Genomic DNA, 100664 nt, shown 5'->3' with positions numbered 1-100664 from the left:
CGCGCGCCCGCCCGCGCCCCCCCCCCCGCCCCCCCCCCCCCAACCCCCCCCCCCCCCCCCCCCCCCCGGGGGCGCCGCCCCCCCCCCCCCCCCCCCCCCCCCCCCCCCCCCGCGGCGGGGCTTCTCCCTATGCCTCGTAGAACATGAACCAGCTGTTCTGCGCGGAGTTGAAGACGCATGTGGTGGCATCGACCCACCAGTATTCGTTCTTGTACGACGCCGCCTTGGCCCAGCAGGCACCCGCGGTGGCGAATGCGGCGTAGAACGTCCACTCCGTGCCGGGGGCGTTCACCACTTTGGTGACGGGCACGGTACGGACAGCCTCGGGCGTGCTCGCTGCCGCGGCGGTCTGCACGCCGACCGCGGGAACCAGCAGAGCCACCATTACTGCGGCGGTCGAGAGTCGCTTGGCGACTGAATTCATGGGGCAACCTCACTTACGTACTGGGGGCGTTGGGAAGGAAGGGGAAACGGCGGAGCGGCACGGAACAGGTGCCGGTCAGTCCTTCGTCCAGATGAAGATGTAGGCGTTTCCGCCGGACATCTTTTCCGTGGCGTCGACAACGTTGTACATCTCCGTGTGCACGCCGAAGGTCTTGGCCTTCCACAGCTGCAACCCATGCGCGTTGAAGTCCGAGACGGAGACCTGGGCGCTGGACGACTGCTGGTTGTCCTGGGCCTGGCAGAGCACGATGGGACCCGTCTGGATTCCCTTCCACCAGGTGACCCCGGACAGCTTCAGCTGAATCGAGATCTGGCCAGGCGCCGCGCCTCCGGGGAGGACGGTGGCCTGGACGACGTCGCCGTCCGGAAGGCGCTCCCCGTTGAGGAGCTGCTGGAAGTTGATTCCCTCGGCCGCCATCGCGGTCGACGTGTGGCCGACCACCTGTACGGAGCCGATCATGGCCGTCATCAGCGCAACGACCGGTAGCCGCTTGACAATGGAACGCATGGTGCGGTGCCACCTTTCCTGGTGAACCTCGGTCATCGGGAGTCGATCACCGGAACCCAGAGTGGCGGATTTGGATCTTCACTCTCATGGGGCGCGAGGGGGCGCTCGAATTGCGCTGCTTCATTTCAATGCTTCAACACATCCTTTCCGTACGGACAATGGGGAAATAGGAAGAGTCGACCAAATGATCTGCACGGCCATGGTCATGTTCATGGGGCGGCGCGGCGTCATGGGTGGTGCGGCGTCATGGGTGGTACGGCCGCCTGCGCCGCGGTCGCCCGCCCGCTCGGCGGGGTGTCGCGTTCCACCTCGCCGGCGCCGGTCACCGGCGCCGACGATGACATGGGTTCCCGTTGAGTCGCAGCCGCCGTACTCCCGGCAATGGTCTGGACCTTGACAGGTCCAGACCATTGCGGTTGGCTCGGGCCAATCTCCCCTCACCGAGGATGTGATGTCGTGTTACGCACGCCGACCTCCACCGTGAAACTTCCCCGCCTCATCGCCTCCGCCCTCGTCGCGGCCCTGCTCGCGGTGCTCTTCCCCCTCTTCGCCGCGACCGCGACCGCCGCCGCGAGCTGCGCCGCCGCCTGGAGTTCCGGCGCGGTCTACACCCAAGGCGTGACCGTTTCCCACGGCGGTCACAACTACCAGGCCAAGTGGTGGACCCAGGGCGAGACGCCCGGTACCACCGGCCAATGGGGCGTCTGGGCCGACCAGGGCACCTGCGGCGGCGGAGGCGGACAAGACCCCGATCCGTCCGGATTCGTCGTCTCCGAGAGTCAGTTCAACCAGATGTTCCCGAGCCGGAACAGCTTCTACACCTACGCCGGCCTGGTCGACGCCCTGAAGGCCTTCCCCGCGTTCACCAAGACCGGCAGCGACACCGTCCGTCGTCAGGAGGCCGCGGCCTTCCTCGCCAACGTCAACCACGAGACCGGCGGCCTGCGTTACGTCGTGGAACAGAACACCGCGAACTATCCGCACTACTGCGACGCGACCCAGCCCTACGGCTGCCCCGCGGGCCAGGCCGCCTACTACGGGCGCGGCCCGATCCAGCTGAGCTGGAACTTCAACTACAAGGCGGCGGGCGACGCTCTGGGAATCGACCTGCTGCGCAACCCGTACCTCGTTGAGCAGAACCCGTCCATCGCCTGGCGGACCGGACTCTGGTACTGGAACACGCAGAACGGGCCGGGCACCATGACGCCGCACGACGCGATCGTGAACGGGCGCGGCTTCGGTGAGACCATCCGCTCCATCAATGGCTACCTGGAGTGCGACGGACGCAACCCGGCGCAGGTGCAGAGCCGCATCAACAGCTACCAGAGCTTCACCCGGATCCTGGATGTCACCCCGGGTTCCAACCTGAGCTGCTGATCGCACGGGTGCTGCCAACACCGCCCCCACGACGGCGAATTCCTTGAGCAGTCCCAGCCGCCGGGGCGAGCAGTCGCAACCGCCGGGGCACGAAGCCCGCACGCTTCGTGCCCCGGCGGTACGGCCTGAGAGCCTGTGTCCGAACCCCTGGGCGCGGGGTACGAACTCCCCGGGCCTCCACCGACGATGAGCCCGAAGCCCGCGCTGTCACCTGCAACGCGCCGTGCGGACCGAGCTGCTGGGGTGCCCGGAAACGGCGGGCAGGAGAGCCGTAGGGTGAGCAGGAGAGCCGTAGGGTGAGCAGGCGCCGCTCACCACCACCTGTCGCAGCGGCCCCTGTGTGCCCGGGCCGGGCGCCGCCTTGCTCCGGGTACCGGGAGCAGATCAGGAGTTGACCGGTGATCAGTACGGCCGCAATAGCAGGAGTGGCCCTGGTCGAACTGGGCATGGCCCTGATTCCGGGACCCAACATGATCCATCTCGCCTCGCGCGCCATCACTCAGGGCCGCAGGGCGGGCCTGGTCAGCCTGAGCGGGACCGCGGTGGGATTCTTGTGCTACCTGGTGGCCGCGGCGGCGGGTATGTCCGCGCTGTTCGCCGCCGTGCCGCTGGCTTTCACGGTGGTCAAACTCGCGGGGGCCGCCTACCTGGCCTACCTGGCCTGGGACATACTCAAGCCCGGCGGCCGCTCGCCCTTCACCCCCCACCACGACCTGCCCCCGGTCTCCGACGCCCGCCTGTTCTCCATGGGCCTCCTCACCAACCTGCTCAACCCCAAGATCGCCCTCCTGTACGCCGCTCTCCTGCCCCAGTTCATGGACCCGCAGGCAGGCCCGGACTGGGCGCAGATGCTCCAACTCGGCGGCGTACAGATCATCGTCGGGGTCTCCGTGAACGCCCTGATCATGCTGGCCGCGGCGCGGGTAGCGGGATTCCTGGCCGCCCGCCCCCGTGTGATGGCCGCTCAGCGCTTCACGACGGGCGGCCTGCTCGGCGTCTTCGCACTGCGCACCGCGCTCTCCGACACACCCGCCTCCGCCTGAGCCGGTCCCGCGCACGTGCGGGACGGAGGTTTTGAAGCCGAGCCGCCCAATCGTGATGCCGTTGTCGAGGATGACGTCGAGGGCTCAGCCCGCGATGCCGCGCAGCTCCGCGTCCGGCGGGAGGACCCGTACCAGCTTGCGGTTGACGAACTCCCGCATGCCGAGCTGAGAGAGCTCTCGCCCGTAGCCGGACCGCTTGATACCGCCGAACGGCAGGTCGGGCTGGGTGGAGGTGGGGTGATTCACCCACACCATGCCGGTCTCGATCCGCTCGGCGACTCGGCGGCCCCGCTCCAGGTCGGCGCAGAAGACGGAACCACCGAGCCCGTACTGGCTGTCGTTGGCGAGGGCCACGGCCTCGTCCTCGTCGGCGACCCGGTAGACCACCGCGGCGGGCCCGAACAGTTCCTCGGCATACGCCCGCATTCCGGGCTTCACACCGGTGAGGATCGTCGCCTCCACGAAGGCGCCCTGCCGGTCGATCCGGTTGCCGCCCAGAACGAGCTCGGCTCCCTGCGCCACGGTCTCGCGGATCTGGTCGACAAGGTCCGACGCCGCCTGCTCGGAGGAGAGCGGCCCCAGGGTGGTCGCCTCGTCCGCCGGGTCGCCGGGCTCAAGTGCTTCGAAACCGCGCCGCAGCCCCGCCAGGAAGTCGTCGTACACCTCGTCCAGCACGATGAACCGCTTCGAGGCCACGCAGCTCTGACCGGTGTTCGCCATCCGGCCCGCCACGGCGGCGCTCACCGTACGCTCCAGGTTCTCCCCGTCGAGGACGACGAAGACGTCGCTGCCGCCCAGCTCCAGCAGGCTGGGCTTCATGTTCCGCCCGGCCCGCTCGGCGACCTTGGCGCCGGCGCCCTCGCTGCCGGTCAGCGAGGCTCCGCGTACGACGTCGCTGTCGATGATGCGCGAGATCTCGTCGTGGCTCACGAACAGGTTCGTGTACACGCCCTGGGGCGCCCCGGCGTCCTGGAACAGCTTCTCCAGGGCGAGCGCGTTCTGCGGGCAGATCCCCGCGTGCTTGACCAGCACGGTGTTGCCCAGCACGAGGTTGGGGCCCACGAAGCGCACCACCTGGTAGAGCGGGAAGTTCCACGGCATGACGCCGAGCAGCACACCGAGGGGCTCGTTGACCAGGTAGGCCTCCCCCTCGTCGACCTCCAGGGGCTCCGCGGCGGCGAACGCGGGCCCGTTCTTCGCGTAGTACGCCAGGATCGACGCGGCGAGGTCCACCTCCCCACGCGCCTCCTCGATGAGCTTGCCCATCTCCAGCGTGATGGTCCGGGCGAGCTCCTCCTTGCGTTCCTTCATCAGCCCGGCCGCGCGCTCCAGCACCGCGGCCCGCTCCTCGATGGGCCGTTTCCGCCAGGACCCGAAGGCCCGGTCTGCGGTTTCCAGGACGGAATCCACTTCCTTGCCCGAGGCTGCCGGGAACTCCGCGAGGGTTTCCCCGGTGTACGGGCTGACGGTGGCGAACGCACTCTTGCGCTGGTCCGACATGACATCTCCAGATCAGGTGAGACGATAACGTCGTTAACAAGAACTAAACGGGGCAATTCAGTATCACCCTCGCTGTGCGAAGTACCCGGTACGTACATATGCAAACTGCCCTTCGGCTTCCCTTCCGCCATCCCGGCGGGCTTCCGGGTGCGGCGGTGAGGGCGGGCGAGGGCCGTCGTCACGGTGACGCGAGGGCCGGAGGCCGGAGGGGGGCCCAGGGCGCCGCCCACCTCCGACGACACGCAAGCGGGTTGTCTCAGCTGTGGTTTCCCCAGCGGCGCCCCAGGGGGTCGTATGCGTACTGAGGCAGGCCCTCGATGGCGCTGGTGCGGAACGGACGCCCGTTGTCGTCGATGCGTACGGTGCCGGTGCGGCCCTGGGAGGACCAGTCCAGTTCCAGGTACCAGCGGCAGTCGCAGGAGCGGGTCCGGGCGGTGATCAGCAGGACTTCGGGGTCTTTCGCTGAGACGCGGTAGGGCATGCGCACGGCTGGGACCGGGGTGCCGGTGTCGTTTCCGGCGACCGCGCGGGCGATGGGGCGGTCCTTGTCCAGGTCGACGGCGAGGTAGCGGGGGGTGACGGCCCCGCCGCAGCCCAGGCCCATGGAGTAGGCGTTGCCCTGGGCCGGTGCGGTACGGCCGACCACGCGCACGCGCAGCGCCTCCAGCACGACGGCTGTGTCGTCGCGCCCCTGGACCGACAGTTGCACGAGCGTTTCGCCGCCGTGCACCGCGCTCTGCGTCGCCGCCCAGGGCGCGGCGTCCTGCGGGGCGGGGGGCGGGGGGACGAGATGGGGTGGTTTGGCGATGACGTACGAGTGACCGCAGCCGAGCTTCCAGGCATGGGAGTTGACGGACCAGGCGAGCGGCGGGCCGACCGGCTGTTCGCCGCGGGGCGGAGGCGCGGATCGCGCGCCGGGCGGCCGGACGGCGCCCGGTTGCTGCTGGGGAGAGGCGGAGCCGGACGGCCTTACGGAGCCCGGAGCCGGGGTGCCGGACGGCTGCCCGGTGGTGAGGATGTCGCTCGGGCCGGATGAGGCGCTCTGCCGCGCGGGCGCCCCGGCCTCCTTGGTCGCGGTCACCCCCTCGGAGCTGCTGACGGTCGCACGACGCCCGTCCGGCAGGACGGAGAAGCCGCCGAGTGTGGCGAGAACGGCACAGAGGGAGGTCAGCCCGGCCACGAGTCGCCGCCGCCGGTACCAGGGGCGGCCCGGGAGTGGGGAGGCGGCGGAAGGTGCGGGCGTCGCGGGTGGTGCGGGCGCAGGACCCCTTCCGGCTGCCGGGCTGTCGGCGGTCCTCGATGCCGTGTCCGCTGCGGGCGTCGCCCGCACCGCCGTGTTCGGGCCGCCCACCGCGTCGGGTACGGCTTCCGACCCCGTGTCGGACGCGCTCGGCGCGGCCTTCACCGGGCGAGCCGGCCGACGGACCGCTACTGCCAGGAGCCACTTGCGGTGGAGTTCCAGACGTTGCTCCGGGGTCGCGCCGCACAGCGCCGCGAAGCGCTCCACGGGGGCGAAGTCGAGCGGGACAGTGTCGCCCGCGCAGTAGCGGTGCAAGGTCGAGGTGTTCATGCCCAGACGGCGCGCCAACGAGCCGTAACTCCGGTCCGTGTGCTCCTTCAGCATGCGCAGCAACGCAGCGAACTGTGCCACTTCGTCGACGCGTTCACCGTCGATGCCCTCGTCGTCGATGTGTGCCGACACAGGTCCCCCGCCCTCGTAGCGATCTCCACCGGGCCGGGACGGTATCCCAGGCACCCGTATACCTGCACGTCACAAGGGCTGGGATGGTTCCACCGGGTGCAATCGGCCGTTGTTTGTTGCGCACGGCCGCTGCCACGTCTGATGCTTCTGGTGCCGCACCGGCCAGGCCCGGGCCGACCAGGGGCTCGCCGCGGTATCCACGTTCATTGATCTCATCCACTCTCATCCACGGGGGAACACCCATGTCCGTACGTATCCGAACGAGCGCCGCACTGACCGTCGCCGCCCTCGCGGTGGCCACGGTCCTCACGGCACCGGCCGCCGGCGCCGCGCAGAGGGCCGCCGCTCCGAAGTTCCTGTCGGCGTCCCAACTGCCGCCGCACCCGACGTCGTCCTGGACCGCCGGGCCGGTCACCGAGGGGTTCCCGGAGGCACTTGGCCTCTGCGTGAGCACGGAGGGCATCCCCTCCTACGACTACCGGCACCGGGAGTTCCGCACCGACCTGGACACCAGCGCCGTTCAGCTGACCGTCGTCGCGGGCACGGCCGCCCAGGCCAAGGCCTTGGCGAAGCACTACGACGACCTGATCCGCACCTGCGCCGAGCGCGTCGAGAAGTCCTCGCCCGACATCGAGGCAGAGGGCCGGGACTACGGCAAGCTGCCGGTCGAGGAGGGTGCGCGTGTCCGTGGTCTGCACACCGAGACGTCAGGGGGTGCCTCCGACGTCGCTCTGCTGTCGGTCGGGCAGGACGACAGGACCGTCACCGTCGTGAAGTGGGGGCAGTTGGGCGACTTCGGGAACGCGCCCGTGGCCGCCTTCAAGAAGACCACGAGCACGGCCGTCGCCAAGTTGTACTGACCGGGCGGCTCACCGCGGAGCGTGGGGCCGTCCTCCCGTCACGGGGGTGGGGAGGACGGCCCCTGCCGGATACGCCTCGCATCCACCGGGATGCGCATCGGACCTGCCACGGGGCGGACACCTTCGTACGGGCAGGCTCTCCCGTACGGGCAGGCTCTCCGGGTACCCCACGCCGGCCCGTCCCTCCTCGGTGGTTCGACCGGATCGCCGTTCAGCCACCGCGGAGGCCGGGGCACGCGCGAGGACGCGCTTATGATCAAGGGATGACTGAAGCCCACCGGTCCCTCGCCGACATCCTCGAAGGCGACGATCCCGACCACGAAGAACTCCTCGCCGCCGTCGTCGCCGACGGAGTGATCATCGCGGTGGACGAGACCGAATCCGTGGTCTTCATCCAAGGCCAGGACGCCAAGCCCTGGCTGCCGGCCTTCGCGGACGAGGCCACCTGCGCCCGCGACATCGTGCACGGCAGGCCGCTGCGGTGCGACGCGCCCCGGCTGCTCGACATCGCCGCGCGGACCGGGGTCAGGACCATGACGGTCGCCTCCGCGACTCAGTGCGCGACAGTCCCGATCGCCCTGGTGGGCAGGGCGGCCAACCACAAGCGGTCCTGAACCCCACCCGTTCGGCCCTCACCGGTCGTCCCCTCGGGGGCGCCCTGTCGAGAGCATCCCCTGACCCCTCCGGCTGCCGACGCGTCGGCGTCACTGACGGCAACTCTTGAGCGTCGTCGGCAGACAGGCGCGCGTCCGAGGGTGGAGAAGGGGTCGGGGAGGCCGCCGGGGTCGCCTCCTCCTGCCACGTGACTGCCACTCCTCCTGCCACGTGACTGCCCTCCTCCTGCCACGTGACCCGTACGGCGTCTTCCCCGCCTGCGGCACCCCGCGTGTTCCTCCCGCCCCGCCGACGGCCGGCATCAGGACGCGCACCGGCATGCGACCGGCCACGAAGCCGGAGGCCGCGCCGCCGTGGCTGACGTCCTATTGGTCCTGTGGGGGTGCCCGGTTTTGGCTCTGTTCGCGAGACCAAGGCCGCTCCAGAGTGGAAGGACCTTGAAATCCGCGGAGGACCCCTTGAGTATCGCGTTCCTGCTCACCACCCTTGCCGTGGTGATGACCCCCGGCTCCGGCGTGGTCTACACCCTCGCCGCCGGACTGTCCCACGGCCGACGGGCGAGCGTGGTGGCCGCGTTCGGCTGCACGCTCGGAGTCGTGCCGCACCTCGTGGCCTCGATCACCGGGCTCGCCGCACTGCTGCACACCAGCGCTGTCGCCTTCGAGGTGGTCAAGTACCTCGGTGTCGGCTATCTCCTGTACATGGCGTGGGCGACGCTGCGCGACAAGGACGCCCTGACGGTACGGGAGTCCGAGGCGAGGCCGGCGGGCCGGGTGATCGTCTCCGGCGTGCTGCTCAATCTGCTCAATCCCAAGCTCACCATGTTCTTCGTGGCGTTCCTCCCGCAGTTCGTACCCGCCGGCGGCCCCGGCTCGCTGGGCGTGATGCTTCAGCTCAGCGCCGTCTTCATGGCGCTCACCTTCCTCGTCTTCATGGGATACGGCATGGGCGCCGCGGCCGTGCGCGACCGGGTGCTGGCCCGCCCACGGGTCATGACGGGCATCCGGCGGGTCTTCGCCGTCACCTTCGTCGCTCTGGGCGCACGTCTGGCGGTGGCCTGAGATGCGCTTCCGGCACGCGGACGCGATCTGGTCCGCCTACCCCGAGCTGAGCGCGGGCGCACTCTACGCCGACGCCATCGGCACGGCCGTCGACGTCGGTCCGCGGGTGGCGGAGTACACCGCCGGGGCCCGGGAGCGGCTCGCCGCACACGCGGAGGGCCGGTTTCCCGAAGTCGTCGCGTGGCGAGGGGCGTTCGCGCGGATGCGGCTGAAGCCCACGCAGTACCGGTGCGCCTCGGAGTCGCTGCTGCGCAGGCTGCGGAAGGAAGGGGCCCTGCCGCGCATTCACCCGGTGGTCGACCTCTGCAACGCGCTCTCCGTCGCGTACGCGGTCCCGGTGGCCGTCCTCGACCTCGACCGCGTCGCGGGCCCGCTGCTCGAAGTGCGCCCCGCCCGGGGCGACGAGTACTGCACGACCTTCGGCGGCGACATCGAGCATCCCGCGCCGGACGAGGTGACGTTCGTGGACTCCGCGGGCCGCGCCCACGCCAGGCGATGGACCCACCGGCAAAGCGGTCACTCCGCGGTCGGGCCGCGCACCCGCCGCGTCCTGGTGGTGGTGGAAGCCATGCACGACGCCGGTCCGCGGACCGTGCCGGAGCTACTGAAGACGCTCGGCGACGAGTTGTCCGCGCTCTGGCACACCGCTCCGCTGTCAGCGGTACTCACCTCCTCCGCACCCGAGTTCACCTTCGGCGACCGGCAGGAGGACCGGGACCCGCCCGAAGGACCCCGCCCCGGCCCGCACCGGAACGACGCGGGCGGCTGAATGCGGGTCGCTCCACCGGACCGAGCCCGGGCATCGGCGCGACCGGGCTCCGGCCGGCCCCGCCTCGCCGGGCACACGCATGGCAGCATGAGCCGGTGAGCAACGGGGAGCGGGCGACGACCGGCACAGGCGCGGTAGCCACGGGCACGGCATCGGCCGTGGGAAGCCGGGTGGCAGCCGCCGCGTCCGCCGGGCCGGCAGCCGTCGGCGAAGCCGCACTGGTGGCGCACGGCTCCGACTTCCTGCAACTGGACGTCAGCCGCGCGCCGCTGGGCGGCAAGGCGGACTGGCTGGCCCGTCATCTGCGGAAGGCCATAGCGGACGGGCGGCTCGCGGTGGGCGCCAAGCTGCCGCCCACGCGCGTCCTCGCCGCCGAACTGGGCGTCTCCCGCGGTGTGGTCACGGAGGCCTACCGCAGGCTCACCGAGGACGGCCACGTCGAGGGCCGTCGGCGCGGCGGTACGACGGTGGTCGCCGCTCCGCTCACGTCCTCACCGACGCCGTCCGCTCCCAAACTGCCCCGGGGCCCGGGCCGGCACTTCGGCACCGCCGCACCGTGCGCCGTGTTCACGGGGGAACCGGGGCCCGAGGCCTTCGACGCACTGCGCGCCGCCACTGCCCGCTTCGACCTCACCCCCGGGCAGCCCGACCTCTCGGCCTTCCCCCGCACGGCCTGGTTGCACGCCGAACGGGACGTGCTGGCCCAGCTCTCCTCCCAGGACCTCGGATACGGAGACCCACGGGGAGCGCCACGCCTGCGCCGTGCCGTCGCCGACTGGCTGGCGCGCAGCCGCGGCGTCCGGGTCGTGCCGGACGACATACTGATCGTTGCCGGCACGGCACAGGCGCTCACCCTCCTTCACCCGGTCCTGCGGGCGCACGGCGTCGACAGCGTCGCGGTCGAGGATCCCGGATCGCTCGGCACCCGCCAGCACCTTCGCAACGGAGGTCTCATCACCCCGCCGGTCCCGGTCGACGAGCACGGCCTGCGCGTCGACGCGCTGCGCGCCACGGGCGCTTCCGCCGTCCTGGTCACCCCGGCCCACCAGTTCCCGACCGGCGTGGTGACCAGCGGGGAACGGCGGCGTGAGCTGCTGGGCTGGGCGGCGGACGGCGGGCTGGTCGTGGAGGACGACTACGACGCCGAACACCGTTACGACCGGCCGCCGGTGCCCGCGCTCCGCTCGGTCCTCGACGACCGGGTGTGCTACCTGGGCAGCGTTTCCAAGCTGCTCGCCCCGGCGCTGCGCATCGGCTGGATGGTGCCGCCGCCCCGCTACCGCAAGGAGCTGACCGACGCCAAACGGTTCAGCGACCTGGGCAACGCCGTGCTGCCTCAGCTGGTGCTCGCCCATCTGATGGAGTCCGGCCTGCTGGAACGGCATCTGCGGTTGCTGCGGGGCCGTCACGTGCGGCGGCGCGACGCGATGATCGACGCGCTGGCCGCCCATCTGCCGGGCACGGTCGTGCACGGAGCCGCGGCGGGCCTGCACCTGACGGTGACCTACCCGCACGAGGTCCCCGACACCGAGCTGGCCGCCGCGGCGCTCACCCGCGGGGTGAAGTGCCAGCCCCTCTCCTGGCATCGCCAGCTCCCCGGCCGTCCCGGCCTGGTCCTCGGTTACGCGGCAGGTCCGGCCGGCGCCGTCGCCGAAGGCGTGGAAATACTCGGCCGCACCCTGCGCGAGCTGACGCACAGCCGACCTTCCCGTCTCCCGGCCCCGCCCAGACCGCTGTCGCCCCCGTCGGTTCGGCGGGGCATGGAACGAACATAGCCGCGACCACTGACAACGGCCGGTGCGCTGCACCTGGTCAGGGGGACAGGGGACGGACCCGCCACGGGGGCAGGGGGAACGAACCGGGGCCCGGGGGCAGAGCCCCCGGCAGGCGCCCCAACCACCCGCGCGTCCCGCCCCCGGCAGGAAGGTCCCCTCAGATCAGGCCCTGTGCCAGCATCGCGTCCGCGACCAGTTCGAAGCCGGCGATGTTCGCGCCGACCACGTAGTTGCCCGGCACCCCGTACCGCTCAGCTGTGCTGTAGCAGGCCTCGTGGATGTGCCGCATGATCTCCTCCAGCCGCTCCTCGGTGTGGGCGAAGGTCCATGAGTCGCGCGAGGCGTTCTGCTGCATCTCCAGGGCGCTGGTGGCCACCCCGCCCGCGTTCGCCGCCTTTCCGGGTGCGAACGCGACACCCGCCTCCTGGAAGACCTTCACTGCCTCCGGAGTCGTCGGCATGTTCGCGCCCTCGGCGACCGCGCGGACACCGTTCGCCACCAGGGTGCGCGCGTCGTCCTCGTCCAGCTCGTTCTGCGTGGCGCACGGCAGCGCCACGTCGCACGGCACGTTCCACACGCCGCGGCCCGCGACGAACTGGGCGTGTGCGCCCCGGCGTTGCGCATACTCCGAGACGCGGCCGCGACCCGCCTCCTTGATCTCCTTCAGGAGCGCGAGGTCTATGCCCTTGTCGTCGACGACGTAACCGCCGGAGTCCGAGCAGGTCACGACGGTCGCGCCGAGCTGCTGGGCCTTCTCGATCGCGTAGATCGCCACATTGCCGGAACCGGACACGGCGACCCGCCGGCCGTCCAGGCTCTCACCCCTGGCACGCAGCATCTCCGCCGTGAACATCACACAGCCGTAACCCGTGGCCTCGGTGCGCGCCTGCGCGCCGCCCCAGCCAAGGCCCTTGCCGGTGAGGACTCCGGACTCGTAACGGTTCGTGATGCGCTTGTACTGGCCGAAGAGATAGCCGATCTCGCGTCCGCCGACGCCGATGTCACCGGCCGGAACATCCGTGTATTCGCCAATGTGACGGTGCAATTCGGTCATGAAGGATTGACAGAAGCGCATCACCTCGGCGTCCGAGCGACCCTTGGGGTCGAAGTCGGAGCCGCCCTTGCCGCCGCCGATCGGCATGCCGGTCAGGGCGTTCTTGAAGATCTGCTCGAACCCGAGGAACTTCACGATGCCGAGATTGACCGACGGGTGGAAGCGCAGTCCGCCCTTGTACGGGCCGAGCGAGCTGGAGAACTCTACCCGAAAGCCCCGGTTGACGTGGATGTCGCCCTTGTCGTCGGACCACGGGACACGGAAGATCAGCTGCCGCTCGGGCTCGCAGACGCGCTCCACTATGCGGGCGTCCATGAATTCGGGGCGCGCGCTCAGCAGCGGGCCGAGCGTCTCCAGGACCTCGCGGACCGCCTGGTGGAACTCGCTCTCACCCTGATTGCGGCGCAGCACCTCGGCGTACAGCTTCTCGATGACGCGGTCGTCGAAGACGCCGTTCCTGACGGCACCGTTCTGAAGGGTCGCAGACATCGGTCACATCCTTTCCATGCTGGTCGGCACCCGGCACGGCCCTCACCGGGAGGGCGGCCGGGGGCCCCGTCGGCCGCACACCGACTCGGGAATTCCTCGTCCGTGTGCACGGGGCACACGGACGCGTCTGACCGATGATTGTTCCAGCGCACGTCAAGGGCGTTCCCAGCAGTCCACATACTGGCGCTCCCGCCCGGCCGTCTCCATTCCCTCTGCCCGTCCATCTGCCCGTACGGCCGGCCTGTACGGGCGGACCGGTCAGTAGCCGACAGTGATCCGTTCCTGGAGGAAGGTGCCTTGTTCCAGTGTGTCCACGACCGCGGCTGCGAAGTCGCCCACCGAGATGCGGCTCTCGCCGTCGGCGTCGGCAATCGGGGTGTCCCGGGCCTCGACCCGGAAGGAGCCGGTCTTCGGCCCGGGAACCAGGTGCATCGGCGGCGGGCTGACATATGTCCACTCGACCGGCGTCCGTGTGGCGCGCAGCAGGTCGAGAGCCTCGGTCTGGTCGCGCGCTGTCTCCAGGTACGCGGCGGGGAAGCCGGGCGCGTCGACGAACCGCTCGCCCGGTGCGTACTCCAGGCTGCCGCCGCCGCCCAGGAACACCAGCCGGGAGACTCCGGCATCGGGCAGTGCCTTCAGCAGGGCCTGCGCGCTTCTCGGCACCAGGCGGTCCGGACCTTTGACGCCGACCACCACAGCGTCGTGCCCGGCGACGGCCGCGGCCAGAGCGGTGGGGTCGCTGACATCGGTGGTGGCACGACCGAGCGGTGTGACCTGGTGACCGCGTGAGGTGGCCTCCGCGGCGACGGCGCCGCCGAGGTTTCCGCTCGCTCCGACAATCGCGATCCTCATGGGTGTCTTCTCCTTGATGTCGGTGGGGTGGTTGGTCTCTGTGGTGCTCATGGCGTTGGTGGCGCTCCTGGTTTCCGTGGGGCGCGCGGAGACGTCGAGGAAATCGGCGATCAGGGGAGCCATCTCGGGCAGCTTCTCCTCCAGCGCGAAGTGGCCGGTGTCGAAGACGTGCACCTGCGCCTCGGGCAGATCGCGCAGATAGGCGTGCGCCCCGGCTTCCGGGAAGAACGCGTCACCGCGGCCCCACAGCACCAGGGTCGGCGGACGGTGCTCGCGCAGCCACTGCTGCCAGACCGGGTAGCGGTCGATGTTGGAGTGGTAGTCGAGGGCCAGTGCGACCTGGGCCTCCTTGCGGCCCGGCAGGTCGAGGAAGTGCTGGTCCAGGGTCCAGCCGTCGGGGGCGATCAGAGCGGGGTCGCCGGTGCCGCCCTCGTACTGGCTCCGGGTGACCGGGAGAGTCAGGATCTCGCGGACCCGTTCCTCGGCTCCCGGTACGCCCGGCCGGTTCGCGGTCAGACCCCGGGCCAGGTCGGACAGGCCCTCGGCGTAGCTGTTGGCGTTCTGAACGATCAGCCCGTTGATCCACTCGGGGTGCCGGGCGGCCAGTCGCATGCCGACCGGGCCGCCGAAGTCGAAGGCGTAGAGCGCGAACCCGCCCGCGCCCAGCCCCAGGGCTTCGACGAAGCCCTCCATGACGTCGGTGAGGCTTTCGAAGGAGTACGTGAAGTCCTCCGGAGTCTCGGTGTGGCCGAAGCCGGGGTAGTCGGGAGCGACCAGGTGGTAGCGGGTGCCGAGGGTGTCGATCAGCCGTCGGAACTGGTGGGAGGCGGACGGGAATCCGTGCAGCAGCACCAGCGTGGGCGCGTCGGTGGGACCGGCTTCCCGGTAGAAGACCCGGACCCCGTCCACCTCCACGAAGCGGTGGACCGTCCGTGTGACCTCTGTGCCTGCTGTGCTGTGCTTCGTCATGTCACATGCTCCCTCGTGGCGTTGATGCATTAGTTATAGCGGGGAGGCTGCTAATGGGTCAATGGCCTGAAGTAGCATTAGATACATGAGTAACAGGCTGCCCCTGGTCGGCGAACCCCTTCCACTGGACCTGGTCAACACCCGCGTCGGCGGACCTGCCGGCGAGGTCGACCTGCTCGACTCCGAAGAGCAGCTCCACCACTGGCTGAACGCCCAGGCCGGACGGCTCACCGGGCCGCCCCCCGGGTCCGACGGCCCCGGCCTCGACGCGCTGCGGGCGCTGCGCGGTCGGATCTCGACGGTGATCGACTGCGTCCGCCACAACGCGGAGCCGCCCGCCCAGGCGCTGCGCGCGCTCACCCGGGCCCAACTCGCCGCACCCCTCCACCGCAGACTCGCCTGGGACGGGGAAGCCGTCACCGGGACCCGAGTGCGCAGCGGGAGCGTCACCGATGTCCTGCTCGCGGAACTGGCCGACGCCACCGTCGACCTGCTGACCGATCCGGTCGCCCTCGGCAGGTTGCGCCACTGTGAGGGGCCCGGCTGCAGACTGCTCTTCCTCGCGGTGAACCCGAGACGGCGCTGGTGCTCACCCGCACTGTGCGGGAACCGGGTGCGGGTCGGCCGCTACTACCAGCGGCACAAGGGGGAGCCGGCCTGAGCGACGCGAAGCGCTTCGAGGATGCGCACCTGCACGCGGGCACCGGAGTGCGCCAAGCCACCGTCCGCAGTAAGAGCCTGTGTCTAAACCCCGGCCAGGCGGCGGGCGCCCGGCCGGGGTTTAGACACAGGCTCTAAGGCTTGAGCGGCGCCCGGTCTCGTGCGAAACCCTTCAGGACTGCCGTTCCCAGAGTTAGGACTGGCGTCCCAAGAGTGAACCCACCGGGCTCTCTGCCCTCCAAGTGACGCAGCGGCGACATGCTGTTCGCGTTGATCGGATCAGCGCATTGTGCGTCCAGGGGAGAAGGCATGAGCACGCAGCAGGCAGTCGACGGGCACTTCCCCACCGCCACGGTCCCTCCACGTCAGGAGAGCGGCGGGCAGGGCGGCAGGGTGCCGCGCCATGTCGCATGCGTCATGGACGGCAACGGCCGCTGGGCGCAGTCCCGTTCGCAGCCGCGCACCTACGGGCACAGCGCGGCGGAGGCGGCCGTGATCGACGTCATTGAGGCGGCCCGCTCGTCCGGAGTGAGGTGGCTGAGCCTGTACGCGTTCTCCACCGAGAACTGGGACCGGCCGGGCAACGAGGTGGAATTCCTGATGCGGTTGGTACGGCGCGTGGTGCGCAAGCACGCGCTCTTCCTGCACGCACGCGGCATCCGCTGCCGCTTCCTGGGGGTCAGCGATCCGCGCATCCCCCCGGCACTGGCCCGGGATTTCGACGACCTGATGACGCTGACCGGCGACAACCGGGGCATGACGCTCACCGTGGCCTTCGACCACGGAGGCCGCCGGGACATCGTCGAGGCCGCACGCTCGCTCCTGCGCAGCAAGATCCCGGCCGACACCGTCACCGAGCAGACCTTCGCGGACCACCTCCCCTACCCGGACACTCCCGACGTGGACCTGGTGATCCGCACCTCCGGGGAGCAGCGCATCTCCAACTTCATGCTCTGGCAGGTCGCGTACGCCGAGTGGGTCTTCCCGCCCGTCCTGTGGCCCGACTTCCGCGCCTCCCACTTCCTTGAGTGCTTGCACGCCTACCAGCAGCGCGACCGTCGCTTCGGCGGTGTGCTGCCCAGCGAGATCGGAGCATCCCGACCGTGACCCTCCACGACGCCCCCCACTCCGACGGCCCCGTCGTCGACGCCGGACCGCAGGACACCCTCCCCGGACAGGACACCCTCCCCGGGCAGGAGCCCGCGCCGGGCACCCGTGCGCGGAGCACCCCGCTGCCGGGCCCGGACCCACGGTTCGGCACGTTCTTCAACGACCCCCGGTGGGCACTGGCCATGATCCGGGCGACGGTCCTGGAAGCCGCCCATCCCGCGATCGGGGCGGCCCTCGTCGAGAACTCCACCTTCGTCGCCCACCCGTGGCGGCGCCTGCGCAACACCTTCCTGAGCATGCAGCGCATGGTGGGGGCGGACGACGCGACGCGTGAGCGGGAGGCGGCACGACTCAACCGCATGCACGCACGCCTCACGGGGACCGACGCCAGGAACCGGCCCTACGACGCGATGGACCCCGGTGCACGTGCCTGGGTGGTGGCGACCCTGTTCGAAAGCTCCGTCACCATGTTCCGGCTCAGCGGCCAGCCCCTGGAGCAGGAGTTCACGGAGGAGCTGTACGCCGAGTTCCGGGCGATGCTCGTCACGATGGGGGACGAGCCCGGGCAACTGCCCGACACCCTCGCCGAGTTCTGGCCGTACTTCGACAGGGTGGTGGCCGAGGAGCTGGAGAACACGGAGGCGATGCGCGTCATCCTGTACAAGCTCTTCGACCGCCTTCCGGCTCCTCCCCTGCTGAGCGGCCTGCCCACCCTGTGGGCCACCGGCCGGGCCCTCGCCGCTCCTGTCGTCGGGGTGATCGCCGTGGCCTCGCTGCCCGAGCCGTTCCGCCGTCGCGCGGGCCTGCCCGAGCTGCCCGGCGCGCAGACCCTGATGCAGGGCGCCTACCTGGCCGTCGGGCTGACCCGTTTCCTGCCCGCGCGCTGGACCGAGCCGGAAAACGTCATCGACCTGCTGTCCCTGACGCCCGACCCCGACAGCGACGACCCGCGCGCCCGGAGCGTCGCGGCCCTGTACTCCCGGATGAGGCGGGCCGGAGCCCTGCTCAGACTCCTCTCGCCGCTGCCCGGCCAGCCGGAGCCCCCCGCACACGCACCGCCGTTCACCGGCGCCGCGTCCGCGCACCGGCAGGAGTCGGAGGACTTCTTCCACCAGGTGCTGGACCAGACCGGCAACGGCTCGCTGGACTGGCCGGACCTCGCCGCCATGGCCCGTGAACTCGCCAGTCGCCTCGACCTGGACGAGCCCGAGGAGACCCGGCTCTACCAGGCCTACGCGGACTGGTGGCGGGAGCTCCAGCCGGCCCTCGACACCGACGGCGACGGCAGCATCAGCGCCGAGGAGTACGCCGCCGCCGCACCCTCACTCGCCGGGCCCGCCCTCATCAGGGTCGCCGAGGTGCTCTTCGACGTGACCGACAAGGACGGCAGCCAGCACATCGACGCCGACGAGTACCGTGCGCTGTTCCGCACCGCGTTCCGCCGCGACACCTCGACGGCGGGCGAGGCGACGTACACCCGCAGCGCGTTCGTGAAGGAGTTCCTCGCGTTCATGGCCGGGCGGCAGCGCACCACGCCGTTCGACCCGCTGCTCGCCGAGGCGTAGACCCCCGGGCAAGAGAGGTCAGAAGTAGTGTTTCCGGCCGCCGACCGCGCGCCCGGTCGCGCCGAGGATCCAGAGGACGGCTCCGACCACGACCAGGATGCCGCCGATGGTGGTCAGGAGCGATACATGGGCCAGTAGGCCGATGAGGAGGAGGATGACGCCGAGGACGATCATTGCTGCTCCGATCAAGCCGTCGGTGCGCCCGCCCCGTGAGGCCGGGCGACGGGACCTTCGCGCTTGCCCGCTCGACAGGCGGGAGATCCCTGAGGGCACCTCCATTGTCCTTTCATCCGGAGTCTCACGCACGTGGAGCAAGTGACCGGGGGGACAGGTGAAGGGGCGGGATGTCCTCGGCGAGAGGGGCCAGGCCCCGCCCCCACCTCGGCCCCCCACCTCACTTCTGTTTTCTTCGGAGAAGCAGGGCATTGCGTAACCGTGGGAAATGACGAGCGTTGGGAGGGCGTGATGAAGACCCTGATGCGCACCTCGGTGATGGCCTTCGGCCTCACCGCCACCGCCCTCCTCGCCGCCGTTCCGGCACATGCCGACTCGACAGACACCCCCCACAGTGCGCCTCTCACCGCCCCCACCGAAATGGGCGGAGCCGACGAAATGGTGGACAAGGCCGCCGACCTCACCCTCAGCACCCTGGTCGGTGAAGCCAACAACGAGGAAGACGGACTGGTCGGCTCCGTCCTTCCCGGCAAGGGCAATGGTCACGGTCTCGGCCTGGACGTGTCCGGCATGAACCGGTAAACGGAGGGCGGCTGTGTGACGGGCCCGGGGCCGAGTGGCCCCGGGGGAGCGCCTGTTGGTGCTCGTGTGCCGATGCGGCCCGACTACGCGGCCAGAGCGGCAGGCTCGCCGAGCCGGAGCGCCGCTGTGCGCCAGGCGGCCGTCACCGCCGCGTGGGCCTGCCCCGTCCTGGCGACCTCGTCGGACGTCCACTCGACCGGCCGGCCCACGTGCACATGCAGCTCCGGGCGGCGCAACGGCGCCGTCACCAGACCCCCGATCTGCTTGGCCCTGCTTCCCGAGGTGACACGGCGGGCACCGGCCTGACCCACCGGTACCACCGGAGCCCCGGTGCGCAGAACGAGCCGGGACAACCCCGTCCGGAACCCCTCGGGAGCCGCCTCGGCGGCGTCGGTACGGCGCGGGAGACCGCCCTCGGCGTAGATCAGGACCAGGCGTCCGCGCTCCAACGCCTCGACGGCCCCGTCCAGCGCGCTCGCCGCGCGCCGATCGCCGCGGTGGACGGGGATGTGCCCTCCACTCGCGAGCATGCGGCTCAGTAGCGGCACCTGCCACAGCCCTGCGGTCGCCATGACGACCGGCCGCGTTCCGAGCCGGTGCAATGCGGCCAGGACGACGGCCGGGTCGGCGAGGGAGGTGTGATTCGCCGTGATGATGCTGCCGGGCGCGAGCACGGCAGCCGGGTCGGTGGTGACCGTGAGACGCCCCATTGCAGGCACCAGGAAGCTGGCAAGACGGCTGAGCATGAGACGACCCCTGTTCCGTGATGTTGATCTTCATCATCGGGTGCGGGAGCGCCAAGAGCCTGAGTATCCGCACTCATCTTGCCTCCCCGCACCGAACCTCCGCGTCTGTGCATCACCCGACCGCGAGAGGCTGCGGGCACCCGCCTCGGGTCCGACGTCCGAGCACTCCGATGTCCGAACACCCGAACGGCTCCGGGGGCGGGACGCCACGTCAACCGCCCCAGCGGCCCACCGCGGGCCGGAACCGTCCCGGCCGACGGCGGCAGGGCTTGCCCCAGGGGGCTCCCGTCCGCCTCCCGGGGGCCACTTCCCGCGGCCCCGGCCTGCCGTCTAGGGTCGATCGCATGATCCCACGCGCCGCCTCCGCGAAATTCGACGTCGTGCCGCCCGGCCACGTCCGACACCGGACCGCTGGGCAGACCCCCGGCGACGTGCGTCACCCGGCCGTTCCGTGCCGCGCCGTCATGGTCGAAGTACGGTGACCGGCCCCTCCGTGTTCCCCGGCGGCTCCGGGCTGTTCCGGCTCGGCACCACGGTGGCGCACCTCAATCACGGGTCCTTCGGGGTCGTCCCGATCCCCGTGGCACAGGCCTGGCGGCGCCTTCAGGACGAGGCGTCCGCCGACCCGGACGCCTTCTTCCTCGGGGTGCCGGACCGGGTCGCCGAGGCCAGGACCCGGATCGCGCACCACCTCGGAACGGCCCCCGACGGTGCGGCGTTCGTCGCCAACGCCACCGAGGCGGCGCACCTCGCGCTGGACGCCGTGCGCCTCGCACCCGACGACGAGGTACTGGTCACCGACCACGGCTACGGCACGGTCGTCGCTGCCGCCGCCCGCAGGGCCCGCGTCGTCACCGTCGCCCTCGATCCGACGCTGCCGGACGAGGAGGCGCTGCGCGCAGCGGTCCTGGCCGGGGTGACCCCGCGCACCAGGGTCGCGGTGCTCGACCAGGTCAGCTCCCCGACCGCGCGTTTCATCGCGACCCCGAGGCTCCTCGCCGACCTGCGGGACCGTGGCGTGACCACGATCGTGGACGGGGCGCACGCCCCTGGCGCGCTCGCCGAACCACTGGCCGGGGAACCCGACTTCTGGTTCGGGAACCTGCACAAGTGGGGGTACGCGCCACCCGGCAGCGCACTGCTCGTCGTGGCCCCGCAGTTCCGCGAACGAGTGCCGGCGCCGGTCCCGTCCTGGGAGCACGACCGGGGCTTCCCCCGCGCGGTGGAGTACCGGGCAACCGTGGACTACACGGGGTGGCTGGCCGCCCCGGAGGGGCTCGCCCTGCTGGCGGAACTCGGTGCCTCGCGCGTACGCCGCCACAACAGCGCACTGGCGGCCCACGGGGCGCACCTCCTCGCCCGCATCCCGGGGATGACCCCGCTGCCGTACGACGAACGCCTGCCGATGCGGTCAATGCGGCTGCCGCCGGGGATGGCCAGGACCGCACCGGAGGCGGTCGCACTGCGGGAGGAGATCGCCCGCCGGGGGTTCCGCGTGCTGACCTGGCCGTGGGCGGGTGGCGGCGGGATGCGGGTCAGCGGGCAGATCTACAACGAGCCCCAGGAGTACGAGCGCCTGGCAGGCGTGGTGGCACGCGTGCTGGACGGACGCTGACGCACACCCCGGGCCTCAGCATGTCGGCCTTGGACGACATCGACGTCGTGGTGCACGGCTTCGGCGCTCGCGGATTCCGCCCCGAGTTGACGACCGATTGGCTCGGGTCGCGGCGGGGCACCGCTGTCATGTGAGCACCAAGAAACCTGAACCGCCGCCGCGTACCCCTGACGGGCACTACGTGCTGATCAAGGGACGCCGGTGGCGCGCCACCGACCCCGATCTGCCCGTGGACGTCGCCGACCGGCTGCGCCACCACCTCATGGCGGCACGCCGCGAGGTCGGCGCCGCGCTGCGTGCCGGCGACACGACCGCCGAGCGAGCCGCCCGTCACCGCGTCCGGAGTGCCAAAGTCGCGCTGGGGGAACGGGGGGCACCCTGGTGGGAGCAGAACGGCGAGGAACGCCGCGAGAGGTGGCAGACGGGTCTCGCGGAACTGGAGCCCCCGGCCGACGGCGACTGAGGCGTCCCACGCGAGCGGCACCGACCGGCGGGCGAGGGGGCGGGGGGCCTCCCGACACAGCGGCGGCCCGTGCGAGGACCTTCCCGCACCTTGCGACCGCCCGCACCACGCGACCGTTCGCTGATCCGACCGGGGTCCAGACGCAGGCTCTGAGGAGCCCCGGCCCGACCCGGGGGGACACCGCCGACAGCACACTCAGGAGCAAAACCATGCGAGAGACCTCCCACGGCGCCAAAAGCACCCCCGCACGCCGCCCCAGACTTCGCTTCGACGGATGGATCGCGGGGATGGGCGCCTCCTGCGGCACACGCATCGTGGTGGGGCACTGGCCGCGCTCGCCCTTCGGCGCATTCAGCGACGTGATGCTCGAACGACCCGACGGAGAACGCGTATTGCTCGCACCCACGCAGGAGACGGCGGAGTTCATCCGCGACACGTACACCTTCGACACCGTGCACGTCGTCCCGGTACACGTGACGGCCGATGGCGACAACTGGGCCGTCTCGGCGGGCCCGTTGGACCTCCGGTTCACCGTCGGACGGCGGGGCCCGCTGGGCCTCCTGCTGCGCGCCGTACCCGGACCACTCGCCCGACGCCCCGCGTGGAGCACGGTGATCGACTGGCCCGCCCGGCTGTTCCTGAAGGGAGTACGGACCCGCGGCAGCGCCGGCGGTGGACGCCGCGAATGGTACGGCGCGCGCGACCTGCACCCCGTCGTCACACTGACCGCGACCTACGGAAACGACACCCTGGGCCGCTGCGCTCCGGTCGAGCCACCGGTGCGCTTCGGCTTCGGCTCCGTACCGCGCAAGCCGGCCCTCACGCGGGTCACCACGACAGTGGAACTCGGGGACGGCGACTAGGGCGGCTCAGGCGGACTGGCTCAAGCCGTGGGGCGTGCCCGGCCCACCGGTGACCGAGTGACAGGGCTTCCCGTACGGGCTCCTCTCCCCGAGAATGGCCCTCAACTGTCTGGCCTTGGGGGGCTCGTGTCGGATCGTGGTTCCACTCCTGTTCCGCCCGCCATGCGCAGAGTCGCGCGGGACTTCGAACTCGGGTCACGCCAGGGGCTGGTGTGGACCGAGCCCAAGCGTTTCCCGTGGATCGTGGTGCTGCTGCCGGCGCTGGTCGGGCTGCCGGTGGTCTGGCTGGGGATTTCGGCTGCGGTGGAGGGGCGGCGGAGCCATGGCGCCTGGTACTACGGGCTGCCGTTGCTCATTCTGGGGGCCGTGCTGGTCGCTGCGGCCGGGTACTTCCTCGTCCTCGCGCTCACGAGACGGCAGGCGCAGATCTGGGTGGGCCTCTACCAGCAGGGCATCGTCCGAGAGGTCGCCGGGCAGGTGCCGGAGGCGTACTCCTGGGACGAGATCGACGGCATCCGGCGGCGCAGCACCAACGTGACCAACGGGATCACCAGCGCCACCACGCACGAACTCTGGGTGTGTCCCCGTGAGGGCGCCGAGATAGTGGTGACCGACGCGTACAAGGGAGCCGCCCTGTTCACCGACGAACTGGACAGGACATTCACGCGCATACGGCTGCCGCAGGACAGCGACCGGCTGAAGGCGGGCGAACGGGTCGACTTCTTCGGGGCCCACCTCGATCCCGCCGGTGTCGGGTACCTGGACCACCGGCTCGGCTGGCGCGAGGTCGACCGGGTCACGGTGAAGCAGGGCTGGCTGGAGATCCATCGGCACGGCGACGGAAAGCCGTGGGCCAGGCTCCCCGTGGAGATGGTCCAGAACCTGTCGGTCTTCCTGGCCCTCGCCACAAGGACGCGCCGGGAGAAGGCCGGCAGACGCCCGCGATCAGATGATCCGGGGGACACGGGACGGGGCGCATGACTTTTGCGACGGCAGTGGAGGGGGGACGGCGTCGTTGACGCGGTGGCGAAGAGAGCGACACGCATCACGAGGTCCTCGGGGTGGACGTCAGGAGGTCCTCGGGGTGGAGTCGAGCCGGGCTGCGGCCGCGTCCCAGGCGGCGCTGTCACCTTGCGGGGCGTAGTGCCGCAGGTGCTGGGTGGAGGCGATCAGCCGGCGCATGTCGGCGAGGTCGCCGACCAGACCGGCGGCCCGTGCCTGGACGAGAATGTTGCCGAGCGCGGTGGCTTCGGCGGGGCCGGCCACGACGGGCAGGCCGGTGGCGTCGGCGGTGAGCTGGCAGAGCAGGTCGTTGCGTGATCCGCCGCCGACCAGGTGGACCCGGGCGATGTCGCGGCCGGCCAGCTCGGCGGCCTGGCGCAGCGTGCGGCGGTGGGCGAGCGCCAGGCTCTCCAGGATGCAGCGGACCACGGCGCCCGGGCTGTCGGGTACCTGCTGTCCGGTGCGGGTGCAGAAGTCCCGGATGCGGGCCGGCATGTCGCCGGGGGCCAGGAACTCCGGGGCGTCCGTGTCGACGAGCGAGGCGAACTGATGGGCCTGGGCGGCGTCGGCGAGCAGCGCGGGGAGGTGGGTGGAGAGGTTGTCCTTCTCCCAGGTGCGCCGGCACTCCTCCAGCAGCCACATGCCCATGATGTTGCGCAGGTAGCGCACGGTGCCGTCGATACCGCGCTCGTTGGTGAAATTCGCCGCCCGGGAGGCCTCGCTGAGGACCGGGGCGGCGAGTTCGAGGCCGGCCAGGGACCACGTCCCGCACGAGACGTAGGCGAAGTCCACCTCGGTGGCGGGCAAGGCGGCGATCGCTGACGCGGTGTCGTGCGAGGCGACGGTCGTCACCGGGGTCCGGGCATCGAGCCCTGTGTACGCGCAGACGTGCGGGAGCAGGGTGCCCGCAGGATCGCCGGGGGAGCGCAACGGGGGGAACAGGTTGGCGTCGAGGGAGAGCCGGTGCAGGAGTTCCTTCGACCAGGTCCCGGTGCGGGAGTCGAGAAGGCCGGTGGTGGAGGCGTTGGTCTCCTCCGCTCCGAGGGAGCCGGTCAGCCAATGGATCAGGAGGTCGGGGACGAGCAGCAGTGTGCGGGCGGCGTTGCGTTGGGCGGTTCCCTCGCAGGAGGCCAACTGGAAGACCGTGTTGAACGGCAGGTGTTGCAGGCCCGTGATCCCGTACAGCTCCTTGGGTCCGACCTTGGCCCAGACGCGGGCGGCGGCGTCCGTGGTGCGGTCGTCGCGGTAGTGGAACGGGTGGCCGAGCAGGGCGCCGTCGGCGTCCAGGAGCCCGTAGTCCACGGCCCAGGTGTCGACGCCGACGGAGGCGACACCGCCGGAGCGGGCGGCCTCGCGCAGTCCGTCCAAGGTGCCCTGGAACAGGGCGAGTACGTCCCAGCGCAGACCGTCCGGGAGGCGCACGGGCGTGTTGGGGAAACGGTGCACCTCGGTGAGGTCGAGGCTGTCCGGGCCGACGCGGCCGACGATCACCCGTCCGCTGGTGGCGCCGAGATCCACCGCGGCGAACGCGGACACGAAGGCGGAGGACGGAGGAGTGGTGGTCACGTGGAACCTCTGCGATGCGGACGGCTCATCCGGGGACGAGGAGCGAGGAAGGCGGACCGGCGGCGCCCGGCGGGAGCGTTCAGCGAAGGAAGGCTGTGGCGACACCGGCATCCACGGGAATGTGCAGACCGGTGGTGTGGGTGAGGTCGCCACCGGTGAGGGCGAAGACCGCGTTCGCCACGTGCTCGGGCAGGACTTCCCTCTTGAGGAGAGTGCGTTGGGCGTAGAACTCGCCGAGCTTCTCCTCCTCGATGCCGTACGTCGCCGCCCGCTGCGCGCCCCAGCCCGCGGCGAAGATGCCCGAGCCGCGCACCACACCGTCCGGATTGACCCCGTTGACGCGGACACCGTGCTCGCCGAGCTCGGCGGCGAGGAGACGCACCTGGTGGGCCTGATCGGCCTTGGTGGCCGAGTAGGCGATGTTGTTCGGCCCCGCGAAGACGGCGTTCTTCGAGGCGATGTAGACGATGTCCCCGCCCAAGCCCTGCTCGATCATGACCCGGGCTGCTTCGCGGGAGACGAGGAAGGAACCGCGGGCCATGATGTCGTGCTGAAGGTCCCAGTCCCGGGCGGTCGTCTCCAGCAGCGGCTTCGAAATGGAGATGCCGGCGTTGTTGACGACGAGGTCGACGCCGCCGAAGGCGAGGACGGACGCACGGAACGCGGTGCTGATCTGCTCCTCGGAGGTGACGTCCACCGTGACCGCCACCGCTGTGTCCGGACCGCCCAGTTCCTTGGCCACCGCAGCGGCGTTGTCGCTGTTCAGGTCGGCGACCACGACGCACGCCCCCTCGGCGGCCAGCCGGTGCGCGATGGCCTTTCCGATGCCCGAGCCCGCGCCCGTCACCAGGGCCACCCGGGTCGCGAGGGGCTTCGGCTTCGGCATGCGCCGCAGCTTGGCCTCCTCCAGCTCCCAGTACTCGATGCGGAATTTCTCCCCCTCCTCGATGGGGGCGTAGGTGGAGACGGCTTCGGCGCCGCGCATCACCTGGATCGCGTTGACGTAGAACTCGCCCGCCACCCGGGCGGTCTGCTTGTCCTTGCCGAAGGAGAACATGCCGACGCCGGGAATCAGGACGATCGCGGGGTCCGCACCGCGCATGGCGGGCGAGTCCTCGGTGGCGTGCCGTGCGTAGTAGGCGGCGTACTCCTGCCGGTACCGCGCGTGCAGTTCCTTCAGCCGGGCCACCGCCTCGGCCAGCGGTGCGTCGGCCGGCATGTCCAGAACCAGCGGCCGCACCTTGGTACGCAGGAAATGGTCCGGGCACGAGGTGCCCAGCGCCGCCAGGCGCGGATGCTGGTCGTGGGCGAGGAAGTCCAGGACGGCTTCGGCGTCGGTGAAGTGGCCGACCTGCGGCCGGTCCTGTGAGGCCAGGGAGCGGATGACGGGCGCGAGCGCGGCCGCCCGCTCCCGGCGCGCTCCGGGGTCCAGCGCCGCGCAGCCGGCGAGCGGTGCGCCGAACGGCTGCTCCTTGCCGCGGTCCGCGAGGAAACTCTCCGCGGTGCGGATCATCCACAGCGCGTTCCGCTCGCACTCCTCGGCGCTCGTCCCCCAGGCGGTGATGCCGTGCCCGCCGAGGACCACGCCGACGGCCTGAGGCTGAGCCTCCTTGACGGCGGCGATGTCCAGGCCCAGTTGGAAACCGGGCCGGCGCCACGGCACCCAGGCCACCTTGTCGCCGTAGCACTCCTTGGTGAGGGCCTCACCGTCGGCCGCGCAGGCAAGCGCGATCCCGGAGTCCGGGTGGAGGTGGTCGACGTGTGCGGCGTCCACCAGGCCGTGCATGGCGGTGTCGATGGACGGCGCGGCACCGCCCTTGCCGTGGAGGCAGTAGTCGAACGCCGCGACCATCTCGTCCTCGCGCTCCGCTCCCGGGTACACGTCCCTGAGCGCCCGCAGCCGGTCGAGCCGCAGTACGGCGAGCCCGTCCTCGGTGAGGGTGGCGAGGTCGCCACCGGACCCCTTCACCCACATCAGCTCGGTGTCCGAGCCGGTGACCGGGTCGGTGACGGTGCCCTTGGCGGATGCGTTGCCGCCCGCGTAGTTGGTGTTGCGGGGGTCGGAACCGAGCCGGCGCGCGCGGTCGAGAAGCGCGGCGACTTCGAGGTGGGTGGCCATGGGGAGTTGATCCTTCGGTGTGGAGGCTGCGGGAGAAGGAGAAGGGGGAGTGCTCTTCGGGGCGGGGGCCGTGCGGTCCTGCGGGCCTTCTGCTCAGGCTCCCCAGCCGGCCTGTTCGCCGCCGACGCGCTCGGCTGCGATACGGGCCTGCCACCCGGAGGCGGTGTATGCGGCGACGGGGTCGGGGGCCAGCCCCTGTTCCTCGCGTACTTCCCGCAGCAGGGGGCGGACGTCGGTGTTGTACGCGTCCATCAGTACGGAGTTGGCGGCGAGGACGTCACCCGTGTGCTGGGCGGCGGTCAGCGCGTCGCGGTCGACGAGGAGTGCCTTGGCGGTGGCCTCCTGGACGTTCATCACGGAGCGGATGACGGCGGGGATCTTGGCCTCGATGTTGTGGCACTGGTCGAGCATGAAGGCCACGTTCGTCGCAGCTTCCAGGCCGCCGTTCTTGGCGACCTCGTGCATGATCCGGAACAGCTGGAAGGGATCGGCTGACCCGACCATCAGGTCGTCGTCGGCGTAGAAGCGGGAGTTGAAGTCGAAGCCCCCGAGCTTTCCCTCCCTCAGCAGGAAGGCAACGATGAATTCGATGTTCGTGCCCGGCGCGTGGTGGCCGGTGTCCACCACGACCTGGGCCTTGGGCCCGAGCCTGAGGCAGTGGGCGTACGAGGTCCCCCAGTCCGGCACGTCCGTGGTGTAGAAGGACGGCTCGAAGAACTTGTACTCCAGCAAGATCCGCTGTTCGTCCCCGAGCCGCCCGTACACCGCGGCGAGGGCCTCGGCGAGTCGGTCCTGGCGGGCGGCGATGTCGTCCTGCCCGGGGTAGTTGGTGCCGTCGGCGAACCACAGTTTCAGGTCCGTCGAACCGGTGGCGTCCATGATGTCGACGCACTCCAGGAGGTGCCGGACGGCTTTGCGGCGCGTCTTCGGGTCCGGGTGGCAGACGCTGCCGAGCGTGTAGTCGTCGTCCTGGAAGGTGTTGGAGTTGATCGCACCCAGTTCCAGGTCGCGTTCCTTCGCATAGCCGGCGAGGGCGGCGTAGTCCTCGACGCGGTCCCACGGGATGTGCAGGGACACCTTCGGTGCAACACCGGTGAATTCGTGGACCTTCGACGCGTCGTCGAGCTTCTCCCACGGTGTCCTCGGGACACCGGTCTGCGTGAATACCTTGAAGCGGGTGCCGGAGTTCCCGTAACCCCAGGAGGGCGTCTCGATGCGCTGGGACTTGAGCGCGGCCTTCACGGCTTCCCGTACGACAGTCATGGGGCAACCTCAGCGCCTGGGCCGCGCTGTTTGCGACGGCGTATGAATCGTTTCATCGCTAAAGAAGCATGAGTCGGGTGTAGTGGTCAAGAGATGAGACGTCACTTGATTGAATGCATTCATTCAGAGTGAGGGCTGCGGAGCGCGTCACCGAGGAGGTACGGACCCGGGTCCACGTCGCGATCGACCTCCTGGGTGACGTCCGGAGTGAGCCGGCACGGCAACTGCGGGCCGGCCGGAGCCGCATGCTCGGCCTCCTGGTGAAGGAGCAGGGGGAATCCCTTTTCCGCCGCTCTCGCGCGAGGCGCCGAGCAACGTCGAGCCTGCGGACGTCCTCGCCGCCGTTCACGTCCGTGGCGAGACCGTGGCCCCTTCGCGTGCGAGGGCGCGGCCGTCTCGGCCCGCGCCCGTGACGACGACGACCTTCCCCGCGAGACGCCCGCTTTTCACGGCCGCTCCCGGCTGTGGCGCCGCCCCCTGGGCAGCTCGACAGGCTTGCTGCCGGGCACCACTCGGTTGGTGAGGGATCCGATCCCCTCCACCGTCAGGGTGACCGTGTCGCCGGGCTTCAGCGGCGGTGGGACCTGTGCGCCGGAGCGGCCCCACAGTTCGGCGAGACAGCCACCGTTGCCGCAGGTACCGGATCCCAGGACGTCGCCGGAGACGATCCGGGTGCCCCTTGAGGCGTAGGCGGCCATCTCCTCGAAGGTCCAGCTCATGTGGGACAGCAGGTCGCTGCCGGTCTTTTCGCCGTTGACCTCGGCCGTCAGGGCCAGACGCAGAAGCCCTTCGCTGTCGCGGTAGGGCTCCAGCTCGTCGGCGGTCACCAGGTACGGGCCCAGAGTGGTGGCGCCGTCCTTGCCCTTGCACGGCCCGAGCCCGACCCGCATCTCGGCGGCTTGCAGGTCCCGCGCGGACCAGTCGTTGAACACCGTGTAACCGACGATGTGCTCGCGAGCCTGCTCCGGGGTGAGGTCTTGGCCGTCCCGGCCGATGACGGCCGCCACCTCCAGCTCGAAGTCGAGCACCGAGGAGCCGGGGGGCATGGGGATGTCGTCGTCGGGGCCGAAGACCGCGTGGGGATTGGTGAAGTAGAAGGTGGGTGCCTCGTACCACTGCTCGGGCACTCCGGATTCACCGCTGACGGAACGGCGTACGCCCTCGACGTGCTCCTCGAAGGTGACGAAGTCTCTGACGGAGGACGGCTGGAGGGGGGAGAGCAGCCGGACTTCCGAGACGTGCGGCCCGGGCGGGACGTCCAGTGCTGCCGCGCCGGCGTCGAGAAGGCCGGGGAGACCGTCGCTGTCACGGATCAGGTCGGTGAGTGAGGTGACACCTGGCAGGGGGAACAGTGTGCCGTCGTCCTCGACGACGGCGGCACGGGTCCGGTGCCGGTATTCGAAAGTGGCGAAGCGCATGATGCGGCTCCCAGGTGAAGAGGGGTGACACGGGACAGGACCGGCCGGGGCGGAATGCCCGCCCGCGGAGCCCTTCTTCGGGCAGCTCCGGCCCCGTGGACCGGGAACGCGACGGCGCGAGCCAGGGCAGGACACCGCCTGCCGCGTCCCCGGAGATCGGACGGGTTCGGTGGGCCGGTTTGTCAACCGACGGGGCCCAGACCGGCGGGCCTGGACCGACGTGGCCCAGACCGGCGGGGCCTAGACCGGCGGGGCGAGGAAGCAGCCGCGGTCGGGGTCGTTGAAGGACTCCTTGGCGATCAGCTCGTTCATCGCGTTGGCGGTGCCCCACTGGTCGGTGACCTCGGGCTGGGAGAAGTCGTAGACGTGGGGGTGCCAGGTGTCCTCGTCGAGCTCCTCCAACTCGGTCGTGTACTCGACGGTGTTGCCGTGCGGGTCGAGGAAGTAGGTGAAGGTGTTGTCACCGGCCATGTGCCGGCCCGGACCCCAGAGCTTCGTATGACCGGCCCGCAGGACCCGGCCCGTGCCGCGCATGTACTCGTCGATGCCGCGCATCTCGAAGGAAACGTGGTGCAGGGAGGTGTGCGGGCCCTTGGCGAGGGCCATGGAGTGGTGCTGGTTGCTGATCCGCATGAAGTGCATGACCTCGCCCATGTGCGGCGAGCTGAGAGTGTCGGAGAGCCGGAAGCCGAGGTGCTGCTCGTACCAGGCGCGGGTGCGGTCGAGATCGGGCGAGTTCAGTACGACGTGGGACAGCTTGACCGGGATCGCCTCCTTCTCCTCGATCTTGCGGTGCCGGCGGGCCTCGACGTCCGCGGAGACCTCGATGGTGCGTCCGTCGACGTCGAAGAACCGGAAGCCGTATCCGCCGCCGGGGGTGTCGACGGTGCCGGGCTGCGAAATCAACTGCACCTGCCCAGCGAGGAGTTGTTCGGCGAGTGTGTCCACGTCGGCCGGGGTCGCGGCCCCGTAGGAGACCAGGTCGAGGCGCTTCTCGGCGGCCTTGCGAAGCCGGACGACGTACTGTTCCGGGCTTCCCTCGGCGGCGAGGAAGGAGATGCCGGAGTCCTCGGCGACCTTGGTCAGGCCCCAGACGCCCGAGTAGAAGTCGAGCTGCTTGTCGTAGTCGGGCACGGCGAGGTCGACGTGCCGCAGATGGGTGAGCAGACGGTTGTTCGTCATCGGGTGCCTCCTCGGGCGGGGGAGAGGTTGAGCAGGGCGGCGGCGTTGGCGCCGCGGACGGCGTGGAAGTCGGCCTCGGGCAGGTCGGCTGCTCGGAGTGCGCCGAGGGGGTCGTCGGATCCCATGTCGAAGGGGAAGTCGGAGCCCAGCAGCACCCGGTCCGCACCGGCCGCGTCCACCAGCGCGCGCAGCACCTGCGGGTCGTGGACGAGCGAGTCGAAGTAGAGGCGCCGCAGATAGCTGCTGGGAGGATGCGCACACCGTACGGACGCGTCGGGCCGCGCCCGCCAGGCGTGGTCGCTGCGACCGATGTGGGTGGGGAGGTAGCCACCGCCGTGGGCTGCGACGAGTGTGAGCCGGGGGTGCCGGTCGAGGACGCCGGAGAAGATCAGGTGGGAGAGGGCGACGGCGTTCTCGGTGGGCTGGCCCACGGTGTTGGACAGGTACCACTGGCTGAGGCGCTCATCCAGCGTGCAGCCGAAAGGATGCAGGAACACGACCGCTCCGGTCTCCTCGGCCCGCGCCCACAACGGCTCGTAGACCGGATCGGACAGTTCCCGGCCGGGCGCGTTGCTGGAGATCTCCACGCCGGCCAGGCCCTCTTCGAGCGCGTGGTCCAGGGCCGGCACGAGCAGGCCGGGGTGCTGGAGGGGTACGAGCCCGAGCCCGCGGAGCCGCGAGGGTGCCACCGCGCAGTGCGCGGCGGTCGCCTCGTTGGCCAGCCGGTAGACCTTCTCGGCCGTGTGCGCGTCGGCCCAGTAGTGATAGTGCGAGGGCGAAGGGCTCACCAGCTGGACGTCGATGCCTTGGGCATCCATCCGGGCGAGCCGGACGGCGGGGTCGGTGAGGGCCGGGATCCGGTCGCGGACCATGGGGGCGTTGACCGCGAGTGCGTCGGGGCCGTTGCGGCGGGCGTCGAGCTCCTTCGACTCGGCGTGCCCGGGAAGCCCCGCGACGAGTGCCTCGATCTGAGGCAGCAGGACATGGGCGTGGACGTCCACGGTGGGCGCGGTCACGGCAGCTCCCTGAGCATGGTCATGGTGCGGGCCATGAGACCGGGCACGTCGGCGTCGCGGACGCCGTCGAGTTGCCACTGGCCGATCTGGACGGACGCTTCCACCACCGGGCGTACCCGAGTGATCCGCCGCTCGTAGTACCTCTGGAACAGCTGGTCGTCCCAGTCGTCACCTGCGGTGAGCATCTGGACGAGTACCCAGGCGTCTTCCAGGGACAGGGCCGCGCCCTGCGCGAGGGTGGGCGGGCAGCAGTGGGCGGCGTCGCCGACCAGGACGACCCGGCCGCGGTGCCAGGAACCCTCGATCAGGAGCCGGTCGAACCAGGTGTAGTTGACCTTCGAAGGGTCGGTGATGGTGGCGGCGATGGCCGGCCAGGCGCCTCCGTAGGCCCCGGCCAAACGCCGCATCTCCTGCGCGTACGACTGGGTGGGTATGGAGGAGCGGTCGCGGTTCTTCTCGACGACGTAGGCGTAGAGGGTGGTGTCGCTGGTGGGGCAGTAGCCGGCGATGAACGCGGGCCCGCCGTAGGCGAGGTCGGTGTGCTCGACGCCTGCGGGCCGGGGGGCGGCGACGCGCCAGATGGCCATGCCGGTCGGTTCTGGTTTGTCCGTTATCCCGATCTGCGCGCGGGTTGCCGAGCCCAGTCCGTCTGCGGCGACGACCAGGTCGTACCGGTGCTCGCTTCCGTCGCTGAACCTGACCGCGACACCGGAGGCGTCCTGGTCCCGGATCTCGGCGGTGGTGCCCAGCCGGACGGTCGCGCCGCTGGCGCGCACGGCGTCGATCAGGATCTGCTGGAGTCGCGGGCGCTGCATGCCCACGGTGGCGGGCAGGTCGGCGCCACCGGTGCGCAGGTCCCGCTGGACGTGCAGGACAGTGCCGTCGGGGGCGGTGATGCCGACCGATCCGAAGGGGAAGCCGGATGCCTTCACCTCTTCCCAGACGCCGAGTTCGCGCAGGACGCGCAGGGCGTTGCCCTGGAGGGTGATGCCGGAGCCTGCGGTGGCGTTCCAGTCGTCCTTCGCCTCGACGAGGTCGACGTCGATTCCGGCGCGGCGCAGCAGGACGGTCGTGGCGTTGCCGGCTGCGCCGCCTCCGACGACCAGGACCTTGCGGGGTGTGTTCATGGGGAACTCCCTTGTTCCTCGGGCTTGGGGCCGGGGACTACTTGACGGCGACGGGGTTGACGGGAGAGCCGACGGCGCCGGTGATGGGCAGGGGGGCCGCGGTGAGCCAGAACGCGTACACGCCGTCGGCCGCGCAGTCCTCGGCGAGGGCCTCCAGATCCCACATCTCGCCGATCAGCAGGCCGATGTGCGGGATGACGACCTGGTGCAGGGGCTGGAAGGCGTGGTCGAACTCGTTGGGCCGCACTTCGAAGCCCCATGTGTCGGTCGCGATCGCGGCGATCTCGCTGCTGTGCAGCCAGGACGCGGTGGTGAACGACAGGCCGGGGGCCGCGCCGCCGGCGTAGTCGCCCCACCCGTCCCGGCGGACCCGGGCGAGCTGTCCGGTGCGGACGAGGACGATGTCGCCGCGGCCGATGGTGACCCCGTGCGCTTCGGCGGCGGCCGTCAGGTGTTCCTGGGTGATGGCGAAGCCGTCGGGGAGTTCGCCGCTCTCGCCTGCGGTGCGGCCGATGTCGAGGAGGACGGCGCGTCCGGCGATGTGCGGGGCCATGTGCTCGATGCCGGTGACCAGATCGCCGTCGGAGGTGACGACCTGCTCGGCCGGACGCCCGTTCCAGGCTTTGCCGTGGTCGAAGATGTGGCCCAGGCCGTCCCACTGGGTCGAGCACTGCAGTGGCATGGCGATCACGTCGTCGGCGCCGCCGATGCCGTGAGGGAGCCCCTGGTTGCCCAGGGCGGCGTCCGTGCCGGTGTCGAGCATGGTGTGGACCGGGTTGGTCCGGCGCCGCCAGCCCTTCTGCGGGCCGTCGATGTCAAAACTCTGGGAGAGGGAGAAGCTGACGCCGCGCCGGATGAGTGCGGCGCCTTCCCGGCGCTTGGACTCGTCGAGGAAGTTCACGGTGCCGATGCGGTCGTCCTCGCCCCAACGGCCCCAGTTGGAGCACTCCTTGGCGGCCTGGGCGATCGAGCCCTCGGGGTCGGTGCGGTTCACGCTTCCTCCGCGACACACCGGGTGCGCTGGGAGCCCAGGCCCGTGATGGCTGATTCCATGACGTCGCCGTCGCGCAGCAGTCGTCCCCAGTGCATGCCGTTTCCCGCGGGGGACCCGGTGAGAACCAGGTCGCCGGGCAGCAGTTGTGCGCTCTGGGAGGCGTAGGACACCATGCGCGCCACGTCGAAGATCATGTCCTTGGTCGACTCGTCCTGCATGACCTCGCCGTTCAGCTTCAGCGTCAACCGCAGGTCATCGGTGGCGCCGACGGATTCGGCGGGCACGATCCACGGGCCGAGCGGCGTGAAACCGGGTGCGTTCTTGCTGCGGAGCCAGTCCGTGCCGATCTGCGGCATGTCCCTGCGGAACACCGTTGCCCGGTCGGTCAGATCGTTGGCGATCGTGTAACCGGCCACGTAGTGCAGAGCCTCCTCGGGAGACACGTGGTGGGCCGGGCGGCCGATCACCGCGACGAGCTCCAGCTCCCAGTCCGGCTTCGCCGCCCAGGAGGGAAGAATGACGTCGTCGTAGGGGCCGGTGACAGCGCTGGGCAGACCGATGAAGACGTACGGCAGGTCCTCGGCGGCGCGCCGGTCCATGATTTCGGCCGCCTCGGCGCGCCGGACCTCCTCGGAACGCTCGTCGCCCGGCGCCCGGTGAGCGACGTGCAGGTCGATGACGTGCTGCCGGAAGTTGGCGCCCGACTGGAAGACCTGCCGCGGTTCCACCGGGGCGTGGACCCGGAAGTCCGCCAGCGGATGGCGGTCGAGTTCCTCGGAGTCGGCGAGTTCCCGCAGCCGGGGGAGAACGGCGGGCCACCGCTCAAGCAGGTTCCGCACGGTCAACGCAGGCTCGGCCAGAGCCACTTGCAGGTCAAGGGCCTGCCCGTCGGGGGTGACCAGGGCGGGGAAGGCCGGGCCGTCGGCGGCCGAGAGGGTGGCCAGTGCGAAAGGCCCGGCGAAGAGAGCGGAAGCGGATGCAGGTTTCACAGACATGTCCTCCTGATTGCGGTGGGACTAATCTGAACCCCCATCCAGTAATCAGGGAAATCGATTCTGTGGATAGCTTCCATCGCTGACACAAATAACATGTGGTGACGTCGTTCTCGGAAGGGTGCCGCATCGTGAACTTGGCCCGTCTTGACCTCAACCTCGTCGTGGCTCTCCGAGTCCTGCTCGAAGAACGCAACGTCACCATGGCGGGGCGCCGCGTCGGTCTCAGCCAGCCCGCCATGAGCGCCGCCCTGGCCCGCCTGCGCCGTCACTTCGGCGACGAACTCCTCTCCAGGGTGGGCAGCCAGTACGAACTCACCGCACTGGGCCAGGTGCTCCTGGACCGCACCGCCAACGCCTACGACGTCCTTGAGCGCCTCTTCGCCAGCCAGGCGGCCTTCGATCCGGCCACCGAGACCCGCGAGTTCCGCATCCACGCCTCCGACTACGCTGTCGACGTCTTCGGCGTCGAACTCGCCCGCCTCATCCATGAGGAGGCCCCGGGCATCCGCCTGCGCTTCACCCGGACACCCGTCACCGTCGTCGACGACACCGAGAGTCTCCTGAGCGCCACCGACGGACTCCTCATGCCGCACGGCGTCATCAGCGACTTCCCCGCCACCGACCTCTACGACGACCGCTGGGTCTTCGTCATCGCCGACGACCATCCCAGCGTCGAGGACCGGCTGACCCGTCAGGACCTGGCCAGGCTGCCCTGGGTCACCTATCAGCGCACCTACGACGCTCCAGCCGTCCGGCAGTTGAGCATGCTCGGCATCGAACCGCGCGTCGAGGTGTCCGTCGACAGCTTCCACGCCCTGCCGGCCCTCGTCGCCGGTACCCGCCGTATCGCACTCGTCCAGGCCCGTCTCGCCCGCCTCCTCGCGCCGATCGCCGCCGTACGTGTCCTCGACCCGCCCTACGAGGCCGTCCCGCTGCGTGAGGCCCTGTGGTGGCATCCGGTCCACACCCACGACGCCGCCCACATCTGGCTCAGGGAAACCGCGGCCAGGGCGGGCCGCCGCGTCGCCGACATGCAGACCTGACGCCCGCGGCTCCGCCCGGCGGCGGTCGGCACGGTCGGGGGAGGGCCCGGGGAGCGGATCCACCCGGTGGATCGAGGTCATAGACAAGCCGGATGACGCAGGGGGTGGGCATCACTGCGACCGGCACGCATAGTCGAGGGCATCTCCGCCCCGGCCCCGGCGCTGCCCAGGTCCGCCGTTCCGCCGGGCGCGGTCTCCGCCCCTCTCCCGCCCTGGAGCGCCGTGATGCCCAGACCCCTTGCCCTGCCGCGCCGTGACCATGACGCCGCCCCGGGCGGACGCCTCCCCGCCATGGTGCTCATGGCCGGCAGCTGTCTGCCCGTTCTCGGGGCGGTACTCCTGGCACCTGTACTGCCCCGCATGCAAAGCCACTTCGCCGGCGTGCCGGGAAGTGCGGCACTTGTCCCCGTGGTCCTCACCGTCCCCGCCCTCGCTCTCGCCCTGCTCGCCCCCTTCGCGGGCGTGATCGTCGACCGGCTCGGCCGCAAACGCCTGCTCGTGGCTGCCACCGCCCTCTACGCCCTCTTCGGAATGGCACCGCTGTGGCTCGATTCCCTCCACGCCATCCTGGTGAGCCGCATCCTCGTGGGCGTGACGGAAGCGGCCATCATGACCGCGTGCACCACCCTCATCGGCGACTACTACAGTGGCGAACTGCGCGACCGCTACCTCGCCCTGCAGACCATGTGCGCCTCGGCATCCGCCACTGTCTTCTTCGTTCTCGGAGGCGTGCTCGGAGCCGCTGACTGGCGGGCCCCGTTCTGGCTCTACGCCACGGGTCTGCTGCTCGCACCGGTCATGGCCCGCGTCCTGCCCGCGTCCCTTCCGCCGAAGCGCGACGTCGCGTCCGAAGCGGCGGCAGTCCGGCGTCCGTTCCCCGTGCGCCGCATGGCGGGGATCTGCCTCCTCACCGTTTTCGGCGCCGTCGTCTTCTACGCCGTCCCCGTCGAGATGGCCTACCTGCTCGACGACCTGGGCACCGACTCCACGAGCACCATCGGTGCCGTCACCGCGGTGGCCAGCGCCGCCACCGTCCTCGGCTCCGTCCTCTTCACCCGGCTCTCCCCGGACCGCCGCCACCGTCTCCCGGTCCTGCTGGGGCTCTGTGCCGTCGGTTTCCTGATGATGGGCCTCGCCGACAGTCTCCCCTCCTGATCGCCGGAGCTGTCGTCAACTGTGTAGGAACCGGCCTGTTGTTGCCGTCGCTGGTGACAAAGGCCATGTCCCTCCTGCAGTTCGCCGACCGGGGGCGCGGCATGGGCCTGTGGACCGCGGCCTTCTTCCTCGGCGAGTTCCTCTGCCCTCTGGTGCTGCTCGCGGGCAAGGGGCCGGCGGGCAGCCTCGCCTCCGCCGTGGCGCTGCTGGGCGTGACGACCGCCCTTCTCGCCGCCGGGCTTCTCCTGGCAGCTCGCCGTCCCACTCGGGCCGGCCGGTCCGAGAAGGTGCGGCAGTGACAGGACCGAGCCGCTATACGGGCTTGCTGAGAGTGGACCGGCGGACGACAAGCTCGGGCGTCAGCACGAACGCCACCGTCTCCTACGACGAAGGCGCTGCCATCGGATACCGCTACTACGACGCGAAGGGACTGAGCCCCCAGTTCCCCTTCGGGTACGGCCTCTCCTACACCACCTTCGCCCACGGCTCCCTCGAAGCCACCTACAACGCCTCCACCAGAACGGTGAGCCTCACCGTCACCGTCACCAACAACGGCAGCCGCAGGGGCACCGACGTGGTCCAGATCTACGCCACCCTCCCGGCAGCCGCCGCCACTGTCGAACCACGCCGCCTCGCCGCTTTCCGGAAGCTCACCCTCGCGTCGGGAGCCAAGCAGCGGACCACCTGCACCATCCCTGCCGACGACCTGAGCATCTGGCACGCCGGCAACTGGACCCTCGTACCCGGCCTGTACACCTTCGCCACGGCACGCAACTCCCGCGCCATGACGGTGCAGAGGACGCTCACCATCCGCTGACCGTGGGAGAGGAAGTGCCCGCGCCATGGTCAGACGGCACCCCTGAGTCGACCGGCCGCAGGAGTTCGCAGGAGTAACGCCGACTTCGGGGCCCTGCGGGGCCTCGCACCAGCATGGTCAGGGGCATCGGTGTGGGCGACCGTGCCCGGTGCCCTTTTCACGTCCCCCGTCTCGTTGACCACCAGCACCGGTTCGTCAGGCCCTCGAACGCCGCCTGCCAGCGGGCAGGGTCTACGCTGTGGCCCGCGGCCACGACGTGGTCTTCAGGCTCTACCCACCGATGATCAACGGTGGCCGCACCCGTCTCCACAGCCCGTCAGGGTCGCGCGGTGTCCGCCTGCCGTCCCGTGTCAGGAGGACATGTGCAACGTGGCGAAGTCTGGTGGGTGGAGTTCGACGAGCGGCGGCCGGTCGTACTGCTGTCGGGAGACGAGGTGTCCGGGATCCGGGTGATGCAGGTGGTCGCTCCGGCGGGCGTCGACCTCAGCGGTCTGGCCGTCGAAGTGGCAGTGGGCGCCATGGAAGGACTGCCCTGTGATGGTGTGCTGCGGTTCGCGTTGCCGCGTCCAGGCTTTACTCCTTGCACGTGGCTGACCACCGTGTCCAGGGACGATCTGATCGAGCGGGCAGGCGCCCTGTCCTCGGCGAAGCTCAGCGAGATCGAGGAGGCTCTGCGTCTCGCAGAACAGGCGGAGGAGCAGACCTGGACGACGACCGCGAAGCTCAGCGGGATGCGGGACGCTCTCCGTCGCGGTGGACTCGGGTAGTCCGAGAAGGAACGGCCCCCGAAGGCGTGGTCGATCCCGCGGGCCGCCGCGCCCCGCACCCGGGCGGCAGTGCCCGCTTTCCCGGCCCCGCGTACTGTCCCGGCACGGCACGGCCCGCGCGTCGGCGACGGCGTGCTCGCCCACCCTCTCGGCCCCGCCGTCCTCGGCGGTGGCGCCGCGCATGCGCTGCCCGTGTGCGTTGGTCGCCCTGTGGTGAACGACTGCGGGACCGCCCGGATCTGCGGGCCCTGCCGGGTGGCGCCCGCAGGCGTGAATCCTGGCTCTTGCGCCTGTTTCCGGAGACGTCCAGGTCCCGCCCCACGGCGCGACCGTGCGCACCGCACTGCGGAGCACGCTCGTACCGCCGCGGCTATCCGGCAGAGGCGCGGGGCTCCTTCTCTCCGCCGGTCGAGGCCCGTACGCGGAGTGTCCACCGGTGCCGGCGAACCGTGTCGGGAGCGCTGGTCCCGGTCAGAACCTCGCTGAGGAGTCCGGTGCAGGCGCGTCCGTAGTCGTGGGGGTGCAGGTCCACCGCGGTGATCGCGGGACGGCTGGTACGTGCGGCGGTGCCGTCGACGCAGGCCGCCACGAGTAGATCGCGTCCGGCCGTGCGGCCGAGGGATTGCGCCGTCTGCAGGATTCCGGGGGCGGAGCCGTCCGGTCCGCTGATGACGGCGTCCACCGATGGATCCGCGGTGAGGAGAGACCGCGTCGCCGCCGCGACCTCGTAGGGGGTCGCGGCGAAGGGAACCGGGAGAACGATGACGGGAATTCCGCGGTCGGCACTCCACGCGGTGGCACCCGCCCGCAGGGCCTGGGCCCATGCGGATTCCCCACCGGGCGCGAGCAGTGCGGGCCGGCGCGCGCCCCGGTCGGCCACGTGGTCGAGGAGGGCGGTGATGAGCGCCGCGTTGTCGCAGACCACCGAGGCGTACGGCATGGGGCTGGCGCCGGGGTAGAGCTCCCCGGTGACGACGGGAATGCCGGCCTCCAGCAGAGTCGGCACGAGGGTGTCGCCGGGTTCGGGGTCGATGACCAGCAGGCCGTCCATGCGCGAGGCCAGCGGCCCGTGCGCGCTTGCCCGGCTGCCGAGCAGCACCACGTCGAGCCCGTCCTCCTGGGCGCGTGCGACGGCCCCGAAGGCGAGGGTCATGTAGTAGTCCAGACGCGTCGCCGTGGGCGGGAGGTACAGGCCGATGGTGGACGTCTTCGCCCGGCGCAGTCTCCGGGCGGCGCTGTTGGGGCGGTAGTCGAGGGCGTCGGCGACCTCGCGGACGCGCGCCCGGGTGGCCTCGGCCACCCGCCCGGAGCCCTGGAGGGCGTCCGACGCGGTGCTGCGGGACACGCCGGCGGCATGGGCCACGTCCAGCAGGGTCACATTGCGTCCGGTCACGGGCAAGGATTCTAGAGGGCGCTGGGGAAGCTACTTGCCGGATCGATCCGGCACTCACTAGATTCGGGGTGCCGGATCGATCCGGCACAGGCATGGGCGCGGTCCTCCCGCCGTCACCCCCGACAGGGACGCAAGCGGACACCGAGCCTCGAACCTCGCTGGAGGCACCCCGCATGACACGCGCTTTCGATGTAGTGGAGACGAGCGTCGCCGACCTGCGCGCGGCACTGGAGAAGGGCGAGACCACCGCGGCTGCGCTGCTCGACGCCTACCTCGCCCGGATCGAGGCCTACGACCTCCCCGGCACCGCCACCGCGCTCAACGCGATGGTCGTCATGAACCCGGACGCCCGGGCGGACGCGGAGGCGTCGGACGCCCGCCGCGCGCGCGGCGCGACGTTCGGTCCCCTGGACGGCATCCCGTACACCGCCAAGGACAGCTATCTCGCCAAGGGCCTCACCGCCGCGGCCGGTTCACCCGCCTTCGCGCACCTCATCGCCCAGCGCGACGCCTTCGCCATCGAGCGTTTGAGAGCTGCGGGCGCCGTCCTCATCGGCCTGACGAACATGCCGCCGATGGCCAACGGGGGAATGCAGCGAGGCGTCTACGGACGCGCCGAGAGTCCGTACCACTCCAACTGGCTGACCAGCGCCTACGGTTCCGGTTCCTCCAACGGGTCCGGCACAGCCACCGCCGCGTCCTTCGGCGCGTTCGGCCTGGGCGAGGAAACCTGGTCCTCGGGGCGCGCGCCCGCCTCCAACAACGCTCTGTGCGCCTACACCCCCAGCCGCGGCGTGATCTCCGTGCGCGGCAACTGGCCGCTGGTGCCGACGATGGATGTCGTCGTCCCGCACACCCGCACCATGGCCGACCTGCTCGAACTCCTCGACGTTCTCGTCGCCGACGACGAGCACGTACGCGGCGACCTGTGGCGGTCCCAGCCCTGGATCGCCCTGCCCGCCGCGTCGCGGGTGCGTCCGGGCTCCTACCCCGCTCTCGCCCCGGAGGGGGCGGACCAGGCGCGGAACGTGCTCGCCGGACGCAGGATCGGCGTGCCCCGCATGTACATCAACGCCGACCCCGCAGCGGGGACCAACCCCGACGGAGGCATCGGCGGTCAGACCGGGCAGCGGATCGACACACGGCCCTCGGTGATCGACCTGTGGCAGGCCGCCCGCCGCGATCTGGAGGAGTCGGGCGCCCAGGTGGTCGAGGTCGACTTCCCCGCCGTCACGAACTACGAGTCGGACCGCCCCGGAGCCCCCTCGCTGCTGACGCGCGGACTGGTTCCCCGGGAGTACCTCGTGGTCGAGATCGAGGACTTGTCGGCCTGGGCCTGGGACGACTTCCTGCGAGCCAACGACGATCCCGCCCTGGCGTCGCTGGCCGACGTCGACGGAGACCGCATCTGGCCCAAGCATCAGGGGGAACTCCCCGACCGCTACGCCGGTTTCGACGACACGATCGCCGACTACCCCCGGTTCGTACGCGAACGCCCCTACGCGTCGCTCGCCGAGATTCCGCACCTGGAGGCGGGGCTGCGCGGGCTTGAGGAGACCCGCAGGACGGACCTGGAAGAGTGGATGGACGACCTGGGGCTGGACGCACTGGTCTTCCCGACGTCCGCGGACGTGGGCCCCGCGGACATGGACGTCGACGAAGCTCACGCCGACCTCGGCTGGCGCAACGGAGTCTGGGTGGCGAACGGCAACCTCGTTCCCCGGCACCTCGGCATTCCGACGGTGACCGTGCCCATGGGCACCATGGCGGACATCGGGATGCCGGTGGGGCTCACTTTCGCCGGGCGAGCGTACGACGACACCGCGCTGCTGGTTCTGGCAGCGGCCTTCGAGGCGATGGGAAACCGCAGGACCGAGCCCCCGCGCACCCCCAGGCTCCAACTGTCCGACGGCTGAACGCGGCCGTCCGCGACGAGGACGGCCCGGCGGGCGGGGCGACTCCGCGACCCCACCCGCCGGGCCGCAGACCCCCAGAACCGCCGGGCCGCAGACCCGCAGACCCGCTCCTTAGGATTCCACCAGTTCCGTCAGGTACTCATCCACGTGCTCCAGCACGGTCGCCCGGTCCGGGGTGGGAAGCCCCACGGCCAGCTGCACGCTGAAGCCGTCCAGCAGGGCCCGGGTGCGGGTTGCCACCCGGTCGGCGTCCAGCGGGCGGAACTCGCCGCGCGAGACCCCCTCGGCGAACAGGGCGACCAGGTCGCGGTGCCAGGCCCGCTCGATGGCGGACTGACGTTCGCGCTCAGGGGGCCCGGCGTTCTGGGACCTGTTCCAGACCTCCAGCCACAGGGTCCAGTGCGGGTCACGGGGAGCCACCGGCACGTACAGGTCCACGTACGCCCGCAGACGCTCGCGCACCGGACCGTCGCGGCCCAGCAGGGCCCTGCGCCGGTCGCCGAGAGATGCCTCGCTCCACTCCAGGGTCTGCAGGAGCAGTTCGTCCTTGCTGCGGAAGTAGTACAGAAGGTGGCCGCTGCTCATGCCGACGGTGCGGCCCAGACCTGCCATCGTCAACCCGGCGAGGCCCCGCTCCGCGATGGTCGACATCGCGGCCGCGAGCACGGCCTCGCGCGGGGGCGCGTTCCTGCGGGGAGCGCGTGCCGGCTGCGCGCTGTCCGGCTTCATCCTCGCTCCTCGGTTCCTGGGGTTCCTGCCGATGGATCAGGCCTTCGGCTGCTGCTGGGTGATGCAGTGGATACCGCCACCGCCCGCGAAGATCGTACGCGCGTCGACGAGGGTCACCGTCCGCTCGGGGAACAGGTTTTGGAAGATCTCCGCCGCCTGCTCGTCGCGCGGGTCGTCGAAAGCGCACAGGACGACGCCGTCGTTGCAGAGATAGTGGTTGATGTAGGAGTAGTCCACCCACTCGCCGTCCGCCCGGAGCACCGTCGGAGCGGGCACCTCCACGACTTCCAGCCGGCGCCCCTGGGCGTCGGTGGAGGCCCTCAGGAGGGCCGCGACGGTCTTGCAGCGCTCATGGTCGGGATGGGCCGGGTCCGGCTGGCTGTGGACCATCACCACGCCGGGGCGGGCGAAGGCGGCGACGATGTCCACGTGCCCCTGGGTTCCGAAGGTCCCGTAGTCCCCGGCGAGACCGTACGGCAGCCAGATCGCCTTGGTGGTCCCGAGATGGGAGTGGATCTCGGCCTCCACCTGCTGACGGGTCCAGTCGGGGTTGCGGCCCTCGCCGAGCTGGACGGTGTCGGTCAGCAGAACCGTGCCTTCGCCGTCCACGTGGATGGCTCCGCCCTCGTTGACGAGAGGGGTGCTGAAGACGCGGGTGCCCGCCAGCCGGGAGACCTCCCGGGCGATGCGCGCATCGTTCTCCCAGCGGGCCCACTCCTGTGCGCCCCAGCCGTTGAAGGTCCAGTCCACGGCGGCCAGTTCACCGGCGTCGTTCACCACGAACGTGGGCCCGATGTCCCGCATCCAGGCGTCGTCGAGCTCCCGCTCGACCACGGTGACCTGTTCGCCCACGACGGCCCGTGCGCTCTCGGTGTCGCCCGGTGCGACGAGGAGGGTCACCGGCTCGTGGGCGCTGACCGCGCGGACCACCGCGCCCCAGGCGGCCCGGGCGTCCGCCAGCTCCTGGGCGTTGGTGAAGGTGGGGTTGGGGCTGGGCCAGGCCATCCAGGTCCGCTCGTGGGGAGTCCACTCGGCGGGCATACGGAAACCCTCGGCGGCGGGCGTCTGCGTCATGGTGATGTCCTTCGATGCTGTGGCCGGAGCCCACTGGGGCGGCTGGGGCGGTGCCGGCGGAGCGTTCCCAGGTGCCTGCCGGTCCGCTGCCGTGTCGTCGGCTGTCGGTTCCGTTCGGCACTCCAATTCATTTGAGCGTGACTCTAACTTACGAGGCATTCCCAGTGGACCATTGACCGACGGCCAGGGCGTAGTTCACATTGAGTGTCGCTCAAACAATGCATGCCCTCTTCGTTCCGCACGCCAAGGGAGCACCACATGCCCATCGAACAGCGTGGAGTCGACACCATCCCCGAGGAGGAGAGAACCAGCGGACCGCGCGATCTGATGTCGATCCTGCTGGGTTCCAACCTCTGCCTCGGTGTGATCGTCTTCGGCTGGCTGCCGCCGTCCTTCGGGCTCGGGCTGTGGCCCTCGGTCACCGCCATCGTGACCGGAACCGTCGTCGGTATCGCCTTCACCGCGCCACTGGCGCTGGTGTCCCTGCGCACCGCCACCAACCTCTCGACGTCCAGCGGCGCCCAGTTCGGCGTGCGGGGACGGCTCATCGGCTCGATCGTCGGCCTGCTCCTCGCCCTTGGCTACACGGCACTCACCCTGTGGATCGGCGGCGACGTGATGGCGGGTGCGCTGGCCCGTCTGACGGGTCTGCCGGACGGCACCGCCACCCGTACCGCGATGTACGGTCTGCTGGCCGCCGGCACCGTGGTCGCGGCCGTGTTCGGCTACCGCGTCCTGCTCAGGATGAGCAAGGTGCTCTCCATGGTGATGGTGCTGCTGCTGGCCGTGGGCGTCGCCGCGTACGCCCCCGACATCACGACGGCCGCCCCGCCCGACGTCCCGTACCTGCTGGGATCGTTCTGGCCGACCTGGCTGCTGGCCGCCGTCGCCGCCGGGCTCAGCGGCCCCGTCGCCTTCATCACCCTGCTCGGCGACTACACCCGGTACGTGTCCCCGCGCCGCCACCGCCCCCGGACAGTGCTGTGGGCCACGGCCGCCGGGCTGCTCGTCGGACTGCTGGTGCCCCAGCTCTTCGGCACCTGGACCGCGCTGGCCGCGCGCGCCGGGACCGACTACGCCGGCCCGCTGGTGGCCGCCGCTCCCTTCTGGTACCTGCTGCCCCTGCTCGTCGTGGCGGCGGCGGGGTCGGTGGGCAACGCCGGGCTCATGCTGTACTCCATGGGCCTGGACCTCGACGCCATCGTGCCCCGGGCCACCCGGACCCGGGCCACCGTGATCGCCGCCGCGGTGGCAACGGCCTTCGTCCTCGTCGGCTCGTTCGCCTGGGACGTGCAGTCGGCGATGACCTCGTTCGTCCTGCTGCTGACCGCCATCGGCACGCCGTGGGCCGTGATCACGCTCATCGGTTACGTGCGCTGCCGGGGCAGTTACGACGCCGACGCGCTCCAGGTCTTCAATCGCCGCTCCCACGGCGGCGCCTACTGGTACAGCGGCGGCTGGAACCTGAGCGCCGTTGTCTCCTGGGCCGTAGGAACGGCGGTGGGCCTCGCCGCTGTGACAACGCCTGTGTACGAGGGCCCGTTGCTCACGCTCACCGGTGGCGTGGACTGCAGCTTCGTCCTGTCGGGTCTGGCCGGCGGCTTGACGTACGCCATACTTCCGGGCCGGCGGCGGCCGGATTCCGAAGTCGGTCAGGGACGGGAGCCGGCACTGATGTCCAACTGAGCAGCACGAGCACGCACTGCCGTGCAGCCGGTGCGGGTCGGTGACCGCGCCCTGGGCGTGCGGCCCGACCCATGTGGCGCACTTCCGGTCGGCTGTGTCGGGGCCCTCCCAGGCCCCCTTCGTGATGCGAGGTCGGGTGTAGCCGCACCAACTCGGCGGGTAGGGAAAGATCTTGGAAGTCGGACGATCCATCGGGAAGGCGCATCTCTCATGAGCGAGACCCAGATACAGCTCCGCATCCGCGACACCGAAGGAAACGAGGACCTGATCCGCGTCACTACCAGCGACCCGTTCCAGGGAATGATGACTCGCTATGCCGAGCAAACTGGACAACCCCACGAGAACATCACGTTCACCTACGGCGGCACTCGGCTGATGTCCACGTCCACAGCCCACGAGCTGAACATGACGGACAACGACCTCATCGTGGCCGAGACAGCCCCCTCGGAGCCACAGCATCCGTAGACCGTAGACGCACGAACCGCACCACGGAACGCGCTCCGCACGCGGGCCGTCGTGCTGCGACACACGGGCCGTCGTGCCGCGATGCCCCCAGGCGGTCCGAGGCCGTCGGCTCTCGGCGTGCAGATCTCCGGCGGTAATTCGCCCTCGCACTGAGACGAGCTGCACCCGCGTGGAGAGCGGAAGGCGGCATCCAGGCTGTCCTCCGACGCGGGTGGTGGGCAACGAGGCCGTGAGGGAAGGTCAACCGGGGAGCGGGTGACCGTGGTGGTTCCGCCTTCTCACCCGCCCCCGCTGAGGGGGCAAGCGGGCGAATGTCCGCGATGGTTGGCAGGCTGTCCGCTGCGGTGGGACGCGTGCGCCGTCCACACCCGTTACGTCCTTCCCCCGCACCGACGCCGCTGACCCGGGCCTGCACCGGGCACCCTTCAGGGACGGCTCCAGGGCCGGACCGGCTCGGTGGGGCGGATCACGCCTCGTGGAGGAAGCCGCTCACCACCTTGGTGAACTCGTCCGCCCTTTCGAAGAACATGACGTGCCCGGTGTCGATCTCGGTGTAGGTGCTGCCCGGGATCGCCGCGCTGAGGGTGCGGCTGTGCTCGATGGGGACGGTGGCGTCCTGCGTGGCGCCCAGCACCAGGGTGGGGGCCTGGACGCGGGGGAGCAGGTGGCGGATGTCGATGCGGCTGTCGAGGTCGACGTGACGCAGGGTGCCTGGCGTGGGCGGCATGTTGGGGATCAGGGCTTCCACCTGGTCGCGGCCGATGGAGTTGAGGAAGGCGCGGCTGAAGCCGGTCATGGTGACGCTGCGGCCGAAGGCCGCCGGGTCGCTGTGGCCGAGCTGCTTCCACAGGGTGAACAGGTTGCGCACGTATTCGTCGCCCTCGGTGTGTGCCCAGCCGGCGGCCAGGATGAGACGCCGTACGAGGTCGGGGCGCAGCGCGGCCACGGCTGCGGAGACCGGGGCGCCCATGGAGAAGCCGAGCAGGTCCACGGGGCCCGCGACGGCATCCTCGATGACGGCGATCACTTGAGCGGCCAGGTACTCGACGGTCAGCGGTGCCCCGGCGTCGGTGGTGAGGTCGGTGCCGGACAGGTCAGGGGTGATCACGGTGCGGGTCGAGGCGAACCGGGGGACGATGTCGCCCCAGGTCAGGTCGGCACCTGCGGAACCGGTGCCGTGCACGAGGACGAGAGCGGGCCCCGAGCCGGTGGCCTCGTAGTGGACCTGGGCATCGGCGACAGTGACGGTGGTCATGGAGCATTCTCCTCAGCCAGGAAACGACGGTGGGTGGTTCACCGCGAGGCCGGATGTTCCTGCCCTGCGGTGACCACCACCCTGCCGCCGTACGACCAGCGTTGGCAGAGACCTGCTGACCCTGGGATCGCCGGTCCCTGGTTCGGCCGCGGCCGGATCGTGCAGGATGACTGTCATGTTGATCAACCGCCCTGACCTCGCCGACTTCCTGCGTCGCCAAAGAGACCGGGTCCGCCCGCACGACGTGGGGCTGGTGTCCGGCCCCCGGCGCCGGACACCAGGGTTGCGGCGTGAGGAAGTTGCCCAACTGGCCGGGATGTCGGCCGACTACTACATCCGCCTGGAGCAGGCACGTGGGCCACAGCCCTCCACGTCCATGCTGGCCGCGCTCGCCCGCGCGCTGCGTCTGACCACGGACGAGCGGGACCACCTCCATCTGCTGGCGGGCCACGCGCCGCCCGCCGCGCACACCGACACCGGCCACGTAGCCCCCGGGCTGCTGCACCTGCTCGACCAGTTGCCCACCACACCGGCACAGGTGGTGAGCGATCTCGGTGACGTCCTTGCCCAGAACGCCATCGCCGAGGCCCTGTTCAGCGGAGTGTGCACCGTCTCCGAACACGGCCGCAACGTCGTCTGGCGCTGGTTCACCCAACCCTCCGTCCGGGCCGCCTACCCACCCGAGGAGCACGATCACTACAGCCGCCTGCACGTCGCCGATCTGCGGGCCGCGGTGGCCCGGCGCGGCACCGACATCGCGGCGGCCCGGCTCCTGGAGCGCCTGCGCGCGGCCAGCGAGGAGTTCCGCACGCTGTGGGAACTCCACGAGGTCGCGGTGCGCAGGCACACCCGGATGCGCGTCCTCCACGACGTACTGGGCTTCATCGATCTCGACTGCCAGGTGCTGCTGGCTCCCGAGGGCGACCACCGCCTCGTCCTCTACACCCCGCCCCCCGGCAGCGACAGCAGTGACCACCTCGCCCTTCTCCGGGTCATCGGCACCCAGCAGTTCGCCACTGCGGCCGACTTCGACGAGAGCTGAGGAAATGCCACCAGAGCTTCTTGGCAGGGTGCCCGGCCCCTGCGGAGCCACGAAGAGCGCCACCCACGCCCGCGCCGTCGCCTCCGGGCGCCTCATCGGCCGCCCCGTCGCCCACCCGGAAGACAAAATCGAGAACGCGCAGCGCCATCCGGCAGCCACCACTGGGGAAACCGAAAGCGACATGCCGGCATGAGGGCCCGGGAGCAGGATGACCCGAGCCGCGTTCCCGAACTTGCCTGGTGGCTGGACGACCCTGATCTCTGGGAGCTCCTGGAGTTCGAAGGGCGGCATGACGCCGATGGCTTGCCCATCGATCTGAGGTGGAAGGACCGTCAGCAGCTCCTCGACGACCTGATCCGCCTTCCTGGACTCGTCGATGTCGGCTTCGCACGGTTCTTGCTCTCTCAAGAGACGCGATGGCACGGGCATGCCTGGGGTTTCAGCCACAGCATCGAGATCGCTGCCCTACTGGTCGCAGGGCACCGCCGAGTTCAGGACATCTGGTTCCTCTGGGAGGCAGTCGCCAGAAGCTTCGACACCTGGTGCGGTTTCCAGCCGCACACCCTGCTGTTCGCCGCCGGGACCTCCCGCACGATCGAGTACGTCAACGCCTGCGACCACCCGCAGCGGAGCAATCTCCTGGAGCGCCTCCAGGAGATCTCCCAGCCCTCTGAGGGAGCAGTCACCGCATACCTGGCCGAGCGGCGCCACTACTACGTCGAGATCCTCAACGAACTCGATGCCCCGTAGCCGTAGGAGAAACATCGCCCGAGCTGGTGCTCGGCCAAACGCGTTGCCGAAGGAATGGCCTGCCTTCAAGATTGTTTTGTGACCATGCAGCAGAGCCAGAACGTCCCTTCCGTACGTCCCCTCACCGACGCCGACGTCCCCACCGCGTCCGACACCCTTGCCCGGGCCTTCGCCGACTACCCCTTCACCCGGCACGTGATCGCCGCGGATGGTCACGAGGACCGGATCCGGCGTTACCAGGAGTTGTGCCTGACTCGCATCGGCATGGTGTACGGCCGGGTCTGGGTCGCCGACGGAGGTCGCGCTGTGGCTGTCTGGGCCGTTCCCGGCCAAGATCCCTCGGCCGCCCTCGCCGAGCTCGGACCGATCCTCGGCGAACTCAGCGGCGACCGGGCCAACGCTTTCGCGGCTGCGGAGGCAGCCGTCACTCCGTACCGGCCCAAGGAGCCCGGATGGTTCCTCGAAACTGTGGGAACCGCTCCCGAGGCCCAAGGGAAGGGTCTCGGCAGTGCGGTGCTGATCCCCGGTGTCCAGGAGGCCGAGCGCGCGGGGTATCCGGCGTTCCTGGAGACCTCCAGTGAGCTGAATGTGCGGTTCTACGAGCGTCTCGGCTTCGAGGTCACTGCCGACGTCCAGCTCCCCGGCGAAGGTCCCCGCACATGGTGCATGCGTAGGAACGTGCGCTGAGAGCCTGGAGAGCCTGACGGGTTCACCCTCGGTGAGGGCCGCTTTCGGGCCACCTCGTCGCCCTCGTCCTTTCCGGCGCACTCCGCCGCCACCATCCTTCCTGCGGTGGGCCGGGAACCTCAGCGCGCCCGACCGCGTTCATGCCACTGACGGCCCGCACGAGCGGAGCCGTCGCTTCGCGGTGTCAACTGCTGATTCCGTACGACGACTTGGCCGGGGGGACGTAGGAGTGCAGCAGCATCGCGCACACCTGACGCGCCCGGCCGCCGTCGTGCTCTCCGCGCTACTCGCCGTACTGGCCCTTTTCCTGCCGGTGCAGGCCAAGTCGGCGTCGGCACACCGCTCCAATTCGACGGGCATGGCCGCGGCGGCGACCGTGCAGGCGGCCGTGTCAGCGGACGCGCAGCGGCCTGTCACCGTGGCGCGCTCCGTACTCGTCCACGCCGACGCCGTGCCGTACCCGTTCCACCCTTTTCTGGGCCCTGGTGCTGAGGACGCGGTCACGCATCGCGCTGTCGGCGGTCCCGCCGTGGCGGTCGCGGCTGCAGTGGCGAGCCGGGGCGTCCACGCGTATCGCCCACGCGGCCCGCCGTCCCGACGGAGTACCGAAGTCCCCATCGACGCCTGACCGTTCGCCTCCGCGCCCGGGGCAGACGTCGACTCCGTCTGCCTGCCCTTCGTGGAGAACTCATGTCCCGCGCGCCCATGTGGCGGGCGATCATCGCCCTAGGTGTGATCGCCGCCTCGCTCTTCTTCGCTCTCACTCAGTCCGCCCGCCTCGGCCTAGACCTGCGCGGCGGCACCCAGATCGTCCTGGAGTCCAAGGACTCACCCATGGTCAGGGCCAATGCCGAATCGACCCAGCGGGCCCTGGAGGTGCTCCGCCAGCGGGTCGACGCGCTCGGCGTGTCCGAGCCGAGCCTGTACCGGTCCGGAGAGCGGCGGATCTTCGTCGAGCTGCCCGGCGTACAGGACCCGCGCGAGGCCGCCGAAGTCATCGGCCGCACCGCGCAGTTGACCGTCCACCCGGTGCAGGGCGCGACGGACAAGCAGGACGAGAACAAGGGGAAGCCGGCCAGGGACGGCTCGCGCACCCTGGCCGACCCCGACCAGAAGGGGGCGTTTCTCGAACTCGGGCCCACCGCCCTCACCGGTGACGGCATCAAGGACGCCGACGCAGTGCTCGACCAGCAGAACATGTCGGGCTGGATGGTCAACCTCGCCTTCCGCGAGCCGGCGGGCAAGGACTGGGCACGGGTCACCGGGGCGGCGGCCTGCGCCCCGCAGGGCGCCCCGGAGCGTCGCGTCGCCATCGTCCTGGACGGCAAGGTCCTCTCGGCGCCCGGCGTCAACGCGGATGTGGCGTGCAAGGTCGGCATTTCCGGCGGCTCCACGCAGATCACCGGCGGCTTCGGCCGGGAGGAGGCCCGCGATCTGGCCGCGCTCGTCAAGGGCGGTGCGCTGCCGGTGCCCGTGGAGGTCCTGGAGCAGCGTACCGTCGGCCCCACGCTCGGCGCCGACGCCATCGCCGCCAGTGCCCAGGCCGCGATCATCGGGCTCGCCCTGACGGGGCTGTTCATCATCGTCGTCTACCGGCTGCTCGGTGCCCTGGCCACCCTCGCGCTCGCGTTGTACGGGCTGATCTCCTACGCCGCTCTGGTCGCCCTGGGCGCGACCCTGACACTGCCCGGACTCGCCGGTTTTGTCCTGGCGATCGGCATGGCGGTGGACGCGAACGTGCTGGTCTTCGAGCGTGCCCGCGAGGAACATCTGGGGCTCCGCGCCCTGAAGTCGGCCCCAGCACACCTCGACAAGCCGCTGAGCGTCGGCTTCGGCAAGGCCTGGAGCGCGGTCGTCGACTCGAACGTGACCACGCTGCTCGCGTCCGGGCTGCTCTTCTTCTTCGCCACCGGACCCGTCAAGGGCTTCGGCGTCACGCTCTCCATCGGTGTCCTCGTCTCCATGATCTCGGCCCTGGTGATCACCCGGGTCCTCGCCGACTTCGCGATCCGGCGCCGCTACGTGCGGGCCCGGCCCGGCCTGACCGGGATCACCTCCGACGGCCGGGTACGTGTCTGGCTCGCGCGCCGCAAACCCCGCCTGGTGCACCACCGGCGCCGCTGGCTCGGCGTCAGCGCGCTGTTGATCGTGGTCGCCGCCACCGGAATCGGCCTGCGCGGGCTGGAGTTCGGGGTGGAGTTCACCGGCGGACGCCTGGTGGAGTACAGCACCAGCAGGCCCGTGGACGTGGACGCGGCACGCACGGCGGTCACGGACGCCGGGTTCCCGCGCGCGGTGGTGCAGGAGTCGGGGGACGGGGACATCTCCGTACGCACCGGTGAGCTGAGCAACGACCAGCAGGACACGATCAGAGAGGCGCTGGCGAGGGAGGGCGGCGAGGTCACCGTCGAGCGGGACGAGCTGATCGGCCCGAGCCTCGGCGCCGAGCTGCGCCGGCACGCGCTGATCGCGCTCGGTATCGCCGTCGCGACCCAGCTGATCTACCTCAGCGTGCGGTTCCGGTGGACGTTCGCCGTCGCGGCGGTGTCGGCCATGGTGCACGACGTGTTGCTTGTGGTGGGCCTGTTCGCCTGGCTCGGCAGGCCCGTCGACAGCGTCTTCCTGGCCGCCCTGCTCACGGTCATTGGGTACTCCGTCAATGACACCGTCGTCGTCTTCGACCGGGTGCGCGAGGAGCGCCGCCGCAATCCGGCGGCGGACCTGGAAACCACCGCGAACAAGGCCGTCATCCAGACGCTGCCGCGCACCGTCAACACCGGTATGGGCGCGCTGTTCATCCTGGCAGCCCTGGCCGTGCTCGGCGGTGACTCGCTCGCGGACTTCTCCGTGGCGCTGATCGGCGGCGTGGTGATCGGTATGGCATCCACGGTGTTCACCGCCGTGCCGATCGCCGTACAGCTGGAGGGCAGCCGTCCGGCGCCACCGACACGTCCCAAGCGCAGCGAGAACAGCGCGGCGGGCAGTCCGCTGGAGCGGCGCGAGCGGGCGCGCGGTTCGGGCGCCGTGGTGTGAGGGCACGCGGATGGCGGATGTCCGCAGGGAGGACGCGCGCATCCCCAGTGCGACTCACGGCGTCAGCAACTCCGGATGTGAGGCCAACCAACGACAATCCGCGGTCGTACGGACGATCAGGAGGCGCATGTCGATCCCGGCGATGCTGATCCGAGCCGGGCGGTGGGACACACGGGCTGCCTACCCCTACCCTGCCTGCGGGCCGGCCCGCCCCCGGTCGCGCTGACCGGGCGCCCGCGCCGCCGAACTCCTGGAGCCTGCCGGGAGTTCGGCGGCGCGAACAGAACGCGCCTCATCGAAGTCCGCCCCTCGTTCGCGCTACAGCCGGTTGTGGGGCTGCCGATGCGCGGCAGGTCGGGTTCCCGCGCAGGCTGCGTTCCTCGCGGCCGTGGTCGAGGATCTCCAGGGCGCGCCGGCACCGTCCGAGTGCCGGCGCGGGACTCGTCGACGCGCAGCACGACGGACCTGTCGGCGAGCGCGATGAGGTGCTCGACGATCTCCGACGCGGCCAACTCGCCGCCCGCGCGAACTCGTTCGGCGGCCTTCAGGCCGAAGGTCCTGGCGAACACCGACCGCCGGGCCCACAGCAGCCGCTCCTCGGCGTCCCAGCTCCTGGCAGTGGCGTGCTGATCAATCGGAGAGTGAGAGCGGCTCGCTGTACGCCGCAGTGGTCAGCTCCGGCGATGCGATGCGTACGCGGTACATTCCGCGGGGGACCTCCGGGACGGCGACGGCGACCTGCCGGGCGCGAGGGTCGACCGCGTTGGCCAGCACTGCCACTGCTGCCCATCCGTGGTCGGTCGGCCTCTCCAGCACCACCCGGCACGGGTAGGCCAACGGCCCTGAGACCTGCCACTGCACCAGGCACCTGTCGGCGCACTGCCAGTGCGCGCCCGGAGCCGGGTACTCGATGCGGATGGCTTCGTCCACCGGTTCCCGGTCCCAGCGGCTCACACACTCGACGAAAGCCCGCAGCCGGTCCTTGACCGTTGCGACCCAGTTCATGACTCTCCGTAGATCTGTCGTAGGGGCACGGACACCACCTTCCTTGCGGTTCCCGGGAGTTGCGGGGGAATTCGGGACCAAGGTCCTCACACCTGTGGGACCAACGCCCGCGCCGCGGCGGCGGTCCTGCTTGTCGTCTCGCGGAGTACCGCTGACCATGGCCTCACAGAGGGTTCACATGTGTCATGTGGTCTCCGAACAAAGGGACGTTTAGCGGGGATTATGAAATCAATTGTGGGGCAATCAGTCAGCACCGACGGACTCCGATCCTCACTCACACGACAAGGAATCGATCGTGCTGATGCCCGACCCCAAGACCCTCCGCACCCTTCTCGCCCGGTTCGCCGACGCTCGCATCGCGCACACCCAGCAGTCCCGCCCCGGTACTGAGGAGGAGCTGCGCGACCTTGCCTACACCCTGTGTGTGATGACGGGAACCAGGGAGGTCCGGGAGGCCCTCGCGACGGCGGACCACATGCTCGCCCGCGCAGAGCTCCCGGCCGCCCCGGCCGCGGCGGAGCCGTCCCGCGAGGACCTCCCGATGGCGGCGTGAACCGTACGGTCGGGCGTTGTGTGCGGAGAGGGCAGCCGTGACACCTGTCAGGGACCTGTGTCGACGCCTTGCGGTCTTGGCGTGGCCCTGGCCGGCGCTTCGGAGGCGAGGTACCACGCGGTGGTGGCCCACAGGATGGTGGCGGAGCCCAGGCCGGCCAGGGTTTGGACGGTGGACTGTGGGGCTCCTGAGAGTGCCATGACGCAGCCGGCCGCGCCGACGGTGATGAGCAGGGCACCGGTCCAGCGGTACTCGGGGCGGCGGAAGGGCCGGGCCAGGGGGAAGAAGTGTGCGCCGACCACGATCGCGATGAGCGCCGGTATCCAGCTGTGCCGTCCGGTGGTGTTCGCGACCACGACGACGAGGGCGATCCCCGTTCCCTGGCCGACGTTGCTCCACATGTAGGTGCGCGCGCTGCGTTCGTACGCCTCGCGCCCGCCTGTTCCGTCGAGGCGGGCGGCTGCGAGGACGAGCAGGGTCACGGCGAGGACGGCTCCGGCGGTCAGGGCGACGGTCCGGGCGGAGCCGTCCAGGACGGCGGAACCGACAAGCCACCACAGGCCGCCGAAGAGCGACAGGATTATCCCCGAACTGCGGGTGCCGTACTCGGTGTTGGGACGAGGAAAAGGACGCATGGCGGCCATCCAAGCCGACCGGATGCTGGCGCACAACGCCAGTGGAGAAGCCAGGGAGGCGGCGAAGAAGCAGTGGGATGTCAGCTACGGGACTTGGACCGCGGGAGTACAGGCGGGGCGATACTGACCGTGTCCGTTGTCCCGCCGCAGGGCCGTGCATGGGCCGGTCCGGCCGGGACGCACACTGGTCGACGTCTTCGAGGGGAGCCGTTCATGACCACGGCGAAAGACCTGTTCATCACCGTCATGGACCCGGGGGCGGTGTATTCCGTCGGGCAGGGCGACCTGTCGCTCGCCCTCGCGGGGGCCGAGCTGATCGATCTCATCGGTGCGGGGGCGGTGGCCGTGGACGGTGACCGCATCGTGCCGGACGGAGCGTCGGCGCCGGACGATCGCGTCCTGGCCGAAGCTGCGGCAGCACTGGCACGACAGGCGCCCTTCGAGCGGATCGAGGACTGGTTGTGGCGTCGTGGGCAAGACCTCGCTGCCACCTATCAGGCGGTCCTGGAGGAAAACGGCGACCTGACGCAGGAGCGAAAAGGCCGGTTGTTCTTCGGCTCGCCGCGCGTGGCACCGGTCGACACACCCGCGAGCCGCCGTGCTGCCGAGCGCTGGAGCGAGCAGGAACCCGTCCTGGTGGCTCTCGCCTCGTCCGTGGGCGTGGACGTGGACGTTGAGGGGGCCGACGGTGAAGCGGACCTCGGGGACGAGGCCTTGACGACTGTGGTGGCCGTTGTCCGCGACGCGGTGATGGAGTTGGAGGCGGTGCGACAGAGGAGGTCCATCGAGAGCGCGGCCTTCGCCAACATCTGGCGCGGACCGTGATCGCAGACCGGCCCCCGGCCCGCCCGCGTACCTCTGCCAGGAGCACGGGCCGTGGCGGGGCCGGCGGTCCTGCCGGTCGGGTGGGTCCTGAGCCGGGGGCGAACGAGGTTTCTCATCCACGGCCACCACGTCAGCCAGGACGGTAGCTTCGGCGCGGCCGGCTGCGGCGTCACTGGGTGGGCCGGGTCACGCGGATCAGGGTCTGCTGCCCGTTGGCGACCAGCTTGTGTTCCCCGTCGGCAGGTCCAGGCCGTGGCCGACCTGTCCGGCAGCCATTGGCGTACCTCGGACAGGAACGGCGGTTCCAGCCCGGCGCGTTCGGCGTGGTCCGTCCTGCTGAAACCGACCGTGATCCAGGAGACCGTGTTGCCGCAGGTGTGCGTGTTCGCGCCGGTGGAGTTCAACTCGGCTGCACCGTCCCGTGCTTGTGCCGTGCAGCGGTTCGGGAATGCGGCCGATCATCCGGAGCGTGCTGGGCGGTATCCCTCGGGCATGCTGGACGGGGAGTGGCCCGTGATTCTGCCGCTGCCGCCGGGCCGGATGCGGGGCCGGGGTGCGCAACCGGGGGCGTACTACCACCTGGCGCGCGCGCCCCGTGACCGCCCTTTCCGACAGGCGAGCAGGCCCAGAAGGCGCCGGTCGTCCTCCCCGCGACGGAGGGCATCCTGTAGTCCGCGCAGAAGCAGCAGGAAGCGTTACTGCCGACCAGGGCGGCCGCGGGGACAGCGTCGTTGTCAGTGGCGGATGGAACCCTGGACGCATGGATGGAGACGAACAACTGCTGCGCGGCCGCGTCTACGGCCAGGACCACGACCACCCGCGACCGGGGCCCGTGCACGGGCATACCTATGCCCACCTGGTGGGCGGGCCGCTTGACGGCCTACTGCTCGACATCACCGGCTGGAGACCCGAGGAGATCAAGGACGGTGCGGCACTGAGGACCGAGCTCGGCCAGTTCGGTCCCGGGGGCCACGCCCTCTACGATCCACGTCCTGGTGGGTCGGCGTGCTGGGACTGGTCCGGCGACACCCCCTGAGCGACTGGTCCGGCGACACCCCCTGAGCACCCTGCCGGTTCCGCGCCCGGAATGCATGACTTCCGGGACCGCCCAGCCAGCGGGTCTGAGAGCTCGATGCCGTGACTGCCGAACCTGGCGAAGAGCCGTGTCCTGCCGGCTTGGGGCGCGGCCGACCATCCCCGCTACGTCCTACTTCTCCTCCGGCTCCCAGGCGCGGAGCAGGTCGAGCAGCCCTGCGTCTCCGTCAATGTGCAAGGAGTCTGTCTGGATGCGGTCGTACAAGTAGAGGACCAACTCACTGGCCGTGCCGTGTACGGAGGCGCCGGCTGCGTCCGAGTCCTCGCCGGTCGCGGCAGCGGGTGCGGGGATGCGGGTGACGCGTGCGCCGTCGCCATCGACCGTGAGGCGCCAGGAGCGGCCCTCGGCGGCGTGGAAGTCGAAGGCCGTGGGCTTGTGCGGCCAGGCACTCGGCGTCGCGCAGACGGTGAACAGGAACTCCTCCGCACCGTCGAGTGCCAGCTCGACCGGCAGCGGCTGCGGGGCGCGCCCGGCGAGCTGGGCGTCGTACGCGTGCACCGCCGTCTCCTGGACCCGGTGCCGGGCGACACCGCCGGAGGTCTGTGGTGACTGCGACGCAGGCCACCACGTCCAGCAACCGCTCTCCGGCCCTGCCTCGCGCAGGGCGCTCAGCAGAAGCTGCGTCGACGCGTCCAGCCAGGCCGTCAGCGCCTCACGTTCCCGCGGCACTTCCAGCGCGGCGCGCGCGGCAACGGCCTCGGCCGGGGGAGCGTCGGCCGGCCCCGCGCCGACGATGGCGGCCCAGAAACGGTCTCCCCCACCCAGGTGCTGCACCAGGTCGAACAGCGTCCACCCGGGGCAGGTCGGCACCTGCACATCAAGGCTGGGGGCGGCGGCGACCGCGGCACGGAAAGCGACCGACCGTTCGTCGATGAGTCGCAGCAGGTCAGGGAAGTCCAGAGTGTTTTGCACGCCGGATGTCTATCACTGCGCCCCGGGCGACCGCATGCGGATTTTCACAGCCGACGCGGCGGGCGCGCGGTGCGGTGGTCACGAGCAGGACCGAGGTTCGCGGTTGTCGCCCTCAGGGTGGGAGACTCGCAGGAATCGCTGTCCTGGATGGCCCCGCTGAGGGGCCAGGGTGCGCGCCGGTGTTGTTTCTTGGGGCGTGAGCCCTGTGGTTCCCGGTGGCGCACGGGCGTGTCGAATGTCGCAGGCCTGCTGGGCCTGCGCTGGTGGGGATGGATCATGACGGAAGAGGGACATGTCTGCGACGGGCGGGGGCCCGGGTTGCGGAGTCGGGTGTGACGGCGCCCGGTCTGGCACGGGCGCTGACCGGCCTGCTGGAGGCCAGCCACAGGGCACCGTTCGAGCAGTTGCCCCGCCTGCTCGACACCGCCGCGAAGGAGGCCGGTGCGGGCGGGGCGCGGCTGTTCGTGGCGGATCTCCAGGAGGAGGTGCTGCGCGAGGTCACCGGCCTCGGACTGAGCGCCGGCAAGGGCGGCGAGGAGTATCCGATCGAGGGCACGCTGGCGGGCCGTACCTACCAGACAGCCGAGGTCACGGCGCCGGCCCGCGGCGGGGCGTGCTGGGTGCCGGTGCGCGACGGCTCCGAACGCCTGGGGGTGCTGCACGTCGAGCCCGGCGAGGAGGACGGGGGCAGTCCTGATGAGGAAATGGTGCGGGCGCTGGCGTCGATGGCCGGGCTCCTGCTGGCCTCCAAGCGGGCCAACAGCGACTCCCACGCCCGGCTGACCCGCATCCGGCCGATGGGGATACCGGCGGAACTGCAGTGGAGCATGATGCCACCGCGGACGTTCTCCGACCGGCGGGTCACGGTCAGCGCCTTCATGGAACCGGCCTACGAGGTGGCAGGGGACGCCTTCGAGTACGCGGTGGCCGAGGACGTCCTGCATTTGGCCGTCTTCGACGCCATGGGCCACGACACCTCCGCCGGTCTGACCGCGGCCCTGGCGATGGCGACCTGCCGCAGCCACCGCCGCGTCGGCGCCACCATCCCCGGCGCCAGTGCGGCCATCGAGGACACCCTGATAGGGCAGTTCGGGCACAGCCGATACGCCACCGGCATTCTCGCCGACCTGGAGCTCGACACCGGCAAGTTCAGCTGGGTCAACCGTGGCCACCTGCTGCCGGTACTGATCCGTGGTGGCCGCTGGGCCAGTACGCTGCACTGCCCGCCGGCCGGGCCGATGGGCAGCGGTCTCAACCTGCCGATCACGCAGAGCACCGAGCAGCTGGAGCCCGGCGACCGGCTGCTGCTGTTCACCGACGGGATCACCGAAGCCCGTGACACCGACGGCCGTGAGTTCGGCGTGGAACGCTTCACCGACTTCATCATTCGCCACCACGCCGACAACCTGCCCGTCGACGAGACGCTGCGCCGTCTCATGCACGCGGTCATGGACTACCACCAGGGGCGCCTGGAAGACGACGCCACCGTTCTGTTCTGCGAATGGCACGGCCCGCGCGCCTCGGCAGGGTGACAAGGCGACAGGGCTCTCTCCCCGCCGGGCCGCCGCCAGTACCAGCCCCGCCCAGCAGTGCCACAACGCGTGGGTGTGGGGTCGTCGTGCTGTCGGCTCCGTTGGCCATGGCGGTGGAGCGAACTCTTTGAGGGGCGAGGTCTTCGACGTTTCACCGGCCTACGTCGAGACCGGTGACGCCGTGGCCCGCCAAGTCTCCAAGTAGGTGAAGGGCTGCGGCTGTTGAGCGTGGCACGCGAAGCTGGAGCGGAGTCCCCCCGACTCCGAGGGTGTTCAGCGGTCGGAGTAGCTGAAGTCGCCGACCGTCCAGGCGCTGATGTCCTCGATGGCGACCCGGTACATCCCGCCGGTTTCCGGGATCCCCACTGTGCCCTGAAGGATCCGGGCGACATGGAAGTGCAGATGCGTCGGAAGGCCGTCGACCTTTACGGGGTCGTTGAAGACGGTGGAGAACTCGCCCAGCTGGTCAGAGTCGGTGAGTACGTCCGACACCCGCCGCCTCCACACTGCTTCGGGGGCCAGCCGCCCGGTAATGACCGCACCACCGGTGACCACGGTCAGGGACATCTGGTTGCTCTGCCCGGATTCCACCAGGGCGGCGACGTTCACGAGCAGCTCGTCAGGCTTCGACATGGGGCTGATTATATTCGCCGGTCAGTCGACTGCTTCTGCTGTCGACTGCTTCTGCTTCGGCAGTGGTGCGCGAGTGACTCCGTTCGGTCCACCTCTGAGGGCTCGCCGCCCCCCCGTGACGGGGTCGGTCGTACGCCGGTGGCGCTTCGTCAGGTTCGATGCGGCTTCCAGGGGTGGTCGCCGGGCAGGCCTCAAAGGACGACCGCCCCCCGTGCGCAGCTCTCCGATCTGGGCGGCAGGTTGCCTCCGCCCCGGGCAGTCGAAAATCTATCGTGGCTGGAGTAGACATTGGGTTGTGGCGTGGTTATGGTTTCTCTCGTAACCCAGAGAGACAGTAGGGCCTGGCAGAGACGAACTGCCGGGCAGCAGTACCGCAGTTGCAGTACGCATGACGGTGCGGCGGTGGAGTTTCGAAGCCAGGTTTTTGCAGGTCGGCGACGGGACTGACGGCCGGACCGGGTGGCCCGCAGTGATCAGGGGCCGCCGTGAGCCGTACCGCGGTTCAAGTGCAGTGCGCAGTACCCAGCAGCGAAGTCAGTGCATCACCTCGGTGAAGGCGTCGGCTGCGGACGCACGCACCGGGAAGTTCGGCAGTGGGGTTCCAAGCCGGCGCAGGTGCAGGACGGGTGACGGGGCTGGCTGCCGAAGAGCGACGCTCGTACAGGTCGCCGGTAGTACGTATCACCAGCAGTACGCATTCCCCCGCAGGTAGGCAGTTGATCACGAGGAAAGAACGGAGGAGTTGAGCGCCATCAGGATCGCCCGGACAGCAGTCCGAGTCCGGGTACCGCAGGACATCGACAGCGAGGTGGTCTCCGGTCAAGCAACCGCGATCCCCGCACCCACTCCGGTTCACCCCGAGTGAGTGTGGAACAAGAAGGCCGGCGCAGTATCAGGGTCGGCAGATGGTGTAGCAGTTCCTTCGGGGCCCGGGTGCCACATGGCACCCGGGCCCCTCCAGCGCGTTTCGGAGCGTTTCCACGGAGAGGTGCAAGCGACAGCAGATGACTCGTGCAACAGGCTTGAGGGCGAGGACTACCCCGCCTGCACCGTGGGCCGGGCCGCCGACCTGAGCGGCGCCACTCAGAACTTCCTGCGCACCCTCGGTGAAGGGCTTGCGGGCTCAGCCTGGTGGCGGGGCCGTCCAGGACGGCTCGGGCGTCGTGAGCACACCAGCCACAGCAAGTTCGTTTCACCCGTTACCAGGGTGAGGGGCGCGAACAACTCAAGCCCTTGGCAGGTTGCTTGCGCAATGAAAGCATCGCCGTCGTGAAGATCCTTTTTATCGGTGGGAGCGTCTTCCTGGGCCGGGCGCTCGTCGACGAGGCGCTGCGGCGCAAGCACGAGGTGACGTTGTTCAACCGCGGGCGGTCGGGGCCGAGGCCCGCCGGGGTGGAGGCGGTCGTCGGTGACTGTGAGGACGAGGACGCGCTGCGGGCACTCGTGGAAGGGCGCAGCTGGGACTGGGTGATCGACACCTGCGGATTCGAGCCGCGGACCGTACGGCGCTCGGTCCAGGCGCTCATCGGACATGCCGACGCCTATGCGTTCGTTTCGTCGTTCCACGCCTATGCCGACTGGCCCGCCAAGGGAGTCGACGAGTCCTTCCCCCTGCACGCGTGTGCCGTGGACGCCTCGCCCGATGACGTGCCGTACAACGCGCTCAAGGCGGGCTGCGAGCGGGCCGTTGAGGAGGGCTTCCCCGGGCAGGCGCTGATCGTCAACCCCGGGATCATCGTCGGGCCCGGTGAGAACGTCGGCCGACTGCCGTGGTGGCTGGAGACCGTCGCGCGCGGAGGGCGGGTGCTGGCACCTGGATCCCCCGACCGGGCGATGCAGCTGGTCGACGCCCGTGACATCGCCGCCTTCCTGCTCGACCGGCTCGCCCTGGGCGGCGGCGGACGCTATCTGACCACCGGGGCGCCCGGGAACACCACCATGGGCGAGCTGCTGCACGCTTGCGTCCGGGCCACCGGGGCTCGGACCGAACTGGTGTGGGCGGACGAGCAGTTCTTGCAGGAGCAGGGGGTGCAGCCCTGGACCGAGGTGCCGCTGTGGGCCCCGGACATTCCGGAGGTTGCCGGTACCTGGACGGCTTCCTCGGCAAAGGCCCTGGCCGCCGGGATGCGCTGCCGCCCGGTCGCCGAGACCGTCGCCGATACATGGCGGGCGCTCAATGACGAGGGCTACCCGCAGCCGAAGTACCTCCAGGGCCAAGTGCCCGTCGGCCTGGAGAAGGACAAGCACGACGCGGTGCTGGCCGCATGGGACGCCCGGATCTGACCTGGGGTGAGGGGCCCCGCCGGCTTACGAGTGGCGGGGCCGTCAGCAGCCGCTTGCGCTCCGTCTTCGGGCTCGCCGCAGGGGTGTGGCGTGGGCAGTGCCGCGCTCATGCCGCCCGGCGGGTGCCGCGGCGCCAGATGGCGCGGGTGTTGAGGGTGTCGCTGATGTCGCTGAGCGGGTCGCCGTCGACGAGCAGGAGGTCGGCGCGGAGGCCCTCGGCGATGCGGCCCCGGTCGCTGAGGCGGAAGCGGCGGGCTGTGGTCGCGGTGGCGGCGCGCAGGGCCCGTGCGGGCGTGAGGCCGGCCGCCACGAGGTACTGCAGTTCGTGGTGCAGGCTCGCTCCGTGTGCCAGGCCGCCGAAGAACGTCTCGGGCATGGACACGTCGGTGCCGGCCAGTACGTCGACGCCGGCGGCGTCCAGAGCCCGTACGGTCTCGTACACGTCGTCGAGCTTGCCCTGCGGGTAGCGGTTGTAGCTGGAGCGCAGGGTCTGGTCCCACTTGCTGTCGAGGCGTGCGGCGACCCGGGGGTCGTCGGCGAGGTTGCTGCCGGTGATGCCCATCATCGAGGCGTTGAGCGTGATGCAGGGGATGACGAACATGCCCGCGTCCTTGATGACGCTGATGATTTCGGCGGTGTGCGGCTGGTCCATGAATACGTGCGTGAGGCCGTCGATGCCGGCTTCGGCGGCCATCCTGGTGGCGTCCACGGTCAGCGCGTGGGCCACGGTGAGGGCACCGTACTTCTTGGCTTCGGCCACACCGGCGTTCACGGTGGCCTGGTCGAGCGCGGGCAGCCCGGGGTGCCCCTCCACGCTGCCGTCGTCGATCATGAACTTGATGAAGTCGGAGCCACGGCCGAGCAGTTGGGGCACGAAGGCGGCCGCTTCCTCGGGCGTGGTGGAGAACGGCATCAGGGGCATCACCGGGGGAAGCTCCCACTTCGGCCGGAACCCCTCCGGCATCAGCTCGCTCGGGTGCCCACCCGGCGGGGTGATGGCGAAGCCGGAGGAGCGCACGTCAGCCACGGTGTCGTCGTCGGTGATGAGGCCCCGGTTCTCCCGGGTGTTCATGCCCTGCATCTCCAGTTCGGTCGTCACCCCGAACCGCAGGGCGAGCGCCAGGGAGCCGGGAGCGGAGTGAACGTGGGCGTCGATGAGTCCTGGCAGCAGGGTGGCGCCGCTGCCGTCGACGATCTCGCTGCCCTGAGGAGCGTCGCCCCCGACACGGGCGATCCTCCCGCCGTCGATGACGACGGTCTGCGTGCCTACCGCCTTCTCTCCGTCGAAGATCTGCGCGTTGGTGATCGCGGTGAGTGCCATATCGGTCCGCCTCGGATTGTCGCTCGTCCAGCATTTACATACCTAAAGCTATGCACTTATGTGTTGGTATGCAAATGGGCGGGCTGGGCCTAGACTCAGTCGCATGAGCAGCGCGTCTTACTCCGAGCAGCCGTCCGACGACCTGGCGCTGGACCAGATCGGCCCGGCACTGTCACGTCTGCGACGGCGCGCACCGGCCTCCGGCAAGGATCTCTCCCGCAACCTCGTGCTCAATGTGATCGCCGATGCGCCGGGTGAGATGACCGTCGGGGGCCTCGCCTCCGAGATGGGCGTCGCCCAGCCGGTCGCCAGCCGGACCGTAGCCGCCTGCATAGAGGAAGGGCTGCTGCGCCGGGCGGCGTCCCAGGCCGACGGACGTCGCACCGTGCTCGAACTCACCGAGCACGGCGAAGCCGAACGCAACCGCTTCGCCGCTGAACAGCGAAAGGCGTTCCAGGAGATCACGGTTGCCTGGTCGACGGCGGAGCAGATCCAGTTCGCACGTCTCCTGGCTCGTTACGGAGCTGACGCCACCGCCTGGTCCAGGAGACAGCCCGCAAGCCGCGACTGACCCAGCAGCGTCCCGACGCCGAATCATGATCAGGGGCCGGGTGAAGTCGGCTGGCACGGCCAGTCCCAGCCGGGTCATCTCCACCTGTGGATCCTTCTTCTTCATCAAGGCTGGTAGCGGGGCTCGCCCCGGCGCAGAGGCCGGGCGGGCCTTGTGTCGTTTCTGCTCGCATCTCTTCGCCTCTTGGCCTCTTGGCGTGAGGAGGGGCCCGGTCGGCACTGGTGCGTACGGTCGAGAAGGGCGAGGGTCGTCACCAGAGGCGGCATGTGGTCCGTAGGCACCAGTGAATGAGGGGTCGTCATGGCCGGGGCGCGCGTTTTCACGGAGCAGGATCCGATCCGAGTGTTCCTGCTGGATGACCATGAGGTCGTGCGGCTCGGTCTCACGGACCTGCTGGACTCCGAGCCGGACATATCCGTGGTGGGAGATGCGGGCAGCGCCGAGCAGGCGCTGGTGCGCGGGCCGGCGTTACGCCCGGACGTCGCCGTTCTCGACGTACGTCTGCCGGACGGCGACGGGATAAGTGTGTGCCGGGAGCTGCGCAGTCGGATGCCGGAGCTGGCCTGTCTGATGCTCACGTCGTTCGACGACGAGGAGGCCCTGCTCGACGCGATCATGGCCGGGGCGGCGGGCTATGTTCTCAAGCAACTGAGGGGCTCCGATCTGATCGCGGCGGTCCGCACGGTCGCTTCCGGCCAGTCGCTGCTCGATCCGGCGACGACGGCCAGGCTGATGCGCTCCCTGCGCGCGGGCCCCGCCTCGGGACCTGCTCTCGCACCCGAACTTGAGGGTCTGTCACCGCGTGAGCGGGACATTCTCGCGCTGATCGGGGAGGGGCTCACCAACCGTGAGATCGGCAAGAAGCTCTTTCTGTCGGAAAAGACGGTGAAGAATCACATCTCCCGGCTGCTGGCCAAGCTCGGCGTCCAGCGCCGCGTCCAGGCGGCGGTCCTGGCCACCCACCTCGAACAGCGCCGTCCCGCCGACCCCTCGGCACGATGAGTCCCTTCCGGCTCCTCTCATTACCCCGGCCCGCCGCGGGGCCGGGCGCATGCGCGCTCAGCCGCCGGGCGCAGCGCCGTCCGCACCCACGGGAACCCGCCACACCAACCGCGTGCCGCCGCCCGCCGGCCGCTCGCCGAGCGCCAGCGTTCCACCGAGGGTGACGGCCCGCTCTTCGATGTTCCTCAGGCCGCTGCGCGCGACGTCGTCCGGCACTCCGCAGCCGTCGTCCGTCACCGTGAGCGTCAGGTCACCCCCGGCGCACTGAAGCCGGACGTCCACCGCCTGTGCTCCGGAGTGGCGGACCACGTTACTGAGTGCCTCGCCGAGCACCGCGACCACATGATCGGCCATGTCCCCGGGGACGTCGGTCTCGACGAGCCCCTCGATGCGCAGCGCGGGCTGGAATCCGAGCGACGCGGCGGGTGCCCCCGTCACTGCGGACACCCGGGCGCGCAAGCCCTCGCTCTCCCGCCCGCCGCCGCCGTGGGTGCGCAGCCCGAAGATCGTGGACCGAATGATCCTGATGGTGTCGTCGAGGTCGTCGACGGTCCTCGTCAGTCGTTTCGAGCCCTCGGGGTGCTCCATGAAGCGCTGGGTGCTCTGCAGGGTCATACCGGCCGCGAAGAGGCGCTGGATGGCCAGGTCGTGGAGGTCACGGGCGATGCGATCCCGGTCCTGGAGCAGGGTGATCTGATCCGTGTCCCGCCTGCGCTCCGCCAGTTCCAGTGCCAGTGCCGCCTGGTCGGCGAAACCGAGCAGCGGCCTGGTGTCCACGTCACCGAAGGGTTTACCGCCCGCCACACGCCCCAGCAGCAGAACCCCGCGGGGCTTGCCGCCGGCACTGAGCGGCACCGCGACCACGGGCCCGAGTCCCGTCCAGTGGGCCTCGCCTTCGCCCGGGCGGGAATCGTGCTCGATGTCAGCGCTGACCACCGGCTCCGCGGCGCCGAGTGCCGCTCCGACAAATCCGTCTCCGGTGGGCAGCACCAGGCCGTTGCGTTGCTCTCTGCCCAGGCCGACCGCCAGGGCCGGCCGCAAGGTTTCCTCGCCCGGCACACCTTCCGCGATCAGCCCCATGTCGGCGGAGACGATCTTCCGGGCCTCGTCGACGATCAGTTCCATCACGTCCGCGCTCGGCGCACCGGTCAGAAGCATGCTGGTGACCGTTCCGCTGGCCCGCTGCCAGCGCTCGCGCAGCCTGGTCTCCTCGTACAGCCGCGCGTTCTCGATGGCCACTCCGGCGGCCACCGCCAGCGTCGACAGAACGGACTCGTCCTCGGCGTCGAAGGTCCTGCCGCTGCGCTTCTCGGTGAGGTAGAGGTTTCCGAACACCTCGTCGCGTACCCGGATGGGGACGCCGAGGAAGGAGTTCATCGGCGGGTGGTGCGCCGGGAAGCCGGACGACGCCGGATGCACCGACAGGTCTGCCAGCCGCAGTGGCTCCGGGTGCCGGATCAGCTCCCCGAGGAGTCCGTGCCCGCTGGGCGAGGACCCGATCTCCGACTGCTCCGCTTCGTCGACGCCGACGGTCAGGAACTCGGACAGGGTCTGGTCGTCACTGATGATGCCCAGCGCCCCGTACTCGGCGTCCACCAGCACCACCGCGGCCTCGACGATGCTGCGCAGCACCTGTGGCAGGTCGAGTTCCCGTCCTACCGACAGGACGGCCTCCAGCAGTCCGTGCAGTCGGTCCCTGGTGCCCCGGACCGCGTCGATGCGCACCTGAAGCTCGCCCAGCAGTTCATCGAGCCGCAGCTTGGGCACGTGCTCCTCCGAACCGCCGCGTGCGTCCCCGCCCATGTATTCCTCCGGCCGACTCGACAAGCACAACGACTCTGCCCGGTTCCCCCTTGTTCCGTCTTCACCGTACTGCCGTACTGCTCGGGCGCGTTCGGCAGCGCCGTCGGACGGTCCGGGGCCGGGTGGGCACCCCGTCGGAGCGGATCATGTCCCGTACCGGTTCAAGGCTGGCGCGGCCGGCGCGGAGAAAACTCGGTGCGCACGTACGGCACTTCTGCCGGAGCCCGCCTGGCAAGGGGCCATGGCCGTCCGAGGGACCTTCGGCCCATGGCGTGTACCTGTTGGCCCCTCCTTGCCGAGGTTCGGTGCCAGCAGGCTGGGTGGGCCCGGCACGCAACCGCTGTCCACTGAAGGCGAGTTCCGCAATGAGCACCGTTCACGCAACCAGCGCATCTGAGCGAAAGCCCGTTGTCGTCGGGGTGAGCCGCTCCGAGGCAAGCAAGGCCGGTGTTGCCTGGGCCGCGGAGGAAGCGGTGTTGCGCGCTCTGCCGTTGCGTCTGGTGCACGCCCTTGAGTGGCCTCCCGGAGCGGAACCGCGTCCGCACGGGGAGCATCCTCAGTACACCTGGAGCGGGCATTTCCGTGCGGCGGGGGAGATGTTGCTGCGTGAGGCGGCGGACCTCGTGCACAAGAATCATCCGCAGTTGGAGATCGTGGCGCGCACTGCCGACGGGCCGCGCGCCCGTGTGCTGGTCCAACAGGGGCCGGAGGCAAGCCTGTTGGTGGTGGGGGTGAAGCCGTTGAACATGGTGGAGCAGATGTTCTCGGTCTCTCCGCTGGGTGTCACCCTGACCGCGCACGCGGGGTGCCCGGTCGCGGTGGTGCGCCGACCGCGGCCGACGGCCGCCGGCTCGCACCTGGTCGTGGTGGGCGTCGACGGTTCGGCCAATGCCCAGGAAGCGATGATGTTCGCTTTCGAGGAGGCAGCTCTGGCCGGAGCGCGATTGAAGGTGGTAATGGTGCGTCACCACCACTCCGGCAGGCTGGCGGGCGTCGAGGACGACGAGGTCGAGAACCGGACCCGGGCGGAGCTGGTGGAGGCGACAGCGGGCTGCGCCGAGAAGTACCCCCAGGTGGAGATCGAGTACCAGGTGGAGTACGGGCATCCGGCGCGGGCCCTCGCGCGTGCGGCGGCCCACGCCCGGTGCCTGGTCGTCGGCTCACGGGGACTCGGAGGGTTCCGGGGCATGGTCGTGGGGTCGGTCAGCCACGTGCTCCTTCACCAGGCCGTTTGCCCTCTGTTCGTGGTTCCCCCGCTGGGCGGCCCGGTCGCGTACTGGCCCGCCGCCTCCGCTGCGCGCCATGTACCGCAGGGTGAGCAGACCGAGGTTCCCACCCCCTGACGTAGCGGCGTGGACAAGGCCGCACCATCTGAGTACGGCGATTCGCACCGCAGCTCCACGCGGGTGCTCCGAAGACACGGGGGACGCCCGTCGAGGACGGGCTTCGGAGCGAACGCGGCCTGCGGAACGGACATGATCGTTCACTCTGAGGAGACATGCAGTGAATCCGCCGCGGACGTCCGCCACCACAGCGCCGGAAGCAGCCCGCGTGGTGGGGCTGAGCCACGAGGAGGCCGTACGTCTCCTCGAACGACACGGCCCCAACGAGCTGGGAGAGCAGCAGAAGACGGTGCTCCACTCCCGTGTCCTCGCCCAGTTGCGGGACCCGCTGATCCTCGTCCTGCTGGTCGCCGTGGCCCTGACCGTGGCCACGGGGGACTACGCCGATTCCGTCGTCATCGGCGTGGTCATCCTCTTCAACACCACGGTCGGTGTGGCACAGGAGGTACGGGCGGACAACGCGGTTGCCGCGCTCTCCGCCATGACCGCCCCCACCACACGCGTCACCCGCGACGGCACGGAGCAGCAGATCCCGTCGTCCACGGTGGTCCCGGGCGACGCGCTCGTCCTGAGCGAGGGAGACATCATCCCCGCTGACGCGACCCTCACCTACGCCGCGGCCCTGCTCGTGGACGAATCCGCCCTGACCGGCGAATCGGTGCCCGTGGACAAGGACGCCCACGGCGCCGACCCGCAGTCCGCCCGGTTGCAGGCCGGAACGGTCGTACTGAGGGGCAGGGCGGTCGCCACCGTCACCGCCACCGGTGCACACAGCGCACTGGGCAAGATCGCCGCCTCCCTGCACCCCCGACAGCAACTCACGCCGCTGCAAAAGCGGTTGGCCGGGCTCGGACGCGTGCTGGCCCTCGTCACGGTGGGGTTGTGCCTGCTCGTCCTGGCCCTGGGACTCTTCCGCGGACAGTCACTGGAAACCATGGCGGTCACCGCCATCAGCCTCGTCGTCGCCGCGGTGCCCGAATCGCTGCCGGCCGTCGTCACCCTCGGGCTGGCGCTCGGCGCCCGGCGGATGGCGGCGCGCAACGCGGTGGTCCGCCGTCTGTCCGCCGTGGAGACGCTCGGCTCGGTGACCGTACTGGCCACTGACAAGACCGGCACCCTCACGGAGGGGCGCATGGTCCTGGAGCGCGTGTGGACCCCGCGCGGCACCGTCACCGTGGGCGGCAGTGGATACGAACCGGTCGGCACCTTCGAAGCCCTCGGCCAGGGCGGGGGCAACGCCCCCGGCAGCGCTGCGGCGGCGCGGGAACTGCTCGTCGCGGCGATGCTCTGCAACGACGCCTCGCTGGTCCCGCCGACCTCCCGGAAGACGCAGTGGTCGTCGCTCGGTGACCCCACCGAAGCGGCCCTGCTGGCCGCCGCCGCGAAAGCGGGTTGCGTGCACGACGAGCTCATTCGTACGTACCCGCGTATCGGGGAGATCCCCTTCGACAGTCTCCGCAAGCGCATGCTGACCGCACACAACACCCCGTCAGGGACGGTCACGGTCTTCGTCAAGGGGGCACCCGAGACGGTGCTCGACTGTGCGCTGCTCGACGACAGCCCGGCGCTTCTGGAACAGGCGCGCGAGGAAGCCGCCGAGCTGTCCGCACTGGGCTACCGCGTCCTGGCCGTGGCCTCCGGCGGATTCGAGGAAGCTCCCGATCCCCTTGAGAACGCTGAGGCAGGGCTGCGGCTCCTGGGCCTGACCGCGATCAGTGACCCGCCCAAGCCGGCCGCCGTCACCACGGTGGAAGCCTGCCGCCGCGCGGGGATCACCCCCGTACTCATCACCGGCGACCACCCGGCCACCGCCAAGGCGATCGCGATCCGCGTCGGCATCCTCACCGAAGCGGAAGCGGCAGCGGACCACTGCGTCGCCACCGGAGCGGAGCTGGCCGCCGGAAGCGTCGCCGATCCGACCGAGGTCAAGGTATTCGCCCGGACGACCCCGCAGCAGAAACTGGAGATCATCCAGGCGTGGCGGGACCGGGGCGAAGTCACCGCCATGACCGGCGACGGAGTCAACGACGGCCCTGCCCTGAGGCAGTCGGACATCGGTGTGGCGATGGGCAGCAGGGGTACCGAGGTGGCCCGGCAGGCCGCCGACCTCGTCCTCGCCGACGACGCACTGCCCTCGGTGATCTCTGCGGTCGAGGAGGGGCGCCGCGTCTACGCCAACATCCGCCGCTTCCTCCTCTACGCCCTGGCCGGCGGGGCGGCGGAGATCCTGGTCATGCTCACCGGACCGCTGTTCGGTCTCGCCCTTCCGCTGCGTGCGGGGCAGATCCTGTGGATCAACCTGCTCACCCACGGCCTGACCGGCGTCGCGATGGGCGCCGAACCCGTTTCGGCGGACGCCATGCGGCGGCCGCCCAGGGCCCCTCAGCAGCACATCCTCGGCGACGGACTCTGGCAACGGGTCCTGCGCCTGTCGCTGCTGGTGACCGCGGCAAGCCTCGCCGCGAGCCTGTGGATACGGCACCAGGGCGGGCCTTGGCAGACCGTTCTCTTCCTCGCCCTGCTGGCCGCACAGCTCGGTGTGTCCCTCGGGCTCAGGGAGCGGCTGTTCACCAGCCGCAACCTGTACCTGCCGGGAGCGGTCGCGGTCGCTGCGGGGCTGGGAGCGGCAGCGCTCTACGTACCGTTCCTGTCCGGCATCCTGGAGACAACGCAGCCCTCCGCGACCGGCCTGGGACTGGCGGCAACCGCCGGCCTCGTCGGATTCGGAGCCGCACGGGCCGAGACCCTGTGGGCGCGCAGCCACGGGAAGGACCGACGCCCGTCCAAGTAGGGCCGGATAGGGCCATTCGGCCCGAGGTTCGGCCCTTCGGCCCAGGGCACGGGATCGACGAAGTTGTTTGCCGGCACGCACGAAGCCGCTCGGCCCACGACGTTCGACACGGCCCTCGCCGGGGCGCGGATCCTCACCGGGTTCGTGCTCCTCCGGGCCTTCCTCGACAGTTGGAACGCCGGACGCGTCCGGGGCCTGGGCCGTATGGGGAAGCGGAAGCCCCTCGTGCGCGGCAACCCCTGGCTGCGCTGAAACAGAAGGCATCACGGATACCCGAATGCACATGTCGCAAGACGGAGGCCGGTCATGACACAGCGAGTGCTGGTGGCGTACGGAACCAGGAACGGCTCGACGGCGGGTATTGCCGAGGCCATCGGCGATGCGTTACGCGCTCAGGGAATGGAGGCGCAGGTGCGGCCCGCCGCCGAGGTCGAGGACGTCACGTCGTACGACCTGGTGGTTGTCGGCGGTGCCTTGTACATGGGGCGCTGGCACGTGGACGCGGTGCGGTTCGCCCGGCGGCATCGCAGCGAGTTGCTGAACCGCGCGGTGTGGCTGTTCAGCAGCGGACCGCTCGACCCGTCGGCCGGCGAGAGGGACATTCCGCCGGTCCGGGGTGTCCGTCGCGCCATGATCCGTCTCGACGCGAGGGAGCACAGGACGTTCGGCGGTCGGCTGGAGAAGGGAGCCCGGGGCCGCATGGCGCGCACGATCGTGGAGTCCGGCCGTGGCGGGGACTTCCGGGACTTCGACGCGATTTCTGCCTGGGCCACTGCCCTCGCCGCGAAACCCGTTGCCGCGGTTCCGCTGCGATGAAAGCCGGTCAGCGGGAACGGAATTACCGATACGGAAAGGGCGAACGGACCTGTCCGTCACGACCAACAGCCTGAGTGGACTTCCCCCGGAGCACCGCCCCCGACTGGCGGTACAGGCGCAGGAGGTCGCCTTCCCTGCCGGCACCCGGCTGTTCAACGAGGGGCAGCGCGCCGACCGGTTCCGGGTCGTACGGCAGGGCTCGGTCGCACTCGACATGCACGTCCCGGGCCGCCGCCCGGTGGTCATCGAAACGCTCGGACCGGGGCAACTCGTCGGGTGGTCATGGCTGTTCGAGCCACACACCTGGCAGCTCGGGGCAACAGCCGTGCGGCCGGTGGCCGCTGCGGAGTTCGACGCCGTGGCCGTACGGGAGCTGTGCGCCAGTGATCCAGAACTGGGCGCGGCCGTGGGGCTGTGGGTCGCGCAGGTGCTGGCCCATCGCCTCCACGCGGCGAGGATTCGCCTGCTGGATCTCTACGGTCCTGCGGGCAGCGGGCTGCCTCACTGATGTACTTCCGGGCACACGGCGCGGGGCAGGACCCGTCGGTCCGAGGGTGCGCGACCTCCGCGGTCCTTTCGGTATGCCGCCTCCCACCGGAGGCGGACCCACTCACCGCCCAGCAAGGGCCGATCGGCCCCTCGCTCCGTACGGGAGGCGGTCCTAGGCTGAGGAACGAGGCACCGGCCCCGTCAGCCGCGCCGTTGTCCCGGGCGTCTGCCGGCGGTTTCGTCCTGCCCCACCGCCAATGAAGGGACTACGCGATGCCGAAGCCCGATCAGGAATTGGCCGCTTACCTCGGCCCGCAGGAGCTGGCAGCGCTCGACGCGCACTGGCGGGCGGCGAACTACCTCGCGGTCGGCCAGATCTATCTGATGTCCAACCCCCTGCTCGCCGAACCCCTGCGCCCCGAGCACATCAAGCCCCGACTGCTCGGCCACTGGGGCACCTCGCCCGGCCTCAACCTCGTCCACACCCACCTCAACCGGATGATCAAGGCCGCCGGCAAGGACGCCCTCTGCGTATGGGGCCCCGGACACGGGGGGCCCGCCGTCCTCGCCAACTCCTGGCTGGAGGGCACCTATTCGGAGACGTACCCCGATGTGGGCCGGGACGCGGAGGGCATGGCGCGGCTGTTCCGCCAGTTCTCCTTCCCGGGCGGCGTGCCCAGCCACGTGGCACCCGAGACCCCCGGCTCGATCCACGAGGGCGGCGAACTCGGCTACGCGCTCTCGCACGCCTACGGCGCCGCCTTCGACAACCCGGACCTCCTCGTCGCCTGCGTGATCGGCGACGGCGAGGCCGAGACGGGGCCACTGGCCGCGTCCTGGCACTCCAACAAGTTCCTCGACCCCGTACAGGACGGAGCGGTCCTGCCGATCCTCCACCTCAACGGCTACAAGATCGCCAACCCGACCCTGCTCGCCCGGCTCCCCTCGTACGAACTCGACGACCTGCTCAGGGGATTGGGGCACGACCCCCTGCACGTCGAGGGAGACGACCCGCTCCAGGTGCACAGCGCCATGGCGCACGCCATGGACACCGCACTGGCCATGATCAACAACATCCAGCGCGCCGCCCGCGACGAAGGAGCCACCGAACGCCGCCGCTGGCCCATGATCGTCCTGCGCACCCCCAAGGGCTGGACCGGCCCCGCCGAGGTCGACGGCCTGCCGGTCGAGGGGACCTGGCGCGCGCACCAGGTGCCGTTGTCGGGCGTACGTGACAACCCCGACCACCTGCACCAGCTGGAACAGTGGATGCGCTCCTACCGGCCCGAGGAACTCTTCGACGACCGGGGCCGCCCCCGCACGCAGGTCCTGGAAGGCGTGCCGCACGGCGCACTTCGGCTCGGCGCGAGCGCCCACGCGAACGGCGGGCTCCTCCTGCGCGCACTCCCCGTGCCGCCCCTGGAACACTTCGCGGTGCAGGTCGACAAACCCGGCGCGACGATGCACGAACCCACCCGAGTCCTGGGCGACCTGCTCGAAGAGCTCATGGAGAACACCGCCGAGCGTCGCGACTTCCGCCTCGTCGGCCCCGACGAGACCGCCTCCAACCGGCTCGACTCCGTCTACCAGGCCACCGGCAAGGCATGGCAGGAACAGACCCTCCCGGTCGACGAACACCTCGACAGGCACGGCCGCGTCATGGAAATCCTCTCCGAACACACCTGCCAGGGCTGGCTGGAGGGCTACCTCCTCACCGGCCGGCACGGCCTCTTCTCCTGCTACGAAGCCTTCGCCCACATCGTCGACTCCATGGTCAACCAGCACATCAAATGGCTCCGCACCACCCGTCGACTGCCCTGGCGCCGCCCCATCGCCTCCCTCAACTACCTGCTCACCTCCCACGTCTGGCGCCAGGACAGCAACGGCTTCTCCCACCAGGACCCCGGCTTCGTCGACCACGTCCTCAACAAGTCGCCCGAGGTCGTACGGGTCTACCTCCCCCCGGACACCAACACCCTGCTCTCCGTCGCCGACCACGTGCTGCGCTCGCGGGACTACGTCAACGTCGTCGTCGCGGGCAAACAGCCCTGCTTCGACTGGCTCACCCTTCAGGAGGCCCGCGGTCACTGCGCGCGCGGCGCCGGTATCTGGGAGTGGGCCGGTACGGAGAACCAGGGCCGTGCACCGGAGGTCGTACTGGCCTGCGCGGGCGACGTGCCCACACTGGAGGTGCTGGCAGCGGCACAGTTGCTGCGCCGGAACCTGCCCGAGCTGGGCGTACGCGTGGTGAACGTCGTCGACCTGGCCCGCCTCCTGCCCGCCGCGGAGCATCCGCACGGCATGCCGGACGCCGAGTACGACGCCCTGTTCACCACCGACAAACCGGTCGTCTTCGCCTACCACGGCTACCCCTGGCTCATCCACCGCCTCGCCTACCGCCGCACCGGCCACGACCACCTGCACGTACGCGGCTACAAGGAGGAGGGCACCACGACCACGCCCTTCGACATGGTCGTCCGCAACGACATGGACCGCTACCGGCTCGCGATGGACGTCATCGACCGGGTCCCCGGGCTTGCCGTGCGCGCGGCCGCGTTCCGGCAGGAGCTGGAGGACACCCGTATGCGGCATCACAGCTGGATACGGGAACACGGCATGGACCTCCCGGAGGTCGCCGACTGGTCCTGGACCGGCTGATCCGGTACGACGCCGGTGGGTGCCGCAGCGGGCAGGGCCGCTGCCCGGGGGAGTGGGTGTCCGGGGGTCCCGGTGGGGGTGCGTGGTCGGCTGTGGGGCGCGGCCCGGACGGGCAACACGCAGCGATTTGCCGTGAGTCGTGCGGTACGTCCGGGATGTTGGGAAGGGGGCCCGTGCCGTTCAGGCGCGTGTGGTGGGCTGTCTGCGTAGCCGCACGAGCCCGTGGTTCCCACACCCCGCACTCGACATCGCCCAGCCGAGGACTTCGGTCAGCCAGGCCAGTGCCTCGATCGACCACTCGCGGACCGTGCAGTCGACCTGGCCGAGGAACTCCAGCGATACGTAGGGAGATCCTCGGAATGCGACCGGCCCCGGTGCGGGCCGGTCGCTTACTGCCAGTACGGCTGCGTCACCGAGCCATGTTTGAGCCGTCGCGGCCACGTCGGCCACGTCCGCACTCTCGCCACCCTCGCCGGCCGAGGCGTACAGCTCGATGCCGGTCACTTCCGACCGGTCCGGGTCGGAGAACTCGAACCAGTCGCGGTCGTAGGCGAACTCCATCGAGTCATGGGGGAACCGACCCAGCGGGATGAGGAAGGCACCCTCATCGATCCGCGGTGTGCCGACCTTCCTGAGAACCCGGTCGAGCACGGCAGCGATCGGCTGCAGCGGAAGTCTGCCCGGTGCCGATTCGGCAGTGTCGACCTGCAACCAGATCAGTTCGGGTGCATCGGAGCTTCCGGTCCACGAGTCGCCCGCGTCGTGATGGCTCCAGCTGACCCGGGGCGATTCCTTCGACCCGTGGAACTCCGTCAGGCCCTGCATGACGCCCTGTCTGACGATCAGGCTGAACGCGTCGTCGTCCCGGCCGTCCGCGTACAGCCGGTCGGCCCACTCGTGAAGTTCGATCGAGCCCGTGAGGCCGACGATCAGTGTCGAATCCATACCGGTCAAAGGAATCACCTACCGACTAGGCCCGGGGCATGCAGGGGTACGACTGCGGCGCCGTCACGGCCTGCTCGTCGCTGTCGGCATGCCCGATGACGTCAACGTCGATCCGCGTGCGGTACGTCCACTTCGTACCCGGAGCGACTGGGCCCTGGGCGCACACCATGCGTGCCGTCGCCTGTCCCTTGCTGCCACAGACAGGAAACGTACACGCTGGTCGTTCGGACACGGCGCTGACGCTAACACGCCTGCGCAGAGCGTGTTACGAGCTCGTAGGGACGTCCGTCTTCGGCCGCGGCAGCGAAGGCGAACTCCAGGACCGGGGCACCGACGTGTCCGAGTTCCTGGATGCCGACCACCGCCTCGGGCGCCTGCGCAGTGGGCCCGGCGGCCGGCCCCAGGCCAACAGGCTCATCGAGCGGTCGATGGAGGAGTGGGATTGAGTCAACCGGGTTGCGACGCCCGGAGAGTGAGGCGGAATTCTGGTCCGTGGCTGGTCCGTGGCTGGTCCGGAAGGGCTGGTCTTTGCGTGTCGGCCAGGACGAGCACACCGGCGGTCATGGCGAGGAACGGCCAAGCGGGCCAGCCGTGTTCGCCGGCCACCGTCAGCGGGAGTGTGGTCAGTAGCAGGCCGAGCGTGGAGAGGAGCATATCTGCGGCACCATCACCGCCGTCCCCGCTCCTTGGAGGGCGCGCGCTCTCGGGGCCTTGCCTTCGCTCCGGCCGTCTGGCAGATGCGCGTCGAGGGCGTCGAGGGCGTCGAGGGCGACTCGATCCGCTCGTGCCGCCTCACCCACAGTTCGCCGTGTAGTGCCCCGGATCGGGGGTGGCACGGATCTCGGCGAACGCGACGTCCGAAATCCGCCAGCATGCTCTCGTCTGTCGGTCGATGATCCGCTCATGATCGCTAACACGCAGGGAATCCGCATGCAGCATCGCGGCCATGAACCACAGGTCCACCCCACCGCCTACGTCGCCCCGACGGCCACGCTCGTCGGCGATGTCCGTGTGGGGCCAAGGGCACGGGTGATGTACGGCGCCGTACTCAATGCCGCGGGGTCTCGGATCGAGGTCGGGGAGGCGGCGGTCATCTGTGAGAACGCGGTGTTGCGCGGGTCTGCGGTCGCCGGCGATCAGCCGGTGCTTGTCCACGACCACGTCTTCGTGGGACCGCATGCCACGCTGCTGGGCTGCGAGGTCGACAGGTGCGTCTATGTGGCGACCTCGGCGACGGTCCTGCAGCACGCACGGTTGGGGGCCGGCGCGGTTGTCGCTGTCGGCGCGCTCGTCCATGCGCGCACCGTTTTGCCGGACGAGTACTTCGTGCCGCCGCACACCGTGGCGCTGGACACTCCGGTGCGGCTGCTGGCCCCTGGTGATCCAGGCCTGGCAGAGGCCGTCCGTCGGGTGGGCTTCGCGCAGGCGGCGTTCGGCGTCGACGCGGAGTGGACCGACCGGATCAGCCGGTACGAGACCATCGCGGAGGTCCGCGTCGCCGAGTTCGGCACCCACGCGGACGATGAGGTCGCGAATCCCGACTAGCGCCGCGTCAGCGACCCTTGAGTGCGTTGGATCGTGGTTCCGTGGGCGTGGGCTTGCCCGTTTGAGCGTACTGACGTGCTTGCAGGCAGGCGCTTCAGTCGGCGTCGGCGCGTCGGCGCCACTGGACGGCGGTGATGACATGGAGGCCGAGCATGAGGGGCGAGGACAGCGGGCGGGTGGTCCTGGGCGGCGCTGGACTGCCGGTAAAGCCACTCGGTTGCCCCGCCCTTGGCAGTGATCCTGCCCCTCTTGTCCTGTCCCTCGGCACAGGTCTTCCTCAGGCACAGCACCTCATCGGCCCGCGCGGCCGACTCGCAGGGCATCTTCCCTTGCGTCTTCTCCCGGTATCCGCTGCTCGGCACGTCGACCACAGAAGGCAACTTGTCATTTGGGTCGCTGCTCACGGGAACGCAGCGTTGGCGCCACACATCCTTACCACTGCACCAAGAGGTGTGAGCCAGGCAGTCCTCGACAGAAGAGTGAGCACCACCGTGAGCGCGTCCCCCGTCACCGTTTCAGTGCCTGATACGAGCGGAAGAGCCTGGGCCAACGCAACGGCGTCGGCATTCGCCGGAGGACTCCTTCTCGGCGTCCTGACCAATCTGGTCCAGGGCTGGCTTCCGGGTACGTGGAATCAGATCGCCAACTCCGGTGCGGTCTGGTCCGTCGCCGCGTTCGTCGCAGGCGCGCTGCTGGCCCGGAAGGCCGGCTTGCGCGCGGCCGCCGTCGCGGGCCTGTTCGCCGAGTCCGGTCTCGTCGTCGGCTACTACGCCTACGCGGAGGTCGCGCGCGAGGGCATGGGCTCTCTGTTCGCTCCCCTTGTCTGGCTCGGCATGGCATGCGTCGCCGGCCCTCTCTTCGGGGTGGCGGGCTTTGGGTGGCGAGGCGTCAGCTCGCGCCACCGCGTCATCGGTCTTGCCGCCCTGGCGGGCGTTTTCGGCACGGAAGCCATCCACTACGCCTGGGTTCTGCACTACGCCCCCGAGGCATGGGCCTGCCTCGCCGTTCTGGTTCTCGTGCCGCTGCTCATGGGCCGCACCCACAGAGAACGCGCCCTGACCCTCCTGACCGCCATTCCCTTTTCACTGCTGGCCTACCTCGTCTTCTACAGGCTGATCCTGACGACACTCCTCGGCTGAGCGTGCATGGGCGAGGGGAGTGGCGGCAGCGCGGGCGCCCGAAGCCGGAAGAGGTGACTTCGGGCGCCGTTTCGTCTGTACGGCCGCGGGGGTGGTCACGTGAACAGCTGGAGAAGCCGGGCGAAGTTGCGGCACCAGCCACCGTCGCAGAAGAGGATGCCGGGCCCTCAACTCCTGACAACCGGCGCCGGTTTGCGCCGGTACGTCACGTGTGCAGCCGGGCCACTGCCGTGCGCGAGTGTCCTGCCGTGCGCGAGCGTCAGAGGCGGCCCCCGTAGGAGGGGCCGAAGAACTCGATCTCGGCGAGAGCGACCTGCTTCGTCGCGGAGGCCGCATGTGCCGATTCGACCGTGAAGCGGACCTTGGTGGCCTCGCCGACGCGGAACGGTCGGCGCTGGGCGCCCGCACCCTGGTCGAGGACGAGGTCACGGGTGGTCGTCGCGCCGTCCTTGCCGGTGATCGTCACCTTGACGCGGTGGGGCAGCGCGGACTCGTTGATCTTCTCGGGGCGGCTGGAGACTCCCGGCGTGATGATCACGTCCAGCAAGCGGGTGGGCTCGCGGAACCCGACCTCGATCCACTCGCCCTGGCCGGACTCGGCACGGCCCGGCCCCCACCAGGTGTTGCTCCGCTTGTCGAAGACCAGTTCCGGCTTGTGTCCGGGGAAGGTGTGGGACGCGCTGACGGTGTCCGGCGAGACCGGGGCCCGCTTGGCGAAGTGGTCGCTGGTGGCCAGGATGCCGTCGGGGAGGTAGAGGACGGCGAGGACCGTGAGAGCCAGGGCGACGGCGATGCCGATCCAGGTGCCGATACGGTCGAGCGCGCGGCGCAGCCGCGGCCGGTCACCGGCCCAGGGAGCTTCCTGCCGGCCGCGTCCCCGCAGCCGCCGCCACCAGGAGAGCTGAAGCTGCGCCTGCTCGGCCTCCTCGGCCAGCGGCATCGCACAACGGCAGCAGAAGTGACGGCCGGGGCGGTTGGGGGTGGCGCACCAGCGGCAGGGCGGGCCGTCGCCGGTGTCCCGCCGGGGTTCCGGCGTACGGACGTGCGGCCGCTCGGCGTCCGGCCGGCCGGGCAGGACCGGGGCGACCGGCGGCGCGTCCGCGGAACCTTCGGGATCGGCCACGGGGACGAGCAGCGAGCGGGCACGATCGGCGTCGACATGACCGGCGGCGTCACGACGTCCGGCGTCACGGTGTCCGGCGTCGCGGTGTCCGCGCTCACCGCCGGGCGTGTGGCGGTGGCCGGGACGGTCACCGGTCGCGGGCCAGGGGTCCACCGGGCGCGTGTCGGCGGCCGGGGCCCGCGTGGACACCGGGTCTTGGGGAAGCGTGTCGTCGTCCTCCCCGGTGTGACGGAGGCCGTGCGGGGCCGCCGGCGAGTGCCACTGCTGCCCCGGCGCGTCCGAGGGGCGGGAGTGCCCCGGGCCGGGGTCGGCGGCGTAACCCTGGGCACCGCCCGTGGGTATCGGCCCGCCGTGCCGGGCGGGGGCCGGTCCCGTACCACCGGAACCCGGCCGGGCGAAGGCGTCCCACGACGGGCCGCCCTCGCCGGTCGTGGTGGAAGGGGCGGCAGAGGAGGCCCGGGCCGCCGAGGTCTCTGTGCCGTACGAGGCACCCGAGGCACCCGAGGCACCCGAGGCACCCGAGGCACCCGAGGTGCCAGGGGGAGTGGCCGGGGACGCGTCGGCCGCGATGGCGGACCGGTTCCAGCCGAGTACGGCGCCACAGGCGTCGCAGAAGGACTGGCCCGGTTCCGCGCGGGTCCCGCACTCGGGGCAGTTCTGGACGGTCATCGCTCCAGGGTCCTTTCGGAGGCGGTCACTTCGACCGTGTAGGGCATGTGGGCGGGACGGACCGCTGCGACCAGGGAGTCCAGCCGGTGGACGTCCGTCGTGGTCGGGGCGGTCAGTCGCAGGGTGACGTGCAGGTGGGGGCGCGGGGCACCGGGGAAGGGGCCGAGCGGGCGGGCGTACCACTCGGCTCCGCCGCTTTCCCTGATCTCGGGCACGACGCCGAAGGCGAGCCGTACGGCCTCGGAGAGACCCTGCCGGGTCCCGCGCACCCGGTGCAGGGCGGCCGCCGAGGCGACCGCGTCCCGCAACCGGGACTCGGGCTCCGTGCCGTCCGTCTCCGCGCCCACCCAGGTGCCGAGCCACTCGGCGAAGTCGACCGGTGTCAGGGCGGGGTCGAAGTAGGTGTCGAGGCAGTCGAGCACGTTGAGGATCGGTGCGAGGACCTCGTCGAGTCCGGCGACGAAGCGCTGGGCCAGGTCGTCGTCGGCGAACACGGCCGGGAGCATCGGGCCGAGCGGCGCGGACGACCCGAGGCCGTCCACCCCGGCCCGTCGCCCGCCCGGGTGTCGCGCGTCGTCGGCGGGTGAGGGCGTGCCTGCCGCGTCCGTCGGCCGGCGGGCATCGCCGGGGCCGCCGCTCACGAGACTCCTCCGCCGCGTGCGGGGTGCGGGGGCCGCGAGCCGCGCCCGGCGTCCGGGTCCGGGCCGCCGGGGTCCGTTCGGTACCTCATGAGGTACCTCCCACGACTCGCACACGGTGGTCGAAGGAGAAGACCAGGGCCGGAGCACTGAGGCCGATGCGGTCGGTGGGGTCACCGCGTTTGCCGGTGAGCGGGTCGGCGGGGTGCAGGATCACCTCGTCGACGAGCTCGACGCCGGGGACGCGTTGCAGGACGGCGAAGATCTCGCCTGCCTGCACGGGACGGCCGAACGGCCAGCCCCGGCCGTCCGCTCCGCCGGTCAGGGGGTCGATGTGACGGAACAGGGCGTCGTGGGCCTGCCGGCGCACCCGGTCGGTGTCGACGCCGCGGAAGGCGTGGACGGTGGCGACCACGGTGACGCCCTGGTAGTAGGGCGGGCCGACCGCGAGACGGGTGCCGATGAGACGGCGTTCGTCCAGGTGACGGGTGATCCGGCCGAGGAGGTCGTCGCCGGGGACGAGCTGCTCGAAACGGAGCCTGCCGCCGGGGTCGGGGACGGCCTGCGGGACGACCAGGACGCGTACCGCGTACGCGCCGTGCTCACCCTCCTCGCCCGCCAGACAGGTGATCCGGGCACACTCGGGGGCGGCCCGGCGGGCCAGTTCCTCGTAGTCGCGCAGGGTGACGGCGCGCTCCTGGGCGCGCAGCGTGATGGGCGCGCGAAGTTTCGCCTCCTCGACGGTCTCCCCGTCGACCCCGCCGCGCGCCGCCTCGCGGTTGACGACCTCGGAGACGTACGGGATCGAGGTGCGCAGCACCTGGACGGTGCCGCGCGCCGCGTTGCCCGCGCGGCCGCCGCCGGTGCGGTAGCGGCGGGCCCGGACCACCGAGCCCTTGGGGGCGATCGCGCCGTACTGCCGCAGGGTGCCGTCGGGTTCGCGGACGGAGGGGCCGAAGGCGATTTCGCCGGTCGCGGCGTCGAGGGTGATGTGCGGATCGCCGGGGCCCGAGGCGCCGAAGTGCGGGACCACCTGCCAGTCCACCCAGCCCTCGTACGCGGCGGTCTGGAGCAGCAGTGGCGGGTCGTCGCCGACGACCGGGGCGTGCTCCAGGCGCAGCCGCTGTCCCGGCAGGCCGGTGGACTCGCCGAGCGCCTCGTCGTACACGGTCTCCGCGTGCACGGCGCGGGTGGTGCCGCCGACGGTGAAGGCGTCGGCGGCCCGCAGTGTGGGTGAAGTGGTGTAGAAGGGCTGGCCTGAGAGGGGGTCGGTGACGCGGCAGCGCAGCCAGCCGGCCTCGTGGCCGCCGGTGCGCGAGAGCACGTGCCCGCCGGGGACGTGCAGCACGATGTCGCCGGGGCGGTTGAGCCCGCCGGTGCCGTCCCGGTCCACCTCGCAGGCCTGCCAGCCGTCCTCGGTCCACGCCTCCCACACCAGCGGCGGCTGGCGCGGGTCGACGCCGACGCCGTCGACGCGGCTGTCGAGTTCGAGCGCGACGGCGCAGTGCGGGGTGGCGGCGGTCAGGCCGATCAGCATGCAGTCGCCGGGGACGGGCGCCTCGGAGAAGCACAGCAGGTCCTTGCCCTCGGCGAGGTCGTCCGTACGGTCGACGACCGGCGAGCCCTGGCGCTGCACCACGAGCCGGCCGAGCCCGCACGGCACGACCGTCAGGTCGTGTTCGGTGGCGAACACGACGGCCTCCTCGCGGTCGGTGCGCTGGGTGGCGACCTCGGTGCCCGTCGCGATGTCCACGGGCTCGTCCTGCGGGGCGGAGAGCCAGAACGTGACGTCGGTGCGGGCCGCCGTCGGAGGGAACAACGTGATCCCGACCAGGTCCAGGAAGGCCAGGTGGTTCTTCTCCGGGACCCGGTTGAGCCGGTAGACGATCTGGTCGGCCATGTGGGCGACCGTCTCCACCAGGGTGATGCCGGGGTCGGAGACGTTGTGGTCGGTCCACTCGGGTGCGCGCTGCTGGATGTAGCGCTTGGCCTCGTCGACGAACTGCTGGAAGCGCCGGTCGTCGAGGTTGGGGGAGGGCAGGGGCATCAGCGTTCGCTTTCGGGGAGGTTACCGGGGCCGTTCGAGGCGTGCGGGCCGTTCGAACTGTGGGTGGCGCCCGGACCGTTGGAGGAGTCCGGCAGGCCGGGTTCGTCGTGGGAGGGAATGACGTAGAAGGGGAAGACGAGGCTGCGCGGGTTGTTGGTGCCGCGGATGGAGTACTGGACGTCGATGTAGAGCACGCTCTGCTCGCTGCCTGCGGAGACCTCCACGCTGTGCACCTCGATCCGCGGCTCCCAGCGGTCCAGGCTGATCAGTACCTCGTGCTGGATGCGTCCCGCGGTCTGCTCGTTGACCGGTGCGAACACCAACTCGTGTACTCCACAGCCGAATTCGGGCCGCATCGGCCGCTCGCCCGGCGCGGTCGCCAGCACCAGCCGGATGGCCTCCTCGATCTCCCGCTCGCCGCTGACCAGGGCGATGCCGCCGGTGGGACCGATGCGCAGTGGGAAGGACCAGCCGGAGCCGACGAACTGTTCGGCCATCAGTGAATCTCCCGTTCTTTCCTGTACGTCGCGCCTGTGCGCCGAATCGAGTGGGGCCGGACCGTCCGGGTCACGGGATGGGGTACGGCTTCCTGTTGACCAGCAGCGGAGCCACGGTGTCGATCGTCGTCATGCCGCCCTTGAGCATCAGCGTCACGGCCTGGACGCTGACGTTCGCCGCCGAGTTGATCTGCACGGAGCCGGTTCCGGTGAGGGTCGCGGCGGCGGCCGCGGTGAGGCTGAGGGCCGCCCCTGCACTGACGTTGAGCGCGGCAGCCGAGCGCACGCTGACCATCCCGCCGCCCTGGACGGTGACCATGCCACCGGCCCTCAGTTCCATGTTGCGTGCGGCTCTCAGCGACAGGTCGGCACCCGCCGACACCGTCACCGACGAACCGCCCCTGATCCTGACCTCGCCCGCGCTGTTGACGGTGATCTCCGTCTTCGTACGGTCCAGATTGACGATCAGTTTGTCGTTGCCCGTCGCGATCCGCACGCCCTGTTTGCGCCTGCCGGTCTGCTCGCTGAGCAGGTCGACCCGGTTGCCCTTGCGGTCGGACAGGGTGTGCCGGATGGCCTGCTTGCGCAGCTTGTCGTGCAGATCGACGTCCTTGACCTGCGTCGGCTTGTCCCGGCCGTTGTAGAGCCCGCCGATCACGAACGGGTGGTCGAGGGCACCCCGGTCGAACCCGACCAGCACCTCGTCGCCGACGTCCATCGGGAAGACCCCGCCGCCGCCCTTGCCGCCCAGCTGCACGCTGCGCGCCCAGTCGCTGACATACGCGTCGTCCAGCCACGGGAAGGTCAGCTTGACCCGGCCCTGCTCCAACGGGTCCTTCACGTCCACGACTTGGGCGTTCGCCACGCTGGGAAGCTTCGCTCCGCCGCCGTCCGAGCTGCCGCCCGAGGCGAGCCCGTACAGCGAACGCCACTGCCGGCCACTGACCGTCACCCACGACTCGTAGCGGTCCCCGTCACCGAAGCTGTGGCGCACGGACGTCACCGTGTACTTGCCCTCGAAGGGCTTGCCCACCTTGGCGAGCGCCACCGGGATGCCGGGCCGCAGTGCGGGATTGCCGCGCGCGGCCACCTCCAGCTCCGCGAACGACGAGGTGACGTCGGAGGCGAGCGCCTTCGCCGCGTACCGGACGTCGGACTGCTGGTCGTAGGGCACGCCCGTCTCGACGAGCGTGGCCGGCTTGAACTTCCCCGCGACCTTGCCGGGGGTCTCTCCGATGCTGATGCCCGGGTCGGTGGAGATGGTCTGCCGCTCGACGAGCTTCTTCTTGGTGGTCACGTTCCAGCCGCGCGACTCCACCTTGCTGACCTGGTCGGACGCGGTGACGGCGGCGCGCAGCCGCAGGATGTCGTGGCCCCCCGTGAGGATGAAGGGACTGCTGTCGGGGTTCGCGCCGGGCGAGGGCGCCCCGGAGGACGACTTCGGCTTCACGAACTGGAAACGCCCCTCGGCGTCCAGGGACATGACCCGGTCGTTCTCGTCCGCGAGGCGGGCCAGGAAGTCCCAGTCGGAGACGTTGGACTGACTGATGAACTCGTACAGCGCGGTCGTCGCGTCGATCCGCCCGATCGGCACGCCGTCCTGCCTGGCCAGCTTCCGCGCGATGTCGGACGCCGTCTGGTTGGTGTACGCGACCACCCTGCGCTGACGCACCAGCCGGTGCCCGAAGTCGTAACCGCGGATCACGGTGAAGGTGCCGGTGCCGTCGTAATCGGCCTCAAGTCCGGTGATCTCACCGGTCAGCAGCGGCTTCCCGACGCCCTGGCCGTCGGCGATCGGTGTGAGGACCACCTTGGTGCCGAACGTCGCGTTCAGCTTCTCCAGCACGAAGCGGCCCGGGTCGCGGAAGGTCAGCCGGAACGCGGCGGGCACCCCCGCACCCTGGTCGACCCAGCCGTCCACGAAGTGCGTGGCCATCTCGGCGGTCAGCTTCTTCGCCCCGCCGATACCGACGTGGATGATGCTGGAGAACGCGGGCTTCACCATCAGCGACGCACCTCCCCGGCGGCCGGCATCAGCAGTTGTGAACCGTTCGGCAGCCGGGACGGGTCGTCGATCCCGTTGGCCTCCGCGATCGCCCGCCACACCGTCGCGTCGCCGTACTCCCGCCAGGCCAGCGACTGAAGGGTGTCTCCCGCGACGACCCGGTGCACCCGCTGTGCGGTCAGCGCGCCCGAGGTCGGATTCTGGTTCTTCTTGTCGCCGGGGACCTCGTTCAACTGCATCCGGCAGGTCGCCCGGATGGGCACGCCCGTCGTACTGAACAGCGTGTACGAAGCCTCCACGGACGACACGTACGCCACGAACCTGGCGGTCGAGAACGACCCCCACTCCAGCACCACCCACGGCGGCGACGGCTGATCGGCATCGATCGACTTCTGGGTGGTCTCGCAGCAACTCAGCAGCGTCTCCACCTGCTTGAGCACCGAGTTGGACGTCGGCTTCATCGAGGTGTCGAGGAAGATCTCCACGTTCATCTCGCGCGCGTCGGGCCCCAGGAACTCGGGCTTGGCGCCCTCCCGCACCGCCGGCGTGGTGGTCACCCGCCACTGCGCCCGGCGGCTGATGGTCAGCTCCGCCGGGTTGAAGGAGAACGGGAACGTCTTGATGATTCCGCCGGGCGTGGTGCTGGTGCCCAGCGGCGGCTCGTGGATGGCGAGGGAGGCGCGTACCAGGCTCTTGCCCGCGCCCTTGCTGCTCTTGGCCATGTGGTCTCGGTGGTCTTCCTCTGAGGTCGTACGGCGTCGCCGCGAACGGGGGTCAGTCGGTGAAGCCGTGGTGCGCGATCTCCAGGACCTCCGTGGCGACGGCCGGACTGTCCGGGCTGAGCGACGGCCCCTGCCAGCTCACCGGCAGCACGTCGATCAGCCCCCAGCGCGCGACCTCCGACCCGTCCGCGCGCAGCGCCGCTATCTGGGCGGTCGGCCGCTTGATGCCGGTCTGCACCGACGAGATCCACTTGGCGACCTTCGCGGTGTCCGGGGTGAGCGGACGGGTCAGCCGGATGGTGGAGAAGGTGATCCGGGTCGGCAGCGTCCAGACGAAGCCGTTGTTGCCGCCCTCCTGCCGGTGCTCGACCTCCACCTGGGTGGCCAGTCCGTCGCACCCGTTGAAGTAGCCGAGGCTCTCGCCGTCGATGGTCAGCGTGAACCAGATGGTGGAGCCCGGGTCCTGACGGGGCATCGGGGGCCTTTCTGTTCTCTCCGGGGTGGTGGTACGGGGTGGCGGTACGGTCAGCGCCGGGGGTCCCGGAGCCGGCCGATGCGTTCGCGGTCCATCCGCAGTTCGGTGCGGACGTGCCGGGTGATGCGGCCGATGATCCGGTGCACCAGCGCGTCGAGCTGGAGGTCGGTGAGCTTGTCCGGGTCGAACCCGCCGGGCGGCACCGGGGTGTACCCGGGCAGCGGCTCCCCGGCGGTGGAGCCGGTGGCTTCCGCGAAGGAGGGCGGCGGCGGGCCCTGCACCGCGCTCTCGCTGTAGGCGGGCGGCGGATCGGCGGGCGGGGCGTGCTGCGGGGACGACCGCGGCCGGAACCGCTCCAGGGTCTGCGAGACGGTGGTCGCAGCCGCCGATGCGAGCGCTCCGGTGACCCCGCCGCCACGCATGCCGAAGGCACGCTGGACGGTGTGCGTGTCGGCGCCGCCGGGTGGCGGGGGCGGCGCGAGAGAGGCAACGGGCAGTGGAGAAACGGCGGTTGAGGTGCTCGGGTGACGGAGCGGGACGGGGGCCGTGGGCCGGGTCGCCGCAGAGCGAGTCGCTGCGGAAGGTGCCGTCATGGGCGCGGTCGCACCGGCCCCGGGGGCCATGGACCCGGACGGACCCGGGGTGGACGGCGGAGCCTGCGCCGCCGGCGGGGCTGCGGGCAGGGCGATGGGGGCCGCCGGCGCGGTACGGGTGACGGCGCGCTGCACCGGGACGGGGGCTTCGGTCCGTGCGACGCCCACCGCCAGCGGGGGCGCGGCGCCCGGACCGCCGAGGGGTGCGCTGTCGGCCGGAGGCGCCTGGAGCGGGGCTCCCAGGGCGGAACGCCGCCGGGCGGGTGTTTGCGTCGAAGTCGTCGACGGCGTAGGGGGGTTGGCCGGTGACACGGGTGCGGCAGGGGTGACGGCTCGCTGTACCGGGGCGGTTCGGGCCGGGCTCGACACCGGGGGCGTGGCTGCCGGAACGGACGTGGCTGCCGAAACGGAAGCGGCGGCGGTCCGGGCGGCCGGACCCGTGGCGACGGCGTCCTCCGGCTTCCTCGACATGGGCGCGCCGAGCCCCGCACGCGGCGCGGAGACGCTGCGCTGCACCGGTGCGCCGTGGCCTGCCGACTGGGTGGGCAGTGCCGGAGGGGTACGGTCCGCGCCGGGCTCCGTGCGCCGGACCGGGGCGGGGGAGCTTCCTGCGGCGGGTGCGGGCTCCGTGCGGAGCTGCTCGGGGGAGGGGCCGGACGCGACGGAGGAGTTCCGGGAGACGTCTGCCGTACGGCTGTCGTTGCGAGGGGTGACGGGTCCGACCGGCGCTCCTGGTGCCGTGCGCGCCCCGGCGTCCGGCCGCGAGCCCGACGCCTGGACGCGCTGCACGGGGGCGGAAGGCGTGGCGGTGCGGGGCCGCGGGGTCGCGGCTCCCGAACTGGTGTGAGTCGGGCGGGAGTTGCGAGGTGCCGCACCTCCCGAGGGCTGCTGCTGACGCACCGGCGTGGTGGTGGACGTGCTGTCGGGCGTACCGGACTGCCGCGCCGATGCGGTCCGCTGTACGGGGGCGCTTTCGGACGCCTGCTCCGGACGCGGCCCGATGAGGGGGAGGCCGGGGACGGGGTCGAGGGCGGCCGTAGCCGGGCCGGACGTCGGCGCGCTGGTCTGCGCCCGGCTCTGTGCCGTGCCCTGTGTCGTGCGCTGCGTCTGGCCCGGCGTCCGGCTCTGTGCCTGGCCGGGCCGGGCGGCGTCCTGTGGCGCGGGCCACGGGACGCCGGGCGCGGAAGAAGAGGGTGCGGGGGTGGTGCTGTGCGCTGCGGACGCGGACCGCTGGACCGGGGGCGAGGCGGCCGGGCGCACGGGCGTGGCTGATTCGGCCGGGGCCGGGGTCTGCCGTACGGGCCCAGCACTGGACGTACCGCTGGCGGACGTACTGCTGAGGGGCGTCCCGCTGCCGGACTGAGCCGACGGCCGGGCACCCGAGGCCCGGGGGGCCGCAGGGGCAGGCGCGGGGGCAGACGAGGCGGCCGGGCGCGATGACGTGGCCGGGCGCGAGGACGCGGCCGAGGAGTCCCGCTTCGCGATGCGCTGCACGGGGACGTTCGCGGTGCTGGAGTTCTGCTGGGTGCCGGGGGTGGCGGCGGTGCCGGGGCTGTCCGAGCCACCGGTGCTCGGCCCGTCGGTCGGTGCCGGAGCCGATGCTGGAGCCGGGGCCGGGGCGGACGATCCGGGACGGGCGCTTCCCGCGCTGCCGGTTCCGGCACGGGTGCCGGGACGCGGCGCACTGCTCGGGCCCGCAGGGCTGTTCGCGCTTGCCCGGGTGCCGGTGCCGGTGCCGGGTGCACTGTCCGGGCGGGCCGTGCCGCTGGTGCCCGTCGTCTTGCTCGTGCTCGCGGGGGAACCGCTGCTGGGCGTGCCCCTGGAACTTGCCGTGCTGCCGCCCGAACCGAGCACGCTGCCCGTCGAGCCGCCGTCCGATCCCTGAGCCGAGGGAGAAGGTGAGGACGCACCACCCGCAGGCCGCGCCGAGTTCTTCGTCGGACGGACGTCCGGACCCGCCGCCGCGCTGCCCGAAGGCCGAGCGGAAGAGGTCCCCGAGCCGTCACGGACCGCGCGCTGCACCGGGGCAGCCGCCCGCCGTGCCGAAGGAACACCCGCCCCGGACGCCTCGGTGCGGCGTACGGGAGAGCCGCCCGCCGTACGTTGCGACGCCTCCCGACCAGCAGCCGCGCCGTTCGCCCCGCGTGGCGAGGCGTCAGGCACCGGGCCGCCGGCCGCACTGGCCCCGTCCCGCACCGCGCGCTGGACCGGAGCCCCGGCGCCGGGTGCCGCCGCGTCCACCCCTCCTCGTACCGGAGTCGTGGACGAACCGTCCACAGCCGGCCGTACGGAACGAGGGGCAGGAGCCGGTGCCCCGCCCGCAGGCTCCGATTCGGGCGCGCCCGAGCCGCCCCGCTCGCCCTCACCGGACCGCGAGGCCGACGGGGCCGGGCCCGGCCGGGGCTCGGAGGTCCGGGGGGAAGCGGGCAGGGTGCGGCGCTGCACGGCCGTTCTGCCGATCGGCGCCTGAGTCAGCGCATGACGGGACCGGGCCGCGGCGGCCGGTACCGGAGCCACCCGTACTCCCCGCCCGGAAGCGGACGCGGGCTGCGCAGCCCCGCCCTCGGGCGGCACAGGGCGCGCCCATCGCACCCGCTCGGCGCGCGGAGCGGGCACGGCCGGCGTACCGTCCGACACCGGAAGCGCGCGCAACGGCGCGACCGGCATCCGCTGCACCGGCGGCGCGGACGGGGGAACCGGAGCCGTGCGCGGCAAGGGCCGCGACGTCCGCTCCAGGCCCGTGGCCGGACGCGGCCGGGGCGACGGCGCGGTGAACGCGTCCGAGAGCAGCCCGGCGCTCGCCACCGGGTCGAGCACGGCGGGCGACGACGGGCCGGTGAACGACGGGTTCTGCCAGGTGGGCAGCCGCCCGCCGAAGCCGGTGTCGGCAACTCCCGTACGCGTCACACCCGTTGAAGGTGACATCGGCGACATGCCGGGCCAGGCCGCGAGGCGGGCGGGCCTGGAGCCCATGTCCGTAGCGCGGCCGTCCGCAGTGGAAGTCGCCCCCGCGTCAGGAGAGTTGACGGGCTCGCTCGGGCCGTCGCTGCCCCGGCCGCCCCGCAACCGGTCCAGGAATCCCACCGGTTCAGCCCTCCGCGCCGCGCGTCACCAGGGACGCGATCTGTTCCGTGTACTGGCGGCGGTCGTGGTGTTCGAGGTCGAGGATCGACTCCAGGTCCCAGTGGAAGTGGTAGGCGACGTACGCGATCTCCTCGTGCAGCCGGTCGGTCGCGTACGTCACGATTCCCCCAGGCGGCTCCCGCCGAGCTCCACCTCGAAGGGCTCCGAGCAGTGCGGGCAGTGCACGGCCGCGCGGGTGTGGCCCTCCGCGTTGATCTGCCGGTAGAAGTCCTGGAGGAACGCCAGGTCCGAGGCGAACATGTTCTCCACGATCCCGTCGTGCACCATCGGAAGCGTGCCGAGCTGGGTGATGACGCGGCCCAGCAGCACCACCGACAGGTACGCCGGGTTCTCCTGGACGCGCACGTCGCGCAGCGGAACGAGCTCGTCCCTGGCCGTCGACAGGCGCATCACGCCGTGCTTGTGCACCACGTCGGAGTCGTCGACGTACCCGCGCGGCAGCTCGAAGGGGAACTCGGTGCGCAGCTTCTCCTGCCGTACCGGCGGTGCCGGTTCCGGCACGGGAGCCGGTGCGGCGGCGGTCTCCCTCTCGGCCGGGATCCCGCTGGGCGTCACCGCGCCCCGCGTCCCGGCGGACGAACGCCGCACTATTCGATGACCAGTTCTTCGAAGACGATCGTGACGGTCTCGGTGAGCGCGGAGGCCTCGCCCGCCTTCACGGTGCTGGTGTCGATCTTGCTGCACCAGGCGTTGCGCAGGTTGTAGCGCTTGACCGGGTTGTCCTCGAAGTCCATCACGATGATGGACGCGTTCTTGCGGGCCGTGCCCATCCGGCCGTTGATCGAGTCGTTGATCCACTGGGTGAACGAGGACGACTGGGTCATGCCGCGCACGACGGTGCACTGACCGTCCTTCTGCGTACCGGGCAGCAGCGACACCTCGCTCTTGCCGGTGGAACCGTTGTTCTGCTGGTACTTGATGACGTCCATTTCCAGGGTGAGGCCGCTGACCTCGGCGAGGTACTCGACCATCACGCCGTCGATCTGCAGCCCGAAATTGTGTGAAGTGAGGGCGTCGCCCGGCTGGAGGCTCATCTGTTCGCTGTCCTAGGAGTTCGGGGAGGTTCGAGCAGGGAAAAGAGGGGAGGGGTGGGCCCGCGCGCGGGCCCACCCCGGTACGGAGCGAAGGGGCCTACTCCTCCAACTCGCCGCTCCCGCTGGAGAACTGGGCCAGCCGGAAGATCACGAACTCGGCAGGCTTGACCGGCGCGATGCCGATCTCGCACACGACCCGGCCGACGTCCACCGACTCCGGCGGGTTCGTCTCCTCGTCGCACTTCACGTAGTACGCCTCGGTCGGGCTCTGCCCGAAGAGGGCGCCGCTGCGCCACTCGTTGACCAGGAACGCCGAGATGTTGCGGCGGATGCGGGCCCACAGGTTGTGGTCGTTCGGCTCGAACACCACCCACTGGGTGCCGATCAGGATCGACTCCTCCAGGTAGTTGAAGTACCGGCGGACGTTCAGGTAGCGCCAGGCCGGGTCGGAGGAGAGGGTGCGGGCTCCCCAGACGCGGATGCCGCGGCCGGGGAAGGCCCGGATGCAGTTCACGCCGATCGGGTTGAGCAGGTCCTGCTCGCCGCGGGTGATCTGGAGCTCCAGGTCGACCGCGCCGCGTACGACCTCGTTGGCGGGGGCCTTGTGCACGCCGCGCTCGGCGTCGTTGCGCGCCCAGATGCCCGCGACGTGCCCGCTCGGCGGGATCAGCCGGGACTGGCCCGACGCCGGGTCGAAGGTCTTGATCCAGGGGTAGTACAGGGCCGCGAACTTGGAGTCGTAACCGGCCGTCTCCTGTCGCCACACCCGGATCTGGCGGGCGTTCTGGCGCGGTGGCGGGTCGATGATCGCGACCCGGTCGCCCATCAGCTCACAGTGCGCGATCAGCCCGAGCTGGACCGCCTTCACGGCCTCCAGGTCGATCGCGCCGCGCTCGTAGGCGGACATCAGGTCGGGCACCGCGACCATGGAGATCTCGTCGATGGCCTCCAGGCCGCCGAATCCCGTACGGTCCGCGGAGTCGCCGAGGTACTGGGCGGGGCCGGGGTGGGCGGAACGTTCCGGCGCGGGCGCGACGGGTGCCGGAGCGGGCGGCGCGGGCAGTGCCACCGTCTGGTTCTCCGGACGGGCCAGCTCCGCGGCGGGTGCGGCCTCGGTCACCGTGATGAGCTGCGAGCGCTCCTTGACCTGGGTGACCACGTAGCTGCGCCCGCTCTTCTTGCTGGCGCTCACCTCGAAGGTCTCGACCGGCTTGCCGCCGTCGTTGACGACCAGCTTGAACCGCTCGGCCGGGCCCTCGCCCTCGGCGTCGGCGACCTCGACGGTCAGTGTGCCGTTCGTGCCGGGGGAGTTGGCCGTCACGGCGAAGGTGCCGAGGCGTACGGGCTCGGCGGCGGGCAGCGCGGCCGGCGTGCGCGAGCCGCGCACCGCGGCCGGGGCCCTTCCGTTACGCGCGCTGTCCGCTTCGGTGGCGGATGCGTCCGTACCGCCGCCGACGCGGACCACGTACGCGGCGGAGCCACCGTTGTTGAAGAAGCCGTAGACCGAGTGCGCGAGGTAGTAGTCCTCGGTGAACGCGCCGAAGGAGGCGACGTACTGCGTCCAGTTGGTCACCAGCGTCGGTTCGTTCAACGGTCCGGTGGGGGCGAGCCCCACGAAGGCCGCCACCGAGGTGCCCACACCTTCGATGGGGCGCGAGCCGCTGGCCACCTCCTCGACGTAGACGCCGGGCGACAAGTAGGACGGCATGCTCTGCGCTCCTCCGGATAGACAGGACACCGGTCAGCCTGTCGGGTGTGTGACCTCGCGGTAAACGTCCGCAGGGGCCGGTGCGGGGGCAGTCGGGCCGCCGTCGGTGTGCCCGCAGGGGCACCGCGGTCCGGCCGCGCGTACCGGCCGGCCCGCCCGGCGGGTCCGGGCGGGCCGACGTCGGGCCCGCCGGGGCCGGGCGTCCGCCCGCCGCCCCCGCCGTGCACGCGGTCGGGAACCCGGCGTGGGTCCCCATCCGCCCCTGTCGCGCGACTTGCCCCGCACCTGTCGTCACACTCGCCCCGCACCCGCCGTACCTCGCGCCCCGCACCCGCCGCGCCACGCGCCCCGCACCCGTAGTGCCCGCCGGTCCGGCCCTTGCGGGCAGGACGATCTGCCCCGGCTGCCGGTGACCGTGCCGAGGCCGTCCGCCTAGCGTGCGGGGGTGAGCCTTTGGACTTCCCTTGAACCCCTTTCCGCCACCGTCGATCCCGGCAGCACCGCCCGGGCCCAACTACGGGTGCGCAACACCGGTGACGTGGTCGACGAGTACCGGTTCGAGCCGGTCGGCCAGCTCGCACCCTGGATCCGGGTGGAGCCGCAGACACTGCGCCTGTATCCGGGCACGACCGGAACGGTCGACCTGACCTTCGAACCGCCCCGCACCCCGGACGCCACGGCGGGCCCCAACCCGTACGCCGTGCGCGTCACCCCCACCGAACACCCGGAGTCGGTGACCGTCCAGGAGGGCAACCTCACTCTCACCCCCTTCTCCGAAATCCGGGCGGAGATCGTCCCGCCGACGGTCAAGGGGCGCTTCCGGGGACGCCCCCGGCTCGCGGTGGACAACCTCGGCAACGTCAAGCTGACCGCGTCGATCGGCGGCAGCGACAACGGCGACCACCTGTCGTACGAGATCCGGCCCGGCAACGTACAGATCGAACCCGGCCGGGCGGCCTTCGTGGACGCGGACCTCAAACCGCGGCAGATCATCTGGTTCGGCTCCAAGCAGGAACGCCCCTACTCCCTGTCGCTGCGCCGCTCCGGAGCCGATCCGGTGGAGACGGAGGGCCTGTACGTGCAGCGGGGCTTCCTGCCGCGCTGGCTGGCGACCTTCCTCGGCCTCCTCCTCGCGTGCGCGATCGCCTTCGTGGTCATCTGGATCGCGTACAAACCGCAGCTCAGGACGAGTGCCTCGGAACAGGCGGCGGTCGGCAACGTCCTGCCCGTGCCCCCCAGCCCCGCGCCCAAGGAGCCGGAGAAGCAGCCGGACCCGCCGAAGGAGGAGAAGCCTCCCGTCCAGGAGAAGCCCGCCGGTGGAGGGGGCGGAGCGCCCAAACCGCCCAAGAAGCCCGAGGTCGTTCCCGCCAAGAACATCCTGCTCAAGAACGTCGCGACCCAGCGCTGCGCCGACCTTCCCGGTGAGGGCAAGGGAAAGATCAACGGCCCTGTCCTCCAGGGCGAGTGCCGCGAGCGCGACGCCAACCAGATCTGGGACCTGGACGTCACCCTGCCCAAGGGCGGCCCCGGCGGCAAGCCGCTCTTCCTGATCAAGAACAGGGCCGACGACTTCTGCATGGACCTGGGCGAATACGACGGCAGGCCGATCCGCACCCCGATCGGCGAGTTCCACTGCGACGGCACGCTCAAGGACAACCAGCTCTGGTACCTCGACGAGACGGACCCCGGGGTCTACTGGATCCGCAACTTCGCCAGCAACGGCAAGTGCCTGGACGTGGGCGGGAACGCCGACACCCGTCCCGGCATGCCGCTGATGATCTTCGACTGCAGTCGTACGGACGACCACGAATGGCGCATCATCCGGCTCAAGGACTGACCGTCCTGCGGACAGCGTGCGGTGCCGGGCCGGGTCTTGTGGCCCGGCACCGCACCCGTATGCCCCGTCGGGCACTTCACCAGTTGCCCTCGCCCGGCACCAGCCGCCCCGCCTTGCGGTACTCGCGCCGGGCCCCCTCCAGCAGGTCCTCGGTGCGGACCGGGCTGCCGCGCTCCGCCGCGAGGTAGGCGGCGGTGACCACCGCACTGCGGATCGTCCCGCCCGCCAGTTCGAAGTCCTTCGCCAGGGCTTCCAGTTCGATCCCGTCGTCGGACGGCACGTGCTTCGTCGCGTGCCGCCACAGCGCGAGCCGCTGCTCCATGTCGGGGAACGGGAAGTCGACCACCAGGTCGAGCCTGCGGGTGAACGCCTCGTCGATGTTGGCCCGCAGATTGGTGGTGAGCAGCGCGATGCCGTCGAAGGACTCCAGCCGCTGGAGGAGATAGGCGCTCTCCATGTTGGCGTACCGGTCGTGGGAGTCCTTCACCTCGGAGCGCTTGCCGAAGACGGCGTCCGCCTCGTCGAACAGGAGCACCGCGTCCGTGCGGTCGGCCTCGGTGAAGATCCGTTCGAGGTTCTTCTCCGTCTCGCCCACGTACTTGTCGGCGATCGACGACAGCTGTACGACGTAGAGGTCGAGCCCCAGATCGGCCGCGACGACCTCCGCCGCCAGTGTCTTGCCGGTACCGGAAGCACCCGCGAACAGCCCGAGCACCCCTCGCCCGCGCCCGCCGCCCGCGCTCAACCTCCAGTCGCCCAGCACCTGTTCGCGATGACGGGCGCGCAGGGCGAGTTCGCGCAGCTGGGTCAGCGGTCCGTCCGGCAGGACCAGGTCCGTCCAGTCGACGTCCGGCCGGATCCGTCGGGCGTGCCGTTCGAGCCCCGACACCGACTGGCGGCGTGCGGCGAGGCGGACGTGGTCCGCGGTGACGGGCGAACCGTCGAAGGCGGCCAGCGCCCGGGCCGCGTGCGCCGTCTGCAGGATGCGGTCGCCGTCCAGTCGGTACGGGGCGACGGCGGCCGCCAGGTCGAAGGACTCGGCGTCGGGGCCGAGCGCCGCCCGCCAGGCGTCCGACCCGCCGGCGCGGCGGCCCGGCGCCTCCAGGACCAGTGGTACCGCGGAGGACCAGTGCGGATCGTACGGGCGCGCGTCCGTCAGCAGTACGGTCACGTCCGGGGCGCCGGTGAGGGCCCGTACCAGTGGCCCGGGATGTTCGGGCAGGCCCCGTACGACGATCGCCAGGCCACCGAGTCGCGCCTCGCGCAGCAGCGGAGGGACGAGGTGTTCGGCGTCCGCGCAGAGCAGAGCGTCGAGACCCGCGGCGCGCAGTGCCGCGGTGAGCGCGGTCAGGCCGTCTCCCTCGCGCGGTTCCCGCAGGTAGACGGTGAGCGGGCCGCTGCGCAGCCGGGCCGCGAGGCGGCGGACGAAGTCGGCGGACGCGGGGTCGGGGGGCAGCGGCCCGGGCAGCGGCAGCAGTTTGCCGAGGAGGTCCGCGTCGCGGGTGTCATCGCCGAGGAGATGGCCGACGATGCGGTCCGGGACGCGCAACGACCTGGTCAGGAAGGGGCGTTCGGGCTCCTCTACCTCCAGCAGGCCGGACGTGAGCAGCGGTGCGGAGGGGTGCAGCCGGGCCCGGGCGGCCGCCATGTGCGCGGGCACCCCGCACAGGTCCAGGGCCAGTCCCGCGGTGGCGCGCCGGCGGCTCACGTCGTCGTTGAGGTAGCCGTAGAACTGCTCGACGGTGCGGTCGACGTCGGGGGCGAGAGCCGTCAGGAGGAGCTGGGTGTCGAGGGCGGTGAGCCCGGTGCGCGCGGCGAGGAGGGCGAGACGGTCGCCGGAGACGGCTCCGGACCCCGTGCCCGGCGCGGCGGCATCTGGCGTGAACCCGTCGGTAACCTGACCTCCGTCGTCACCCGAGGTGACCGGCCGGGTGCGCAGCAGATGGCGTACCGCGTCCTCGGACAGGTAGAGGCCGCGCAACGGGTCGTCCGCGGTGGGGTCGTTCGCGGAGCGTCGCTCGACCAGCGCGGCCACCCGCTCGCGCAGACCGGCGAGGCGTGCCAGCAGTGCCCGGGCCTGTGCGGTGTCCGGCGTGGGCGCCTGCGCGGCGCTCACCGCAGTCCCCTGCGGCGGCTCGCCGAGGCGGCCTTCCTGGCGGCGCGGACGGCCGCCACCTGTCGTGGCCGGTGGGAGCGTTCCGAAGCGTCTGCGGGAGTGCCGTCCAGCGCACGCACCCGTACCGTCGCCCCTTCGGTGACCGGCGGCCCGGCGTCGTACTCCGGGAACGCGGGGAAGGGGGCGGTCACCACCAGGTCCAGGGAGGGCTTCAACTCCCCGCCCAGCGCGGACCAGATGTCGGCGAGGGACCGGGACTCCGTCTGCACTCCCGCCACGGACAGCGGTATCGAAAGCCCCAAAGACCCCAGGGAGCCGGGCAGTTCACTGGGTGGCAGTACCTCGCGGGGCAGCAGGGTCGCCAACACCGCCGACAGCAGCCTGTGTTCGTCCTGCGGGATCTTCGTCCACGCGGTCAGCAGGTAGGACAGCCGGAACCAGCGGGGCGGCTGCCGGCGGCGCACGACGACATCGTTCTCGTCGCGCACCGGGAGCTGGCCGCGCTGCCGCCGCGCCACGTCCTCGCGTATGTCGTACAGGTAGGCGTTGACCGTGGGGGCGTTGCGCCGTGCCGCCCAGTCCCGGGTAGGGGCCTCGAACGACACCTCGACCCGGGATTCCTTCAACGCCCCGCCCCTCAGCAGGTTCCCCAGGACCTCGTCCACCTCGTGGATCACGCGCCGCTCCGTCCGCACTCGTGCCGGGTGGCCCGAACTCCGCACCGCCCTCCCCGATCGTGCCCGGGCGGCCCCGCCGTCCCCAGGTGCGGCGGGGTCGGCGGGTCCGGCACCGGGGCAGGGCTCGCTGCCCGAGCAGCCACCGGAAGGCGTCCCGGGGTGCGCGTCCGGCCGGTCGTGACCTTCGCCAGGGGCATGCGACCAGGCGCGCGGGCAAACGTCAGATGTAGCCCTCACGCAGGGCGTAGGCCACGGCGTGTGCCCGATTGCGCAGGTGCAGTCGGGTGGTGAGTCCGTGGATGACGTTCTTGACGGTCCGCTCGGAGTACGACAACTTGGCCGCGATCTCCCCGGTGTCGAGTCCCTCGGACACCAGGCGCAGTACGTCCACTTCACGGGCGGCGAGACCGAGCGTGGGGGTGCCCGGCCGGCCGGCCGCTCCTCGTTGCAGCGATCCGACCTGGCTGATCAGTCTGCCGAGGAGGTCGGCCGGGAGGTCGCCGTCGCCTCGGGAGGCCGCGAGCACGGCCTGCACCAGCCGGGTCGCGGTGGCCTGGTGCTGCCAGACGATCGCGCCGACGCCGCACTCGACTACTTCGAGCAGCTCGCTCTCCCGGATCGAGCCGACCACCAGCACGGCACGGGCGCCCTGACTTCGCGAGACTCGGCGGATCCGGGTGAGGGAGGCGTCGTCCAGGCTGTTCTCGATCAGCAGCGCGACGGTGCCTGGCCCCGCCTCCTCGCTCAGTTCGATCTCCGGGTGACGGCGCAGGTGACTGACGGCGCCCTCGCGGCTGAGCGGGTCGGGTGCGGTCACCGCGACGGGGACGCGTCGCGTGTGGGGGCCGGCGGTGCTGACGCCCGGGAGCCCTCTGCCGGCGACGTAGGGCCCGTCGGCACGGTCACTCACGGCTTCGTTCCTCTCATGGGCCCCGGAGCATGGTTCGGGGGCTGCGGGATCCTGCGGCAGGGTTTGGTGACAGGGCGTCACCTCGGCGGACGGGAGGTCATGTTTGAGCTTTTTTGATCTCTCTTGAGCACCATGGCACCCCTTGTGACCATCAGTATCACGGCGATTTGGCCAGCTCCGTGGGGACGAACGGGAACTGGCCAACAGGCGCACCCTGTCGGCACGTCGAGGAAGCCACCCTGGCGGCCGGTGTCCCCGCAAGGGCCGAACCGGCACGTGTGCAGGGAAGTTGGGCGGTGCTGTGCGTACCTCAGGTGCGGGTGTGGAGGTGCACCGGCCGCTGTGCGTGGAGGCCCGCCGACGGCTTGTTCCGGGGAACGGGGCCTGCGAGGGGAAGGGTGCGTTCCGGTCACCGGTGGTAGCGGAAGTGCCCTCGTTGCCCCCGTGGTCTGCCCGAAGGGGCACGCTCTGGTGCACTCGGGAGTCTGCCCCCGAAGGTGCACTCGCGGCCCTGTTCGCCGCGTGCCCGCCACGGTAAATGTGGCGGATCGGGTGACCTTCGGCGGAGGAGAGGACAACGCATGCGGACCCTGCATCCGGCGCACGTCCAGGCACAGGACAGGGCGGCGGGCAAGCCTGCCGCGAGGGCGGCGCCGTCGCCCCTGAGCAGTGCCTGGATCCAGCGCATCCAGCGCGCGGCGACGCCGTCGGCCGGTGCGTCCGCCGCCGGGCCCGAGGCCGACCACGCCCAGGTGCAGCGGGCCGCCCTCGACCTGGGGATCAACTCCCCGGCCGAGCAGCTGGAAACCGGGCTGCGGACCGAACTGGAGCAGCGTTTCGGCGGTGCCGACTTCAGCGGTGCCCTCATCCACAAGGGCTCGCAGGCGCGGGAGTCCGCGTCCCTCCTGGACGCCAAGGCCTACACCAGCGGCCCCCACATCGTCGTCGGCGGCGACATGACCATGAAGGACTGGGCGCACGAGTTCGCCCACTTCCAGGACCAGCAGCAGGGTCCGGTCGCCGGTACGGACAACGGCGCGGGCGTCAGCATGTCCACCCCCGGCGACTCGGGTGAACTGCACGCCGAGCAGAAGGCGGACGAGGTCATGCGCGGGCCGATGCCCGTGCAGCGCACGGCCTCCGGCCGCGAGACCGCGCAGGACAGGGGCCCCGCCGCGCATCCGGCCGGCGGTGGCTGCGCGGGCGGCGACGGCTGCGGCGGCCCGGGCCCGTCCGTTCAGCGGATGCACGTCATCAGGGCGGGCTCGGCGGAGTACCCCGC

At 70.8% G+C, this 100664-nt stretch carries 90 protein-coding genes and 2 pseudogenes (1 of these 92 only partly in view); 49 read left to right on the top strand and 43 right to left on the bottom strand.

Going from position 1 to position 100664, the window contains the following annotated elements; genetic code table 11:
* Nucleotides 1-127: 127 nt before the first annotated feature.
* Together ACIA73_RS28595 and ACIA73_RS28590 are read right to left on the bottom strand one after the other, a co-directional pair.
* Nucleotides 128-424, bottom strand: a complete 297-nt coding sequence (locus ACIA73_RS28595) for a hypothetical protein (protein ID WP_399441651.1) — start codon at nucleotides 422-424, stop codon at nucleotides 128-130.
* 75 nt (nucleotides 425-499) lie between these two features.
* On the bottom strand, nucleotides 500-952 hold the full coding sequence (locus tag ACIA73_RS28590; protein WP_399441649.1) for a hypothetical protein: 453 nt from the start codon (nucleotides 950-952) through the stop codon (nucleotides 500-502).
* Between the two features lie 456 nt (nucleotides 953-1408).
* On the opposite strand from ACIA73_RS28590, the gene ACIA73_RS28585 reads away from it, so the two are divergent.
* Both ACIA73_RS28585 and ACIA73_RS28580 read left to right on the top strand, forming a co-directional pair.
* On the top strand, nucleotides 1409-2329 hold the full coding sequence (locus tag ACIA73_RS28585) for a glycoside hydrolase family 19 protein (RefSeq protein ID WP_399441648.1): 921 nt from the start codon (nucleotides 1409-1411) through the stop codon (nucleotides 2327-2329).
* A 398-nt stretch (nucleotides 2330-2727) separates the two neighbouring features.
* Nucleotides 2728-3372 carry a LysE family translocator gene (locus ACIA73_RS28580; protein WP_399441647.1) on the top strand — a complete coding sequence of 215 codons (645 nt, stop codon included), beginning with the start codon at nucleotides 2728-2730 and terminating at the stop codon, nucleotides 3370-3372.
* An 84-nt stretch (nucleotides 3373-3456) separates the two neighbouring features.
* Here ACIA73_RS28580 and ACIA73_RS28575 read toward each other — a convergent pair whose 3' ends face one another.
* Together ACIA73_RS28575 and ACIA73_RS28570 are read right to left on the bottom strand one after the other, a co-directional pair.
* The gene (locus ACIA73_RS28575) at nucleotides 3457-4872 is read right to left on the bottom strand and encodes an NAD-dependent succinate-semialdehyde dehydrogenase (protein WP_399441646.1); all 1416 of its coding nucleotides are present in this window, start codon (nucleotides 4870-4872) and stop codon (nucleotides 3457-3459) included.
* A gap of 256 nt (nucleotides 4873-5128) precedes the next feature.
* Nucleotides 5129-6496 (bottom strand): helix-turn-helix domain-containing protein, encoded by a 1368-nt coding sequence (locus ACIA73_RS28570; protein WP_399441705.1) that lies wholly within the window; start codon nucleotides 6494-6496, stop codon nucleotides 5129-5131.
* Nucleotides 6497-6816: 320 nt separating this feature from the next.
* Here ACIA73_RS28570 and ACIA73_RS28565 point away from each other — a divergent pair, with 320 nt between their 5' ends.
* The 5 genes from ACIA73_RS28565 to ACIA73_RS28545 all read left to right on the top strand — a co-directional run bounded on the left by ACIA73_RS28565 (nucleotide 6817) and on the right by ACIA73_RS28545 (nucleotide 11654).
* Nucleotides 6817-7434 (top strand): hypothetical protein, encoded by a 618-nt coding sequence (locus tag ACIA73_RS28565; protein ID WP_399441645.1) that lies wholly within the window; start codon nucleotides 6817-6819, stop codon nucleotides 7432-7434.
* 263 nt (nucleotides 7435-7697) lie between these two features.
* Nucleotides 7698-8048 (top strand): hypothetical protein, encoded by a 351-nt coding sequence (locus tag ACIA73_RS28560; RefSeq protein WP_399441644.1) that lies wholly within the window; start codon nucleotides 7698-7700, stop codon nucleotides 8046-8048.
* A 459-nt stretch (nucleotides 8049-8507) separates the two neighbouring features.
* Nucleotides 8508-9110, top strand: a complete 603-nt coding sequence (locus tag ACIA73_RS28555) for a LysE family translocator (RefSeq protein ID WP_399441642.1) — start codon at nucleotides 8508-8510, stop codon at nucleotides 9108-9110.
* 1 nt (nucleotide 9111) lies between these two features.
* Nucleotides 9112-9879: a B3/4 domain-containing protein gene (locus ACIA73_RS28550; RefSeq protein WP_399441641.1), complete on the top strand. Its 768-nt coding sequence runs from the start codon at nucleotides 9112-9114 to the stop codon at nucleotides 9877-9879.
* Between the two features lie 221 nt (nucleotides 9880-10100).
* Nucleotides 10101-11654: a PLP-dependent aminotransferase family protein gene (locus ACIA73_RS28545; RefSeq protein WP_399441704.1), complete on the top strand. Its 1554-nt coding sequence runs from the start codon at nucleotides 10101-10103 to the stop codon at nucleotides 11652-11654.
* Between the two features lie 157 nt (nucleotides 11655-11811).
* Here ACIA73_RS28545 and gdhA read toward each other — a convergent pair whose 3' ends face one another.
* Nucleotides 11812-13197 carry an NADP-specific glutamate dehydrogenase gene (gdhA, locus tag ACIA73_RS28540; protein WP_399441640.1) on the bottom strand — a complete coding sequence of 462 codons (1386 nt, stop codon included), beginning with the start codon at nucleotides 13195-13197 and terminating at the stop codon, nucleotides 11812-11814.
* 258 nt (nucleotides 13198-13455) lie between these two features.
* A complete protein-coding gene (locus tag ACIA73_RS28535) occupies nucleotides 13456-15018 on the bottom strand; it encodes an alpha/beta fold hydrolase (RefSeq protein ID WP_399441639.1) in 1563 nt (520 codons plus the stop codon).
* A gap of 85 nt (nucleotides 15019-15103) precedes the next feature.
* Between ACIA73_RS28535 and ACIA73_RS28530 the strand changes: the two genes are divergently transcribed.
* The 3 genes from ACIA73_RS28530 to ACIA73_RS28520 all read left to right on the top strand — a co-directional run bounded on the left by ACIA73_RS28530 (nucleotide 15104) and on the right by ACIA73_RS28520 (nucleotide 18353).
* On the top strand, nucleotides 15104-15679 hold the full coding sequence (locus ACIA73_RS28530; RefSeq protein WP_399441638.1) for a CGNR zinc finger domain-containing protein: 576 nt from the start codon (nucleotides 15104-15106) through the stop codon (nucleotides 15677-15679).
* A 416-nt stretch (nucleotides 15680-16095) separates the two neighbouring features.
* A complete protein-coding gene (gene uppS, locus ACIA73_RS28525; RefSeq protein ID WP_399441702.1) occupies nucleotides 16096-16785 on the top strand; it encodes a polyprenyl diphosphate synthase in 690 nt (229 codons plus the stop codon).
* Between the two features lie 185 nt (nucleotides 16786-16970).
* On the top strand, nucleotides 16971-18353 hold the full coding sequence (locus ACIA73_RS28520; RefSeq protein WP_399441701.1) for an oxygenase MpaB family protein: 1383 nt from the start codon (nucleotides 16971-16973) through the stop codon (nucleotides 18351-18353).
* A gap of 18 nt (nucleotides 18354-18371) precedes the next feature.
* On the opposite strand, the gene ACIA73_RS28515 is transcribed toward ACIA73_RS28520, so the two are convergent.
* Nucleotides 18372-18527, bottom strand: a complete 156-nt coding sequence (locus ACIA73_RS28515) for a DUF6131 family protein (RefSeq protein ID WP_399441700.1) — start codon at nucleotides 18525-18527, stop codon at nucleotides 18372-18374.
* Nucleotides 18528-18818: 291 nt separating this feature from the next.
* On the opposite strand from ACIA73_RS28515, the gene ACIA73_RS28510 reads away from it, so the two are divergent.
* Nucleotides 18819-19109, top strand: a complete 291-nt coding sequence (locus tag ACIA73_RS28510) for a hypothetical protein (protein WP_399441637.1) — start codon at nucleotides 18819-18821, stop codon at nucleotides 19107-19109.
* Between the two features lie 83 nt (nucleotides 19110-19192).
* Here ACIA73_RS28510 and ACIA73_RS28505 read toward each other — a convergent pair whose 3' ends face one another.
* On the bottom strand, nucleotides 19193-19855 hold the full coding sequence (locus ACIA73_RS28505; protein ID WP_399441636.1) for a lysophospholipid acyltransferase family protein: 663 nt from the start codon (nucleotides 19853-19855) through the stop codon (nucleotides 19193-19195).
* A 478-nt stretch (nucleotides 19856-20333) separates the two neighbouring features.
* On the opposite strand from ACIA73_RS28505, the gene ACIA73_RS28500 reads away from it, so the two are divergent.
* The 4 genes from ACIA73_RS28500 (at nucleotide 20334) to ACIA73_RS28485 (ending at nucleotide 23777) form a co-directional block, all read left to right on the top strand.
* Nucleotides 20334-21470, top strand: coding sequence for an aminotransferase class V-fold PLP-dependent enzyme (locus tag ACIA73_RS28500; protein ID WP_399441635.1), 1137 nt, complete (start codon nucleotides 20334-20336; stop codon nucleotides 21468-21470).
* A 130-nt stretch (nucleotides 21471-21600) separates the two neighbouring features.
* Nucleotides 21601-21933, top strand: coding sequence for a hypothetical protein (locus ACIA73_RS28495; RefSeq protein ID WP_399441634.1), 333 nt, complete (start codon nucleotides 21601-21603; stop codon nucleotides 21931-21933).
* A gap of 209 nt (nucleotides 21934-22142) precedes the next feature.
* Nucleotides 22143-22796 (top strand): hypothetical protein, encoded by a 654-nt coding sequence (locus tag ACIA73_RS28490; protein ID WP_399441633.1) that lies wholly within the window; start codon nucleotides 22143-22145, stop codon nucleotides 22794-22796.
* A 162-nt stretch (nucleotides 22797-22958) separates the two neighbouring features.
* Nucleotides 22959-23777, top strand: coding sequence for a DUF6585 family protein (locus ACIA73_RS28485; protein ID WP_399441632.1), 819 nt, complete (start codon nucleotides 22959-22961; stop codon nucleotides 23775-23777).
* A gap of 87 nt (nucleotides 23778-23864) precedes the next feature.
* Here ACIA73_RS28485 and ACIA73_RS28480 read toward each other — a convergent pair whose 3' ends face one another.
* From ACIA73_RS28480 to rhaI, 3 genes are all read right to left on the bottom strand, one after another.
* On the bottom strand, nucleotides 23865-25475 hold the full coding sequence (locus tag ACIA73_RS28480) for a rhamnulokinase family protein (protein WP_399441631.1): 1611 nt from the start codon (nucleotides 25473-25475) through the stop codon (nucleotides 23865-23867).
* A complete protein-coding gene (locus ACIA73_RS28475) occupies nucleotides 25444-27483 on the bottom strand; it encodes a bifunctional aldolase/short-chain dehydrogenase (RefSeq protein ID WP_399441630.1) in 2040 nt (679 codons plus the stop codon). Before ACIA73_RS28475 ends, ACIA73_RS28480 begins: the two co-directional genes overlap by 32 nt.
* A 93-nt stretch (nucleotides 27484-27576) precedes the next feature.
* The gene (gene rhaI, locus ACIA73_RS28470) at nucleotides 27577-28746 is read right to left on the bottom strand and encodes an L-rhamnose isomerase (protein WP_399441629.1); all 1170 of its coding nucleotides are present in this window, start codon (nucleotides 28744-28746) and stop codon (nucleotides 27577-27579) included.
* Between the two features lie 152 nt (nucleotides 28747-28898).
* On the opposite strand from rhaI, the pseudogene ACIA73_RS28465 reads away from it, so the two are divergent.
* Nucleotides 28899-29061: pseudogene (locus ACIA73_RS28465) on the top strand (LacI family transcriptional regulator); the annotation flags it as partial.
* Nucleotides 29062-29192: 131 nt separating this feature from the next.
* On the opposite strand, the gene ACIA73_RS28460 reads toward ACIA73_RS28465, so the two are convergent.
* The 6 genes from ACIA73_RS28460 to ACIA73_RS28435 all read right to left on the bottom strand — a co-directional run bounded on the left by ACIA73_RS28460 (nucleotide 29193) and on the right by ACIA73_RS28435 (nucleotide 35478).
* Nucleotides 29193-30164 (bottom strand): fumarylacetoacetate hydrolase family protein, encoded by a 972-nt coding sequence (locus ACIA73_RS28460; protein WP_399441627.1) that lies wholly within the window; start codon nucleotides 30162-30164, stop codon nucleotides 29193-29195.
* A gap of 240 nt (nucleotides 30165-30404) precedes the next feature.
* Complete coding sequence (locus tag ACIA73_RS28455) at nucleotides 30405-31346, bottom strand: VOC family protein (protein ID WP_399441626.1); 942 nt, start codon at nucleotides 31344-31346, stop codon at nucleotides 30405-30407.
* Entirely contained in the window at nucleotides 31343-32362 is a 1020-nt protein-coding gene (locus ACIA73_RS28450) for an amidohydrolase family protein (RefSeq protein ID WP_399441625.1), read from the bottom strand. Before ACIA73_RS28450 ends, ACIA73_RS28455 begins: the two co-directional genes overlap by 4 nt.
* Nucleotides 32359-33489: an FAD-dependent oxidoreductase gene (locus ACIA73_RS28445; RefSeq protein ID WP_399441624.1), complete on the bottom strand. Its 1131-nt coding sequence runs from the start codon at nucleotides 33487-33489 to the stop codon at nucleotides 32359-32361. Before ACIA73_RS28445 ends, ACIA73_RS28450 begins: the two co-directional genes overlap by 4 nt.
* Before the next feature lie 37 nt (nucleotides 33490-33526).
* Nucleotides 33527-34483 (bottom strand): cyclase family protein, encoded by a 957-nt coding sequence (locus ACIA73_RS28440; RefSeq protein ID WP_399441623.1) that lies wholly within the window; start codon nucleotides 34481-34483, stop codon nucleotides 33527-33529.
* Complete coding sequence (locus tag ACIA73_RS28435; RefSeq protein WP_399441621.1) at nucleotides 34480-35478, bottom strand: fumarylacetoacetate hydrolase family protein; 999 nt, start codon at nucleotides 35476-35478, stop codon at nucleotides 34480-34482. The genes ACIA73_RS28440 and ACIA73_RS28435 overlap by 4 nt, the downstream gene beginning before the upstream one ends.
* A 128-nt stretch (nucleotides 35479-35606) precedes the next feature.
* Here ACIA73_RS28435 and ACIA73_RS28430 point away from each other — a divergent pair, with 128 nt between their 5' ends.
* The 4 genes and pseudogenes from ACIA73_RS28430 to ACIA73_RS28415 all read left to right on the top strand — a co-directional run bounded on the left by ACIA73_RS28430 (nucleotide 35607) and on the right by ACIA73_RS28415 (nucleotide 39260).
* A complete protein-coding gene (locus ACIA73_RS28430; protein WP_399441620.1) occupies nucleotides 35607-36521 on the top strand; it encodes a LysR family transcriptional regulator in 915 nt (304 codons plus the stop codon).
* Between the two features lie 225 nt (nucleotides 36522-36746).
* Nucleotides 36747-37975: pseudogene (locus tag ACIA73_RS28425) on the top strand (MFS transporter).
* Complete coding sequence (locus ACIA73_RS28420) at nucleotides 37972-38493, top strand: fibronectin type III-like domain-contianing protein (RefSeq protein WP_399441619.1); 522 nt, start codon at nucleotides 37972-37974, stop codon at nucleotides 38491-38493. The pseudogene ACIA73_RS28425 and the gene ACIA73_RS28420 overlap by 4 nt, the downstream one beginning before the upstream one ends.
* Before the next feature lie 362 nt (nucleotides 38494-38855).
* On the top strand, nucleotides 38856-39260 hold the full coding sequence (locus ACIA73_RS28415; protein WP_399441618.1) for a type II toxin-antitoxin system PemK/MazF family toxin: 405 nt from the start codon (nucleotides 38856-38858) through the stop codon (nucleotides 39258-39260).
* Nucleotides 39261-39630: 370 nt separating this feature from the next.
* On the opposite strand, the gene ACIA73_RS28410 is transcribed toward ACIA73_RS28415, so the two are convergent.
* Nucleotides 39631-40653, bottom strand: coding sequence for a LacI family DNA-binding transcriptional regulator (locus ACIA73_RS28410; RefSeq protein WP_399441615.1), 1023 nt, complete (start codon nucleotides 40651-40653; stop codon nucleotides 39631-39633).
* Between the two features lie 173 nt (nucleotides 40654-40826).
* Here ACIA73_RS28410 and ACIA73_RS28405 point away from each other — a divergent pair, with 173 nt between their 5' ends.
* Nucleotides 40827-42569, top strand: coding sequence for an amidase (locus tag ACIA73_RS28405; RefSeq protein WP_399441614.1), 1743 nt, complete (start codon nucleotides 40827-40829; stop codon nucleotides 42567-42569).
* Nucleotides 42570-42680: 111 nt separating this feature from the next.
* Here the strand turns inward: ACIA73_RS28405 and ACIA73_RS28400 are convergent, their stop codons facing one another.
* Nucleotides 42681-43298 (bottom strand): TetR/AcrR family transcriptional regulator, encoded by a 618-nt coding sequence (locus tag ACIA73_RS28400; protein ID WP_399441613.1) that lies wholly within the window; start codon nucleotides 43296-43298, stop codon nucleotides 42681-42683.
* Between the two features lie 36 nt (nucleotides 43299-43334).
* Entirely contained in the window at nucleotides 43335-44372 is a 1038-nt protein-coding gene (locus tag ACIA73_RS28395) for an agmatine/peptidylarginine deiminase (protein ID WP_399441612.1), read from the bottom strand.
* A 258-nt stretch (nucleotides 44373-44630) separates the two neighbouring features.
* Here ACIA73_RS28395 and ACIA73_RS28390 point away from each other — a divergent pair, with 258 nt between their 5' ends.
* Nucleotides 44631-46058, top strand: coding sequence for a cytosine permease (locus ACIA73_RS28390; RefSeq protein ID WP_399441611.1), 1428 nt, complete (start codon nucleotides 44631-44633; stop codon nucleotides 46056-46058).
* Between the two features lie 210 nt (nucleotides 46059-46268).
* Entirely contained in the window at nucleotides 46269-46523 is a 255-nt protein-coding gene (locus tag ACIA73_RS28385; RefSeq protein ID WP_399441610.1) for a sumo domain-containing protein, read from the top strand.
* 466 nt (nucleotides 46524-46989) lie between these two features.
* Here the strand turns inward: ACIA73_RS28385 and ACIA73_RS28380 are convergent, their stop codons facing one another.
* Nucleotides 46990-47778 (bottom strand): alpha/beta fold hydrolase, encoded by a 789-nt coding sequence (locus ACIA73_RS28380; RefSeq protein ID WP_399441609.1) that lies wholly within the window; start codon nucleotides 47776-47778, stop codon nucleotides 46990-46992.
* A gap of 175 nt (nucleotides 47779-47953) precedes the next feature.
* Between ACIA73_RS28380 and ACIA73_RS28375 the strand changes: the two genes are divergently transcribed.
* From ACIA73_RS28375 to secD, 5 genes are all read left to right on the top strand, one after another.
* Entirely contained in the window at nucleotides 47954-48820 is an 867-nt protein-coding gene (locus tag ACIA73_RS28375) for a helix-turn-helix transcriptional regulator (protein ID WP_399441607.1), read from the top strand.
* A gap of 303 nt (nucleotides 48821-49123) precedes the next feature.
* On the top strand, nucleotides 49124-49570 hold the full coding sequence (locus ACIA73_RS28370; RefSeq protein ID WP_399441606.1) for a hypothetical protein: 447 nt from the start codon (nucleotides 49124-49126) through the stop codon (nucleotides 49568-49570).
* Between the two features lie 84 nt (nucleotides 49571-49654).
* Nucleotides 49655-50257: a GNAT family N-acetyltransferase gene (locus ACIA73_RS28365; RefSeq protein WP_399441699.1), complete on the top strand. Its 603-nt coding sequence runs from the start codon at nucleotides 49655-49657 to the stop codon at nucleotides 50255-50257.
* 229 nt (nucleotides 50258-50486) lie between these two features.
* Nucleotides 50487-50885, top strand: coding sequence for a hypothetical protein (locus ACIA73_RS28360; RefSeq protein ID WP_399441605.1), 399 nt, complete (start codon nucleotides 50487-50489; stop codon nucleotides 50883-50885).
* 62 nt (nucleotides 50886-50947) lie between these two features.
* Nucleotides 50948-53290 (top strand): protein translocase subunit SecD, encoded by a 2343-nt coding sequence (secD, locus tag ACIA73_RS28355; protein ID WP_399441604.1) that lies wholly within the window; start codon nucleotides 50948-50950, stop codon nucleotides 53288-53290.
* Between the two features lie 630 nt (nucleotides 53291-53920).
* On the opposite strand, the gene ACIA73_RS28350 is transcribed toward secD, so the two are convergent.
* Nucleotides 53921-54295 carry a hypothetical protein gene (locus ACIA73_RS28350; RefSeq protein ID WP_399441602.1) on the bottom strand — a complete coding sequence of 125 codons (375 nt, stop codon included), beginning with the start codon at nucleotides 54293-54295 and terminating at the stop codon, nucleotides 53921-53923.
* Nucleotides 54296-54596: 301 nt separating this feature from the next.
* Between ACIA73_RS28350 and ACIA73_RS28345 the strand changes: the two genes are divergently transcribed.
* A complete protein-coding gene (locus ACIA73_RS28345) occupies nucleotides 54597-54848 on the top strand; it encodes a DUF5133 domain-containing protein (RefSeq protein WP_399441697.1) in 252 nt (83 codons plus the stop codon).
* A gap of 47 nt (nucleotides 54849-54895) precedes the next feature.
* On the opposite strand, the gene ACIA73_RS28340 is transcribed toward ACIA73_RS28345, so the two are convergent.
* Entirely contained in the window at nucleotides 54896-55483 is a 588-nt protein-coding gene (locus ACIA73_RS28340) for a hypothetical protein (RefSeq protein WP_399441601.1), read from the bottom strand.
* Here ACIA73_RS28340 and ACIA73_RS28335 point away from each other — a divergent pair.
* The 3 genes from ACIA73_RS28335 (at nucleotide 55482) to ACIA73_RS28325 (ending at nucleotide 57344) form a co-directional block, all read left to right on the top strand.
* Nucleotides 55482-55610 (top strand): hypothetical protein, encoded by a 129-nt coding sequence (locus ACIA73_RS28335; protein WP_399441600.1) that lies wholly within the window; start codon nucleotides 55482-55484, stop codon nucleotides 55608-55610. The two genes, ACIA73_RS28340 and ACIA73_RS28335, sit on opposite strands and share 2 nt — an antisense overlap.
* An 86-nt stretch (nucleotides 55611-55696) precedes the next feature.
* Entirely contained in the window at nucleotides 55697-56308 is a 612-nt protein-coding gene (locus ACIA73_RS28330; protein ID WP_399441598.1) for a GPP34 family phosphoprotein, read from the top strand.
* Between the two features lie 760 nt (nucleotides 56309-57068).
* On the top strand, nucleotides 57069-57344 hold the full coding sequence (locus ACIA73_RS28325) for a hypothetical protein (protein ID WP_399441597.1): 276 nt from the start codon (nucleotides 57069-57071) through the stop codon (nucleotides 57342-57344).
* Nucleotides 57345-57515: 171 nt separating this feature from the next.
* On the opposite strand, the gene ACIA73_RS28320 is transcribed toward ACIA73_RS28325, so the two are convergent.
* A complete protein-coding gene (locus ACIA73_RS28320) occupies nucleotides 57516-58316 on the bottom strand; it encodes a maleylpyruvate isomerase family mycothiol-dependent enzyme (RefSeq protein WP_399441596.1) in 801 nt (266 codons plus the stop codon).
* A gap of 332 nt (nucleotides 58317-58648) precedes the next feature.
* Here ACIA73_RS28320 and ACIA73_RS28315 point away from each other — a divergent pair, with 332 nt between their 5' ends.
* Nucleotides 58649-59848 (top strand): PP2C family protein-serine/threonine phosphatase, encoded by a 1200-nt coding sequence (locus tag ACIA73_RS28315; protein WP_399441595.1) that lies wholly within the window; start codon nucleotides 58649-58651, stop codon nucleotides 59846-59848.
* Between the two features lie 273 nt (nucleotides 59849-60121).
* On the opposite strand, the gene ACIA73_RS28310 is transcribed toward ACIA73_RS28315, so the two are convergent.
* A complete protein-coding gene (locus ACIA73_RS28310; protein WP_399441594.1) occupies nucleotides 60122-60481 on the bottom strand; it encodes a hypothetical protein in 360 nt (119 codons plus the stop codon).
* 1269 nt (nucleotides 60482-61750) lie between these two features.
* Between ACIA73_RS28310 and ACIA73_RS28305 the strand changes: the two genes are divergently transcribed.
* Complete coding sequence (locus ACIA73_RS28305; RefSeq protein WP_399441593.1) at nucleotides 61751-62764, top strand: NAD-dependent epimerase/dehydratase family protein; 1014 nt, start codon at nucleotides 61751-61753, stop codon at nucleotides 62762-62764.
* Nucleotides 62765-62870: 106 nt separating this feature from the next.
* Here the strand turns inward: ACIA73_RS28305 and ACIA73_RS28300 are convergent, their stop codons facing one another.
* Nucleotides 62871-64085, bottom strand: coding sequence for an amidohydrolase family protein (locus ACIA73_RS28300; RefSeq protein ID WP_399441592.1), 1215 nt, complete (start codon nucleotides 64083-64085; stop codon nucleotides 62871-62873).
* Between the two features lie 103 nt (nucleotides 64086-64188).
* Between ACIA73_RS28300 and ACIA73_RS28295 the strand changes: the two genes are divergently transcribed.
* Both ACIA73_RS28295 and ACIA73_RS28290 read left to right on the top strand, forming a co-directional pair.
* The gene (locus ACIA73_RS28295; RefSeq protein WP_399441591.1) at nucleotides 64189-64656 is read left to right on the top strand and encodes a MarR family winged helix-turn-helix transcriptional regulator; all 468 of its coding nucleotides are present in this window, start codon (nucleotides 64189-64191) and stop codon (nucleotides 64654-64656) included.
* Nucleotides 64657-64956: 300 nt separating this feature from the next.
* Nucleotides 64957-65658, top strand: coding sequence for a response regulator (locus ACIA73_RS28290; RefSeq protein ID WP_399441590.1), 702 nt, complete (start codon nucleotides 64957-64959; stop codon nucleotides 65656-65658).
* Nucleotides 65659-65715: 57 nt separating this feature from the next.
* Here ACIA73_RS28290 and ACIA73_RS28285 read toward each other — a convergent pair whose 3' ends face one another.
* Nucleotides 65716-67461: a GAF domain-containing protein gene (locus ACIA73_RS28285; RefSeq protein WP_399441589.1), complete on the bottom strand. Its 1746-nt coding sequence runs from the start codon at nucleotides 67459-67461 to the stop codon at nucleotides 65716-65718.
* A 146-nt stretch (nucleotides 67462-67607) separates the two neighbouring features.
* Between ACIA73_RS28285 and ACIA73_RS28280 the strand changes: the two genes are divergently transcribed.
* The 6 genes from ACIA73_RS28280 (at nucleotide 67608) to ACIA73_RS28255 (ending at nucleotide 75558) form a co-directional block, all read left to right on the top strand.
* Complete coding sequence (locus ACIA73_RS28280; protein ID WP_399441588.1) at nucleotides 67608-68804, top strand: universal stress protein; 1197 nt, start codon at nucleotides 67608-67610, stop codon at nucleotides 68802-68804.
* A 160-nt stretch (nucleotides 68805-68964) separates the two neighbouring features.
* Entirely contained in the window at nucleotides 68965-71595 is a 2631-nt protein-coding gene (locus tag ACIA73_RS28275; protein ID WP_399441587.1) for a cation-translocating P-type ATPase, read from the top strand.
* 63 nt (nucleotides 71596-71658) lie between these two features.
* On the top strand, nucleotides 71659-71847 hold the full coding sequence (locus ACIA73_RS28270; protein ID WP_399441586.1) for a hypothetical protein: 189 nt from the start codon (nucleotides 71659-71661) through the stop codon (nucleotides 71845-71847).
* Between the two features lie 54 nt (nucleotides 71848-71901).
* Complete coding sequence (locus ACIA73_RS28265) at nucleotides 71902-72411, top strand: flavodoxin domain-containing protein (protein WP_399441585.1); 510 nt, start codon at nucleotides 71902-71904, stop codon at nucleotides 72409-72411.
* Nucleotides 72323-72919 carry a Crp/Fnr family transcriptional regulator gene (locus ACIA73_RS28260; protein ID WP_399441584.1) on the top strand — a complete coding sequence of 199 codons (597 nt, stop codon included), beginning with the start codon at nucleotides 72323-72325 and terminating at the stop codon, nucleotides 72917-72919. The genes ACIA73_RS28265 and ACIA73_RS28260 overlap by 89 nt, the downstream gene beginning before the upstream one ends.
* A gap of 254 nt (nucleotides 72920-73173) precedes the next feature.
* Complete coding sequence (locus tag ACIA73_RS28255) at nucleotides 73174-75558, top strand: phosphoketolase (protein WP_399441583.1); 2385 nt, start codon at nucleotides 73174-73176, stop codon at nucleotides 75556-75558.
* A 180-nt stretch (nucleotides 75559-75738) separates the two neighbouring features.
* On the opposite strand, the gene ACIA73_RS28250 is transcribed toward ACIA73_RS28255, so the two are convergent.
* Complete coding sequence (locus ACIA73_RS28250; RefSeq protein WP_399441582.1) at nucleotides 75739-76503, bottom strand: hypothetical protein; 765 nt, start codon at nucleotides 76501-76503, stop codon at nucleotides 75739-75741.
* A gap of 903 nt (nucleotides 76504-77406) precedes the next feature.
* On the opposite strand from ACIA73_RS28250, the gene ACIA73_RS28245 reads away from it, so the two are divergent.
* Nucleotides 77407-78048 carry a gamma carbonic anhydrase family protein gene (locus ACIA73_RS28245; RefSeq protein ID WP_399441581.1) on the top strand — a complete coding sequence of 214 codons (642 nt, stop codon included), beginning with the start codon at nucleotides 77407-77409 and terminating at the stop codon, nucleotides 78046-78048.
* Between the two features lie 518 nt (nucleotides 78049-78566).
* A complete protein-coding gene (locus ACIA73_RS28240) occupies nucleotides 78567-79187 on the top strand; it encodes a DUF6518 family protein (RefSeq protein WP_399441580.1) in 621 nt (206 codons plus the stop codon).
* A 259-nt stretch (nucleotides 79188-79446) separates the two neighbouring features.
* Here the strand turns inward: ACIA73_RS28240 and ACIA73_RS28235 are convergent, their stop codons facing one another.
* The 8 genes from ACIA73_RS28235 to ACIA73_RS28200 form a co-directional block, all read right to left on the bottom strand.
* On the bottom strand, nucleotides 79447-80979 hold the full coding sequence (locus ACIA73_RS28235; RefSeq protein ID WP_399441579.1) for an NADase-type glycan-binding domain-containing protein: 1533 nt from the start codon (nucleotides 80977-80979) through the stop codon (nucleotides 79447-79449).
* A complete protein-coding gene (locus tag ACIA73_RS28230; protein ID WP_399441695.1) occupies nucleotides 80976-81485 on the bottom strand; it encodes a phage tail protein in 510 nt (169 codons plus the stop codon). Before ACIA73_RS28230 ends, ACIA73_RS28235 begins: the two co-directional genes overlap by 4 nt.
* 220 nt (nucleotides 81486-81705) lie before the next feature.
* Complete coding sequence (locus ACIA73_RS28225) at nucleotides 81706-83664, bottom strand: putative baseplate assembly protein (protein WP_399441577.1); 1959 nt, start codon at nucleotides 83662-83664, stop codon at nucleotides 81706-81708.
* The gene (locus ACIA73_RS28220; protein WP_399441576.1) at nucleotides 83664-84161 is read right to left on the bottom strand and encodes a GPW/gp25 family protein; all 498 of its coding nucleotides are present in this window, start codon (nucleotides 84159-84161) and stop codon (nucleotides 83664-83666) included. The genes ACIA73_RS28225 and ACIA73_RS28220 overlap by 1 nt, the downstream gene beginning before the upstream one ends.
* A gap of 70 nt (nucleotides 84162-84231) precedes the next feature.
* Nucleotides 84232-86166 carry a VgrG-related protein gene (locus ACIA73_RS28215; protein WP_399441575.1) on the bottom strand — a complete coding sequence of 645 codons (1935 nt, stop codon included), beginning with the start codon at nucleotides 86164-86166 and terminating at the stop codon, nucleotides 84232-84234.
* Complete coding sequence (locus ACIA73_RS28210) at nucleotides 86166-86888, bottom strand: LysM peptidoglycan-binding domain-containing protein (RefSeq protein ID WP_399441574.1); 723 nt, start codon at nucleotides 86886-86888, stop codon at nucleotides 86166-86168. Before ACIA73_RS28210 ends, ACIA73_RS28215 begins: the two co-directional genes overlap by 1 nt.
* Nucleotides 86889-86940: 52 nt before the next feature.
* Nucleotides 86941-87363, bottom strand: a complete 423-nt coding sequence (locus tag ACIA73_RS28205; protein ID WP_189828657.1) for a phage tail protein — start codon at nucleotides 87361-87363, stop codon at nucleotides 86941-86943.
* Between the two features lie 50 nt (nucleotides 87364-87413).
* Nucleotides 87414-87785 (bottom strand): hypothetical protein, encoded by a 372-nt coding sequence (locus ACIA73_RS28200; protein ID WP_399441573.1) that lies wholly within the window; start codon nucleotides 87783-87785, stop codon nucleotides 87414-87416.
* Between the two features lie 169 nt (nucleotides 87786-87954).
* On the opposite strand from ACIA73_RS28200, the gene ACIA73_RS28195 reads away from it, so the two are divergent.
* The 3 genes from ACIA73_RS28195 to ACIA73_RS28185 all read left to right on the top strand — a co-directional run bounded on the left by ACIA73_RS28195 (nucleotide 87955) and on the right by ACIA73_RS28185 (nucleotide 89841).
* The gene (locus tag ACIA73_RS28195; RefSeq protein WP_399441572.1) at nucleotides 87955-88803 is read left to right on the top strand and encodes a hypothetical protein; all 849 of its coding nucleotides are present in this window, start codon (nucleotides 87955-87957) and stop codon (nucleotides 88801-88803) included.
* Between the two features lie 237 nt (nucleotides 88804-89040).
* Nucleotides 89041-89319, top strand: a complete 279-nt coding sequence (locus ACIA73_RS28190) for a hypothetical protein (protein ID WP_399441571.1) — start codon at nucleotides 89041-89043, stop codon at nucleotides 89317-89319.
* Nucleotides 89320-89397: 78 nt separating this feature from the next.
* The gene (locus tag ACIA73_RS28185; protein WP_399441570.1) at nucleotides 89398-89841 is read left to right on the top strand and encodes a hypothetical protein; all 444 of its coding nucleotides are present in this window, start codon (nucleotides 89398-89400) and stop codon (nucleotides 89839-89841) included.
* A gap of 1203 nt (nucleotides 89842-91044) precedes the next feature.
* Here ACIA73_RS28185 and ACIA73_RS28180 read toward each other — a convergent pair.
* The 4 genes from ACIA73_RS28180 to ACIA73_RS28165 form a co-directional block, all read right to left on the bottom strand.
* Nucleotides 91045-91200: a DUF6760 family protein gene (locus tag ACIA73_RS28180; protein WP_399441568.1), complete on the bottom strand. Its 156-nt coding sequence runs from the start codon at nucleotides 91198-91200 to the stop codon at nucleotides 91045-91047.
* A complete protein-coding gene (locus ACIA73_RS28175) occupies nucleotides 91197-91688 on the bottom strand; it encodes a hypothetical protein (RefSeq protein WP_399441567.1) in 492 nt (163 codons plus the stop codon). Before ACIA73_RS28175 ends, ACIA73_RS28180 begins: the two co-directional genes overlap by 4 nt.
* Nucleotides 91688-92134 carry a phage tail protein gene (locus ACIA73_RS28170; protein WP_399441566.1) on the bottom strand — a complete coding sequence of 149 codons (447 nt, stop codon included), beginning with the start codon at nucleotides 92132-92134 and terminating at the stop codon, nucleotides 91688-91690. The genes ACIA73_RS28175 and ACIA73_RS28170 overlap by 1 nt, the downstream gene beginning before the upstream one ends.
* Nucleotides 92135-92231: 97 nt before the next feature.
* Complete coding sequence (locus ACIA73_RS28165; protein ID WP_399441565.1) at nucleotides 92232-93842, bottom strand: phage tail sheath family protein; 1611 nt, start codon at nucleotides 93840-93842, stop codon at nucleotides 92232-92234.
* 445 nt (nucleotides 93843-94287) lie between these two features.
* On the opposite strand from ACIA73_RS28165, the gene ACIA73_RS28160 reads away from it, so the two are divergent.
* Entirely contained in the window at nucleotides 94288-95679 is a 1392-nt protein-coding gene (locus tag ACIA73_RS28160; protein ID WP_399441564.1) for an RICIN domain-containing protein, read from the top strand.
* A gap of 76 nt (nucleotides 95680-95755) precedes the next feature.
* Here the strand turns inward: ACIA73_RS28160 and ACIA73_RS28155 are convergent, their stop codons facing one another.
* From ACIA73_RS28155 to ACIA73_RS28145, 3 genes are all read right to left on the bottom strand, one after another.
* Entirely contained in the window at nucleotides 95756-97795 is a 2040-nt protein-coding gene (locus tag ACIA73_RS28155) for an ATP-binding protein (RefSeq protein ID WP_399441563.1), read from the bottom strand.
* On the bottom strand, nucleotides 97792-98472 hold the full coding sequence (locus ACIA73_RS28150) for a DUF4255 domain-containing protein (RefSeq protein WP_399441562.1): 681 nt from the start codon (nucleotides 98470-98472) through the stop codon (nucleotides 97792-97794). The genes ACIA73_RS28155 and ACIA73_RS28150 overlap by 4 nt, the downstream gene beginning before the upstream one ends.
* A 220-nt stretch (nucleotides 98473-98692) precedes the next feature.
* Nucleotides 98693-99382, bottom strand: a complete 690-nt coding sequence (locus tag ACIA73_RS28145) for a LuxR C-terminal-related transcriptional regulator (RefSeq protein WP_399441560.1) — start codon at nucleotides 99380-99382, stop codon at nucleotides 98693-98695.
* A gap of 581 nt (nucleotides 99383-99963) precedes the next feature.
* Here ACIA73_RS28145 and ACIA73_RS28140 point away from each other — a divergent pair.
* On the top strand, nucleotides 99964-100664 hold the start of the coding sequence (locus ACIA73_RS28140; protein WP_399441559.1) for a DUF4157 domain-containing protein. It continues 985 nt past the right edge of the window; only the first 701 of its 1686 coding nucleotides appear in the window; the start codon lies at nucleotides 99964-99966; the stop codon falls past the right edge of the window.

This window comes from Streptomyces sp. NPDC051561 (genome assembly GCF_044454195.1).
GTDB lineage: Bacteria > Actinomycetota > Actinomycetes > Streptomycetales > Streptomycetaceae > Streptomyces.
Note: the sequence above shows the minus strand (reverse complement) of the source record. Positions and strands in the feature narration are given on the sequence as shown.

Bases quoted from the DNA above. Each gene is read 5' to 3' on its own strand.
- ACIA73_RS28595 (WP_399441651.1), bottom strand. From the start codon at position 424: ATGAATTCAGTCGCCAAGCGACTCTCGACCGCCGCAGTAATGGTGGCT.
- ACIA73_RS28590 (WP_399441649.1), bottom strand. From the start codon at position 952: ATGCGTTCCATTGTCAAGCGGCTACCGGTCGTTGCGCTGATGACGGCC.
- ACIA73_RS28575 (WP_399441646.1), bottom strand. From the start codon at position 4,872: ATGTCGGACCAGCGCAAGAGTGCGTTCGCCACCGTCAGCCCGTACACC.
- ACIA73_RS28570 (WP_399441705.1), bottom strand. From the start codon at position 6,496: ATGCTGAAGGAGCACACGGACCGGAGTTACGGCTCGTTGGCGCGCCGT.
- ACIA73_RS28565 (WP_399441645.1), top strand. From the start codon at position 6,817: ATGTCCGTACGTATCCGAACGAGCGCCGCACTGACCGTCGCCGCCCTC.
- ACIA73_RS28560 (WP_399441644.1), top strand. From the start codon at position 7,698: ATGACTGAAGCCCACCGGTCCCTCGCCGACATCCTCGAAGGCGACGAT.
- ACIA73_RS28550 (WP_399441641.1), top strand. From the start codon at position 9,112: ATGCGCTTCCGGCACGCGGACGCGATCTGGTCCGCCTACCCCGAGCTG.
- gdhA (WP_399441640.1), bottom strand. From the start codon at position 13,197: ATGTCTGCGACCCTTCAGAACGGTGCCGTCAGGAACGGCGTCTTCGAC.
- ACIA73_RS28535 (WP_399441639.1), bottom strand. From the start codon at position 15,018: ATGACGAAGCACAGCACAGCAGGCACAGAGGTCACACGGACGGTCCAC.
- ACIA73_RS28530 (WP_399441638.1), top strand. From the start codon at position 15,104: ATGAGTAACAGGCTGCCCCTGGTCGGCGAACCCCTTCCACTGGACCTG.
- uppS (WP_399441702.1), top strand. From the start codon at position 16,096: ATGGACGGCAACGGCCGCTGGGCGCAGTCCCGTTCGCAGCCGCGCACC.
- ACIA73_RS28520 (WP_399441701.1), top strand. From the start codon at position 16,971: ATGATCCGGGCGACGGTCCTGGAAGCCGCCCATCCCGCGATCGGGGCG.
- ACIA73_RS28515 (WP_399441700.1), bottom strand. From the start codon at position 18,527: ATGATCGTCCTCGGCGTCATCCTCCTCCTCATCGGCCTACTGGCCCAT.
- ACIA73_RS28510 (WP_399441637.1), top strand. From the start codon at position 18,819: ATGAAGACCCTGATGCGCACCTCGGTGATGGCCTTCGGCCTCACCGCC.
- ACIA73_RS28505 (WP_399441636.1), bottom strand. From the start codon at position 19,855: ATGCTCAGCCGTCTTGCCAGCTTCCTGGTGCCTGCAATGGGGCGTCTC.
- ACIA73_RS28490 (WP_399441633.1), top strand. From the start codon at position 22,143: ATGCGAGAGACCTCCCACGGCGCCAAAAGCACCCCCGCACGCCGCCCC.
- ACIA73_RS28485 (WP_399441632.1), top strand. From the start codon at position 22,959: ATGCGCAGAGTCGCGCGGGACTTCGAACTCGGGTCACGCCAGGGGCTG.
- ACIA73_RS28480 (WP_399441631.1), bottom strand. From the start codon at position 25,475: ATGCCGGTGTCGCCACAGCCTTCCTTCGCTGAACGCTCCCGCCGGGCG.
- ACIA73_RS28475 (WP_399441630.1), bottom strand. From the start codon at position 27,483: ATGGCCACCCACCTCGAAGTCGCCGCGCTTCTCGACCGCGCGCGCCGG.
- rhaI (WP_399441629.1), bottom strand. From the start codon at position 28,746: ATGACTGTCGTACGGGAAGCCGTGAAGGCCGCGCTCAAGTCCCAGCGC.
- ACIA73_RS28460 (WP_399441627.1), bottom strand. From the start codon at position 30,164: ATGCGCTTCGCCACTTTCGAATACCGGCACCGGACCCGTGCCGCCGTC.
- ACIA73_RS28455 (WP_399441626.1), bottom strand. From the start codon at position 31,346: ATGACGAACAACCGTCTGCTCACCCATCTGCGGCACGTCGACCTCGCC.
- ACIA73_RS28445 (WP_399441624.1), bottom strand. From the start codon at position 33,489: ATGAACACACCCCGCAAGGTCCTGGTCGTCGGAGGCGGCGCAGCCGGC.
- ACIA73_RS28435 (WP_399441621.1), bottom strand. From the start codon at position 35,478: ATGTCTGTGAAACCTGCATCCGCTTCCGCTCTCTTCGCCGGGCCTTTC.
- ACIA73_RS28405 (WP_399441614.1), top strand. From the start codon at position 40,827: ATGACACGCGCTTTCGATGTAGTGGAGACGAGCGTCGCCGACCTGCGC.
- ACIA73_RS28400 (WP_399441613.1), bottom strand. From the start codon at position 43,298: ATGAAGCCGGACAGCGCGCAGCCGGCACGCGCTCCCCGCAGGAACGCG.
- ACIA73_RS28395 (WP_399441612.1), bottom strand. From the start codon at position 44,372: ATGACGCAGACGCCCGCCGCCGAGGGTTTCCGTATGCCCGCCGAGTGG.
- ACIA73_RS28390 (WP_399441611.1), top strand. From the start codon at position 44,631: ATGCCCATCGAACAGCGTGGAGTCGACACCATCCCCGAGGAGGAGAGA.
- ACIA73_RS28385 (WP_399441610.1), top strand. From the start codon at position 46,269: ATGAGCGAGACCCAGATACAGCTCCGCATCCGCGACACCGAAGGAAAC.
- ACIA73_RS28380 (WP_399441609.1), bottom strand. From the start codon at position 47,778: ATGACCACCGTCACTGTCGCCGATGCCCAGGTCCACTACGAGGCCACC.
- ACIA73_RS28375 (WP_399441607.1), top strand. From the start codon at position 47,954: ATGTTGATCAACCGCCCTGACCTCGCCGACTTCCTGCGTCGCCAAAGA.
- ACIA73_RS28365 (WP_399441699.1), top strand. From the start codon at position 49,655: ATGCAGCAGAGCCAGAACGTCCCTTCCGTACGTCCCCTCACCGACGCC.
- secD (WP_399441604.1), top strand. From the start codon at position 50,948: ATGTCCCGCGCGCCCATGTGGCGGGCGATCATCGCCCTAGGTGTGATC.
- ACIA73_RS28350 (WP_399441602.1), bottom strand. From the start codon at position 54,295: ATGAACTGGGTCGCAACGGTCAAGGACCGGCTGCGGGCTTTCGTCGAG.
- ACIA73_RS28345 (WP_399441697.1), top strand. From the start codon at position 54,597: ATGCCCGACCCCAAGACCCTCCGCACCCTTCTCGCCCGGTTCGCCGAC.
- ACIA73_RS28335 (WP_399441600.1), top strand. From the start codon at position 55,482: ATGGCGGCCATCCAAGCCGACCGGATGCTGGCGCACAACGCCAGTGGA.
- ACIA73_RS28340 (WP_399441601.1), bottom strand. From the start codon at position 55,483: ATGCGTCCTTTTCCTCGTCCCAACACCGAGTACGGCACCCGCAGTTCG.
- ACIA73_RS28330 (WP_399441598.1), top strand. From the start codon at position 55,697: ATGACCACGGCGAAAGACCTGTTCATCACCGTCATGGACCCGGGGGCG.
- ACIA73_RS28325 (WP_399441597.1), top strand. From the start codon at position 57,069: ATGGATGGAGACGAACAACTGCTGCGCGGCCGCGTCTACGGCCAGGAC.
- ACIA73_RS28310 (WP_399441594.1), bottom strand. From the start codon at position 60,481: ATGTCGAAGCCTGACGAGCTGCTCGTGAACGTCGCCGCCCTGGTGGAA.
- ACIA73_RS28300 (WP_399441592.1), bottom strand. From the start codon at position 64,085: ATGGCACTCACCGCGATCACCAACGCGCAGATCTTCGACGGAGAGAAG.
- ACIA73_RS28295 (WP_399441591.1), top strand. From the start codon at position 64,189: ATGAGCAGCGCGTCTTACTCCGAGCAGCCGTCCGACGACCTGGCGCTG.
- ACIA73_RS28290 (WP_399441590.1), top strand. From the start codon at position 64,957: ATGGCCGGGGCGCGCGTTTTCACGGAGCAGGATCCGATCCGAGTGTTC.
- ACIA73_RS28285 (WP_399441589.1), bottom strand. From the start codon at position 67,461: ATGGGCGGGGACGCACGCGGCGGTTCGGAGGAGCACGTGCCCAAGCTG.
- ACIA73_RS28280 (WP_399441588.1), top strand. From the start codon at position 67,608: ATGTCCCGTACCGGTTCAAGGCTGGCGCGGCCGGCGCGGAGAAAACTC.
- ACIA73_RS28265 (WP_399441585.1), top strand. From the start codon at position 71,902: ATGACACAGCGAGTGCTGGTGGCGTACGGAACCAGGAACGGCTCGACG.
- ACIA73_RS28255 (WP_399441583.1), top strand. From the start codon at position 73,174: ATGCCGAAGCCCGATCAGGAATTGGCCGCTTACCTCGGCCCGCAGGAG.
- ACIA73_RS28250 (WP_399441582.1), bottom strand. From the start codon at position 76,503: ATGGATTCGACACTGATCGTCGGCCTCACGGGCTCGATCGAACTTCAC.
- ACIA73_RS28245 (WP_399441581.1), top strand. From the start codon at position 77,407: ATGATCGCTAACACGCAGGGAATCCGCATGCAGCATCGCGGCCATGAA.
- ACIA73_RS28235 (WP_399441579.1), bottom strand. From the start codon at position 80,979: ATGACCGTCCAGAACTGCCCCGAGTGCGGGACCCGCGCGGAACCGGGC.
- ACIA73_RS28230 (WP_399441695.1), bottom strand. From the start codon at position 81,485: ATGCTCCCGGCCGTGTTCGCCGACGACGACCTGGCCCAGCGCTTCGTC.
- ACIA73_RS28225 (WP_399441577.1), bottom strand. From the start codon at position 83,664: ATGCCCCTGCCCTCCCCCAACCTCGACGACCGGCGCTTCCAGCAGTTC.
- ACIA73_RS28220 (WP_399441576.1), bottom strand. From the start codon at position 84,161: ATGGCCGAACAGTTCGTCGGCTCCGGCTGGTCCTTCCCACTGCGCATC.
- ACIA73_RS28215 (WP_399441575.1), bottom strand. From the start codon at position 86,166: ATGGTGAAGCCCGCGTTCTCCAGCATCATCCACGTCGGTATCGGCGGG.
- ACIA73_RS28210 (WP_399441574.1), bottom strand. From the start codon at position 86,888: ATGGCCAAGAGCAGCAAGGGCGCGGGCAAGAGCCTGGTACGCGCCTCC.
- ACIA73_RS28205 (WP_189828657.1), bottom strand. From the start codon at position 87,363: ATGCCCCGTCAGGACCCGGGCTCCACCATCTGGTTCACGCTGACCATC.
- ACIA73_RS28200 (WP_399441573.1), bottom strand. From the start codon at position 87,785: ATGCGTGGCGGCGGGGTCACCGGAGCGCTCGCATCGGCGGCTGCGACC.
- ACIA73_RS28195 (WP_399441572.1), top strand. From the start codon at position 87,955: ATGGGCGCGGTCGCACCGGCCCCGGGGGCCATGGACCCGGACGGACCC.
- ACIA73_RS28170 (WP_399441566.1), bottom strand. From the start codon at position 92,134: ATGAGCCTCCAGCCGGGCGACGCCCTCACTTCACACAATTTCGGGCTG.
- ACIA73_RS28165 (WP_399441565.1), bottom strand. From the start codon at position 93,842: ATGCCGTCCTACTTGTCGCCCGGCGTCTACGTCGAGGAGGTGGCCAGC.